This window comes from Algoriphagus sp. Y33 (assembly GCF_014838715.1).
Lineage (GTDB): Bacteria > Bacteroidota > Bacteroidia > Cytophagales > Cyclobacteriaceae > Algoriphagus.
The window spans coordinates 1,671,764-1,787,106 of the sequence record NZ_CP061947.1 but is presented as its reverse complement, the minus strand read 5'-3'; the positions used below and the strand labels follow the sequence as shown (position 1 = coordinate 1,787,106).

Below are 115,343 nucleotides of genomic sequence, written 5' to 3'. Positions count from 1 at the left end.
CAAATCAGTACTTTACTAGTGAAATCACAGCACTGATCGAGAAATCAAAAAAGGGCTGCTTGTTGTGAATTGCTTTCAAATCAGTACTTTACTAGTGAAATCACAGCCTTTCACCCGCCATGGTTCTAATGGAATCAGTTGTGAATTGCTTTCAAATCAGTACTTTACTAGTGAAATCACAGCGTCGTAAACAGTCAAAAAATCCACCTACTAGTTGTGAATTGCTTTCAAATCAGTACTTTACTAGTGAAATCACAGCCATCACCTATCACCGCAGTGCTCCGCCTCAGTTGTGAATTGCTTTCAAATCAGTACTTTACTAGTGAAATCACAGCGTCGTAAACAGTCAAAAAATCCACCTACTAGTTGTGAATTGCTTTCAAATCAGTACTTTACTAGTGAAATCACAGCGATGCGGGATATGTGATATCAGATGTTTCCGTTGTGAATTGCTTTCAAATCAGTACTTTACTAGTGAAATCACAGCCGTCAAAAATCCACATACCATACTTTAGTAGTTGTGAATTGCTTTCAAATCAGTACTTTACTAGTGAAATCACAGCTGCATTGCGTGTAGTAGTCGTTCGATGACAGTTGTGAATTGCTTTCAAATCAGTACTTTACTAGTGAAATCACAGCGTCACCTACAAGCTTTATTTATCATCTGTGGTTGTGAATTGCTTTCAAATCAGTACTTTACTAGTGAAATCACAGCATCCAGTTTCTTTACTGTGGGTAAGTACATGTTGTGAATTGCTTTCAAATCAGTACTTTACTAGTGAAATCACAGCTCACGCCCAAACCTACCAGACCACTTATGGGTTGTGAATTGCTTTCAAATCAGTACTTTACTAGTGAAATCACAGCGGCAAGGCGGTTGTTCGGTCTGCTAACTCAGTTGTGAATTGCTTTCAAATCAGTACTTTACTAGTGAAATCACAGCCTTTTTCTTTACCTGCTCATTTGAAAATAGTTGTGAATTGCTTTCAAATCAGTACTTTACTAGTGAAATCACAGCTACATTCCATGTAACATAAACCCTTTTAGGGTTGTGAATTGCTTTCAAATCAGTACTTTACTAGTGAAATCACAGCATTCAGGATGGGGAGGTGTAATATTCCGTAGTTGTGAATTGCTTTCAAATCAGTACTTTACTAGTGAAATCACAGCACCTCTATTAAATGAATCTATACAAACCATGTTGTGAATTGCTTTCAAATCAGTACTTTACTAGTGAAATCACAGCTGGCTGGTCTGAGTTTTATCAATTATCAAAGTTGTGAATTGCTTTCAAATCAGTACTTTACTAGTGAAATCACAGCCAAGTTGTTATACTTTTCATCTTCTTCTTGGTTGTGAATTGCTTTCAAATCAGTACTTTACTAGTGAAATCACAGCGATTCTTTTCTATGGAAGAAAGTAGTTCCTGTTGTGAATTGCTTTCAAATCAGTACTTTACTAGTGAAATCACAGCTTATTTTCACTTTCAAGTAGTTCTTCCTTAGTTGTGAATTGCTTTCAAATCAGTACTTTACTAGTGAAATCACAGCCGTCAGTTAGGTTTTCACCCGTCAATAAAAGTTGTGAATTGCTTTCAAATCAGTACTTTACTAGTGAAATCACAGCTTCTTCGCTAAAGAAGAGGGAATCGATTAGTTGTGAATTGCTTTCAAATCAGTACTTTACTAGTGAAATCACAGCCCTTAATTGTTCCTGAGTTGGTGCCTTCCTGTTGTGAATTGCTTTCAAATCAGTACTTTACTAGTGAAATCACAGCCAAATTAAAAAGTTTTACAATTATAAGTTGGTTGTGAATTGCTTTCAAATCAGTACTTTACTAGTGAAATCACAGCATACCCCACGTTAAGTGGCTGGTATGCTGTTTTTTATGTTAAAAATTAGAAAATTAAAAAATACAGGATTTTGGAGGCAAAAGAGAAAGACCCGGCGGGTTTTAAAAACCTGTCAGGTCTTGTAAAGTAACTTTTCCACCTTAAAACAACTCCAACTGCTGAGACGGTGCTTCTGTTTCTTGCGGCTTGGTTCCATAAAATAGCTCCATCATCCCAAACTGCTTGTCGGTGATAGACATAATCCCTACTTTCCCTTTTGGCGGTAAATTCTTCTTGGTTCGCTTGATATGTACATCGGCATTTTCCCGGCTGGCACAAAAACGCATGTAAATCGAAAACTGAAACATGGCAAATCCATCGTCCAGCAGTTTTTTCCGGAAAGAAGTTGCAATTTTTCTATCCTTGCGGGTTTCGGTGGGTAGGTCAAAGAAAACTAAGACCCACAAACTCCTGTATTGGTTAAGTCGTGAGAAATATTTTTCATCCATATTCCGGGTAAATGATTTTTCTGCTGATCCCTGCAAAGCATTCAAACAAAGAAGATGTCGTCCTGGATGCTGCTACCATCAGGGGGCTCTTTTGACCATCAATCTTTACATCCAATGCGGGAATATTGAGTAACTCCTTTTTCAAGTCAGTATTGAGTTCTGCATATTCATCTTGGTTTTCCACAATATAGGACACCACCAAATCCACATAGGGACGATAAGGTTCCATGATATCATCCGCCAGACAATAGGCATTGTACTTATTCCTATGCCAAATCCCCACTCCCGGCAACATCCCCGAAGAAACCAAACACCTAGCAATAACCGCCCTCAAGATGGCGTAACCGTAATTGAGCAGATTATTGGGAGGAATACCTACCTGTCCCCTATTGAAATCCGGTATATCAAACAAACTCTGCCAATAAATTGCAGCAGCCTGCGCCTCATGATTTCCCGTATCCCCTGAGCTTACATTTTTGTAGAGGTATTCCATTCTTTTGGACTCCTTTCCCTTCTCCAGCAGCAGGGCATGCTGGTTTTTGATTTTGGCGGAGACAGTCTGTTGCCAGAGATTTTTCTTAAGCGGTTGGGAAGCTTCCAGTTGATACCTCACCCGCTCGGTCTGCTCTGTATGGCCCTGCATGGGAAGCAGCAAGCCTTCGGGAAGATGTTGGGCATTGCAACTGACAACTGCCACTTTTCGAACTGTCAACTTTGCAAGTAGCCCATTGGTGATGGTGATCTGTTGGTTTTCCAATACGATCATCCCCAGATCTTCTATGGGAACTGTCCGATCAGGCTTATCCGCTTCAGGGAAACTGATATGCAACTGTTCATTTTTAGTGCTTAAATAAGCCGGATTGCCGAAGAAAAGAGTTCTTTTGATCATAACATTTCGTTTTGGAAGAGGGGCCTTTTCTAAAGTGTCAACACTTTAGAAAAGTTTTTCTTGTAAATCATTCCATATCTTTATTCATCAACCATTCTTTTTTCATTTTCATCATATTTTGCACATGTTCCCAACTGTCAAAGAAGTTCAAATAGTAGTTTCTGTCTAAATTTGAAAGCTTCTCTGGACTCCGGTAAGCGTGCCAGCTGGACCATTTCCAGTTTGTGTGGTCTTTGACAAAACCATGCTTGACCGGATTGAGGTGTATATATAGAAAAGTTTCCTGCCATTGGCTTTCTGTCAGAATCGGTTTTCTTTTAAAATTTTTGATAAACAGGCTTCCTTTTCTTTGATATTTCTTATTAAAAGATTGAGTATAGGAGCTGAAAAAATTGGAGAATTGTTTCGAAACCAACTTTTCCAAAGTTTCGAACTTTGGAAAAGTTTTAGTCAAATCAGCCTCTCCCCTCACCCCCACCAACAAGTGAAAATGATTGGGCATTAGACAATAGGCATGGGTATCTACAACTTCTCCTAAATACTTGACATATTGCCGAAGGAAGAACCTATAGTTCTCCTCTACTCGGAAAATATTTTCAGTTCCGTTGGCATGGTTGTAGATATGGTACGGTTGACCTAGTTCCATTCTTCTATGTTATTTTAGTAGAAACCTTTTCCAAAGTTTCTAAACTTTGGAAAAGGTAAAAAAGGTATCCACTACTTCTCCCGGATACTTGACATATTGCCGAAGGAAGAACCTATAGTTCTCCTCTACTCGGAAAATATTTTCAGTTCCGTTGGCATGGTTGTAGATATGGTACGGTTGACCTAGTTCCATTCTTCTATGTTATTTTAGTAGAAATCTTTTCCAAAGTTTCTAAACTTTGGAAAAGGTAAAAAAGGTATCCACTACTTCCCCGGATACTTGACATATTGCCGAAGGAAGAACCTATAGTTCTCCTCTACTCGGAAAATATTTTCAGTTCCGTTGGCATGGTTGTAGATATGGTACGGTTGACCTAGTTCCATTCTTCTATGTTATTTTAGTAGAAATCTTTTCCAAAGTTTCTAAACTTTGGAAAAGGTAAAAAAGGTATCCACTACTTCCCCGGATACTTGACATACTGTTGTAAGAAAAACCGATAGTTTTCCGCCTCCCAGAATTGTTCTGAGTTCTGCTGACATGGGTGTAGATATGATGGGATTGGGGTTGTTTCATTTTTTAATACTCCCCTATTTGTACAATCTTCCCTAAATGATTCAAACGTAATTTTACCATTCCTTCAAAATAAGAAAGGCTTTTTATATTCTTGAATACTACATCTTTCAAAATAGCATCATCATTTAAGACTGTTTCTAAATGATGTCTAAAGACATATTCTCGTACAAACGAATTACCATATTGAAGCTTTGAAAATTTTTGAACCCTAAAAAGGTTTTTACTGATTTTTGGATAATTTATTGAATCAAAAAGATCAATTTCCTTAGGGTTAAAATCTTCAGATGGAAAGATGAAAAATTCATTTTGCTTTAAGGTAAATAAAAACTTCCAATCATTTTCATGCCTATACTTAATTATAGATTCTCCTTGGTTTTTTCTAATTACAGCTTCGAAGAATGTTAATACTTCATCTTGCAAATTACCTTCATCATCTTGATAAATTGCCACATGATGATTATTACCAGTACTTACAAAATCTATCGGAATTTCTTTTCCGAAATCATCAAGAACTGGATGGCCAAGGTGATCTTTTTTAACATGAAGTGACTCCGCATTACTTACTCCCGAAATCTTTACCCGCTTTACACTAATCCTTTTTTCTTTATTTAACCATATAGGATTTTCATGCAAATTAGAAAAGGCTTGTTTGGGATCTCCACCAAATTCATCTAACCTCTTTTTAAGAATAGATCTAACACCAACATCAACAATTTTTTCTATTGATTTATAATCAGGAACAATTTGCTTTGAATTAGGACTTGCTCCTACTATTTCTTTCCTAATTGTATAATTTTCATCAAGAGATACTGTTTTAACCTTATTTTCCAGTATGATCTTTTTTTCCAAATTCAAATAGATTGGCATTTTGCTCAAAGCATTTTTTCCAGTAAATGCCTTTTTTGGATCGTTATTGTTTTCTGCCAATCTTTTTAACAAAGCTTCTCTTTCTTGTTTTTTGGCAACAGTAGCTATCTTTTCTTCATCAAAATAGCCACCAACTTTTTCAAACTTTGTCGTGTAAAATTGGGATTTACCATAAACTGTTTCTTTGTGTAACTGTCCCCTCGGAGTCAGGACAATTTGTTCATTAAACCCTTTATACTTTTTAGTTTTATTTTTGTTAATAGTAACTACCTTATTTTTCGCCTTGTAGGAAACTAAAATCTTCGAAAGACACCTTTTTGCTTCAATCCTAATATTTTCTATAGGTGAAATAAATTGAATTCTACCATTTACTTTTATAAGGTATTTTTGCTCAATCGCATATATGTCTGCACTTTTTTTTCCAAATCGATCTCTCGCATTAAGATTATTTAAATATTGGATGTATGCAGGCTTAGTTAAAGCTACTGTAAGGGCATCCATCGCATGATGCCTATGATCATTTCGCTTTGTCCAATCCTTGATCCTGTTTAACCTTTCCCCATTCTTTCCTTCTATGGTATATGTCAAACCAAGCTTGTCATATTTCTCCCAATTCAATTCTTTCATAACATCTACCAAGCCCCAATCCTCTCTGAGCTTATCTGTAATTAATCCTGTAGTTACAGTAACCCTTCTTGAAACCTCAAGAAGTAACTCTTTCGATTTTTTGCTGATATACCGGGTTTCTTGAAGTTGCCTAGCGATGAAATCTTCAGGGATTTTATCATTCGCCATCAATAATTTTTGGATTTTAGCTTTACCTAACTTGCCAAATAAAGACTTAACTCTAGACTGATATTGATCAAAGTCCTCTGTGGAATATTTATTTTCAAGAAAACTAAAAGCTGTCACATTCGCCTTATCGATGTTCAGTTGCCTTTCACAGATCGTTTTGTTTGAAAAAGAATCATCGAATAATCGTGCTTTTGGAATGATGTGTTCTATATCATATTCTTTTGAAAAAAGTTTACTTGCTTCAATCGGCTTCCCCGTATAAATTGAAATTCCGTCCGTCTCTAGCCAAAGCTTGTATCTAAGCAAATCATTTTTTGTGACTCTTTTTAGACCAAATTCTTTTTTTAAAATTTCCCGGAATTTTTCATGATCCCTAGTGGCAGATGCAATATTGGAGGTCATGTTTTTTCTTTGCTCAGCATTGGCTTTAAGTTCTCTTGCCATCTCAACTCTGATTTCATCAGGCTGACCTAGACTTGGATCATTGATTATTGCATTGACTACATTGATCATTTGGTTGAGTATTTTTTCAACAACAGGATTTCGTAAAGAATTTTTATTCAGTAAATCAAGTTTGGTCTTTAATTCTCGTTTGTCATTGTCTTCCTTAGTCAAGGATGAAGAATGGTTATACCCCCCATATGCACACGCTTTATCATAGATTAATCCTGTCTGTAGGTGTGGTAAAATCTTTTTAATGGCTTTGCTACTTAACGATGCATGATCATCTTGAAGACTTATTCCGAGGAGGGTTTTGGTATGCTCTGGTTTGAAACCAAATTTCTTGATCAAATTTTTCTTTAGTTTCTGATCATCTTCAGAACTATAAAGCAAATGCCAAAATTGAAGATAGGGCTGATTTTCATAATCATTACCCTCAAGCTCATAGTTGACACGGAGTAATCCAAGATCTACACCTAATCTTAAAAATACCTCAGAAAACTGATCCAAGATATCATCAGCTTTCATTTTAGCCAAATCAATAGATTCTCCGTCTTCTATTTCCAAAATTCTTGCAAAAGCTTCAAAAAAAGTGTGATTTGTTCTATTCCCCTCTAATTTTTGAAAATTCAGCTCCCATTCACTAGGCTTAAGGTTCATCAATTTCAATGCATCGCTTTGAGATAAATCCTTTTTAAATGTCAACTCTTCAGCTAAAGCAAGTCTATCTTCTAATGCTAATTCAAATTTCTCATTGGGATTGTCCTTCTTAATTAAGACCAGGTTATTCAAATTTTGCCAAATTCTGAACTCTTGAAAGCAGGGATGCGATTTAGGTGTTACCTTATGATGCTTTTCAAACTCACACTCACTTATTAAATGCTTCTGAGATTTTAATGGTCTATGATAAAAAATAATCACATCCCTCACCTGTTTTTTAAACCCTTCTTTTAACTCCGAATGGAATTGTGTTTGGACACTCCATAATCTCTCAAATTCATCCAAATAATCTTGTCTGTAGAATACTTGACCTTTTAATCGAGTGTGTGGATTTTCGTGTACTTGACTATAGAGATATTGACCGACAGTCAGCTTATTAAAATACAATTCTTTACTTCTATCACTTATTGCGCCGAGGTATCCACTTGAATTACTTATTTGTGAATTGATTTGGGATAGTATAAAGGCTATTTCAGAAAGTTCCAGTTTGGAATTGATTGCCGTTGACCTCCATAGATATTCTTGAAGCTTTCTTTCATCTCTTTTCCCCTTATTTTCTGCTAATTGGATTCCTCTCTTATTAAAAAACTGTTTGGTCGGAGTTGCAGCCTTCCCCATCCAATCCTTTATGAATACATCATTCAGAATATCTGGATAGTACTCTGATTGATGACTTGCAATTCTTTTAAACTCATCCTGAAGGTCTGAACGATAAAAGTCGGGAATATTCTTTCTCCCTGATTTTAAAGCTTGGTAAACCCATTGACCTGGAGTCAAGCCATTTTCATAAAGCTCCTTGGCAATTCCCATACTATCAATTGCTTGCCCTTCATCCTCTTCTGACTTTGCTTTTCTACTACTTTTATATCCTCTCTTTTTGTTCAATTGCAGTAACACCCGTAAAAAAATCCTCTAATTCAATCCTTTCATTAGCGGCATCCGATCGAAGTTTTAGTGTTGAAAAAGTAGATGATGAACCATCCTCTGCATATTGAAAATTTGATGGTATTAGTTTTTCATTTTTGAAGATTTCAATTAAGGCATTCCTCCTTTGCTTATACCTTTGTAAATTTCTTCTTGCCCCTCTCTTTAATGTTCTATCTGCATTGATTGAAATATTATTCCCTTTTGAGAAATCGTTTTCTTCATCAGAAGTTAAAGGAACAATTCTAACCCCCATATCTATGATCTGGCTTCCTTTGACTTCTTTCTCCGGCTCATGAATAAAAGCCCAACCAAGTGAGGTCGTCCCCAAATCCAATCCTAAAATCTTTTTCATATCCTTTGAGTATTTATATTTATTCTATACATTTAATGCTGATTTGAAGCAATTCACAATAAGGATTATTCCGTTGTGAAAACATTCAAGGGGGCCTCGGTAAAGCAATTTATCGAGGTCGTCTTTTTTCACCTCCTATACCAATCTCCCACCTCATCCGCAGCTGTGTCACTAAGGTTGGAACCGTTACCGGATCCCGAGGTGATCAGTTCTGCCCATATGCCTATTCCTACTTCCTGAAGTGAATGCTTGGATGTAACCATCCCGCTTAGTCGGACTCCGGCATCCAACAGATTGGCCAAGACAATATTTTCGTAAGCCGGCAAGTAGCCCAGAAAATGCCCCTGCCAGATCACTCCCACTGCAAAGCGATCATACTCATGTTCCGGAAATCTTGTGAAACTTACTCCATCACCTACGTTAAGTTCGGCTAGGTATTTTCCCAACCCGTAATACTGGACTCCACGCAGGTAGTTGTCATAGATCTTGATGGGTTGGGATATAATCCCCGATACCAAGTTGGGCTTCGGCACCATCCCGGGCAGGATCAGCGATACTCCCCCGAGTCCCATTGTTTTCAAAAATTCTTTGCGTCCCAAAGGACCGGATGTAGCTGACTTCTTCATCGTGCAGATGGATTGGATTTATCGCCTTCCAGCACATCCGGTTGAAACTTACCTAGCCCCAACTGGAGGTAACTATCTAGTTATTTGCAATATACCAGTCCCCGGAAACAAAAAAATACCCTGTACAGGGTATTTTTTCTCAATTTCGCAACTTTGCCGGCATTTGTCAGCCTTTTATTTTCTCCAAATGCGCTTCCTTTATCTTTCTTCTAAGAATCTTGCCCACATTGGACTTCGGCAATTCATCTACAAAGTATACCTCTTTCGGACATTTATAGTTAGTCAATGATTCGTGGCAGTGGGCAATAATTTGTTCCTCTGCAATAGTCTTATCCTTTACCACCAGGTAAGCCACTACTCGCTCGGTAGATCTATCATCCGGAACGCCGATCACCCCCACTTCCAAAACCCCCGGATAGGATGCAATGGCGTCTTCCACTTCATTTGGGTATACGTTGAAACCGGAGACCAAAATCATCTCCTTTTTCCTATCCACAATTTTGGTAAAACCATCCCCGTCCATCACACCGATATCTCCAGATTTGAACCATTCCCCCATCATTACCTCTGCGGTGTCTTTAGGTTTATTCCAATAACCCTTCATCACCTGAGGTCCCTTGATGCATAACTCTCCCCGTTCACCTACAGCAAGTGTATTGCCTTCGTCATCGATCACCTTAAACTCCGTGTTGGGAAGGGGAATGCCTATAGTCCCATTTCTTTCGGTACCATCGATGGGATTGCAGGAAGCCACAGGTGAAGTTTCGGTAAGCCCATAGCCTTCGGCCAACGGGGTTCCTGTCACAGCCATCCATTTTTCAGCCGTAGCCTTCTGCACAGCCATCCCTCCCCCTACTGCTATTTTTAACGCACTAAAATCAAGAGACTTAAATGCCTCTTGGTTAAGTAATCCATTAAATAACGTATTCACTCCCGTGAAAACCGTAAATTTCTTTTTGGACAATTCCTTACAAAACGCCGGCATGTCGCGGGGATTGGTAATCAGGAGATTATGCGCACCTATTTTGAGCATGGCCAGACAGTTTACCGTCAGTGCAAAAATATGATACAATGGCAAAGCAGTAATTACAATCTCCTCGCTCTCCTTCAGTCTGGGTTTCATCCAAGCGGAGATTTGCTGCATATTGGCTACAATATTTCCATGTGTCAATTCAGCACCTTTGGAAACGCCTGTTGTGCCTCCGGTGTATTGAAGAAATGCCGTATCCTGCAAGGTGAGTTCCACCGGCTTGAATTTGTGACCCGCACCTTGAGCTAAAGCTGACTTAAAGGAAACCGCCTGGGGAATATCGTAAGCCGGAACCATCTTCTTAATGTATTTGACCACAAGGTTAACTACCATACCTTTTAGTCCGCCGAGTAAATCCCCCAGTCCGGTAATTAGTATGTGCTTGGCTGGTATTTCATGTTTGATTTTTTCCAGATTTTTGGCAAAATTGGCTACTATAATAATCAACTCAGCTCCTGAGTCCTTGAATTGATGCTTCATTTCTGAAGGAGTGTACAAGGGGTTGGTATTCACCACGATCATTCCTGCCCTGAGAGCACCAAACATCGCCACAGGATATTGAAGCGTATTTGGCATTTGAATCACAATCCGGGAACCTTTTTTCAACCGTAAAACCTGAGTCAGATAGGAAGCAAAATCCTCACTCAACTTATCAAGGGTGTTATATGACATCGTTTTCCCCATGCATTCATACGCCACGGCATCACCATATTTTTTCACGCTTTCCTCGAAAAGCTCTGTCACACTGGAATAGGCGGTACAATCCACTTCCTTTGGCACAGAAGCCGGATAATGTTTAAACCAGGGGAAATCCTTCATGATATAGGTTATTATTGGGTTAATCTATTTTTGTTTAATTAATCAAAATATTGGCTTAGGTCAAAAGCTTTTTCTACTATTTCAAAATTTTTCTTGCGATAAGCTCCTTCATTATCTCATTTGTACCTGCATAAATCCGCTGTACTCTCGCATCGGCATATGCCCGGGCTACTCCATAATCCCACATATAGCCGTAGCCTCCATGCAGCTGCACACATTCATCAGCTACTTTACATTGCAGTTCGGTCATATTGTATTTGGCCGCAGAAGCCATAGCAGAGTCCAATTTGCCATCATTATGCAGCTGAACTAAATAGTCACAATAAATTCTGCCCTGCTCAAGCGATGCGCACATCTCTGCCAATTTGAACCGGGTATTCTGAAAATCAGCTATCGCTTGGTTGAAAGCCTTTCGCTCTTTGACATACTTGATAGTTTCCTGAAGCATATACTCTCCCAGCGCCACCGCAGCCAGTGCAACCACCAGGCGCTCCTGTGCCAACTCAGTCATCAAATATTTGAAGCCTTCGCCTTCCTTACCAAGCAGGTTCTCCTTAGGAACTCTCACATCTTCAAAAAAGAGTTCGCAGGTGTCCTGGGCATGCAATCCTACTTTATCAAATGGACGTCCTTTAGTGTATCCTTCCATCGTATTGTCCAGAAGAAGCAAGCTGATTCCCTTTGCTCCTTTCTTGGGATCGGTCTTCACCGCAACTACAACTACATCAGACAGATAGCCATTGGTAATGAAAGTCTTGCTTCCATTCACCAAATAATAATCCCCTTGATCGGTGGCACTTGCCCTAATTCCCTGCAAATCACTTCCTGCACCGGCTTCCGTCATCGCCACAGCGCCTATATATTCTCCGGCAATCATTTTCGGAATGTACTTTTCCAAGACATTTTCTGTCCCATAATGCAAGATATAGGGCATCACTATATCGCTGTGAAGCGGATATCCTATGGCCGGCGCCGAACAGCCACTCAGGCCTAGTTCTTCTATAAAAATAGCGTTGTATCTGAAATCCTGAATATTCATGCCACCAAGTCGCTCCGGTGCCTGTATCCCTAAAAAGCCGTTTTCCCCCAGTTTTAGCCAGCTTTCCCGGGATACCATCTTATTTTTCTCCCACTGTGAGTTGTATGGGGATATCTCTTTTGCTATAAAATCTCTTACGCTAGCTCTGAAAAGTTCATGCTCTTCTGTGAAAAAAGTTCGGGGCAGTCCAAACATGGGGTCTATAGTTTAGGGTTTAATTCAAATCAAAAATAGGGATTTTTAGAACCTACACTTTCACTTTGTCAGTGATTATGATTTTTTTTAAGACCAAATATTTCAAGCCGGTAGGCTTTCACCGGCATAAAACATCAATAGTTGCTTGCCTATGTGGTAAAGCTTTTTTTAACCAAATAGAAAAACATAGAGCTGAGCTGACTAGAAGAGTGGTTAATTTCTTGGCCTCTGTGAGCTCACTCACGGAAAGGGTTATTGAAGTCCGGTAGTGATAATACTAACAGCGGACATAACGATGATCAGATCTGAAAGACAGTGGGCCTTTGGTTTTAGCACTTTATGTACTTTGTTCCTTTTGTGGTGAAAAATGATCCCTGAAAAGTCATAAAGCGACCTGTCTACCTAATAGAGCAAATCTATACCTATGGCAAAAACTATGAGTCCTATGATCCTATGTGGTTTGAATAGTTTTACCACATAGATTCTGTGTTAAAACCCTATTAGAAATCGATATTTTCTTAAATTTAATTTCCAAGTCAGCATAAGCTAGACTGTTAAAGGAGTAGCAGCATCAGGTTGTTGCTCCTTTTTTAGTTCATACTCCAGCTCAAAGACTGTTTTGGTTTTATACAGGATGTACATCAACTCTAGGATTTTTCGCTGAACAGCCACGACAGCTTTCATTTTTATACCGTGTCTTCCGACTAGTCTCGCAAAGTTATTCTTGTATAACGAACAATTCTTGATGGCACAGAGAGCTGGTAAATGCACTGATTTGCGAAGGTGTCTATTTCCTTTTTTAGAGATTTTGGGTTTCCCTTTGACGGAAGTTCCGGACTGTTTTTCTCTTATATCCAAGCCTGCGTAGCTGACTAGCTGCCGTTTGTTCATGACCAGCTCAAACCCGTTTGTTTATGCTAAAGCAATTACTGCTGTTAATTCCCCCACACCTGGAATTGAAGTCATATAACTGATGTTCTCCTCCAGATTTGGATCGGACTTAACCAATAAATGGATTTCCTTCTTGATTTCCTTTTCCTGTTTATTAAGTAATGCTTTTCGGGCCTTTAGTCGTTTTAGGCTATTGGCATTCGAAAAAGCCTCTGCATTTTCGGCATGCAGTTGATTGGCGACAACAACCCTTTCACAGACGGTCTGGTCTCTTTCCCGGGTAAGCTGTTTAAGTTTTCTAAAGATGGGTTTTGGTGGAGTCCAGGTCTCTAGTTTACTTTCAAGACCAAACTGGGCGATGGCTTCAGCGGCGGTATTGTCTGTAATGGTCTTGATGGATAACGTCCGCATGTAATTACTGATTTTGTTGGGCAGAACGATGGCAACCTGCTGCTCTTGTCCCACCAACCAGTGGACGAATTTCTCATGGTAAACTCCCGTTGCTTCTAATACTGCTGTTAGGTCTAGGGATGCTTCGGTAAATGACTTTGCCCACTTGAGAAAAGCCTTAAATCCTGACATGTTGTTTGCGAACGCTTTTCTGGCTTTCAGAGATACACTAAAATCATCAAGAAGGACCCCAACTACACAGACCAATTCCTTCTGGGCTACATCTACTCCAACGGTTTGTTTGATCACATTCATAAAATAAATGGTTAGAACTAAAGAAAGTGAAAGTGGATGTCTCCCTTCCGTTTTGTCTCCTTGTCGACATTCAAGCTGTTACCAAACGCAAAAAAGCTTACCGGCAGCCATGCCGATGATCAGGTCTGAAAGACAGTGGAACTTTGGTCTTAGCACTTTATGTACTTTGTTTCTTTTGTGGTGAAAAATGATCACTGAAAATCCATAAAGCGACCGGTCTACCTAATAAAGCAAGTCTATATCTATGGCATAAACTATGAGTGTTATGATCGTATGTGGCAAAAGAAAAAACCCCAAATCAAATGATTCAGGGTTGGGGAGCAAGTGCAAGTGATTGGTTTAGAATTCAAATGTAAATATTACGTGTTCTGCCTTTAATGTCGGTTACTTCAAGGTAAACATCCTCAGGTTGAACTCCATTCAGTTTGTAGTTCTTTCGAAAGCCTTCAGGCTGGTTAACCATTTCCCTATGAACTAGTTTACCATCGGATACTCTCCTAATTTTCACCTCTACTCCAGCTTCTTCTAATCCTATCACCAAGAGATTAATAGTATTGTTGTCTACTTTTTTACCATAAGCCATCAATGGATATACTATTGGTGCCGTCTCTTCTTTCTCTACTGTCTCCACTGTGTAAATCACTTCTTCATTGTCAGTAGAAATCATTACTTGGTATTCTCCGCAAGGAAGTCCGCTCAGGTCATATGGAACCCTGATGTCCTCTTTTGCTTTCACCGATCGTGAATGAAGTTTTTTCCCATTCATATCGTATAGGGCAATTTTTGCTTTGCCTACTCCTTCATTAAGATGTATGGAGATTTTTTTATACTTAGAATGGACGGATGAATTTGCTTTCAAATCTTCCAGATCATTAGAAGCAAAAGTACTCGTAGCTAAAAGTCCTGCTAGTGCAAATGTGAATAAGGTTTTCATAACATGTTGGTTTAGAGTTATGCTTTCCCTTCTTGCGAACCATGTACCAACCGCCCCCACAAGTCCCTTTTCCACTGTTTTGAGCAGGCTTCCTGTTTGCAAAAATTAACATTGGCACAAAATAAAATTTGGATAAAGAGCTCTTTTGCAGACCTAAAGTGTACTGAAAATGGTCGATTTACTGAAAAAATGTACTGCAACCGAGCAGTTTAATCCCATTGTTCGGTAAAACCAGGTTACACCGTATTGCGGATGTTGGCAAAAATTAATTTTTCAAACATTTGTAAGAACCTGAAATCAAAAAATTTAAAAAAAACAAACCTGTACGCTCTTGTACAGGCCTTGTTCGCTGAGATACAGAAAATTGATCTATATCAATACTTTCTTAGCTCTTGAGTGACTGATTTTACCCGGTCTTTAATCTGGATTCCACTGATGTCTAAGTTCATTGAGGTCGCAGTGAGAAACTCATTCACAGCTCCCGTATGGTCTGTAGATTTTCCTTCGGCCAATGTGACATACCGCATTGTCGTCCACAACAGTGTCTTCAACTGCGTCTCACTATCATCCATCATGTAATATTCCAAAACCACTGTATTGTGATTATGCCAAATGATACGGCTCTTTATCCGTACCCACTCTCCTACCATCGCAGGCTTCACGTAAGAAATATTGTGATTGTATATCACCCAGGCAGCTTGGTATTTTTTAATGAAATCCATCATCTCTACTCCATAGAGCTTCGGTACCTGATCTTCCCGGGCGTTGAAGAAGTAGTCAAAATACTTGGCATTGTTCAGGTGACGTAGCGGGTCACAGTCTTGGAACCTAATCAGAACTCTGCTCTCAGTTTCTTTTGGATAATGTCTCTCAGGATTAAATTCAAACATAATCAATCTAAAATAGCTGTACTTTCAATAAGTTTTACTCCTGCATTTTTCATTTCTTCCAATGCTAAATCGCCATCCTTGGGATTAAGATTCACCGCTCGGGTAGCATCAGTGATCAGGTAGGTATTAAATCCGAGGCTGACCGAGTCCAGTGCGGTGAATTTCACGCAATAATCCTGCGCAAGCCCAGTCACGAAGACATTCATTATCCCTTCATTCTGAAGAAAATCTCCCAGCCCTGTGTCTCCTCTTCGGGCATTGTCAAAAAAACCTGAATAGGAGTCAACTCCCGGGTTTTTCCCTTTTTGAAAAATTGCCTTCCACTTGATGGGATTCAGTTCCTCATGAAATTCAGCCCCTTCGGATCCCTGCACGCAATGTATAGGCCAGAGAACCTGAGTCAAACCATTTAGTTCGATCACTTCTCCCGGATTTTTATCAGGGTGATTTGCAGCAAAGCTTCCATGGTCTGCAGGGTGAAAATCCTGAGTCGCCACTATAAAATCAAATTCCTCCTGTAGTGCATTGATGACAGAAACGACTTCATCACCCTGATTTACCGCCAATGCTCCTCCCGGCAAAAAATCATTCTGCACATCGATAATCAATAAGACGCTATTTTTCAGATTCATTCCCATTATCAACTTGTTTTGCTTTCAATACCAATTCCATTCTCAAATGATGAAGGTTTTCTTCCAGACCAATAGGATATAAATGGGGGTTTACCAATCTCTTATGTGTCTTATCCAAAGAATCAAGCTGCTTTTGAACTCTATCTCTGATTTGCGTGATTGTCGGAAGTGCATAGACCAATTTACCTTGATCGAAAATTGGCTTAAGCAGTATTTCTTCCTGATAGAAAGCAGGCATCATCCGCTTCCTCCTGGTCGGATCGTTCGGATCAATAATCAGTGCTGCCTGAGGATTCAGTTCTTGGGCCTCAAGGTAAATCATATCCGAAACTGCTTTTCCCTTGGAGAAAAAACGCTTTACAGTATGCAATCCCGGAATATTGATTTTTAGGGATTGCTGGGAAAGTTTGATTTTTGGAACCCATACTCCCTTTTCGTCACGTATTGCAGAGAGTTTGTAGACACCTCCAAGAGCCGGCTGGTCAAATGCCGTTACCAATTTCGTCCCCACGCCCCACACATTTATCGATGATTCCTGACCTTTCAGAGAGGTAATAATATGCTCGTCCAGATCATTTGATGCCACGATTTTAGCATCCGGAAAACCTGCTTCATCCAGCATCTCCCTTGCCACATTACTGAAATATGCCAAATCCCCTGAGTCTATCCGGATACCCACCATTTCTTTTCCCCTGCTTCTCAATGCATTCCCTATTTTAATGGCATTCTTAATCCCGTTGATTGTATCATAAGTATCAACCAGAAAAACGGATTGGTCCGGAAAAGCATCCGCATAGGCTTCAAAAGCTTCTATTTCTGTGTCGAAAGACATGATCCAGCTATGTGCGTGTGTGCCCGACACAGGAATTCCAAAAAGCTTTCCGGCCATCACATTGCTTGTAGAAGCGCAGCCACCGATATAGGCAGCTCTTGACGCAGCCAAACCTCCATCAATCCCCTGGGCACGACGTAGACCAAATTCCAAAATAGGTTCGCCTTTCGCAGCCAAGTTGATCCTGGCAGCCTTGGTGGCAATCAAACTTTGGAAATTGATAATATTCAAAAGAGGTGTCTCCAGCAATTGGCACTGGATCAATGGGCCTTTTACACGCACCAACGGCGTATTTGGAAATACCACAGTACCCTCTTCCACAGCATCTATATCGCAGCTGAACTTCATATCTCTGAGGTAATCCAAAAATCCGCTTTCAAACAGCACCTCGTCATTCTTTCCTTTCATGGTAGCCAGGTAAGCCAGATCTTCTTTGCTGAATTGGAAGTTTTTGCAATAATCGACAATGTAATCCAGTCCCGCCGCAATCGTAAACCCACCCTGAAAGGGATGCTTTCGAAAGAAAAGATTGAACACCGCTTCCTGCTCTGCTTTTCCTGATTTCCAGTAAGCATAAGCCATGGTCAACTGATAAAAATCCGTCAGAAGTGCCAACGAACCTTGATATAGATCTTTGGTGATTTTCATTGTTTGTTTTTAGCTTAGTTCAAAAATAACCTGCTTTAGATTCCTGTCCAATTCATTATGAAACTTGCTTCACCCTCATATTGAGTAGAATTCCCAACAAAACAAGTCCCATCCCCGCGTAAACCAAGGCGCTGAATGTTTCTCCGAAGAAAAAGAACCCAAATAACAGCGCATAGACTATTCCTATATAGGTAAGACTGGAAACCTTAGAAACATTCGCATTTTGGTAAGCAATCGTCAAAAAGTACTGTGCAGTCTGCGTACACATACCGATGAAAAGCAATATTACCCAGTCCCACCCTACCGGATTTACCCATCCAAAAGCAGATACAATCAATGCAAACGGCAGTGTAACTAGAGGAAAATAGAAGATAATCACCAGAGGATGCTCTGTATTTTTAAGCTTTCGGATGACATTATAGGCCAAACCTGAGAATATCGCAGAGAGAATACCCACGATAGCCCAGAATGTATCTACCCTCGCATCTACTCCCTGAATAAGCACAACACCCGCAAAGGAAATCGCAAAGAATAAAAACTGAATGGGTTTCACCTTTTCCTTAAGTAAAAACACTCCGAAAATCGTAGTGAAAACCGGTGACAAATACTGAATAGTCACCGCACTGGCCAATGGTATGTTTTGCAGCGTATAGAAGAAAGAAATCAATCCTATCGACCCCACTATACCACGGATAATCAGCCATTTTTTATTATTTCCGAAGACATTGACTTTTTGTTTTTTTAGAACCAAGTAGCTAAAAATCAAAGAGAAAACTGATCTAAAAACTATGATTTCTATAGCGGGAATATGCGGAATGTACTTTACAGACACATTCATCAGAGCGAAAAATATCCCAGCCAATAGCATGGACTGGACACTGTTAATCTTCAAAATTATTACTTTTTATTACTTTTCAGAGTGATCCTTTTCTAAGGAAATTGAAATGGTAATAGTTCAAAAAAAGTTGTGAAATACAAGTTATTCCACGAACCATTATCAGCGACTTGGGTTTTAGTATTTATGGCATTAAAAACGGGAAGTATTGCACCGGAATTCAATCTCAAATCCACCGGCTCTAAAACAATCAATTCGTCCACTGATTTGAAAGGCAAACCCTTCATCTTATACTTTTATCCGAAAGATTTCACCAAAGGGTGTACGGCTGAGGCCTGTGAATTTAGAGACCAATTTGAAGCATTTAGAAATCTGGATATTCCTGTACTGGGAATCAGCAAGGATGATATGGAAACTCATGAAAGATTTAAAAAGGAACATAGACTTCCATTTGATTTGCTTTCAGATCCTTCGGGTAAAGTGTGTAAATCTTACGATGCGCTCATCCCTCTGATCAAAATGCCGAAGCGCATCACCTATCTCATTGACAAAGACCACAAGATAGCGGCAGTGTTCTCAGAGATGTTTGAGTCAAAAGGACATATCCAAAGTATGCTGAAAAATCTGCAAAAGTAGATTGCTTCAGCTTTGTGCCCAGTTTATCAATGACTAATACCAGCAAGCTTTGAGCGAAGACTCCAAAAATCTCCCTTAGCGCCATTGAACCTTTGCGGGAGGCACTATTCAAACCTTCGAGGATAAAAATACCTCAAAGGTTATAGATGATCCCGTAAATCGTCATTCGCATTTCATAAATACAATGAGATTGCTCCTTACTACGGGATCGCAACGCTTTGCTCGCGATGACGGATAACTTCAGCTTTGTGCCTCAGCTTTGTGCCTCAGCTTCACAATGACGATAACCGAAGATGTGTGGTTTACTCTCGGGATTCATTGCCTTGTCCGTCGTCATTGCGAGGAAAAACCAATGACCAAAGGGAATTGGTTTTGACACGGCAATCTCTTATGAGGGCTCATTACAACGAGAGCACCGCGCTTTGCTCGCGATGACGGATAACTTCAGCTTTGTGCCTCAGCTTCACAATGACGGATAACCGATGATGTGTGGTTTACTCTCCGGATTCATTGTCTTGTCCGTCATTGCGAGGAAAAATCAATGACCAAAGGGATTGTTTTTGACGCGGCAATCCTTTCTAACACTTGGATCGCTTCGAAATTCGATATTCATCATTCGGCGTTCGGGATTAGCTTATTTACGATTTACAAAGTATGATTTAAAGCATTAGTTTAATTTAGTTACATTAATCTGATCCCACGGTATTCTCCAAACAACTAGTTGAGTCAACTTCCTAGAATAAATCTTCACTCTTCGTTGATCCCGTAAATCATCATTCGTATTTCATAAATACAATGAGATTGCACATTACTACGGGATCGCTTCTCCACCTTAGGCGGATCGCGATGACGGATGACTTCAGCTTCACAATGACGGATAACCGATTCTCCTTTGCTCCGCCGCGCCTTTTCGGGATTCAATCCAAAATCACAATCCATCCCACAATTCCCACGTTTCGTCACATACTTTTGCAAAGACTTTCGGGTACCGCTAATCTTGGACTATCAATTAGAACGATAATCAATGAACACCAAGAAAGTCTATTATTTCCTGATCCTTTTAGGAGTTATCTATACGATCATATTGACGTTCTCGGACGGCAATGAGGAGCATAAAAAACCTGAGAAGACCACGTTGACTATTAAGACAAATCTAATTGAACCATAATAATTCAACCAGTTAATTTACACTAGAATATGAAATCGAGCATGTCGAAGACGGCACACAGAGGGATGATTATAAGCCATGCGAGATTCCATATGACCATTGAAAATCAAATTATAAACAGATGAAATCAACTAGATTTGTGTTTCGAGATTTGGAATGGTGGATCACCACCCTTGTTTTTTTGATTATAGTGCTGACAAATATTGTGATCAGCATGACTTCAAATTACTTTCCGGTAGAGGAATTCTTCGGAATAGTCTTTTTGCCAATAGTCCTCTACATAGGCTTCTATGTGATGCATCTGATCGTCATCCCAAAATACCTGAAGGATAAAAATGTTCTTCATCTGGTATTATTCAGTGTGTTGACCGCTACAGTGACCGCTGCGCTTTCAGGTGGATGCGCAGGAGCCAACGGCGTAAACGCAGAGCGGTTCTTTCGCTTTTATTTCAGCACCATCGCACTTTACTCAGGGTATTTGGTCACTGCTATTTTATTACAAAAGATGTTCCTACCCCCGGTATTCAAGGACTTCCAACTGTACAACAGCATACGCTTGTTTACGATGTTTCTTTTTATAAGCATCTTCTTATTTGCATCACAGCTATTTGTAAACGAGGTAGTTTTGGTTATTTTCTTACTAATCATTCCCGCTATAGCATTCTTTATTCTCTACAATTATTTTCTACTGTATAGAAATAAAGTAGAAGGAAATACCAAAGCTTACCGTTGGTTTCTGTGGGGGTTGATCACAATTATCTCCTTCGTTTTCCTTGTGATTTCAATAGACGAAAAAACACCTGAAATTTTACTCTTGGGTACTGGAATGATCTTGATTCTGATCTTTGTTATTTTTCCCCTATCCAATCTGATTTTCCGAAAATATGAGGATTATATAGGTAAAATCGATGATTTGTCGGTACGGGTAAACCAGAGTTCTGCCAACCTTAGTTTTCTGAGATCCCAGATCAATCCACACTTTCTTTTCAATGCGCTGAATACGCTCTATGGAGCTGCACTGATGGAAAATGCCGAAAAAACCTCAGATGGCATCCAAAAACTCGGAGATATGATGCGTTTTATGCTTCATGAAAACCAGATGGATAAAATCCCACTTACCAGAGAGATCGATTATCTGAGGAATTACCTGGATCTGCAGATGCTCCGTTTCAAAAACGAATCAAACCTGGATGTAGAAATCAAACTGTCCGATGATGTATGCGAGGGAAGTATTGCGCCCATGCTGTTGATTCCTTATGTGGAAAATGCCTTCAAACACGGGATTAGTACAAAAAGCAAGTCCTGGATCAAGATCAATCTGAGATGTCTACAGGGCTCAGTGCATCTGGATGTGGTAAACAGTATCCATCCAAAAAAGCAGACGGAAGATCCCAGAGATGAATCCGGAATAGGTTTGGTAAACGTCAAAAGCAGATTGGCTCATTTCTACCCAAAAAAGCATAACTTAACCATCGTGGCAAATGACACTGAGCATTTTGTCCACCTTTCTGTGCAACTATAAAACCATGATTCAAGCCATAGCAATAGACGATGAATCCATGGCTCTGGAAGTGGTAAAATCCCACGCCTCCAAAGTCCCTTTTTTAGAACTGATAGCCGTTTTTACTGATGGTGTGGAAGGATTGGAATACCTTAAGACCAATTCTGTAGACTTGGTCTTTCTGGATATCAATATGCCCGATATCAGTGGTGTGGAACTGGCGGCACTGCTGCCTAAGGAAACACTTGTGATCTTCACCACGGCCTATTCAGACTATGCGGTTCAGGGCTTTGAACTCGATGCGCTTGATTATTTATTGAAGCCGTTTAATCTGATGAGATTTCTCAAAGCATGCCAAAAAGCCCAGGAATGGCTAGAGCTTCAGCCTTCCCGAGAACCGCAGTTTATCTATGTGAAAACTACCGAAGGACAGCTCAAAGTGAGGTTTGATGAGCTGATGTGCTGTGAGGCCACGGGTAATTATGTGACTTTTCACCTGCGGAATGAAAAAATCATAAGCCGCTCGACACTGGCTGAAATAGAAAAGTCGCTCCCCTCCTTTTTCCTCAGAACACACCGCTCCTACATCGTAAATATGAAACTAGTGGAAAAAGCTGAGCGTCACCAGCTCTTGATAGGAACTCATCCTTTTCCGGTCAGCAGCACCTATCAGGATCAGGTGATGGAAAGATTCGAAAATAACTGATACCTTTTAAAATGTATCCATGAATTCCTTTTTATAGTTAAGCGGGGTTTTGCCGATTCGGTCCTTAAACTGCTTGTTGAAGTTGGAAAGCGTGGGAAAACCGCTTTCGTAACAAACCTGACTAATGTTCAGGTCTTCGTCGTGAAGTAGTCTTCTGGCATTGCTGATCCGAACGTCCCCCAGAAAATCGGAGAAGGATTTATTTACCCGGCTTTTGAAATACCTGCTAAATGCACTCTCAGACATGTTGGCAAGAGACGCTACCTCCTGAAGAGTGATTTTCCCCTTGAAGTTTTTCAGGACATATTCCAGTATTTCCGAAATTTTGTCTTTTTCGTTGGCGGTATAATTATTCTTATAATCTATATGTGTGATGGGCTCCAACTCGGTGGAATGGGCTAAAACTTCCAGAATTTCCAAGAGACCAATAATGCTCGCCCCACCCTTGCGGTGTACCAGGTCTTTCATCATTTTCACCACTGTCTTATTGGTCTGCCCTGTGATCTCCAATCCCCTATCTGCTCTGGCAAGCAATTTCCCTATTTCCTCGAATTCTTCCTTTTGCAAAGCGTCTTTACCCATAAAACTCTCAGGAAAATAAATGACAATATCATGAGTATCCAATCCATGTTCCTGATCAAAATAAGCATTATCACTTCGCCAGACATGTGGAAGATTTGGTCCGGTAAGCACCAAGTCGCCTTCTTTGAAAGGCTTCATATGATCTCCGATATATCGCGTTCCCCTACCCTTCAGAATTACATTCAATTGATACTCTTCATGAGAATGCCAGTATTTGTCGAGGTAGGACTCCCTCAATTCCTTGATAACAAAAACTTTATTACTTGGGATTTTGGATTTTTGCAGCGGCTTCTTCATTGGTTTTATCTGATTTATTCTACTATTTGTAAGCTTTAGGAGCGTAATTAATCATAATTCAGTCATTTTTCAAGCTAAAACAGGGAGAAAGGATCAAATTTATACATGAATTTAGTAGACTAAATAATGTTTAAATTCTGATATGATTTTTAAAACCCCAAAAGTGCCTAAATCACCATACTATGGCTTGGTGATGGTAATGCTTGCTTTCCTCGTGGGATGCGGTGGAAAAAGCAACACAAACTTTCTCTCCTCGACCGAACCACGGCGAGTTGAGATTCTAGTTCTCGGTCATGACAGTGAGCATCACAACTCTGAAAAGTTGATGATGTACCTTCAGACTCCCCTTTTCCAGCGGGGAATCAACCTCACTTACACTTCTGATGTAGCAGATCTGAATTCTACCAAACTCAACAATTACGATGGGTTGATGATCTATGCAAATCATGATGAGATTTCGCCGGAGCAGGAAACTGCCCTGAAAAATTATGTACAGAGTGGCAAAGCACTTATTCCCATCCATAGTGCTTCATTCTGTTTTCAGAATTCACCTTGGTACATCGAAGCAGTTGGTGGCCAGTTTAAATCCCATGGGACCGGTGACTTCACCGTGGATATAGTAGATGCGGATCATCCTGCCATGCAGGGTATTTCTGAATTCGAAACTTGGGATGAAACTTACGTTCACAGCCAGTTGAATCCAGACATGCACATACTTATGGAGCGGGTAGAAGGAGATCACAAGGAGCCATATACCTGGGTTAGAAATGAAGGAAAAGGGCGTATATTCTATACTGCCTATGGCCATAATGAGAAAACCTGGGAGAAGGAGCAATTTCAGCAACTGGTAGCGAATGGCATTCTATGGGCGGTAGGAAATGATGTAAATAAACAGTTGATTGCATACGACATTCCCCAACCACAGTTTGAGGATGCTGATATTCCTAATTACGAAAATAGGGATCCAGCACCGCGATTCCAGCTACCTCTTTCCCCTGAGGAATCTATGAAGCTGGTACAAGTGCCGGTAGGTTTTGATTTAGAACTTTTTGCCTCTGAACCTATGATTATCAACCCTATCGCATTCACTTGGGATGAGAGAGGCAGATTGTTTGTGATCGAGACTGTTGATTATCCTAATGAAATCCGCAAGGATGGTGGCGATGACGTGATTAAGATTTTGGAAGATACAAATGGGGACGGCAAAGCGGATAAAGTCACTGTTTTTGCAGAAGGCTTGAACATCCCTACTTCAATCGTAGCAGTGAATGGTGGAATGCTCGTATCTATGGCTCCTGACTTTGTATTTCTAAAAGATACCGATGGAGATGATGTAGCTGATGTACGGGAGGTTATTATGACCGGCTGGGGCAAATATGACACTCACGCCGGACCTTCAAACCTGAAGTATGGCTTTGACAACAAAGTTTGGGGCGTTCTGGGTTATTCCGGCTTCAATGGCACAGTGAGTGGCAAGCAATATAACTTCAGCCAAGGTGTGTATAGATTTGATCCTGCTGGAGAAAACATGGAGTTTCTCGGACGTACCAGCAATAACACGTGGGGGCTTGGATTCTCCGAAGATTTCGAAACATTCATTTCCACTGCAAACGGTCAGCACTCAGTCTACCTCGCAATGGATAATAAGTATGTAAAAAGAACAGTTTATAAAGGCACTCCAAATACAGCAACCGGGATAGATTCTCACTTTGACATGCCACACATCACTCCATTCTTGAGACAAGTTGATTGGCATGGAAGCTACACTGCTGCTGCGGGACACAATCTCTATACTGCAAGAAATTTCCCTGAGGAATACTGGAACAAAATGGCCTTCGTAGCAGAACCTACAGGACGAGTACTCCACAATGCCCGATTGATCGAGGACGGCTCTGGATATAAGGAAAAGAACGCTTTCAATATCCTGGCAAGTTCTGACGAGTGGTTCTCTCCTGTGCATGCGGAGGTAGGCCCTGATGGTTCACTTTGGGTGGCAGATTGGTATAACTTTATCATCCAGCATAATCCTACGCCGCGTGGATTTGACAACGGTGAAGGAAATGCTTATGTCAATCCTCTACGTGACAGCAAGCATGGGAGAATATACAGACTTACCTATAAAGGTGGGGAAACCTCCAAAAGCTTTGATCTGAAAGATGCGGATACCAAGGGTTTACTGGCAGCGATGAAGAGCGATAATTTGTTCTGGAGGCTTACTGCGCAGCGATTGATCGTAGAAAACCAGAATAAAGAAACCATAGACGGTCTATATGAATTGATTAATTCCCAGGAAGTAGATGGAGCCGGAATCAACGGCCCCGCTATCAACGCCCTGTGGACCTTGAAAGGTCTTGGAGAGTTGGAGGGAAATAATACCCAGGCTCAGGACGTGGTGGAAAAAGCGCTCAATCATCCTTCTGCAGCGGTCAGAAAAAATGCTGCAAGGGTAATACCTAAAAACCAAGCGGCGTTGGATGCCATCATGGCGGCCAACCTGATGGAAGATCCAAATCTTCAAGTAAGAAAATTTGCGATTTTGGCAGTGTCAGAGATGCCTACTTCGGCAGATGTTTCCAAGAAGCTTTTGGCGATTTCTGACAACGCTGACAATGCAAAAGATGAGTATTTGCCACAGGCGATCTTTGCTGCGGCACTGACCCATCCTTCAGCTTTTGAAGGCAGACCAACACCGGAAGAACCGGCAGAAGGTACGGAAATGGGAATTGCTGACAGAATCTCTAAGAGCCTTGTATCAGAACTCTATTCCCTAAACACGAGAAATGCCCTTCTTTTCCCACCTGATCCTTCCGGAAAAGAAATTACAATTCAGATGGAAGTGACTCCTGGCAAAGATCCACTGGATGGTGTGATGGTAGCTCAGGGTAATAATGTAAATGGCTACAGCTTGTACGTGTACAAGGATGCGCTTCATTTTGCGGTAGCTCAGGATGGCGATGTCAAAATCATCAGTTCTAAAAAGAACTTGCCTTCAGAGAAATTCCGTGTAACAGCAACTCTTTTGGAAGGTGGAAATATGAACCTGAAAATTGACGACAAGGAAGTGGCAAAAGGAAAAACCAAAGGGCTTTTCTCCAATCCAATGGCTCCTGACAATGTTCGAATTGGACAATTTGACTCAGGAAATAAGGTGGGCGACTATGAAGGAAACTGGAGGTTCTCCGGTAGAATCGGAAACGACTCAAGCTTGGACCTCAAAAAACCTGCTTCAGATGAGGAGAATGAAACTGTTGCTTCACTGGAAGAACAAGAAGTAGTTAAAAACGGGTCGATTACCCTCACTGCAGTTCCTCATGAGATGAGGTTTGACAAGTCTACTTTCATAGTCAGTGCAGGCAGTAAACTGGTGGTGGATTTCAAAAATCCGGACTATGTACAGCATAACCTGATCTTCGGTGCAATAGGATCATTTGAGAAAATCAGTGAAGCAGCCATGAAAATGGCTCAGGATTTGACCGGCATGGACAGAAGCTTTGTGCCTAACATTCCCGAAGTATTGGCATCCACCGGCTTGGTTTTTCCAAACTCTGAAGATTCTATCATCATGACAGTACCATCCGAGCGGGGTGAATATCCATTCGTCTGCACTCTTCCCAATCACTGGAAGTCGATGAACGGAATAATGAAAGTAATATAAGGATGGCATTAGAGGTAAAATTTGGGGTAAGCACCTGGCTTTGGACTTCCCCGTTTTCAAAAGAAACACTCTCCTTACTTCCCAAAATCAAGGAATTCGGATACGATGTGGTAGAAATCCCCGTGGAAGATCCAGCATTGATTAATGTAAATGAGGTAAAACAGGCTCTTGCTGATAATGGACTTGAGGCGGTTATTTGCGGAGCATTTGGTACAAGTAGGGATCTGACTAATGAAGATCCCAGCTTTCATAAAACGAGTTTTGATTACCTGGACTCCTGCTTTGAAATAGCAGCAGGTCTAGGATCAAAATTTGTGGCAGGACCGATGTATTCTGCAGTGGGGAAAGCCCGGTTGGTTTCGCCTGAGCAAAAGAAAGTAGAATGGAATAGAGCAGTCACAAATCTTCGGATTGTATGTGAAAGTGCGAGAAAATCCGGTCTGGATATAGCCTTGGAAACACTGAACAGATTCGAAACGGACCTGATCAATACCTGCGAAGAACTCATGCAATTGATTTCAGACATCAACGAGCCTGAGGCAAAAGTGATATTGGATGGTTTTCATATGAACATAGAAGAGCCGGATGTAGAGGTAGCTATCCGACGTGCAGGTGACAAATTGATTCATTTCCAAGTATCAGAAAACTATCGTGGAACTCCCGGTACAGGCCAGACCCGCTGGGATGCCTACAAAAGAGGCCTGGAAGCGATCAATTACAAAGGTGTGGTTTCGATAGAAAGCTTCACTCCTGACGTGAAAGAGCTTGCAGGTGCAGTATGCATCTGGAAACCCTTGGTCCCCTCCCAGGACGGCTTTGCCAAAGAGGGATTGGAATTCCTTAAAAAATGGGCCGCCGAATAAGTCAGAAAGCTAAAATGAGAAATCTGAAACTTCAGGCAAAAGTACTGAAAACAACCTTTTTTAACCCTTGAAATAGAAAATAATGAGTAAGAAACCATTCAACATCGCCATAATAGGCCTTGGATTTGGAGCAGAGTTTATTCCAATTTATCAAAAGCATAAGCTGGCAAATATGTATGCAATCTGCCAGAGAAATAAAGAAAAAGCCGAAGAAATCGGCAAAGCTTTTGGCATAGAGAAAGTATATACAGACTATGATGAGCTCCTAAAAGATCCCAATGTGGATGCAGTTCACATCAATACCCCTATTCAAAATCATGCTGAGCAATCACTAAAGGCCCTAAGAGCCGGCAAACATGTAGCTTGTACCGTTCCTATGGCTACTTCTGTGGAAGACTGTAAGGCGATCGTAGAGGAAGTGCAGAGAACAGGCCTCACTTATATGATGATGGAAACGGTCATTTACAGCCGTGAATTCCTGTTTGTAAAGGAAATGTATGAGAAAGGTGAATTAGGCAAAATCCAGTTCCTGCGTGCTTCTCATCAGCAGGAAATGGCTGGCTGGCCTGGCTATTGGGAAGGCCTCCCTCCTATGCACTATGCTACGCACTGCGTGGGACCTGTGTTGGCTTTGCCGAAGGCGCAGGCAGAATACGTGTCTTGTCTGGGTTCGGGGCGCATTGACGAGAACTTGATTCCAAAGTACGGATCCCCTTTCGCCATCGAGACTTGCCATATCAAATTCAAAGATTCCGACTTGGCCGCTGAAGTGACTAGGTCCCTTTTCAATACCGCAAGACAGTACCGGGAAAGCTTTGATGTATATGGCTCTAAGAAGTCGTTTGAATGGACGCTGATTGAGCATGAGGATTCCGTGATCCATACCGGTGAAAGTCCTGAGAAAGTCAAAATTCCCGATTATGGACATTTGCTTCCTGAAGAAATTGCCCAATTCACCACAGCAGGCGTTTATGATGGAGATGACAATCAGCATCTATCTTTTATTCAGGGCTCCGGGCATGGAGGTTCCCATCCACATTTGGTCAACGAATTTCTGTATGCATTGAGTGAGGAACGTGCTCCATACCCTGATGCTAAGCAATCTGCCAACATCACGTGTGTAGGTATATTAGCACATGAATCAGCAATGGAAGGTGGAAAAATCATTCCTTTGCCGGAATTTACTTTGAGATAAATAAAACAGGTTTAAGAGGATTGGAGCACATGTTTCCAATCCTCTTTCCAAAAAAATGTGAAAAATCATGATTAATCTTCTGAACGGTGTCAGGTTTTATTCAAATTTGCCGTCTGGATATTATTAACAACAGAATGAAAATTACAAACCTATCAAAGTCTGCTATCGTAGTATTAGCTATCGCCTTTTTCTCCTGTGGTGGAGGAGGAAACTCTGCTGAAGAGGAAGTAGTAATGGCGACTACACCTAAGAGTGTACAAAAACCGGCCACTGCTGATCCTAAACCCGCAGAAGAAGTAGTGGAGGGTACCGGGAGTGTAGCAGCTGCCGGTAAAGTGAAAATGGAAAACTCCGATTGTATGTCTTGCCATATGATGGATAGAAAGGTCATTGGCCCTTCGTTTTTGGAAATTGCGGCAGAATATCAAAATAATGAAGCAAATGTAGCCAAACTTGCAGGCAAAGTGATTAATGGAGGAGCCGGAGTATGGGGCGAAGCAGCTATGGCACCACATCCTTCCCTGAGTGAAGAAGATGCAAAAGATATGGTTAGTTATATCCTAAGTCTCTAAAAAGCGCAGAACAGAAATTAAAGATTAGTAAAATAGATTGGGTTACAAAACTAAAAAAGGTGGCAGAACGTTCTGTCACCTTTTTTCATATCTATAGATTGGGTTATTAACAACTTTTGCTGGCAAATCAATTTTATAAACTACTTGACTCGAGTTCCTTCAGCATCAAACATTCCCATCAGGTCTCCATTGGCATGATCATCGTCCACTTTTTTCAAGGATAGTGTCACATCATACCCGCTGATATTAAAAGAACTATTGATCACATCTCCGCTGATCACTGCAGAACTCATTTTCTTCTCTTCGGTCTCCCCCTGTTCGGTAAAGTATCCAGTAGTCTGGCCGTCCTTTGTCTCAAATCTAACCGGAATAGTCGAATCTCCTTGTGGTGTTCCCTTAATCAACACACTCCAATTACCCTCAAAATATTCAGGACTGGGGCTTAAAAGAGTAAAAGCAAAACTCAGGGTCGCCATTAGAACCAAGCTGCTTAAAATTGTGACTTTTGTTTTCATGATTTTGGGATTATTGTCTAATTATGATACAATAAGAGAAAAATCCCTGAATTCTCGAAATTATGGACATTTATTTTTTTGGTTAAGCACTAACCTGCTGCTATGGATTTAATCTTGTTACAATTGGCTTAGTACAGGTAAATTAGATGGCTTAGGCCATATGATTCTCATCACATCTGATTCGATATATAATATTAACCCATCTTTAGTACCAATCCCTCTCACGCAGCGCAGAACAGCTAAAGCCACAGCTGAATACAGGACTGTCTAATCAGTAATGTAATCTATATTGAGTTTTACCCGGATAGCTTTCAGCCCGGAGACACCTTGCAGGTCCTCAACGTCTATTTTCTCTATCCCCTCTTCCAACAAACCCTTATGTTGAAGGTACTTGGCATATTTAATATAGTCATTTCCGTCACCTTCTAGACTATACACTATAGTGATTTTATAGGGTTCCGTAATACGCTTATCCGTTCCTTTAATCAAGGCTTTGTCAAGTCTTTTCTTTACGATCTCATATCGTGCATTGTAAGAACCGTCCACATCAAAATGCTTTTCATCCATCCTAAACCGAATTGAAATAGGAGGGCTGAATACCAGTATAAGTGAGGCGACCTCCAGCTGACAAGGCAGGCTTGCGCAGAGCTGATAATGGAAGTGTTCCATTTCGCACATGGTTTCAAACTGAAATAACCGTAAATTATCCAGGTAGAACTTTTCAAATTTTCTGTTTGGCTGAATCGATTCGCCTATATAGAAATTATGCTCCACACCGTCTGTCTTAAACCGCTCGTAGTAATGCGGAAAGGCCTGCTGGGCGATTTGATTCTTTTCATCGAGCAATGCCGTCAGTGCCCCGTTAATAGTCATTATGCTATCATCCAGTTCCTTTCTTGACTGAAAAAACAACCCTGTTTTTGGGTCAGTCAACTTCAAATATTCCAGAACCTGTCTATAACAGCGATGATTTGTATCAATAGTTTTTAAAATAGGGTGAACTTCACTCTCTATATATCGCCGGATCAGTTGTTCCAATTCATTTTGAAATGGTTTGTCCAGCGCTTCTCCATACCTTTCCAGCATACATCTTATCTGGGCAAAAAATGGTACGGGGCCAGCATCCTCCAGCATCAATAGCAAGTCTGTGATCTGCCCGATTTGCCGCTTAAGGTCTCTGACTATAGCCTGATTCTTTTTTTCGGAAGATCCCTTGATATCTATCTGTCCATAGAGGGCGTACACATCCTTGAAAACAATATCTTCGAAAACTACCGTTTCTCGATTCGCCTTAAGGGGATCAAAAGGATCTATCCTTTTCTTTACCTCTTCCCTAAACTTCCAGTAAACGCTCTTGTGGATAGAAGTGTATTCTCTTTGTATCACAGCTTCAATTTCAGTTTCCATTTCCATTAAAACCCTGTTTATACTGTCGGTTAAAATTGGAAGGATCAACATTAGCTTTTCATCCGTTATGGCGTTTATCGCATATTTTCTTGAAGAGAAAAAGAAAGCGATACCTATCACCATATCATCCTTTATGGCGGGGGAAAACATACAGCTCAAAACGCCTCGATTTGCGAAATATCCTCCTATTTCCCCACCCACTCCTGTATCATAACTTTCCATATTGGAAATAACAAAGGCCTGTTTGGAAACAACTACCTCCTCCAAAACTTCAATAAAAAAAGGATTGTTGTCCAAATCCAGATCGACAACGTCCTTTGGGTAGTCGAACTGATGAATCATCCTAAAAGAGCTTTTCCCTTTATCATACAGGTAAAAGCCTCCATTCAAGTCCACGATATTAAATATTGATCTAAACAAGGGCAACATTTGCCGCTGTACATCCAAGTCCCTATCGATAGGGCGGACAAGTATGGATTTAAGTGTTGAAATAGCCGTTTCGGTAGTGACATCAACCAAACTAAACAGCATAAAGCCCCGAATGATCCAACTGTCGGTAGGAAACATTTCTTTCCAAAGATCTATATTATCACGACTGTTCAACAAATTCTCAACCTCTGCCATCGTCAATGACTTGCTGTAAATCGTGCTTTCTATTTCCAAAAAATCCAAATTATACGAAACCTTGTAATGACGCATGATTCCTTCTTGATCAGGAACATCCATAATAAGCGGAAACTCAATATCAACAGCTATCGCATAGACCTGCTTGAGTATGATACAGCAATTTAGAATATAAAACTTCTCAGGAGATATATTGCTTATCACCGGTTCATACCCTATACCCGCAGCATCGAGAACTCCGGCAAAACCTTCGCTGCGATGAAAGAAAAATGTGGTAAAAGGAGCGGAAGCGGCTTTTAGCTCATGACGAGTGAGCGACTTCGGAAACAACTCCTCCAGCAAGCCGGCAATAATTGGATTATCAAAAATCAGGGCATCCGGAGCTTTAAGGCTGTCGGTTTCAAACAGTTTATAGAAGTCCTTAAGTAGTTTTCTAGCATGTCCACTCTTATAGCTTGCGGTGTCCATTACTATATCTTCCCAGATTTCTATGATTTTGTGAAAGGAAAGTTCAGTAATAAAAGGGCTCTCGTCAAAAATTTTCTTCATGTTTATAACTTTTCATCCGCTAGGGTCAATGCTCCGGAAACTGTTGAAAATATAAGCAGTATCGTCCCGGATACTTGAGTAATAATACCGTCCTTCTTTTTTAATTGCCAGCTTATAGCAAAACGTTAGTAGGGAACCTGCTGAAAAACAGCCAACAGCAACGCATAACTAATCGATTCTTAGAGAAATAATCACCTGGACAGATTTTCCATATAAGCCGGTCTTATTCCCCGGCAGGCAATAAGACTTGCTCCTCTTTCAATAAGTTGTTCTATTGATCGTTGGTTATCAAAGAGCCGGTAGCTCTCTTATAGCTAGCCAAATTGATCATGTACTCCGATTTGGCATCCACCAGTGACAAAACAGCCTGTTCCCATATTACCTGGGCCTCCAGCATATCATTTCCCGTGATCGTACCGACACTAAACCGGTCATTGGCCAGTCGGAGGTTTTCATCGGATTGCTTTAAGGACACTTCGGACAGCTTGATTTTTTTAAACGATTGATTTAATCTCATTTGGGCATTTACCATCTCTAGGTTGAAAAGCTCCCTATTATCTTCCAGCTCTGCTTTTGCCGCATCAATCTTATAATACTGCTCCCGGACCTTACTTTTGTTTTTGCCCCAATTGAATATTGGGATAGACACATTGACCATTCCATAGTAGGTATAGAGTTGGTTTTTTCCTGAGGAAAAATTCGCCCCGTCACCAAATGCGGTAATTCCGCTGAGAGAAGCCCCGATTTGTGGGAGTTGATTTGCTTTCAGTATTTTGGCCTGTAGTTCATCGATCTCTAGGCTTTTATTCAGGATAGCCAATTCCGGGCGGTTTTCTATTGATCCCGATTCCACGATTGGCATATAATCATAGTCCAATGCTTCCAATACACTATACTCGATATTTCCCGGTTGACCGATTAATTGTGCAAGCGTCAGCTTATGAAGTATAAGTGCATCGTTTGCCTGTATAATTGACAGTTCCGCATTGTTAAGATTCACTTCCGCCCGGAGCAAGTCATTCTTAAAGGTCATACCCGCATCCACGGAATTTTGGAACTCCTGTCTTAATTCCTTAAGCATATCCCTGTATTTATTTGCCACAGCAATTCTTTCAGTAGCTTGTACAAGTTGCCAGTAACTTGTTTCTACAGAAAGTAAAACTTCAGCTTCCGTCATGGTTTTCTGGCTTTCATACAGCTCGACGGTCTTAGCCGCGGTCTGCTTTCCATAGTTGACCTTACCCCCCGAATAAATGTTTTGCTTGATATCCAAGCCTCCGTTGATCATTTCAGAAGGCAGCAGCGTACTTAACGGATCTCCCAAATGCACGGCGGTAATTGATCCCTCAACAGAAGGCAATGCGGAAGCTTTAGTAGAAGCAAGCCCCTCATTGGCAGCATCAATACTATGTATTGCGGATTTGATTTGTTTATTATTAGCTAAAGCGAGGTTACGACATTCTTCCAAAGTGAATGTTTTTTCCTGCGCAGTAGCGGTATTGCCATAGGCAAATGCGAGCAATACCAAAATACTATATATAATTCTCATTTTGTTGCTTGTTAGATGATTAGTGTATAGTGGTAAGAATACTATCTTGGTCAACCTCCTGAAGATCATTTTCGATAGATTCAGGCTTGATGAACCTATAGTATATCACCGGTATCACGAATAGCGTCAGTACCATGGACACAAGCAGACCGAAGGCCAGCACACTGCCCAAAGGAGACCAAAGGGGTGACTTACTGACGATCATCGGAATAAGCCCAACTGCACCCGCGGCAGAAGTCAAGAATATGGGTCTCATCCGCCTTTTTGCAGCTGTAAGCGCAGCATCCCTTATACTGTAGTCATGATCCTTTATAAGCTCATCAGTAAAATCGACCAGGATGATCCCGTTCCGTACAACGATTCCAATTAAGGCTATAATGCCCATAAATGCCGTCATACCCATGGGGTTCCCTGTTATCCAAAGTCCCAAAAAGGCACCTAAAAGGCTAAGCAAGAATGTCGAGAGAACGATTAGTGCCTTTACCAGGGTTTTAAACTGGAACAGCAGCGTGAGGAAAATCAAGAGTATACTCACACTAAGGGCAGTGATCATTCCGGGCATATTATCCGCACTGGATTCTGCATCGCCACCGTAGGCAATAGAAATACCGGTAGGCAAGTCAAGAGCCTCTATCTGCGGGGCGATATTCTTGAGAATAGTTGCGGCTTTAATACCTAACTGGGCTTCTGAAAGTACAGTCAGGGTGCGTAACCCATTTCTACGCGCTATCACTCCTGTATGCCATGAGGGAACCACCTCTGCTATTTCTTTTATTGGAATCGACGTTCCGTATGAACTGGTGACATGTAGATTTTCTATATTATTCAGGCCATCTCTGTTGCTGTCATCCAACCTCATAAAGATGTCGATGGGATTATCCCCTTCCCATACTTTGGAAACAGAATACCCTTTCAACCCTACTCCTAGTGTTTGTGTGATGGCCTCATTGGTAACACCCAATCTGGAAGCCGCATTTTCTTTGATTTTTAAGCTCACCCCCATATACTCCTGCTCATAATCGCTGCGCACCCAGTTTGTACCCTCAGCATTTTCCAATATGTCAATGATCTGATCCGCAACAACCCTCTGGTCTTTGGTATCGTTGCCTATGACACGAATCGCTATTGGAGCCCCCTCTTGTAAACTCAACTGCTTAAACCGTACATATCCATCCTTCAAAAAGCCCTCAAACTTTGGCCGATACTCTTTCACAAGCTCATCAGTGGCCTTGTTGCTCTCCGTTGTTATCAAAAGCTGCGCAAAATTCCGTCTCGGGTTTTCCGGGGAGTAAGAAGTCTGGAAACGGGGTGAGCTGGTTCCTATAAAGCTGGCAATCTCTACAATCCTGCTATCCTCTCTTAAAATCTCCTCTACCCGCATTGTGGCTCTTTCTGTCTCGGCCAATGATGTGCCGTTCGGAAGCCAGAGTTCCACACTAAATTGATCCCGTTCACTCACAGGGAAAAATTCCTGCTGTACATTCCCTGCTATTACAAAAGCCAAGACTATAGCCAAAACACCTCCGCCCAACGTGGTTTTTGGCTTGGTAAAGCAGTAGGTTACAGCTCTGTCAAAGAGCTCCTGCATATGGTCAAGCAAGGATTTCTTTTGGGGCTTATTGTTATCTTTCCCGTGATGCAACCCCTTTTTGATAAAAACATAACACATGTATGGGGTTAGGAACAGCGCTATAAGCAGTGAGGCAGTCAGTGCCACAGCTATGGTCACCGGCAAAGAAGCCATAAAATCCTTGGCAATTCCTTCCATAAATAAGGCTAGCGGTAAGAATGCAAATATGATGGCCAGTGTAGCTGTAAATATGGAAAGTGCCAGCTGCTTTGCAGATTTGTAAGCAGCCTGCCAAGGAGTTATCCCCTCATCAAGCTTGTCGATATAATTATCCACCACTACCACGGCATCATCCACCAGCATCCCAAGCACAATAATCAACCCAGCAAGAGACACCTGATGCAGCTCGATACCTATCATATTCATCACACCAAAGGTGACCATTACCGCTATAGGTGCCGCAAGAGAGGAAACAGCTGCCATTCTAAACGGGAGCAATAGCATCACTACTATAACCACACCCGATATCGCCAATCCAAACTCAAGCATAAAGTAGCTGACACTTTGCTCTACGACTTTAGGCTGGCTGAAAATGGTCTCAATTTTTATATCCCCGGGAAAATCCTTTTTAAGTTCGGCTAATTTGCCATCAATATTTTCTCCAAAGGCCACTATGTTATTTCCAGGCTGCATGGCTATAGACAGCAACATTGCCCGTTCACTTCCCAACCTGATATAGGAAGTTTCCTCTTCATACCTGCGCTCTACTTTGGCGACATCCTTAAGTCTTACCACTACTCCTTCTGGGGTAGTGTATACAATCTGCTCTGCTATCTCCTTTTCCGAAGCATACTGACTATTCGTGAAAACAGGAATTGTGTTTTCCCTTAGGGTTACTTCCCCTGAATAGCTTGTCACATTGTGACTCTGCAATACATTGGCAATTGTGGAAACACCAAAGCCGTACTGCTGCATCTTTTGGTCATCAATGGTCACATAAATCTGCTCCTTTTGTTCCCCTGAGCGGTTTATTTTAGACACTTCAGGAATCGTTTTTAAATAATCCTCGACCTTATCCAAATACCTGTCGAGCTCCTGATAGTTGCGTGTGGCAGAAGAGATAGAGATTATCTGTGCAGAAACATCACTAAAGTTGCTGTTTACAATTGGTCCCTGTACACCCGGTGGCAAATTTGGCTTCAGCACCGAATTGATTCCATGTTGTAGTGTAGACCAGAACAATTTTCGGTCTTTAACCGAAGTATAAAGCTCTACCGTGACAAAAACCTGTCCATCCTTGGTCTGTGACCGTGTTTTTCGCTTGTCAACTTCTTCAAAGGAGAAAAGATACTGCTCCAGTTTTTCGGTTACCTGCTTTTCGGTTTGGATCTCATCCGCTCCCGGATAAAAAGCATATACCATGGCTACAGGCATATCGATTTTCGGATCTTCTGCCCGGGGCATCGTCATCAGCGAGTATATTCCAAAAATTACCAGCAATGCAGTGACTACAATAGTAATCTCCTTGTACTTCATTGCTGCCTCTATGAAATTTATTTTTCGAGTTTTCATTTCTGATAGTTTTCTTCTCTGATTAATAGGTCACTGTGGTACCATCCTTAAGCCTGGAGAGTCCTGAAATGATTACCTTGTCCCCATTACGTAAACCTTCGTCGATGATTAGCTCTTGCTTACCGGTAATCTCCCCGACAACTATACGTTTGCGAATTGCTTTATTTGACTCGTTTACTACATATACATAGGTGAAATTATCTGTATCCCGGACAACGGAAGTAGCAGGGACAATAATTACCCTTTCAGTTCTTTTAGGATGGATTGTTACTTCAGCAAGCATACCAGGAAGTAGTTTTTGGTCCTTGTTATCCAATTTCACCTTGACTTTATAAGTCTTGGACGCATGATCGGCCAAAGGATTGATAATGGTGATTTTCCCTTCTCGTGTGTCATCAAGAGTAGGTATATAAATAGAGACCTCCATATCCCGGAGTAAGCCGCCTACCTCTATCTCAGGAACAGAAATCGTGGCATATACTTGATCTGTTTTGATAAGGGTAAAGGCGACGATGCCAGGGCCGGCAGTACTGCCCCTTTCAATCCTTTTGTCAGTGATGATTCCCGAAATCGGAGCATATAATTTACAATCAGCAAGATCCTTATAACTGATTCTTTTGTTCGCTGAAGCCTGTTCCAGCCTTGCTTTAATGCTGTTAAACTCACTCACGGGAAGGCTTCCCTTCTCAAATAATTCGTTTTGTCTTTCGAATAGGTCAAGCGTTTGGGCATGGCTTGAATTGGCAATCAAGTAGGAATTGTTGTAAATGGTGGTGTCTAAGACAGCCAGCAGCTGTCCCTGCGATACGTTCTGTCCCTCTTCCACCAGTATTTTGCTTACTATCCCGGAAACAGCAAAGCCTATCTGTGCAATGTTATCCGCTTCAATGGTAGCCGAATACCGTAACTTCAGCTCCCGCTCGGCTTCCGCTATTGTCTGAAAAGAGACGTTTACGGCTTCTTGCCCCTGTTCTTTTGATTCTGCATTCTTACAACTATGCAGGGAGGTCATAATAATAAGTGCCATTAAAGAGATTTTTAGTGTTCTCATAAAAAGAAAATTAAGTTCCTGTATTTTGACTGTATTTCTACGGCAAAATTAGGTCACCCATAGGGCTTCAAAAAGGCTCACAGTTCTGTAAAATTGGTCTAATTGCCGTTTTTTACGAGTTATAAGTATGAGAATAGGTGTTTTTTTGGTTGTATTAGAAAATACCCTTTACCGGCAACGAATTCATTTATCCCGCCAGCGAAAAAAATATGTCCATTGAACAAGTCTCCGGCACTATATCAGAGACCTTGAGGAATGAAAGAATTCAATAAAGCCGGATTATACATTAGGTTTCGTTATTGCCTGTACCGATTTTAATCGGGAAGGACATTAATTACAAGAAAATCAGGTTGTTTGGAGAGTGGGTTCGCCGCGCCGCATATGCTGAAGTTGAAAACGGCAATGTAATGGCTGTAATAACTTGTATGGCGTGGAGTAGAATTGCTAGTGCATATTTCGGGATAAAGGTTATACCACAAATCAATGCTATCCCTAGAATTGGACACACATATTTATAAAGCAAAAAAATAAAGTTAGCCCTAATGCTAATGGACAAAATGTTAAGCGGATTTAATGCAACCTGTTATTTTGGAACTACAGAATTCCTATAGTGCTTTGGTGAAACTCCGCTGTTTCTTTTAAAGAATTTCCCAAAGAAGGATTGGTCACTGAAATTGAGAATATTTGCAATTTCACCGATGCTTAGGGTTGGATTTTCCAAAAGCAACATAGCTTCCTCAGTGACTATCCCCTCAATTATTACCGAAGCCGGTTTTCCGGAGATCTGTCGTGTGATCTCTGTCAAATACTTTGCTGATATATTCAATTTCGAAGCATAATAAGACATAGACCTATGCTCCTTAAAATTTTCTTTCACAAGACTTACAAAAGTAAACATTAGGTATTCTTTTCTTGACATAGGTTTATTCGGCGTAATGGAATATTTCTGTCGTATTGCTGCAACTTCAAATAACAGTGATGAAAATGATAAATAAAGTAATTCCTTGCCATATTGATGATGCTCTTGCTCGACACACAACCTATAAAGTTCTGACAATCTATTATTTATAGATTTGTAATCAAAACTATCAAGACTGCTCAATGGTGATATAGCGGAAGAAAAAGTCTTTAGAAACTCCATGGCATATTTGCCATTCCCTGATTCCACTATAAAATCATTGGTAAATAAGACCATTGAATGCACGCATTGGCCCACATTATTAACTTTCTTTATATCATAAGGAGAGCAAATTAAAAGATCGTGGGCTTTAACGTTATGATCCAGCAGATTAATACTCAATTCCGCAGTTCCTTCGCTAAAAAGGAGTATCTGAAAAAAATCACTTCTAAAATGCCGGGAAAGAATATCCAATTCCGGCAGAGAGGTATTATACCCCACCCACAAGCCCTTATGGTAGATTCTCTCCACAATTTGAAGCTGACTGAATTCAAGTCTGTGGTCTACGTTTTTATTTCTACCCATTGTTTAACTTTTCAAACATAGGAAATAATTACATAAAAATGTGGTGCTGAATTTTATCTATTTCCAATGTGGCTTTTCCAAAAAAGAAAACTTTCAAGCTATTTCTCCTGCTCAATGCGGCATAGGTTGAGCATATTATATCACTTCTTTGGAAGTGTAGTACGTCTGGTTTAATAATATGATTATCCGTTATGATGCCAGTAGCATTTTTTCTTTGGTTTGCTTGTCGGAAGATCCGCCGCAGCGAGACAGACCGAAGTAGCCTGAGAGTTTACCAAATCCTATGTTACTTTTGTTTCTTTACCGGCAGAAAAGCGGACAGACAGATTTAATAATCTAAAATTTCAATTTCCAAAACTTGAAAGCAACATTCGATAATTCAGACATTGTCCGCTTGCGAATGCCAAAGCCCGCCAGCGAACGAAGTACCTGAACAAAAGAAGTAATTCTCATTGACTTACAGCATTTTGAGATTGGCAAAGTGTTTGAAAACCCAGGATTTGTACTCCTGCCATTTTGGGCTTGACACTTCTGCTTATTAGCCTGTCCGATATGATAAAAAACTACCTAAAAACTTCGCTTCGCAATCTCTATCGCCACAAGGGCTATACTTTGATCAATATCCTGGGTCTTGGAGTGGGGCTTGCCACGTGTATGTTGATCCTACTTTGGGCGATTGACGAGTGGAAATATGACAGGTTTCACGATAAATCAGACCGCATCTATAGCGTCCTGATCAATAATACCTATCCGGACGGAGAAATCAAGACCCATGGTGCCACTCCTTCTATATTGGCCGAAGCTATAGCACGGGAAATTCCTGAGACGGAAATGATCGCAAGGACAAGCATGAACGAAAAGCTGCTCCTCAAACACGAAGAAAAATCATTCCTCGAAAATGGAATATATGCTGAACCGGCACTTTTTGAAATCTTTAATTTCCCTATTCTCCAAGGGGAAATGGAAACCCTGAAAGGAAATACGAACACCATAGCCATCTCCGAAAAACTGGCAGCAAAGCTATTTGCAGATAAGGATCCAATCGGGATGGTTGTGGAGGTCAGCCAAAATCACCAATTGGTGGTAAACAGTGTCTTTGCCGATATCCCTGCACAGTCGACCATTCAGTTTGATTTTGTCCTTCCGTTTGAAATTTTTCTTGCAGAAAATCTCTGGTCACATCACTGGCCTAGTGGAGGCACACGTACTTATGTAGCCTTGCACCCAAACAGTGATGTAGATACAGCTAACCTGAAGCTTTCCCCATTGGTATCCAAAAACTGTCCTGAGTGTAATAGTACTCCATTTCTGTTTAAGTACTCCAGATCAAGACTATACTCCAAGTTCCAAAATGGTCAAGAGGCTGGAGGAAAGATAGAAAATGTAGCTCTATTCTGTCTGATAGGCATGATTATACTGGTCATGGCCTGCATCAATTTTACCAACCTTGCCACGGCAAGGGCTTCCACCAGAGGCAAAGAGGTAGGGGTAAGAAAAGCAATTGGCTCCCGAAGATCCGGACTAATGCTGCAATTTCTATTGGAATCAACTATTCTCTCATTCATGGCTCTGGGCATTTCCCTCGTACTGGTCAATTCCCTTTTGCCGTACTTTAGTGAAATCACCGGAAAAAACATTACGTGGAGCGATTTAGACTATACGTTTCTGCTAGGTACTGGTCTGTTGACCTTGGTCTGTGGGTTACTGGCAGGAGCTTATCCAGCCTTTTTTCTATCCTCTTTCAAACCTATTTCAATAATGAAAGGGGGCAAAATGCCTATGTTGACCGGATCAAGTTTGAGAAAGTCCTTGGTCGTAATTCAGTTGGCTGCTTCGGTTACACTAGTCGTGGGGAGCTTAACGGTATACAGCCAATTGGACTACATCAGCACGAAAAACCTTGGATATGAGAAAGAAAACGTCATAATCATCGATCCTGACCAAGAGCTATTGGGAAACCCAGCCGTTTTCAAGCAGGAATTACTGAATTTTCCGGGGATACAAAGTGCAGGTTTTTCGGGAAGCGACATCCTGACCATCCCTATCGTCACCGATGAGGTATCATGGCAGGGAAAGCCGGAAGGCAATACCATTTTCTTCAAACTCTTACGCTGTGATCAAGATTTCCTCCCAACTTTGGGGATCCCGATGGTAGCAGGGAGAAATTTTTCTGCGGAACAGCAGAATACCCCATTATATCTGCTCAATAAAAAAGCCATCGAAGTAATGGGAATCAACGCTGAAGAGGCAATTGGTATGGAACTGGATGTATGGAATGGTTTGGGGCAGGTTATTGGTGTTACCGAGGATTTCCACAACAATAGTCTGAGAGATGACATTGAGCCTATGGTTTTCATGTATTCCACTGATGTGGGCTTCCACTACTATATCAAAACAGGTAAAGGATACGCAATGGATGAAAGTTTGGCGCACATTGAAAAAACAATGAAAAAACTCAGCCCGGACCAGCCTTTCGAGTATAGCTTTTTAGATGAGGCTTTTGAACGGGAATATCAAATGGAGAAAGTACTGGGAAAATTATCATTGGGTTTCACCATTGTGGCATTGCTGATTGTATGTTTAGGGCTTTTTGGACTTTCTTCCTTTGCCGCAGCCAAAAGGGTAAAAGAGATGGGAATAAGAAAAGTATTTGGTGCCTCATCCAGCCAATTGTGGGCCCTGCTTTGCAAGGATTTCGCCATCTTGACTTTAGTAGGACTATTGATAGGATTCCCTATCGCTTGGTATACAGCAAAAGCCTATCTCTCCGGGTTTGCTTACCATACAACCCTTGGCATAGGGATTTACCTGTACACGGTGATTGGACTTCTAGGCATTGCTCTGATCACCGTTACTTTCCAATCCATCAAAGCAGCCCGCATTAACCCGGTGAATTCCTTGCGGGACGAATAAGGTTAGTTTTTCATGGAAGCTTGTGTGATACCTTCGGATCATAGTTCTTTCTCCTTTAATAACATGATACTTGGTACGAGTAACAAAAGGCATTTGATAAAGCTTGCTTATTTTACTTCCAAACTCACCCCGCCTTGGGTATTGTATTTCTGTTCTTTGCCGATGGAAAGCATCCAGCGGTCATAGGTAGCCTTTGAGAGCCACTGCACCTGAAAATCATCAGTCAACCCTGGCTCTGAAGCAGCTTCCTTCGCTAGGCTATATGCCTGACGGTACAAGATACTGTCTCGTTGTGGGTTGTGATGAAGAATAAATGCCGCATGAAACTTATCCACGCCTTCGTCTATCCCATTTTCCCGTTTCAGGTTCAGAACCTGAGCCAGCCTTAAACTATCCCTCTCCTTCATTTGTTTACGATAAGCGCCGAGAAAGAACTTCAGGTTTTTACGGTCGCCCTGATCCATCATGTAGGCATATTCCAGATCCTTCGATACGTCACCTGATTCCAGGAGCGGTTTATGCAAGGGGCGAAGTAGACCAACGGCTAACCCAATCAGGATTATACTGACAATGGCCAATGGGGTATGAAACCAATTTCCACGGATACGTTTGCGGAATACCCTCAGTAACCCGGCTATCAGAATATAAAACATTGTAAGAACCAGCGTACCCAGCAACACAAAAGAGAAAAGCGGATACTGATAGGACATGTATCCTATAGCTACCACCCCTACTCCATAGCTTAATATTTTAACCACGGCTGTATCTAAATTAAAGGATTTCAACTTGTTTAATTACAACTATTCACAATACATTCAGCTTTCAATCATAAGATCTCCAAGCTAATTTCTCTGACCTTCCGCAGGCTCTGATATTTCTCAATTGCGATTTTTTCATTTGTTACCCTTTTTTATTTTAATATGGAATCGTCAGCCCTTTTTTCTACCCGACAGTCCGTAAACGTACAGCTCATGAACTAAGGCGTACACCTTCTTTAAGTTGAAGAATATCCCCTACTCGATATGTTGGACTTCCATTAGACAGTAATAGCCATTTTTATGCTGTAGAAATGATCACTGTCTCCATAAGGTATATTTTTTAGTTATTCATCCAATAACAATACCAACAGTCGAAAACCGGGCTGTGGTAGACAGAACTATGGGATTGTTAGCAGAATAATTTTTCATGAGTTCCAGGAGGACGATTCTGACATAACTCCAGTGCGTACATTCATTCGGATACACATATCTTAATATGATTATCCGCAATGATGCCAGTAGCCTCATTTTCTTTGGTGTAACAGCTGGAAGACCGATGACAGAAGACCGAAGTGGCCTCGGCGCTAGTGTTTTCCAAATCCTATAATGCTTTAGTCTCTTTACTGGCAGAAAAGCGGATATATATATATTTTAAATTAAATCTCATTTTTCGAAGTGACGCTATTCTCCTAAATCACTTTGATTACCGGACTGCCTCACCTATAGGAAGGGTAAACCAAAGAAACCATTTCGCTTGATTTCGCCGCATTCAATTAGACATACATAAAGGGTATTTTTTATTTCAAAATTCATTTTTTATTATTCAACTTTACTTTACCTTAATGAAGATTTTACTTCATCCACCCACTAACCTGACGTGTTGCTATGAGTTTCAATAAGAGTCAAGCGGCATTTTTCCAAACACTCAAATCATCCCTTCCCACTTACACATCGCTCGTTGATGTGATCGCAGAAATTTTACAGATCAGTATTGACAGTGCTTACAGAAGGATTAGAGGAGAAAAACTACTGGATTTCAGTGAATTGGAAATCCTATGTAATCGGTTCAATCTTTCCGTAGACACTTTTTTCAACCTTCACTCCAACAGCATACTCTTTCAGGGAAATCAAAACGACTATCAGGAAAATAGTTTTATGAAATGGATGGAAGATGTGTATGCCCAACTTAATCTGGTCAATAGTTTTTCTACAAAACATATTTATTGGTTGGTAAAAGACATGCCTCCATTCCATCATTATTATCATAAGGAACTCGCTGCGTTCAAGTTCTTTTTCTGGAGAAAATCTATTTTATTCAACGATAGTCTCAAGGATACTAAATTTTCCATAAAGGATAATTTCTATGATCAGTTTGCAGAAATAACCGAAAAAATCCTCAAAGCTTACCACAAGATTCCAACTACTGAAATATGGAATATTGAAGGTGTTAATATCACATTACGTCAGATCGAATTGTATCATGAAATGGGCATCATGACCTCTATTGAAGATACCATTTATCTATACAACTGTATGCTGGAAGTGATAGACAACTTGGAAAAAATGGCAGAAAAAGGCAAAAAAATCCTCCCCGCGCATCCCGATGTGGAAGGAGCAGATTACAGCTTTTTTGTAAATGAGTTTATTATCGGAGACAATACCTTTTTCGCTACCATGGATGAAAGGAAAGTCACCTACCTTAATCACAGCGTGATCTATTTTCACGGCACCTCAGATCCAGCATTCAATGATGCGATGTTTAGAAATCTGGAAAATTTAATCAAAAAATCCACTCAGATCAGCCGGGTGGGCGAAAAAGAACGGAAGCAGTTCTTCAATAAATTGCGAAAAAAAGTAGTGGATCGGTTGAATGCAACCGCCGAAAAAGACGAGTAAACTATTCATTCACATAGAATCCTTCGTATAAAAGAAAGAATCCACTACTTTCATACCTTAAGCAAAACGAGTATGAGCAGTAGAATTCAATATGGCTTAGTTTCTGTAATCTTGACCGGCATGGCCTTTTCCTCATGTCAGGAGAAAGCTGACAAGGTGATGGATGAAGATAAAATAACTATATCCACCATACCTGAGCCTACCGAAAAAGCGGAAGGCATGGTTTGGATTCCCGGAGGTGAATTTGCCATGGGAACCGATGAAGCAGAGGCGTACCCAGCCGAAAGACCGGCTGTAAATCTTATGGTAAAAGGCTTTTGGATGGATACGCATGAAGTCACCAATGCACAGTATAAGAAGTTCGTGGATGAAACCGGCTACATAACACTGGCAGAGAAAAAACCTGAATGGGAAGACCTCAAGAAACAGCTCCCTCCCGGCACACCTAAACCTGACGACTCACTTTTGGTGGCCGGATCTATGGTGTTCAGCCCTCCACCTCACGCTGTTCCTACTCAGGATATTTCACTCTGGTGGGTATGGGTGGAAGGTACCAGCTGGAAAAATCCTCGTGGGCCTGAATCAGATTTGGAAGGAATGGAAAACCATCCGGTAGTTCATATCGCTTATGAAGATGCCAAAGCTTATGCCGAGTGGGCAGGGAAACGGCTGCCTACGGAAATCGAATGGGAATTTGCTGCACGAGGCGGAGCGCAGGGCAAGCGTTTTGCATGGGGCGATGAATTAACTCCAAACGGACAATATCTCGCGAATACTTTTCAGGGAGATTTTCCCCACGACAATCAAAACCTAGACGGATTCGAGGGTTCATCCCCTGTCAAATCTTTTGCTCCAAATACCTTCGGGCTTTACGATATGATTGGCAATGTCTGGGAATTGACGGACGATTGGTATGACGCACTGAAATATGCCAGACTAGCCGGCCAAGCCCCGAAACTGGATGCTGATATGAAGCCATGCTACAATCCAGACAATCCCTACGCAATGGAGCGCGTGATCAAAGGTGGTTCCTTTCTATGTGCGGATAATTACTGTGTAAACTACAGACCTTCTGCGCGCCAAGGCCAAGCTTTTGACAGTGGTACTTCCAATGTAGGCTTTAGATTGGTAAAAGATGCCGAGGAGAAGACGATGTATGAAGTAAAAATTAATCCTTTTGGCAAAGACTGATGAACTTTATATTAACATTTCTTTTAATAACGCAGTTCTATTCAGAAAAACTTTGCGATTGCTATTTCCCAGAAGATTTGGCAAGTGCACAAAAGTTGAATTATGAAGAAAGTGCCCTTATTTTTTTAGGGAAAATTGTCGAAAGAAATGACGATGGGTCTTTCAAATTTGAAGTTTTCGAAACTCTTAAGGGGGAAGAGTTGGAATATGTAATTGGATCTCTCACTGATTCATGCACAATTTTCCCAACTAACGAGGAAGAATTTTGGCTAGTGTACACTAATAGCCCTAATTCAGATGGATTTATTACAATGTCTCAATGCGGGCTTTCAAGAAGCTTTAAATCCCCTTATTTATTGAAGTTTACAAATCCACCCCCACCACCACATCCAACGGATCCATCTTTGCAGCTTGAATCCGAACTTGAGAATTCAAAACACAGGATTGAAGTGCTAGAAATCCTCAAATCAGAAATTGAACAATTGAGAAAATGGAAGGAACTCAAATAAATCCAATAAACCCTAACACTAGCGAACTTTGCGTCTCCCTTCGTGTCCTTTGTGGTTAAAAAACACTACAACAAATCGTATCCTTCGTAGCCGCCGTTCGTGTCATCACGAACGGCCTTCCACAACCGTTTTCGCGTAAATGGACATTCATGCAGACATTCGTGACTAGACAAACTTCATTTTTTACTGTTACGGAAGCTCGTATCCTTTGGTAATCCGCTGAATGTATTTGCCCAGAATATCAAACTCCAGATTGACTAAGTCCCCAGAAACGAGCTGATTAAAATTGGTATGCTCATACGTGTAAGGAATGATCGCTACAGAGAAACCGCCGGGTCTGGAATTGAAGCAGGTCAGACTAGTTCCATTAATAGTAATTGAACCTTTCTCCACAGTTACATTTCCCAAATCATGGTCAAACACGATGTCGAAAATCCACGAACCGCCCTGATCCGTAATACTTTTTACTTCCCCTACCTGATCCACATGACCTTGCACGATATGCCCGTCAAACCGACCATTTGCCTGCATGCAGCGTTCCAGATTGACTTTTTTCCCAACTTTCCATTGTGACAAATTTGTTTTTCTGATTGTTTCATCGATTGCCGTTACCCGATACGAATCGGGCGTAGTTTGCACCACAGTCAGACAAACGCCATCATGGGCTAGGGACTGATCAATTTTCAATTCCGAAGCGAGAGAAGAATCAATATCAAAATGTACATTGGTACCGTCTTGTGTTATATTGCCAATGGTTCCAAAGGCTTCTATTATTCCTGTAAACATAGAGTTGAATTTAACTTTCAAAGATTCAATGACTAAGCAATAAATGCCCGATTCGAGTTCAAATTACGCCAAATATTCTTTTATCTTCGACCGAAAAACCATAAAAAACCATGCCCCTACTCAAACTCGAAGACACGTATTTACATAAAGGAAAACGAAGAGCTTTGGTGGCATTGCTTAGGGAAAAAGGAATAAAAAGTGAGCGTGTCCTTCAGGCTATCAATACCTTACCAAGACATTTTTTCTTTGATTCAGCGTTGATCTCCCATGCATATGAGGACAAAGCATTCCCTATTGGAGAAGGACAGACTATTTCCCAACCCTACACAGTTGCTTTTCAGACGGAGCTTTTGGATATCAGGGAAGGTGATAGCGTATTGGAAATAGGAACAGGATCAGGATATCAGGGAAGCATATTGCATCTTCTTGGGGCAGAAGTATTTACAATAGAATATCAGAAAAAATTGTTTGAGGGAACCAAGCGGTTTTTGACCAGATTGGGAATAGAGATGCATCTCTTCTATGGAGATGGAACGGGGGGACTTCCTGCTTATGCTCCATACGACAAAATAATTGTCACCGCAGGAGCTCCTGTTGTTCCTGAAGCGCTGATTCAGCAATTGAAAATCGGAGGAATACTGGTAATCCCGGTAGGTGACAAACGCAGACAAACCATGCTTAAAATCACCAAAAAATCCAATACAAAGGTTGACAGGGAAGAATATGAAGGGTTTGCTTTTGTCCCTCTTTTGGGAAAAGACGGTTGGAGATAATATAATTTGAGGTTTAGGGTTTGATATTTCAAATCATCCAAATTAGACAGGATATCAAAATAAAATTCCGAACAAATCAACTCATTGATTTTCATACAAAATTTTATTTCTATTTTTGTTAAAATTTAGATTTATGAGCATCAAGAAATTTGCACGGGAATCGGCAGTGGTCATGACCGAAATGGTTCTTCCCAATGACACCAATACACTAAACAACCTGATGGGTGGTAAGCTTATGCACTGGATGGATGTGGTAGCCGCCATAGCAGCTCAGAAGCACTCCAATAGCATAGTGGTAACTGCCTCCGCGGATAATATTTCTTTTCAGGAACCTATAGCTCTTGGCAATGTGGTAACGCTGAAAGCTCAAGTGACCCGTGCGTTCAATTCTTCCATGGAGGTCTTTATAGAAGTGACCGCTGAAGATATTCCCGCAAATAAAAAAATAACAACTCATAGGGCATTTTTCACCTTTGTAGCTGTAGATGAAAACAATAAACCTTCAAGGATTCCTGAGTTAGTCCCCGAGACGCCGGAGGAAATAGAAAATTTCGAAGGTGCCCTTAGAAGAAGACAATTGAGGTTGGTGCTTGCCAAAAGAATGAAACCCGAGGATGCCGTGGAACTGAAGTCCATTTTCAATCTGGATTGAGTTAACTGAAAAACACTAAAGTGAGAGGAGTGATAGATATATTACTCCTCTTTTTTTGTGTTAAGGTGTTTTTTGAGCAATTTCCCGACATGGAAAATATGAGCATTCAGGAGCTCCAGCATATCATCACAGAAGAGCTTTTTTTCTTCGAAAAAGATCCTAAACCCGATCTGGCCAAACAGGAAACAAATTCTCCTTTGGAACAGGAAAAACCAAAGACTCTTCCGAAAACGGTACCTATCGATGGAGTCAATCCTCCTACTCAGGAGTTAAAACCAGAGCCATTGATTGTTCGTGGAAAATTTGAAAAGGGAATTTTGGTGTTGCATGAAGAGCCACTGCTACGGCCGGAAGTGATGGAAATGTTGGTAAACATGGTCAATGCCGTAGGACATTCGATGAATGAGGTGGGATTACTTTCATCGGAAGACCTGGAAGGAAGAAGTTTGTCGGATTTATATGATCTGAATGCCCACATTGTACTTAAGTTTGGGCGATTAAAGCACCCCATCAATGCCCTTCCTGCATCAGACTACCAGATACACACAGAAGGTGAAACAGAATATCTTTTTGCAGACGCACTTAGCACTATAGCCGAAGATAAAGTTCTAAAAGGCAAGCTTTGGAACACACTAAAAGTACTCTTTAACATATCAAAAAAATAATGAGCCTTACCCCCCAACAACACACCTGGGCAAAGCGTTTTCGCTGGATTTCACTTATTGAAGGAATATCTTTTCTGGTATTGCTTCTGATTGCCATGCCACTCAAATACATGTTGGATTATCCACTTGCTGTGAAATATGTGGGCTGGGCCCACGGGTTGCTATTTATTCTCTACATATACGCCGTCTTCCCGACTGCCCATAAACTAAAATGGACGTTTAGCAGAACATTATTTGCGCTTATTGCTTCGGTATTGCCTTTTGGTCCCTTTATTTTTGATAGAAATCTGAAGAAAAGCCAGCATGTGGATTTATAAACGATGGCACTAATCAGTAAAAAGAAGCGGATTTTCCCCATTAGTCAAGGGCTGAGGCGCTATCTGATTAAGTATTCCAGAGAAGTAGACATCCCTATCCACTACCACGAACTGCTTCGCTATTCGAGTTCTATTGCCCTCTACGATTCCAAAGAACAGGACACACTGTGGGAGACCGTATTCTATGAACAATCCGATAGGGAAGAGATTCACCTGAACGTTAAGAAAATCTATGCATTGTTGAAAGCTGGCGGTGACATGTCCGTAATGCAGCACCTGTATGTGGATAGAATTGACCTTTGCGTGTATGGAAATACACAACCGTTCCGGGTACGGATAGTGAATAGAATCAATGATAATTTTGATTATTTCTATATTAAAAATGCCGATGCATCACGGGTTTACGGCTTAGAACTGGAACATTTGCTTTCCCCCAACAGAATCTCTTACCTGGTACATCAGAACACCCTGATAGAGGAACATATTGCGGGAATCCCGGGAGATCTATTCATGCGGGCACATATGGAAGACCCTCATCTGAATCCGATCCGACTGGCAAAGGAATTTGTCAAATTCAACGAGCGCTGCTTTGTGAGACTATTAGGAGATATGCATTCTTCAAATTTTGTGATTGATGTCACCCCGGATTTTGAAGAGACCCACTATAGAATTCGGGCGATTGACTTTGACCAGCAATCCTATGAAGGCAAAAAATCTATTTACCTGCCCCAATATTTTAAAGAGAACAATAGCTTGATTCAGTTGGGGATGAAATACATCACCCCGGAGTCTATGGCCCAATATCAGAAGGAAGAGCGTGCGTTGATCGCCACAAGACTCAAATCTTCCCGGCAGGGGATTCTTGATATTCTGAGATCAATGGAGAATGACACTATTTCCCTACCAGAAAATATTGCCTCCTTAAAGTCAGAACTGGCAAAGTACTATTCAAACAATAAGTTTTTGGAATGCAACAACATGGGGCAAATCCTGAGAACAAGCCTTGAAGAGCTTATTAAGAAATAATTTGAGCCTTTTTCACTCCGACAAGTTCTCCGGGTTGTTCTTGAGTCAAGTTTCTTTCTTTACGGGCTTTTTAAATATTAATGATTATCCGCAATGATGCCAATAACTATATTTTCGTTGCTTTATCGGCTGGAAGACCAATGACGGACGACCGAAGTAGCTCATCGCGAAAGTTTGCCAAATCCTATATTGCTTTTGTTTCTTTACTGGCAGAAAAGTGATAAAAGCATTAAAGGATTCTAGCGTCAAGACCTAGCGTACTGACACCTCGGTCTTCCGTCTCCCGTCTTCCATCTAGTATAACCAGGCATCATTGCGGATAATCATATATTACTTTACCAATCTTCTCAAATAACCTCCGTAACCGCTTTTTCCCAATTTATCAGCAGCCTGGAGTAATTTTTCTTCGCCGATAAAACCGGCCCTATACGCTATTTCCTCAATACAACCGATTTTCAAGCCCTGTCGCTCTTCGATCACTTCTACAAATTGTGCCGCTTGCAAGAGTGATTGATGCGTACCGGTATCCAGCCAAGCGGTTCCCCTATTCAGTATTGCCACTTGAAGCTCACCCAGCTTCAAATATTCGTTGTTGATGTCCGTGATTTCCAGTTCGCCCCTTGGACTTGGTTTGATTTTCTTTGCAATTTCCACCACTCTGTTATCGTAAAAATAAAGGCCCGGCACAGCAAAATTAGATTTTGGATTCGCAGGTTTTTCTTCGATGCTGATCGCTTTCTGATTGCCGTCAAATTCCACCACACCATATCTCTCCGGGTCATTTACATGGTAAGCAAACACTACGCCGCCGTCTGTATCAGTATGAGCCTGCAACGTTCTATGAAGCCCTGACCCATAGAAAATATTATCTCCGAGGATCAACGCTACTTTGTCGTTCCCGATAAATTTCTCACCGATGATAAATGCCTGAGCAAGGCCATCCGGGCTTGGCTGCACCGCATATTCAAACGAACAGCCAACTTGAGAGCCATCGCCCAAAAGTCGCTGAAAAGCCTCACTGTCTTCGGGAGTAGTTATGATCAATACTTCCGTGATTCCTGCCATCATCAACACAGACAACGGATAATAGATCATCGGCTTGTCATAAACAGGCATCAACTGCTTACTCACGGATATAGTCAAAGGATATAGGCGAGTGCCGGATCCTCCGGCCAGAATAATTCCCTTCATATATTTTTAAGTTGTATAAGTTTAAAATTCATCTTCTCTTAAATCAATAATGACTCCATACTCAACTGTCTTCTATTGATTCTTTCTTAACTTCCATACACCGGTTGAGATAATCCCAGATCAAGATGAGTGGGATTTAAAAACAGATTGAGCCTTAAAGCTACTGAAAGGGCTACTATTAAAAAAATAAGCGATGAAAACACTAGTTGCTTCCTTGGGAACACGTGGCGATGTAGAGCCGTTTTTAGCCCAGGCAGAAATTTTTGCGGAAGCAGGACATGAGGTTATCTGTCTTTTTCCTGAGCAGTTTAGAGAAACTGTGACCCAACTTGGGTACGGGTTCATCGGTTTTGACAAGGGATTTCTGGAGATGCTGGAATCCCCGAGCGGCAGAACCATTATGGGCGGAGGAGGAAATGGCTGGGATCAACTAAGAAACTATATTAGGTTGGCAAAAAGCTCTATCGCACTCCAACACATGCTTATCACCCAACAAAGAGAGGCAATTATAGCCCATAAACCTGAACGGATAGTCTTTCATTCTAAATGTCTTTTCTACTATATCGCCGCAATGGCCAATCCTGATCGATTCACATTACTCACGCCCATACCTTGCCTCTCACATCCCTCCAAAGAATTTCCCCACATAGGTTTTGGCAAGTGGAAGCCTTTTGGCCCAAAATGGAATCTTAAATCCTACTATCTCGTCAATGGCATTAGACACTTGGGAATGAAAAAATTCGTGGGCAAGTACTATTCTGATTTCCCTTCGATCAAAATAACCCAAAAGGCTCTAAGGGAATTTGAATTGAACCGGTTGACAACTATCTACACGATTTCTCCCTCACTTTTCCCAAAACCTACCGGTTGGCCGGAATCCGCTAAAATCGTGGGGTACTACTTTAGAGACCAAGTAAAAGCATACCACCCATCCAAAGAGCTGGAGAATTGGTTAGAAAAATACCCCAAAGCCGTACTGCTCACTTTCGGATCCATGGGAAACACAGCCCCGAAAGCAAACTCCAAAACCATAATCAACCTGCTTCAAAAACATCATATCCCTACCATAGTAAATACTTCCCGGGGTGGACTTGAGCAGCTAGAAGCTAGTGATGAATCTATTTTCTACGTGAATCAAATCCCTTACGACTGGATACTGCCAAAGCTGTATGGAATAATCCATCATGGCGGATCGGGAACAACACATCAGGGAGCCGCGCATGGCTGTGTACAAATGATCGTCCCGCATATCATTGATCAATATTTTTGGAACAGAATAATAGAAATGAGAAAGCTCGGGCCACTGGGAACGAGCATACATAATTTTGATGCAAACAAATTTGAAATAGCTTTGATAGACTTTTGGAAGAACAGGGAATATGCTGCCAACGCAGCACAATTCGCTGAAAAAATCAAACATGAAGCAAAAAAAGATACTGTACTTGATCTTGTAATGACTCAATCTGCTTAAGAAAACACTATGAAAAGACCCAATATCCTTCTTACCGCCCTGACTATCTTTATAATAGCTAGCTGTGGGTCAAGTCCTGAGATCCCCTTCGAATCCAAGGTATCGGAAGAATTCAGACCATCCTATCATTTTACTCCAGAATCAGGCTGGATGAATGATCCAAATGGTTTGATCTATCTAGATAATGAGTATCATCTTTTTTACCAATATTATCCAGACAGCACGGTGTGGGGACCAATGCACTGGGGACATGCTGTTTCCACCGATTTACTAAATTGGGAACCGCTTCCAATAGCACTCTATCCGGATAGTCTGGGATATATTTTCTCGGGAAGTGCCGTTTTTGATGCAGAGAACAGTTCCGGATTAGGGACTACAGAGAATCCTCCGATGGTTGCTGTTTTTACCTATCACAATGCTGAAGAAGCTGAGACTTCATCCAATACATTTCAGCATCAAGCTATTGCATTTTCGTTGGATAAAGGAAGAACATGGGAGAAATACGATGGAAATCCTGTCCTATCCAACCCGGGAATTCGGGACTTCCGTGATCCCAAAGTCTCCCAAATTGCAAACCCTGACGGTTCCAACTCATGGATAATGACGTTGGCTGTTCTTGATCAGATTAATTTCTATGGCTCCCCGGATTTGAAAAACTGGAGGTTGATGGGAGAATTTGGAAAGAACATTGGAGCACATGGAGGAGTCTGGGAATGCCCTGATTTGCTTCCTTTCAAAACTCCGTCAGGGGAAACCAAATGGGTTTTGTTGGTCAGTATAAATCCCGGTGGGCCTCAGAATGGATCTGCTACCCAATATTTTATAGGTGAGTTTGCGAATGGACAATTTACACCGGATGATACCATGATCCGTTGGCTGGACTATGGCCCTGACAATTATGCTGGAGTTACGTGGAGTAATCTTCCTACTGAGCAAAACAGAACACTTTTCATTGGCTGGATGAGCAACTGGCTCTATGCAAATGCGGTTCCTACACAAGCATGGAGATCAGCAATGACCGTTCCTAGAGAATTAAGCCTGTTCGACGTAAACGGCACTTTGCTGTTGAAGTCAGCTCCTGCGGCTGAACTCGAAAAACTGCGTTCTGAAGAATATAAGGTGAATAAAGAAATTTCCGGCCTACCTTCTGAAGCAGTGGAAATCACGGCGAATGTCAATTCAGATTCTTTTTCAATTACCTTATCAAATGAACTTGGGGAAAATCTCGTACTCTCGAAAGAAAATGGCCTTGTAAGCATAGATCGAAGAAATGCAGGCAAAAGTGATTTTCATCGGGATTTTGCGGCAATTCATTCAGCTCCTATGAGCTGGGAAGCAAAAGATATCAGGATATATGTGGATGCATCATCCATTGAATTATTTGTCAATGATGGAGAATTAGTGATGACATCCATCCTGTTTCCGTCTAGTCCGTGGAAAAATATTGCAGTCTCTAAAAACATCAGCTCGTTAAAAATTTTTAATTTGAAAAAATAAAACAAAATCACTCTTAACTTGTTGCTTTAATCGCCGTTAATTCGAATTAAAATAGGTAGGTATACATAATGAAAAAACAGCTATCAATCGTAATGATTTCCCTCAGTTGGGTCATAGGATTTATGGCTGTTTTTGCTTTTTCCAGCCCGAATGAATCTTCCGAAAATAATCATTCCCATGATTCTGTCTCCAATTTAGTTCAGTTTTCGAAAATACAATTTAATTCAGGGACAGAGATTCTTGAAATCCCTGAATTCAAAGTTGACTGGAGTTTAAATGCTAAGCTAAACCCGGCTTGGTATGTTGATCTACTCAATCCCTGCAAAGCGTATTTAGCTTCTTCATTTTTCAAAAAGTCACTTCCACTTTTTGACGTTAAGGACACGTTCATACGTTTTTTCTATCCCTGGTAAGATCGAATAGAATAACTGCTACAGTCTAGCACCCTCCAAATTTCTATTCATTTAATCCTTTTCTTATGATCTCAATGGATCCTGTCACACTAGTTGTGTCATCGTTTGCAATAGTGGCTACTGCCTCGCCATTTGTATATTATAGTTATAAACTTAAAAAATTAACTTCTGCCAACCTTGCCTCCTTTGAGGAGTTTTCAGCAACCAAAAATGTGGTGCCCACACAGCACGAACGATGGAGAAATCACTATCATTTAGGCTTGGACATCCAAACCAAAAAACTGATTTACCACCGATTCGGCAGCTATCCTGAACAAAGCTTGATAGACTTAACTGAAGTAACCAAAGTCAGCATTCAAGAGAAAAACCGCAGGGTACTGGTCGGAAAAGAGAAGCGCTATATTCTGGACTTTCTGGCTTTACAGTTCCATTTCAAAGATGCATCACATTCCCCAAAGACAATTGAAATCTATGATGGGGAACTCTTCAGCGATATGGCAGGAGAGCGTGGAATAGCAGAAAAATGGCAGAAAATTCTAGAAACTCAGCTCAGAGATTAGCACGGCATCTGCCTTACTCTGTACATAACGGGATGTAAACCTGTAATAATTTGATTGGCAGTTAAAGACTCAGTTAGCAGACTGGGTCTTTTTTTTGATCCAGGATATGATACTACACAAGCTAAAGTTGATTATTTTGTAATGTATATTAAGATTAAAACATACAAGCCCTATGTCTGACACCCCTATCCATAAAGAATATTCCAACGGAGAAGTAACCATCACCTGGGAACCCCATAAATGCATTCATTCCAAGAAGTGTATCACCGGCTTGAGGTCAGTCTTTGATTTTGACAAGAGGCCATGGATCAATGCCGAAGGGGATAGCACAGAATCCATTGTAAAACAAATAGATACTTGCCCGAGTGGTGCATTGGGGTATTACTTTGCAGAACAGGAAGAAAAAAACACAGGGAATGTGACCTCGGAACAGCTGGTAGAGGTAATCCCCAATGGGCCACTGATGGTCTATGGAAACCTCCAGGTCAAGCTCTCCGACAATCACACCATCAATCAGAGTAAGGTATCCGCATTCTGCAGATGCGGAGCCAGCCATAACAAACCCTTTTGTGACGGCTCTCACAAGAAAATAAATTTCCAAGGCTAAAGCCTATATTCATGCGTAAGGTACTCGTTCTTTTTGCTCACCCCAAATTTGAACATTCAAAAGTAAATCAAGCACTTATCCAATCTATCAATGGATTGGAAAATGTAGAAGTCAGAGATTTATACGAGCTTTATCCCGATTTCAATATCTCTATACAGAAAGAGCAGGAAGCTCTATTTGAAGCAGAAGTAATTATCTGGCATCATCCCATCTACTGGTATTCCTGTCCACCCCTTATGAAACAGTGGATAGACTTGGTGTTGGAATTTGCTTGGGCCTATGGACCGGGGGGCATTTATCTCAAAGGAAAATATGTGATAAATACAATTACCACCGGTGGATCCCAAGAAGCTTACCGGTACAATGGCAGAAACAACTTTAGAATCGAGGACTTTCTTAGGCCCTTCGAACAAACAGCCAGACTCTGTAATATGACCTATTTGACTCCATTCCATGTACCGGGTACGCACAAAATCACAGAGGCTGAACTTGCCCTAAAAGCAGATTCCTATAGAAAACTACTGCTAAGCCTGCGAGATTCCGACGATCTTACAGCTTTCCAAAACCAATAAAATTAAGCTTATGAGTGGATTTTTGGTAAATGCGATCCTATATATAATAGCAGCAATAGTATGCGTACCTCTTGCAAAAAAACTTGGAATGGGTTCTGTTCTTGGTTATTTAATCGCAGGAATACTGATAGGCCCCTATTTGCTGGGTTTTATTACCAACGAAGGACAGGGACAAGACATCATGCATGCTACAGAATTCGGGGTGGTGATGATGCTGTTTATCATCGGTTTGGAACTAGAACCCGGAAACCTTTGGAAAATGCGCCAATTGATTCTGCAGATTGGACTAACCCAAGTGATGGTTACTGCCGCATTGATTTTCGGGATCGGATTACTGCTCGATGTTCAATGGCAAATATCACTTGCAGTGGGTCTTTCCATGGCACTCTCCTCTACTGCTATCGTACTTCAATCCCTTAAAGAGAAAAATCAGATGAACAGCCCGAATGGGAGGCTCTCATTTGGCGTTTTACTGATGCAGGACATCGCAGTAATTCCTATTTTAGCACTATTGCCATTACTAATTACAGGAGATCAGGCTCCTTCAGCGCATGCATCAGGGATTCATAGCTGGATCGATAGTCTACCGGGATGGGCACAGACTTTATCAATTTTTGGAGCGATCGGAATGGTCGTGCTCCTTGGACAATTCGGTTTTGGACCACTTCTCAACTGGGTGGCAAAAAGCAGATTGCGGGAACTGTTTACAGCCTCTGCCTTGCTTATAGTGGTAGGCATATCCTTCCTTATGGAGCTAGTGGGACTGAGCCCTGCCTTGGGTGCATTCCTTGCCGGAGTAATTCTTGCCAACTCACCCTACAAACATGCGCTTGAGTCTGATTTAGAACCTTTTAAAGGATTGCTTCTTGGATTGTTTTTTATGGCTGTGGGATCCACCATCAATTTCAATTTGATCTTTACTAACGCTTCTACCATAATTTCCATTACACTTGGAATCATCGCATTGAAATCGGTCATTTTATTGATTATAGGCAAAACCAAGAAATTAAGTCTAACAAGCAATCTCAGCTTTGCAATAGGTCTATCCCAAGTGGGTGAATTTTCTTTTGTCACTTATGCATTTGCTTTACAGTTAGGAATTTTTGACCAGTCTATTTCCGATACCTTGATGGCCGTGACTGCTCTTAGCATGACCATAACCCCCATCCTTGCAGTACTACTTGATAAAATCATCAACCCCGCCATTAACAGAACCCATAAGGAGCTGGAAAAAGAAATGGATAGCATCGACGAGCACAATAAAGTGATCCTTGTCGGGTTCGGACATTTCGGATCTACGCTGGGGCGGTTTCTGAGAGCAAACGGTGTAGAAGCCACCATTCTGGATTCTGATCCTGACAGGGTAGAATACCTGAGAAAAATGGGGTTCAAAGTGTATTTTGGAGATGGAACCCGAAGTGAATTGCTTCATTCAGCAGGAGCAGGTGAAGCTTCCATATTAATTTCTGCCGTAGACGCTACAGAATACAGCATGAAACTTGTCGAGGTGTGCAAAGAGGAATTTCCACATTTGGAGGTGATGATCCGTGCCAAAAACAGGTACGATGCTTTCGAACTGATGGAAATGGGTGTGAAAAATATCTACAGAGAGCATCTGGATACATCCATTAGAATGGGGGAAGACGTATTGAAAAAGCTAGGCTTCAGAGCCCACACAGTCCATCGATTGGCAAAGCAATTCCGGGATTATGATGAAAATGCACTGAAAGTATTGGTGAATTTCAAAGACAATAAAGACGAGTATATTTCCAAAAACCGCCAACAGATCGAAATGCAGGAAAGTCTCTTATCTGGGGAGTTGATGCGGAAGTTTTCAGTAAATGACCACGCCTGGGATAGCGATTCCATCAAAGAAGTGGAAAATCCGAAATTAAAATCATGATAATCTACCAACACGTTTTTATCACTTTATTGCGCAAAATGACTCGACAAATTCTCCACCCCTACTTTCATTCATCTGTCAGTCAATTGGTTGAAAAGAAAAATTAACAACTTTATTTATTGTTAAATTATTCATTCTCAGTAGCGAATACTTATTCCCGCACGTAATTTAGATCAACGGGAACTAAGTAATCCAATTTCTGTTTTGCTTGACGGTAAATATCACTTATAGCCATTCCGCATTTTCACAAATTGTAACACTACTACTATGAACCAACACTTCACTCAATTAAAAAAAGCCGTTGAAGTATTCCACTCCTATGGTATTAAGCTGATTGGTCAGCAGAAGAATGCTGATTTTATTCACCAATTGCATATGGATCCTGTCTTCATCAACGGGTTGATTTTCGAGTTAGAGTATCATCTCCACGTGATTTTTCAAGAAGAAAAACTCGGGACTGTACACACACCAAAGGATTTAATAGCGCTACTAATCAACATTCCCCAGGAGAATTGATCGAAATTTTGAAAATTAAACCAACTATAAAGGGCTGCTTTCTACCGGAAAACAGCCCTTTTGCTATTCAGGTTTCAGTATAGTTTTTTACCATATAGAATATAGGATCCATAGTTTTTGACGGAGATATATACTTGCTTTCAGTACAGACCCTTAATCCACCTCTGTTGGTAAGCCAATTTTTATCATAAAAAAATCAGATTACCTTCATCATCGGAGTTATAGGACTCAGACCCCGCCGCCGTTTGTGTCGTCACGCACGGCCAGTACGGGTTCTGTACCGCAGTCGGGAGACTCGCTAGTGGTCTCATTGCAGACAGCCATACTTATTTACTTACTCTCTGGTAAATAATTCCCAGAGAACTTGCATAAATGGGCATGATCGTATGAAGCTCTGAATTCTTATTCCTGAGTTGGAATTCTCTTGACTGCTCGACACCTTCAAGTAGGCTCAGCTCCTCCTTGTCCGAATACATCGTTCCACCTAGATTCAAGTAATGTTCTGTAATTGAAACAGCTACTTTATTATCAACTAGTTGATAGTTGCCATTGTAATATTCCAGAAACCCTAAAATATCCTTAGTCTCCATATCTCTAACGAAAACCTCGGAATAAACTTTACCATCTGGCTTAAAATCAATTGAATACACCACATCGTAAGGTCGATCTGCGCTTGTGTTTTCCACCACATTTTGCCATTGATTCTGAACCAGCACTTCAGGGTTGATTTCATCATCATTTGCGCAGCAAAAAAATAGAAAAGCACAAGCGATCAAAGAAAGTAATTTTGTTTTCATGGCCTTCAAGACTTAAGAGAAAGTAATAATTATACAAACATAAGAGAATCAAAGCCTTACAAGATACGAGTATTGGATTCAAACTACTACACTCCAAAAGCAATTTTTTTAAAGCGTATCTATCCTAAATTGCGGCCTAATACCAATTAAAGCGAATGGACAAGAAAACACTTCCCGGAACCATCCGAAAAAATGTACAAATGGACAGCGAGGTCACAATTGTCCAAAAGCACCATCAGCGGACGGGGGAACTTACAGCGGGTTTTGTAAAAAGAATCCTCACTTCCTCACCTACTCATCCTCACGGCATCAAAGTAATGCTGGATACCGGCGAAGTGGGAAGAGTTGTGGATGTGTTTATTGAGGATTAGCCGGCTGTAGAAGGCCTGTATTTCTCCTGAAGACCTTTTAGAAAATTTCTTAAAATCTGGTCTTTGCATGGCCGGAACTGGGCTTGGCCTGGCTTTCTGAAAAATGCACTCAACTCATGCTTGCTGATCTTCCGATCCACCGATTCCAGTATCTGCAAAATATCCTCATCTTTTAGATTGAGGGCAATTTTGAGCTTTCGGAGGATAATGTTGTTATTGAGCCGTTTCTCCGCAACTGGAACTTCTCCGTCTTTTTTGCCACGCTTTAGGATGATAAACCCATTTAAGAAAGTCGCCAGTTCTTTGTCGTACATTTCTTCAAACTCAGGATCATCGTCACGTTTCAGCCAGTTGGCCACCAACTCTCGGCTAACAGTCTCCCCTCCGGATTTGATAATTTCTATCATGGTGAAATCATTGAAATCAAAGGTATAGCGAAGGCTGCGGGCTATGTCATTGTTGGTCATGCGAAGGGGTAAATCTAGGTTGAAAAGCCAAAATTAAGGCTTTTTTTGGAAGTCTTTGAATCCTACAGCGGATGGATCATTTTTGCAAATGATGCAAGCAATGCTATATAAAATGTACTGGAATAATACGACATAAAAAAACAAGACAGCCGAGCATGTAATTACCCGGCTGTCCTATGCTGAATACTATGTTATCTAGCTGAAAAACATTAGTTAACCTTTAATCAAAAATCTCCTTCAGCTTCGCATTCAACACTTCACCTCTCAGGTCTTTAACTAAGATTTTTCCATCTGGACCAATGAGAAAATTGGCAGGAACACCGCGGACACCATACAGCACCGCCACCTCGTTTTGCCAGCCCTTCAAGTCTGATACCTGAGTCCAGGGTAAGTCATCCTTTGCCACTGCTTTCATCCATTTTTCTTTTGAATCATCAAGTGAAATACCCAGAATATTAAATCCCTTGTCATGATATTTCAGATACTCCGCCCTGAGGTTGGGATTTTCTGCCCTGCATGGCCCGCACCAACTGGCCCAAAACTCTAACAAGACATATTTTCCTTCATAATCCTCCAAACTGACTACTGTGCCGTCCACATCCTTTTGAGAAAACGGCAATGCCATTTTGCCTTCTTTGACCATGTCCAGATTATCAAGATGGGTGGCTACTTCCTTTCCTTTTTTAGTGGTAGTGACAGCTTCCGATAAACCGGCATAAAGCATGCGTGATTCGTCCAGATTCTCCTCATTACTGTAATTCATCAGTTCATTCAGACTAGCGAAGCTGTTGGGAAAATCCAATACAAATTGTTTTCTAATTGTTGCTTCAGATCTATACATGGAATCAGCAATGAACTGATATTCATTTGCTTTTAGCGTATCTCCTGCCTCTCCTGTCTGCTGCGCCAAATTCCAGTATTTCATCACCGAATCCCTATGCGTCTGAATTCTTTCCTCCAAAACTTCAAAATCATCCTGTACTGGCGATCCGCTCACATCCACTTGCACCAATGAATCAAATGTACCGGTGAGTTTCATTGTTTTGTTTTCCACATAGAACACCTTTTGAAACCTCACTTTATCGGAATAAAGCATCACGAACTGAGGTTCATCCACAGCACCTGAAACGCTGAATTTGCCCTCATCAACGATCAAGGTATCTTTATGGTCACCTGCAGAATCCTTGTGCATGAAATAGATTTCCGAAACATTGAGCCCTTTGATCTCACCTTCAATGGTAAAGTAATCCGATTCCTCTTCCATTTTTTCACTGGACGGCTGGCAGGCGTAAATCCCCATGGCCAGAATGATAATAACTAAAATATTTTTCATGTATTTATAATTGATTTTTAATGGTCACATAGCCTGTCCCGTCTGCCGCGGCGGATCGGGAGAATCTCGCATATGGGAAAATCATCCCAGTGTGCGTCGTTTTCAACATGCTCGATTTCATGATTAATCTTATCTGATATTTTGAATAAATTTTATGATTGTGTTGAGTTAAGCTGCTATTCTGTTAAATTTAGTTGATTAAGGTTTTTAAGCGGCTCACTGGAATGACCTCTCTTGAAACCATTTGGACATTTTGATCAGCATTGTAAAGAGCCCTTGTAGCAGACACAACTCCTACCACATTGCCTTTGTCATCAAATACAGGAGCCCCACTTGAGCCTTGTGAAAAATCAGCGGTAACACTCGTCTTTTTTGCTTCATTCCGAAGATAACTTCTGATCGCAACACCTGAAGTAAAAGAATAAAACATGGAATGTGGATGCGAAATAATACTCACGTCCTGCCCGGGAATAGCATCCTGACCCAATGGCAAACTACCCGTTGTTCTACCCATGGTATCAAATCTAAAAATAGCCACATCGTCATTGAAGCTTGCCGCCAGCACCTCCTTTACAGGATAAACATGCCCCTCATAATCCATCACAACTACCGCCAAGTCAGAATTCTCATCCGTAGCGTCTCCTTTGAAGATATGGTAGCTAGTCACAGCAATTCCTTCTTCGGCAATCACAAAACCGGAAGCAGCCCGAAGATGCGTATTAGGGCAATCATCGCATTTATAAATGGTAGCTACTACCAGAACCCCTGGAGCATTTATCTGATATATTTCAGATGCCCCGAGCTCTTTTTTAAAGGATTCTAATAGTTTAAGATCAACATGATCGTTCACCAGCTGCGTAGCCAACGTAGCAAACCTTTCGGGGTGCCTATGCTCCATAAGCTTCTTGGCTTCCCGGTCGATATGTTGGAAAACGGCATCGTCTATGGTAACGCCGGATTCTGATTCATAGATCTTCTTTACTTGCTGAGAATAACCTACAAGTCCAAGAAGCATAAGAATAGCTAATAATAAGAGTTTGAATTTTATAAATTTAAATTTCATTTTTTATTAAATTAAAATAAAAGGCACAACTGACTAATTGAAATATTATACTGACAATGTAAAGTCACCTATCCTTAAGTAAAGAACAAGTCCAAAAACCCTAAAATATAAAAGAGACATTTTTAGGGGCAAGAGAAAAAAGGGCTGAATGAGTGTCCGTATGGTTTAAAATTCAGTGACTTAAACCAGACTATACGATTCAAAAATCCAGCCCCTCTCCTTTTGCTATTGTATAAATAAAATTGATTGGGTAGTATTTGTAAAGGCTTACTCTCTTATAAATACATCAACAGGAGCACCCACGAAACCATCTATTTGATGAGCTATATTTCCTCCCTTTCCGGTTCCAATATCCAAATAATAAAGACTTCCTTCCGTTCCGGCTATGATGTAATCACTGTTTGGTACAAACTCTATCATGGTTACCTTTTTTCCTCCGAAATCAGCCGAAAGAGCTCTGATTTCTTCATTGATTGGATTATAGCGATAGATTTTATCATTTGATGTGAAATAAATAATACCCAATTGATTACCAATCCAAATATTGGATTCGTTAATCAAATCCGGACGCACAAAATCACGTACATAATCCGTCACGAAAGTATCTCCATTCAACATAAATTTAAACTCCACAAAACTATTTGCAGAATCAATTCCATAAGCATATGATGTTGCTCCATTCAAATAAAGCATGTGGGAATACGAGACCAAGCCAGGCTTTTTTGGATTAAATCCAGTCCCTGCCGTATCTACTTTATAATCTACACCATAATATGCTCCACTGCTCGCAAAACGCACGAATTGATAATGCTTAATATCAAAGCCTAGATAATACTGAAAATCCACATAGATGTAACTTGGAGCCAGTAAATAATCTCCGGCGATAGCATTACCATATCTACCATAATCCGGACTAATATCCTGCGTGCTGGTAGTTCCCAAATAAAGTTTATTATTGAAGACCCCTGTAGAAGCCCCCAGCATGGTGGGATAGACAAAGTTTGGCTCTATGGAACTTGGTGGTGAGAAAAAATTATCCTCAAGAGTTGCTTCGAAAAACAACGTATTCGCATTAATACCTATTCCCGGGTTGATCTCATCCTTTCCTAAGAGCCAATACTTGGTAAGACCTGTATTCGTATTTGTCTGATTGATAATAGGGACCAATTGCAACGGATTGTAGGGTAGCGTTCCACTATTCAGGCTTTCATATAAGTTATTGATAACTGTAGAGTCAGGTTTCACAAAGGCCAGTCTGCCCTGTCCATTGTCATCACAAAGCGTTACGATTCCTTTAGAAAACTGTGTCTGACATTCAATAGTAAAAGGATAAAAATATTTCATGCCATTAGAATTATCCAACACACTGTAAATACCGGAATAACTACCTGCTTTAAATCCGAACTGTATATCCAGATTTTTTCCTATATAAGACTCGTGTCTCATTTCCTCAGCTATTGTAATTTGCCACTCAAACGAGAAATTATCCGTGTCCGCCATGCTGTGATCCAGTATAGGATGTATCCGCAGGCTGTCTCCTACTGACACTTGAAACACCGAATCGGCAACACCAAGTACCACAGGCTCCTCAGGGAGATCATAGTTGTAGTTGCCCAAGTCCTCATAGCATGAAGTCGCCAAAAACAGGCAGCATATTATGGATATAATTAAATATGGTTTCATGTGTTTATATTTTGATTTTAGTGGTCACATGGAATCTCGCAAAGTGAATATTCATCCCCCTGTGTGTCGTTTTCGACATGCTCGATTTCATATGTTTACAATTGTTTTTTTATGGCCATTTCTTGTCCCAAACTTGATTCGGGATAGCCTGTCCCGATCCGCCGCGGCGGATCGGGAGAATCTTGCATGGTTCATCTTGCCTGCACGCATTTAATTTACCGTCACCCGTTGATTGTGTTCATTGTAGAAATAGAACTTCGCATCGTCCTGATAATAAGTAAGCTCATATTTTGTCTCAGGATTTGATATACTATAGAAATAGTACAGTTGATCATTTACCTTTTCCATTGTATATTCATCCGAGTGGGCCTCAGCCCAACTGAATGGATCATTGATAAACTTTCTTAGCTGATCAATTAGAAAAAGGCTTCTTGGAATAAACAGATAGTCTGCATAGGAAGATATCAAATCTTGGTTTCCAACTGAGATCAAGTAAAGCTGGTGTTTTGTACGGGAATAATCACCCAGCTGACCAGCCCACAAATCCCACCATTCCGGTTTTTCCAGCCTATTGGAAAACATCACTTTGGCGGCTATCAAATCGGGAAAACCAACCCCAAAATCTTCACCACTTTGAAGCACCAGACTGACTGACACTGAAGTATCCGCAAGAATGGGATCAGAACTATACATAATAAATGGAATGTATGTTTGTCCCGAATCCGCAGGCATGAGATAGTAGGATTCCAGCGGCTCATAATGGGTGCCTGGAACGGCTGTAGTCGCTGAATCAACTACAGACACGTAGAATTTCCTCTCATGGGAGAGCCTTCTTCCAGAGATAGTCACCGGTAGGAAAACAGTATCAGATCCCAATTCCGGATTATACGCAAATGTGTAGAAAATACTATCTCGGTTATTCGTGTTTTCGTCATCAAAATTGAAGAAAACGTTGTCCGGAGCCCGGTACAAAAGTTCATCTTCATCCCGGCATGAAAACAAGGAGATAGATGCTAGAATAAATAGGGTTAAATATCTTGTCATATTAAGCTAGTTTAAATATCAATCTCTGTCTCCAAAAACAATTTCATCATCAGGCAAAGGCCAAACAAACACCTGATCGCCCGCAGCAATAGTCCCTCCCGACTGGGTCAGGATATCCCGGTTCAATCTCTTGTACATATAAAATATCTGGCCTTCTCCATAAAACTCCTTGCGTGCCTCCTTAATTAGCTCGGATATAAAAAACTCATAGTCAGTTTCATTATGAATCTCCGTCCCTATACCGCGATTAAATCTAACTGTGTTGAAGTATCCCCACGCCATTTCCGGATCAGAATCAAAACTGCATTCCGCAGCGATATAATACATCTCGCTCAAACGCAATGCAGGAGCCATCAAACTGTGTAGATTTGCATTTCCGTCACGTTTGAATTTCATAAGCAGTAGTTTTGTGGTTATCCCGTCACTTTCTTGCTTCATCCATTCTTTGAATCTAAAGTCATCCGCACCTACACCACCTGTTTCATAAAGGATATTACCTTCTGCCGATACAATAGCAGTACTGGTAGCGATATTTTCAAATCTGTTTCTCAAATCATTCTCCCTGGCCGGTATATACCATCCGAAAATCAATTCTTTATAAAGGATCCGATCCTTGAGTTCATCGTCATCTGCTGTAAAATCGTTTTTATCTGTCCACGGAAACTTACCCGACTCAATAACCTCCAATGCATATTTGAGCGCATTTACCTTATCGTCTTTATACAAGTACACCCTTGCCAACTCCGCACAGACGGCGTAGTAGTTCATTCTGTGCCTTCGGTTTTGAATAAACAGATCGTTGCCCTGCTCTTCATTGGAGCCATCATCCGGCAGGCCATCAAAATCATTATTGTAAGTGTAGCCTACCATATAGCTATCTGTTAAAATTGGATCAGATTCTAACAATGTTCTTGCTTCAAGCAATTCAGCAATGATCAGATCCAACACTTCAGATACGGTGGATTGTGGTGTAACCTCGGTAGAATAATTGACCACATAAGGGATAGCAGGTGCGGCAGGATTATTTAGAAAAGATGGTGCAAACAACCGTAGCAAATCAAAATGAAGGTAAGCTCTCAGGGCTTTGGCCTCACCTTTTATCAATGGGGCATAAAGTGCATTTGTAAACACATCTTCTTTTTCATCAATATTTTCAAGAATGAGGTTACAATTCCCAATAGCATTGTACAATCCATTCCAGATGCTATTCTTTCTGGTCACAAAAGAATTGTCCAGGTAGTTGAAATCGGCCGTCTCTGCATAGGTTTCTGCCAAGGTATTGGAACCATTGGTCATGGAATAATTCTGGGCCAAAACGTCAAGAGAACCGAAAGTAAGTTCATTGCCATATATATCGCCTTCAGTACCTCTTACATACACACCATTAAGTGCTTCAAAAAAACCATATTCGGTGCTGAACAAAACCTCCTTTTCAATTTGGGACTCCGGTCTCACATCCAGATAATCCGCACATGAAGAGAAAATGAGTAGGCCCGAGAATAATATCAGGTATTTTTTCATTTCTATTCTTTTAGTAGTATAAATTTCTTGTGTCAATTATGATCGATTCCTGAACTGATCAGAACCTGGCCTGAACTGAGAATGTAACTGTTCTGGCAAACGGGTATTGGATACCACGTTCCAACTTCACAGGTGCCCATCTCCAGATATCATTCATGGTTACCGTGAATTTCAAGCTCTGCATTTTCAGATCTTTAGCCAGCTTACCATAACTTTCGTAGCTCAGATTTGCCGAACGTAGCTCTACGGCATTGTCAACCTGCAAAAATCGTGAGGAGGCATTCGTGTTTTCCCTGATCGCTACATCCTTAAAGAATACCACATCTCCTGACTCTTGCCACCTTTCTGAAAGCACGCGCTTATCTGCGTTGTATCTTGGATCGGCGTTTTCCACCCGATCCACCAGTGTCTGATTATAGAGATCCCCTCCTAGTTTGGTGTAAAAATTAACTGATAGGTAGAAATTCTTATAAGAGATGTTGGTACCGAAAGATCCGTCGATTTTAGGTGAACTATCGCCTACAGGCACATTGTCTTTGGCATCGTACTCATAGGTGATTGTTCCATCCCGCTTCACATAAAGTTCTCTTCCGTTTTCCGGATCGATCCCCAAAGAAGGAACTGCGTATATGGTATTCAAAGACTCCCCTTCGCGAAATCTCAACAATGGCGCTCCTCCCTGATCTTCATCAACTTCATCGTTATACTTCTTCAGCGATTCAGAGATTTTTTTGATGGTGTTCTTGTTATGGGCAATATTGGCAAAGAGCCCTACAAACCAGCCACCTGCTCCGTGGATCACGTTAGTTCTCAGCATTAACTCAAAACCTTTATTCTCCATTACACCAAGATTGGCCTTATATGAACCAAACCCCACAGATGTCGGAACGATGATATCTGCAAGAACATCTTCAGTACTTCTATAATAGTACCTCGGCAGAAGGTAGATTCTGTTATTGAAAAGCGAAAGCTCCACACCCAAATCATAGTTTCGCGTTCTTTGCCATTTCAACGACTCATTGCCATACCCCAGACTCACGGCACCCACACCGGTCGAATACCAATCATTTCTGTATTCATAAGTGGTTTTGGACATGTAGGATGGGAAAGAAACCTCACCGGTTACCCCGGTTGTGGCTCTGATGGTTAGTCTATTGATAAATGACCTATCAGACAAAAAACCCTCATTATGCATGTTCCATCCAATACCGGCAGCCCAAAAGGGAGCATATTTATTTTCAGTTCCGAATTTTGATGAACCGTCAATCCGGGTGGCCAAGTCAAAGAGGTATTTATCTTTTATAGAGTAATTGACATTGGCAAATACTCCCAGTAAACGTTCTACAGACCTATCTCCATTAGGAGAAGCATTTTCTTCATAGCGATTGGCAAAAGAAATATTTGTGAATCTGTCGCTGATAAATCCTGTAGCTGTAAAGCTCTTGAATTCAGAACTGTAGGTTCTCCAGTTCCCCCCTAGAGACGCATTGAAAAAATGGTCTCCGATAACCTTATTATATGAGGCCACAAAATTCCCATCTATAGAAGTCTCATTTGCACCGGCATAATCATACCTCCCCCTGTTTTTCAAGGCATCACCGGTGTAGTTAAAGAATTCATTGCTAAACGGTGATTGGTATTTATCCCTATCTGAAAGCACTCTGTTCAGACTAAGTTGTGCCTGCATACGTAAACTCGGTGTAACCCTGTAAACAGTGGAAAATGAATTGATAATCTGTGTGTAATTCTCAACGTCTGAATTGCTAAGGGTAGCATTGTAGGCCGGGTTCAGCACTACATCCTGCACTTGTGTTCCACTGGCCTCCCGACGCTGCCAGCTGTCCACTGCTTGAAGAATATTGCCGTTATCGTCCTTTTTAGGATAATAGGGATTCATTCTTGCGTAATCTGCGAAACTTCCATAAGGGGATTCCTCGCTTTTTGTAACAGTGATCGTCAGTTGATTATTGAAAGTGATTTTATCTTTCACGTTATAGGTAAGCCTCAAATCACCTCCATACCGGTTTCGTTCAGACCCTTTCATGACACCCTTCATTTTTTGATACCTTCCCGTCACTCCATAAAGCATCGTGTTGGATCCTCCCTCTGCATAAATTGAGTGGGAACTTCCTATGGAAGTCTCCACAGGTTCGGACAACCAGTAGGAGTCCACACCGCTAACCACATTCTTCTTCTTTTGATAGTAGAGTAAATCCAATTCATTTTGGCTATTCCCATTGGTATTGGTACTGGTGCTGTACAGTCCGGCCAATCGTTCATATTCCAGCTTTTCCTCGGCATTTAGCAACTGGTACACGGAAAGATCCGGTCCACTGATATTTACGTCGGCGGTATAGGTCACATGTATTTTCCCTTCTTCCGGAGGGTAGGTCGTGATAACTACCACTCCATTGGCCGCACGGGATCCATAAATAGCAGCTGCAGCAGCATCTTTCAGCAAAGTAATGGAAGCGATCCTGTTATAATTTATGTCAAAAACAGTTTGAATACTTACCTGAAAACCATCCAAAATGAAAGTTGGGAGATTAGGATTGTTGAGCAATGAGGCTTTGCTCAAATTGAAATCATCGGTAGATTCAGAAGTATTGCTTGGTAAACCTGTTGAACCTCTGACGGTGATCTCCGGTATGGCGTTGGGATTGGATCCTAGAGAGGTGTTTTCCGACACCCTAAAAGAAGGATCAAACAATTGAATGGCAGCAAGGATATTGGTAGGATTGGCCTGCTTCAAATCCTCTCCTGAAATAGTAACTGTAGTCCCAGTAAACGATTCCTTTCTGATCTCAGAGTAACCATTGACCACCACTTCACTCAACTGGCCTATCTCCTCTTCCAGCGTTATTTGAAAGGTACTTTGATCTCCTATTTTCACTTCCATAGGTTTATATCCTATAAAGGAGATTACAAGAAAATCCTTTTCATGATCATCAGGGATGTAAAACTTGAAATATCCATCAATATCCGTAGTTGTTCCAATGCTGGTACCTTTCAGCATTATAGTGGCTCCTACAATGCCTTCCCCTCTAACATCCGTTATTTTTCCGGAAAGAATTTTCGATTGGGGTGAGTTGACCGGGATGAGGTGGGGTTTTTCTCCCTCTTTCTTTTCTTCAGACTTATGTTTAAAAAGAACAAGCTGTCCACTCATTTCTTTGTAATCGACTCCAAAATCAGACAAAGTGAGGCTAAGCACCTCACTCAGCTTTTGCTTATTGAATTTTGGTGAGATCTTTTCATTGACCGGAATGACTGATGGACTATAGACAAACCTAACATCTGCCATGGACTGAAGACTTTCCAAAAAGTCTACGATCTCAACTTTATCTAATGAAATAGAAATTCTTTTATCTAATACTTGTCCATCTGACACTCCTACAGAGAGTGTAATGGTAATAATCAAGAGCATGGATATCTTATAATAAATATCCTTTAAAGCAAAGAGCTGCTTTTTTTTCATATATATTTGTAATGTCGTTGTTCTAAAATTAACTTGGGCAATATCCTACCATCAGGTAGTAGTTGACTGGCAATGTTAGGGCATTGCCAGTTTTTTATCTACGCTCAGCTGATCCTATTAGGGACAGAATCAGGTATCTCTGTTAAGTTTTAGGGGGGTAGTAGCGGTGTTTACATAGTCTGCATTTTTATGAGGATAATAGGTTTGGTTAGAGGCTGCATGCATTTCCTTTGATAATGATGCTGAGGTTGTTCACTTCATATGACATTCCGGTGGATTGACATATCAAATCAAGTTTGGAGTACATGTTTTCATCATTTAAATCACCGGTAAAAGTGCAATTGTATATTCTCGAATCATCGGGTATGATATTTATCCCATAGGTTGATTCAATATCATTCAAAACCTGTTGCAGCTGTACATTTTTATAGTTAAACCCAAACTCGACAATAGCTTGCGCACTCTTGAGTGGTTTTGGATTATCAACTATTGCAGGGATTAACTTTTTTGAATCTTCATTGAAGACTACTTTTTGATTCGGCGTGATGTAAACCTCCTTATTCGTATCACTTGCAAACATGCCTTGGTTATTGGCAATGACCAGCACTTTTCCTGTGACCACTTCCACTTCACTTTCTGGAGATTCTCCCGACCTCACGTAGAAACTGGTCCCAATAACTTTGGTAATCAAACTATTAGAAAACACATAAAATGGACTCTCAGCATTTTTACTAACTTCAAAAAATGCCTCTCCCGACAAAACGACCTCTCTTTTATCCTTTTCAAACGCTGTCGGATAAATTATTTTGGCTCCTGCATGAAGGGTTATCCTACTTCCATCTTCCATCATCACCGGCATAAGTGAGTCAGTTGTGTTTTCCTTCGTAATAGGCTCGGCAATCGCTGCTATCCGTTCTTGCTGTGTGAAACCGGATTGTTTATAGAGAACATTGAACAACAAAGCTGCACAAATAACAATACCGACCACTGCCGCAGCAGCCATAAACTTCGGCCACAGGCTAACAGCACGAACTTGGTTGATTGGCTCAATTTGCTTTTTTGATGAAGATGCAGCTTTATCAATGACACGAGCCCACATTATTTCCCCGATTGACTCCAATTCCTCTGCACTTATTTCAGGTAAATTATACTTCTTGTCCAGGGAATCGTACCACGCTTTCACGATTTCCCGTTCTTCATCGGTACAGTTGCCCGATTGAAAGCGTTCCAGTAAATTCTGAAGGTAATCTCTGCTCATAATTTGCTCAATTCATGTGTATAGTCAATCAGACTTAGCCTATCCCTAAACACGGGATGATATTTTTGTGAATTTTTGTGAATTTGTTCCTATTGGGCTAATACAGGAATTTGATCGGATGGAAAATCGGTGATCGACTACCAAGTTTTGAAGATCCAAAAGAGAATTACCATCAGGTATTCTTTTAGATAAATCCTCATCTTCTTAAGGCTTTGACTAATATGGTATTCTACAGCCTTTTCGGAAAGGTCCAACAGGTCAGCTATTTCCTTTACCGGTTTGTTTTCCTCCCTACTCATTTTAAAGACCATCCTTGTCTTTTCGGGAAGCGAATCCATAGCAAGGCTTATACTTTCCGACAATTCATTCAGTCTGGCCAAATGATCGCTGCTACTCTCTGAAGAATTAAAGTGATTTTCGGCAAATTGCCTGTACTTTTCCTTTACTGCCTGAGATTTGTAAAAATTAATGATAGCATAACGGATGGACTTGTTCAGCCAGCCTGAAAGGTGCTGAATGCCGACCATATTTCTTCGATCCCATAAGCTCATGAATAGATCTTGGGTAAGCCCCTCCGCTTTTTCCTTGCTTCCAATCTTTCTGTATGCCTGTAAAAAAATTAGTTTCCAATAGCGGTTGTATATTTCCTGAAAGGCATTCTTATCTTCTTCATTTACTAAACGATCAACTAACTCTTCATCTCGTAGTAAAGAGTAATTCATAGCGTTTTGTTTAATATTTTAAATGCTGACATAGAACTTCATGTGTCTAAAACTAAGTAAAATTAATTTTAGAATAACATGGTCAACCCAATTGATACAGGAGATTTATTGAATAAACTCCCTGTTTCCTTACAAATACTAAAACAAAAATGACTTTTTGATATGGAATTTTCATTTAGCCCCAATCCGGTTCCTATTAATTGGCCGAATGTCAAGCTTTTTAAATCAGGCTTAGTACTCAGTCAAAAACTAAGCAGCCGGGAATAAAATTTCCCGGCAGAACAAAACTCAGTATTAGTTTACCCTTGCTGGGAAGCCTCATTAAAACTGATCATCCAGTTTATTCCAAATTTATCTGTAAGCATCCCAAAATAATCTCCCCAAAAGGTATTGTCCATGGGCATCGTCACTTTCCCTTCTGCTGAAAGTTGAGTGAAAAAAGTATCTGCTTTTTCCTTGGAGTCGGTAGTTATTGAAAGTGAGAAATTATTCCCCACAGTCAACGGCCCACCATGTCCGCCGGTGTCACTTCCCATCAGTACGCATTCCTTGCTGATCGGCAAACTGATGTGCATGATTTGATTTCTGGCTTCGTCAGAGATTGGATAATTTGGATCTGCCGGCATATCAGAAAACCTCCCTACATGGGCAAACTCTCCTCCAAAAACAGTGCGATAGAAATTGAAGGCATTCTCACAATTCCCTTCAAAAGTCAGGTAAGTGTTAATTGTAGTCATAGTATTTAGGGTTAGTTATAAATCTGCTTTTAGTGTTGTTCATTTGTATTGCGAGACACGACCAATTACTTGTTTATGCAGTCCAATTTATGGAAACGGTAGCTTGAGGACAAGCAATTACACTTCCTTCAGCTTCCACTTGCCTTTTCTGAAGAAGTAAAGGGCAACCAAAGAATGGAAACTATGGCTAAATGAAATAGAAATAAATATTCCCAAATGAGCCAGGCCGAAGGTAAAAGCGAGCACATATGCCAAGGGAATCTCAATAAACCATAACACCCCGATATTAATCCAAGCCGGCGTTTTGGTGTCACCCGCTCCATTAAACGCCTGGGTCAACACCATTCCCACTGCAAAAAACACATAACCCAGCACCACTACCCAAAGCCCTTGGGCCGCTACCTGCCGTACTTCCGGAATATCCGTGAAGAAACCCGCTAGCTGTTGGTTAAACAGCAGGTAAATCCCGGTTACCGAAGCCATGAAAATCACTGTGTATCTTGTAGTCATCCAAACAGCTTTTTCTGCGCGATCAGGTTGTTTTGCTCCCAGATTCTGTCCTACCAATGTGGATGCAGCACCTGATAAACCCCAAGCAGGTAAAAGTGTGAAAATCAATATTCTAAAGGCAATAGTAAAACCGGCCAAGGAAGCTGACCCAAACTCTGCATTCATACGGGTAAGCGCGATCCACGAAACCGAATCGATAAGAAACTGCCCCATACCACCTACTGCGATCTCCATGATTTTCTTGATGATTTCCCAAGAAATAGCGATGTTCTCCTTTAAGATTTTTAGCTTATGCTTACCATTAAACAAGTGATACAATTGGTACACCACCCCTACTCCTCTACCAAAGGTAGTGGCTATCGCAGCTCCTTCCAGGCCAAAGCCTGAGAAACTCCCTACTCCGAAAATCAAAATGGGATCCAAGATCATATTCAAGCCATTGGCTATCCAGAGCGAGCGCATTGCGTGGTGCGCCTGTCCTGCTCCCCGAAATGCCCCATTCAGCAAAAATAACAGCATAATTGCAGTGTTACCCGCAAAAATAATCCTTGTGTAACTCACGCCGGTCTCAATGACTTTAGTCTCCGCTCCCATCAAACCCAGAATATCCGGCGCAAAAATCCATCCCAGAACTCCCAATACGATGGATATCACTCCCCCAACAATTAGAAGTTGGAAAGCTGCTGCCCCTGCCTCCTTGTATTCCTTTTCACCAAATCTTCTGGATATTAAGGCCGTGGCAGCCATGCTTATCCCAAACCCCATAGCATAGACCAGTACTACTACAGATTCTGTCAGACCTACTGTTGCGATGGCGTGCTCTCCGAGTTTTGCCACAAAGAATATATCCACTACCGCAAAAGCCGACTCCATCATCATCTCCAGGATCATGGGAATCGCCAGTACGAAAATGGCGGTTTTAAGTGAAAGGCTGGTAAAGTCCTGCTCTTTGCCTCGCAGGGCGTCTTTGATTAATTGCCAGGTCATTGTTGGTTGGAAAAATTATGAAGGGCGAAAGAAAGGAAAATTTTCGATCACAGGAAAACCACCTGAGTTAATAAAGGGTTACCAAACGCATATCAGACACATTTTGTCGCTTTTCACCTCGGCTTCCCGTCTTACAATCACCTTCTTTATTCTCATAAATACGTGTATCTGCTTTTCTGCAAGCAAAGAGACCAAAGCATTCATTATAGGTATTGGTTAACCACTATCGCTAAGGCCGCTTCGGTCACCTGACAGGGTGAACAAAGGAATTTTGACTAGTGCCATCTTTGCGGGTATAGGGATTTCTCAATGCACCGACTTCCTATCCACGATCACATGAACATTCGGATGCAACCAAAGTAGAGATGCCGGCAAATCTGTTCTTATTTTTCCTTCCATAAGTAAATCCAAAGCTGTTTTTTTGCCTTTTCCCGTGACAAAGAGAATAACCATTTTGGAGTTCATAATATTTCCCACACCTAAGGTCATACCTTCAGTGAGAGGAATCCCAACTTTTTCAATCATCCCACTTACCAAAGTCACGGGATGAAGTTTGGCTACATGGCAATCAGGTTGGAGGAATTCGGCAGGTTCATTTAGAGCAATATGCCCATTGATCCCTATTCCCAGAATACAGATATCTATTCCATGATGATCATCTATTTCATCCTGAATTCTATCGCATTCAGACTCTGAATCCTGGGTTTCCACTTCGAAAGAAATGTATCGATCGCCTCGGATTCCCAACTTTTTCAACAGCTTCTCCTGAATGTCATACTCCGAAGTAAAGGTTGAATCATTTGTTAGCCCAACCCACTCATCGAGTTTGATCACTTTCATCCAATCAAAAAAGCTAGGTGAATCAGCATGCTTCTCTGCCATCAATTCATACAGTCCAGCAGGAGAATTGCCACTTGCGGCGCAAAAAAGTAAATCGGGATTGATCTCCACTTCGGCATGCACAAGCTCAGCTCCCAGTAGACTCATCTCTTTGTAATTCTTACAATTGTGTAATTTCATGTGTTTATAATTGTTTTCTATTGGCCACATGGAATCTCGCACGGTTTATAATCATCCCACTGTGTGTCGTCTTCGACATGCTCGATTTAATAAAGCTAAATTACAGGAGAAAGCTACATTTACCCCAAGCCCGATTCCATCCATTCATTTCTATGTCGGAAGGTTCGGATTTTCCAGTATCCGGTTTTGTAATATGCAAAGGCAACCATGGCTGCGATTAGATTAGAAATTGGAAATGCCCACCAAATTCCCTCAAAGCTCAGATCTGTTTTGGCAGAAAGCACGAATGCTACAGGAAAGCGAACCATCCAAAGACTAAAGATGGATATGAGCATGGAAGCTTGGGTAAATCGGGTGCCGTTAAACACACCATTCAGCACCTGTTGCACTCCCAAAAGCCCAAAACTCAAACTCATAATCCGGATGAATCTCGCTCCGTCCTTTATGACTTGAGGATCATTTGGAACAAAGAAAGCAGTTAACTTTTCTGCGAAAACAAAAAGCAGTAAGCCAATTCCTGTCAATCCAAAGAAGGCTATTTTAACACTTAGATCTCCTATTTTTTCCGCACGTTTGATTTGCCCTGCTCCGATGTTTTGACCCACCAACGTGGTAGTAGCTATTCCCATCCCAATGGATGGTACTATGACCAAACTTAGAATTCTAGCCCCTATTCCATAGGCAGCAACTATCTCGCTTCCAAAACTCGTCACGAGCATGACCATCACAGTCATAGCTGCGGCTCTGGAGGATTGCTCCAAGCTCGCAGGTATTCCCAATTCAAACATTCGTTTTACCCAGCGAAATTCAAGCTTCATGCTGCTCAATCTGATCTTAATTCCCTGTTTGCCTCGAAACAGAATAAACAAACCTGCTGCTGCGGACAAACCTTGCGTGATAATGCTGGCTATAGCTGCTCCTGCCACCCCATAGCCTTCTATGCTTCCGTAACCAAAAATAAATAGGGGATCCAGAACCAGATTCAAAAGAACCGTCCCAAATACGATGTACATCGGGAGTAGCACATTTCCAATTCCCCTCATCAAGGATTGAAAGACGAAAAACATAAAGAGAAAGACAAAACCGAATGAGGAAACCTGAAAGTAAGTAACCGAGTCATTCAATATCTCCGGCCCTGCTCCCACCAAATTCATCAAGGGCGATGCTACTGCGTATCCCAAAAATGCTAAGAGAATTGAAATCAAAAAGACAATAACCACAGTTTGTGAAGCTGCGAAATCAATCATTTTTTTATCATTTGCACCCTTGAACTGCGACACGATCACTGTTCCGGCAAGTGTAAGTCCTGCACCCAAAGAGAGCACAAGAAACAAAATAGGAAAGCTGATACTTACCGCAGCCACAGCATTTGCGCCCAATCTTCCCAGCCAAAACGTATCGATTAACTGATAAGCTGTTTGGAGGATATTGGCCATAATAATCGGCCAGGCAAGCGTAAAGAGACTACGGGCTAAACTGACTTCCTTTACTGGATTTTTCTTACTCATTCATCATGCGTTTGAGATGGATTAACCATACAGGCCAAGATGCCAGTAAAATTCTGGAATCAGAAATTTATCCTCGCAGAAGAATCAGTTTGAGGTAAAATTTTAGGTTTTTCCGCTATTTCACCTCCAAAGAAAGAAAAAGTAAGAAGCGGGTAACTCGAGTTTTGAGGATACATCGGCCAATACTTCCAATTAACGAATGATCGTTGTCAAACTTCTCAATTTGTCACTCCACAAGTAAAAGCCAAATCCTAGTTCTGCGCTCTTTCCTTATGCTTAGCCGGATATACTTAATAAAACACATGGTTTTCCTCTATGATGCCAGTAACCATAGTTTCTTTACTTTAGAGGATTGACGGCAAAACCGAAATTGCCTCAATAACATAGATTCGCCCTTCAAATTATGCCTTTATCCAACATCTTGCTACTTAATACTAGCGTGCTGCTACTCCCAAAAACTACTCTTCCCTAAAAATCTCCTTCACCACCCATCCTTTTCCCCACTCTTCCCGCTCAGATTCTGACCATAATTCCGGGTAGAAAATCACTTTTTGAAAACGCGGAGGAAGATATTTCTGCCAGTTGGTGCCACCCGTAGCTGCGATATCCACAGGGTCTCTTTGCAGAAAACGTACAGCTGACTTGTAGTGGGCAAGGGGCCAAAAGACATTTGCCTTTAGATCAAACTGCTTCATAGATTCAGTCAACTCCTCTGTGGGGTTAGGCACATCGATGTAGCGCTGCCATAAATTTTTGCGCCGATAGCCATCCATTAAATCCATCAATTTCTTGCTGTATTTGGCTTCAAAGTTTTTTAATGTAAGCGTCTTCTCCCCCGTTGCCAATTCGATTGCACCCTGTTGCCAATACAGGTTTTCAAAAATCTCATCTGTAGGCGTATGGAAATCAGGATCGGTACGCTTGTCCAATGCCACCAGATTGAAGGCATCTGCAGCCATCAATTCTATCTCTCTATATTGGGCACTTTGAAATCCACTGGAAGGAAGCAGAGACATTCTGAATTTAAGAAACTGCTCCTGCTCCATGCCTTTCCACATCATCGCAAACGAACTGATAAGATGGTCAAAGTACATATTGATCCGCTCCAGCTTAGCCAGAAAATACTTCTCTGTAATAGGCTGTTCCTCTGCAATTTGCTCCATTTCAGATATAATCAGCTTAAAATACAACTCGGTGATCTGATGATAGATGATAAAGATCTTTTCGTCCTTGAAAGAGGTTTTGGGCTGCTGTAGAGAAAGCAATACATCCAAATTGATGTAATCCCAGTAGGTAAGGTAATCTGAATAAAGCAGCCCTTCCAGATAGGACAGCATGTCTTGACCGGAAGCTTTGAATTTCTTCTGGAGAAGTTCTATTTTATCTAATATCTTGGGATCAAATTGTGATTCCTCCATGAGTGCTTTTAGGATAAAAAGGTAGTATTTTCGTCAGCGATCTATTTACTTGGGATCAGCTGGAGATTTTTAAATTCCCGACAAAAGTCACAGATTCATCTTAATAAACCAAAAATAACATGGAGTCAGTTGAAATACGAAAGTCACTGAAGCAAGATACCTTCGATGGTGTTGATTTTTTAGACCTCGATGACTTACTCACAGGGGAGCATAAATTGATTAGAACTTCCATCCGGGATTTTGTCAAAAAAGAGATTTCGCCTTACATAGAAGATTGGGCTCAAAAGGCTTATTTCCCTACCGAAATCGTCAAGAAATTTGGTGATGTCGGAGCTTTTGGCCCACAGATTCCCGAGCAATATGGCGGTGGCGGATTGGACTATATTTCCTACGGCCTGATCATGCAGGAGATAGAGCGGGGTGACTCAGGTATGAGATCTACGGCTTCTGTCCAAGGATCATTGGTGATGTACCCTATCTATAAATTCGGTTCGGAGGAACAGCGAAACAAATACCTTCCAAAACTGGCTTCAGGAGAAATGCTGGGCTGCTTCGGTCTTACCGAACCCGATCATGGTTCCAATCCAAGTGGCATGGTGACCAACTTCAAAGATATGGGAGATCACTTCTTACTGAATGGTGCCAAACTATGGATCTCCAATTCCCCCCAAGCTGATATCGCAGTCGTGTGGGCAAAAAATGAGGAAGGAAGAATTCACGGATTGATCGTAGAGCGGGGCATGGAAGGTTTCAGCACTCCGGAAACCCACGGAAAATGGTCGCTTCGGGCTTCATGCACCGGTGAACTTGTTTTTGATAATGTAAAAGTCCCAAAAGAAAACCTGCTCCCGGGAAAATCAGGTCTCGGAGCTCCGCTGATGTGCTTGGATTCGGCACGCTTTGGAATCGCCTGGGGGGCGATAGGAGCTGCCATGGACTGCTATGAGTCTGCAAGAAAATATGCTGCTGAGCGTATCCAATTCGGCAAACCTATTGCCAGTTTTCAGCTGGTGCAGAAGAAGCTTTCCGAAATGCTCACCGAAATCACCAAAGCCCAATTGCTTGCCTGGAAAGTAGGCAAAATGATGAATGAGGGAAAAGCCAAGACTGTCCATATCTCCATGGCAAAACGAAACAATGTGGAGATGGCTTTAACCATCGCCAGAGAAGCCAGACAAATCCACGGAGGAATGGGCATCACCGGGGAATATCCGATTATGCGTCATATGATGAATCTGGAATCGGTGATCACCTACGAAGGAACACATGATATACACTTGCTGATTTTGGGGCATGAGATTACTGGGATTCCGGCATTTGTGTGAGGGGTTTTACCGCAGAGGGCACGGAGGGAGACGCAGAGGGCGCGAGAATAAAAGTCATAAAACATATTCAGGTACATTTCTAGGCAGAGTAGTTTTTAGCGTATATTGAAAAATAAATAGACGTAAGCAATTTAAATTTTAAGATCGCAAAATGCGATCTTGTAAGGCGAATGGGGATAAAAACAGATAAATGCCTGTCTTATGACACATCACAGGAGAATTCCTATTATGCGTCATATAATGAATCTGGAATCAGTGATCACTTACGAAGGAACTCATCATATTCACTTGTTGATTTTAGGTCAGGAGATAACGGGGATTCCGGCTTTTGTGTAGGGTGTTTTACCGCGGAGGGCACGGATTAAGGTTTATTAGATAATAGCAATTATTATAAACAAGCATGATACAAGTAGTAAATTGGTTCTGAAAATTTTCTTCTTGTAGTTAAGAAAAAAAAATAAAATGGATAGAAGACAATTTAAATCGACATCAATATTTAGAATGCTTGAACAAATAATAAGATCAGAGCTTCACCAATATAGAGATTTTATTGAAGAAACTTCTCGTGATTTAAAATCAAAAATTAATCAAATTGAAAAGGAATTTGAAGAAATTAAAGGGTCAGAGAATGAAAATGAGTATTCTGAAACGTTAATTGATGAATATTGGAGATATGATAAAGTGTTCTCAAAACTAACCTATAACCCAATGCTTTCATCAGTTTATGGTTTTTTAGAACATTGGTTAAAAAAAATATGCGAATATGATAATCAAAAAGGATTTTCAAATATTTCAGTTTCAGATTTATCCGGCAGAAATTATATTGAAAAAAGCAGATTATATTTAGAGAAGATAGCTTTTATTTCATTAACCGAATTAGAAAAGGATTGGGTTAGAATTCAAAAAGTACAACAAATTAGAAATTTAATAACGCATAATAATTCTAACATTTTTAAGGGTAATTCAAAGATTAATTATAATAAAGAACTTTTTAAGTTACTTCAAAATGAAGAAAGTATTGAGTTTGACGAAAAAACAGGGAATTTTTATATAAAAAACAGAAAATTCATTTTAGAGATTGTTGAAATCGTTGAAAATTATTTATTAGTAATTTGTGAAAAAATTTCAAAACTGAAAGTTGTAGCTAAAAACTCAAATCTCCCCTATGATATGACAATTTGGGGAATAGAGAAATCTGAAAACCTATTAAATAGCGTAATTAATGGACTTAATTTATTAGACACCAATAACCTCAGCAATGACGAATTGAAATTACAAGAAACACTAAATAAAACGCGTACACAATTCGAGGTAATGGTATGGGATTTAACAAAACTACTTTCATTTTTCTCAAACGGGAAATGGACTATTGCAGATAAAAATTTAATTATTGAGGAAAGAAGTGATGGATTAGATAAACTAAAGGAATTATATAAAAGTTAATCGAAACACATTTCTCAAACAATCGATAACGAATCTCAGTGGATCAAACAACAACTCTAGACCTAAGCACATAACATCAAATTTAGATATATTAAATATAAATATTATAGATAAAATATTGAAATAAATTATGGAACGTGAAGAAGCATTAAAAATTATTCAAGAAAAAAATTGGAATCGCTTAATTGAAACTTTAAGAGATAATGTTATATTTGAAAACCTGATTAGTGACCCAATATTTGCCAGTTTATTTCATGATAATTTCATAAAGGAGCTCTTATCTGAACAAATTCTCGATAAAGATGATGAACTCATTTATTTGAATTCTGTTTTTAATTTTCATAAATCCAATAGTTATTCATTTCAACTGAAAGATGAAGACTTAGAAAATCTACTTATTCGATTATTTGATATTACAGGGAATATAGAATTCGCCAAGCAGAAACGTGAACACCCGAAATTTAAGCAAGCGTTGGCTGACCATAAAGAAAAACAGATTGGTGAAAATCGGGAAATCGCTATTTTAGAAAATTTATTGATTGAAGAAATAGATGCAATTAAACGAAATAAAACAGATTCGATATTCAAATCACCTCAAGAGAAAGAATTTTTTTTAGCTGCATCCAAAGTTTTTTCAGATTGTATAATCCTCCCAAATGTATCACTCTCAATGGTATTATCTTCTAATTTATTAGACACTTTAGGTAATCATGAAAAGTGGTTTTTTCTATCATCATCAATAGACATAGTGATTGTAGACTCCTACACACACAAACCAACTCATTTTTTTGAACTTGACAGTGGCTATCATGATACCCCCAAGCAAATTGAAAAGGATAATTTAAAAAATAAGTTGATTTCGGAGTCAGGACATAAACTCTACAGAATTAGAAAGAAAAAACACAAAGATCAAACACAGAGATTTATCGAATGGCTTACTCAGATTAAAAACCAAAACTAATCTAGCAGACTTCTGGAAGTTATAAACCAGAAGTGCGTGTTCACCAAAGATCCATATCTTCCGTAAGGACCATGACCAATCCCAAAATCCAACAACCCCTCCGAATTCTATTTATTCTTGCAAGTATAGGTTCGCTGTATTTTGTTCCTTGGGTTTTGGTGAAGGCTTGGATTTTACCCCTACCCGATTCAGTTCAGGAGCAGCTGGAGGAAGGAATTGAACAGGGGTTTGATGGAATGATTGTTTACGTGGATCAGGGTGGAAAGTCCCCAGAGTTTTATGCCACTGGTTGGCATGACCGAAACAAGAAAATACCTGCCTATCCACAGGCCTTATTTAAGATCGCCAGTATTACCAAGCTTTATGTAGCTGTGACGACTACCAAACTAGTCAAGGAAGGACGTTTGTCTTTGGATAAAACACTGGTGGAGTACTTCCCAGAGCTTGAAGGAAGAATAGAGAATGCGGATAGAATCACCCTAAGAATGATGGTGCAGCATAGATCCGGAATTCCGAATTTTACAGATCATCCAGAATACTGGATCAAGCCACCAACGAGCAAACAAGAGACTTTAAATTACGCATTGGATTTACCGGCAGACTTTGAACCTGGTGAAGACTATGGCTATTCCAATACAAACTACCTGCTGATCTCTGATCTGATAGATAAAACGGTTGGCTATCCCCATCAGCAATATATCAGAGAAGAAATTTTAGCACCACTTGGGCTAAAAAATACCTACACTTCTCTGAGTGAAGTCGATATGGATGAGGTCATGAGCGGGTATTATGTTGGGATTGACAAAGACTTCAAGACGGAAGACACCGGCCTAATGCTTGCCACCGCTGAAGATGTCGGGATATTCCTACGGGCGCTAAATGATGGTTCAATTTTCGATGAAGGGGAACAGGAGATCTATTCCTCCATTTACGCTTACGAACATACAGGTTTGCTTCCGGGCTATCAGAGTATTGCCAAGTACCACAAAGACATAGATACGGTGGTAATCCAGTTTAATAATACCAGCAATTTTGATGGGTACGACTGGAACTTGGCGGAAATAATCTACAACCGTGTTGTTAAAATTGTGAGGCAGGATAGAGAGGATTAAGGAAGTAATGGCTTTGTTTTCGAAACATCTGCTTAGAATCTGTGACCTTTTCAGCGTCTATCTGCGGGAAATCAAAACAGAATTTTAGGCTAACTGCAGATTTGTATTCCTATTTTTTCATCAGCTTCCCAACAAACATCCGGTTTTCCTGACTCTCCACCATAATCACATAAGTTCCTGCGGCTAAACGGGAAATAGCAAGCTTAACAGCATTTGGGCTATGACTAATCACCTCCACAATTGAACTGACATCCTTCCCATTTTGGTCATAAATTCTCATCGAATTCTCAGCAAATTCCAAATCACCCAAGGTTTGGATTTCCACTTGACCCGAAGCCGGATTTGGATAGATCTTCAGTTTCTCTGAAAGTATGCTCCCCGGCTGGAGTATTCCAGAAATGGTCATAGTCACAGAAGTAAGCCTCGCAGTACAACCTGCCTCATTGGTCAATTCTACCGCATATTCTCCCATAGCGTGTACTTCCATAGTCCTGGAAGTCTCTCCGCCGATTTCAACATCATTTTTAAACCATTTGTAAGTAAAATCCCCATCCGGTGCGCTCAGGATATTTCCATCTTCCTCGATCTCTCCATTTGGTTTAGCTATCGTTTCCACTTCGAATTTCTCCGTTTCAAATAGACATCCGCCGGCATATCTCACGATGGCATGATAGCTACCACCCTCTTCTACTGCTAAGGTTTTGTCTGTTGTTCCGCTGATAACAGTTCCATTCTTGTGCCATCTCACTACTTCGAAAACAGCTTCTGATTCCAGTGTGAGCGTTTTACTATTACCGATACATAGGAACGCAGAACCGCTTATTGTTACTGGCTCAGAATTGGTGGATTTCACAGTCACTTTGGCTAGTTTCTGCACGGCATTCCCGGCAATATCGAAAGCTCCCACTTCTACTGTTATTTCTTTTCCTATATCATCACACCCCACAGACTGTCGGCTAAGCTTCACTTCTTTGATTCCACAGTTATCTGTGAGAGAAGCTATAAAATCCTCTGAATTCAATGCTTCTTTACCTGTAGACAAATCAACCACCACCTCCACATTTTTGGTGACTAGAACCGGATTTGATTTATCCCTAACTATCACCTCAATTTCCTCTTCAGCAACTGTTCCCTTTGAATCAGTTATCTTGACAACAACTGCATTTGACCAAAGGACATCGCAAGAAAATTCCGATTTGCTTAATTCCACTGTGAATTCTGAATTAATGGGCCACTTCGTAAATACGTGTTCAGGCTTAAGCGTTGCCTTCCCTTCTTTCACAAGCTCTAACTCAATTTTATCTTTCACCACTGGCCATTCAGGAGCACCATCAAAAGTCACTTCGACTGGTTTAGAAAACACCTCACATCCATTTAAAGTGCGAAGTTTGGCTTTATAAACCCCAGTTTTGCTAACCATAAGCTCCTTATCAGAACTAGACGATATCAGCCCTTCTCCGCTATACCAACCGAGTACCTCAAAAGGAAACTCGGAGCCTAACATTAATTTCACCGGATTTCCATTTTGGGATTCTGAAGTTACAGTCAGCGAAACCTTGACCGATTCAATTACATCAAGGGTAATGAAAGAGCGTATGGTGGATTTATTATTAGATTGATCCGAAACAGTGATATCCACATCCAGTCTTCCTTTCTCGTAGTATTCCTGCAAATCAGCACAAGTTATAGTCTTGGATCTACCAAACGTAACATCATAATCTCCTGAACAATTATCCTGAATATCAATATCGGTAAAGTCATCCTTACTAAATTCAACTTTTCCGATCACAGGGTCAAATTCAAACGTCTTTGATATTGACCTGAAATAAGGTTTGATAGTATCCAGTACAAACAGTCTGACTCCATCTTCCCATATATCTCCTGAAGCGGAGTTTGTAGAGGTGATAGTAATTTCATTCTCTCCTAAATCCCTGCAGTCAAATTCGAATCCTTGGGACGATGTAAATGTGAAAGATGCTGCCTCTTCAGGTTGATCTTTTAAGAAGTCAAGCGAGGTTAAATACGCTTTTCCTTCGTGATCAAGGTAGATTGTCACAGAATCATTTACTACTGGCACAAACTCCGTTTTGCGTAGCGGAATCTTCATGCTCACCTCATCCTTATACACTCTCCGCTCTATTTTCTGAAGGTTGTAATTTTGATCCATCACCGGAAAAGCGTAAACCGGGGTGAATTTGATCAAAGCAAATTCCTGATTTCCCTCCACGCTTTTCTCCAAATTCACTTCCAGATGCCCATAATGTTTCCCGCCATCAGTCAAGACTGGATTTGTACCGCTCATATCCCATTGCTCTGGTTCGCTCTGGTCTGCAGTCCATTTCCTGTATTGATTATAATTCAGTGTATTGAATGGATTACCGAACCAGTCTCTCTTCTCTCCCCGCATCCCATCTCCAGCTACACCTACATCATAGTACATAATGCCTTTGCCATCCCCATCCTCATCTACAAAACTTCTTTCAAACAACTCATCATGCCCAGATAAAACAGCGATTACACCATATTTTTCCAACATTGGATTGAGAACCTGCATCGGTGTACCTACTTGCCCCACAGAAAGTTCATGATTCATCGGTACACCATGCTCTCCAGAGGAGTAAGCGATGTGGTGGTATTGCACAAAGATCAATTGCCCATTTTCACTGGCCTCTTTAAGGTTTTCCTCCAGCCAAATATATTGATCGCTGCCTGGTCCGAAACCACTTAAATCATTTCCTCCAGCAGCGTTATACTGTGCTTGATTATAGTTCTCCTGGGTATCTGTGCCTGGCACAGTAAATTGCTTCCCAGTGAGCTTTGGTTGTCCTTCGAAATCAGCGGCTGTTTGGTCTGGTGTACCATTACTGGAATCCAAAGTCAAAATCGTCACTGGCCCATAATCTACCCTATAGTAGCTTTGACGATGTTTTTGTAATGGGTCTTCAGTGGGTGTTTCAAAATAGGTATGGAAACGCTTCCTTCCCACGAGAGGGATAAATTCACCTTTTTCATTAGTCCCATACCCACCATTAATTCCTCCATAGGCTTCCCAGTTTCCCAATGCAGGAATAATCGCATATCTGGACAATCCATTTCCAATCTGACCTGCATTATGCCTGAAAAATTCATCCCAAGCCGGTTGATATCCACCTCCCTGAACCAAGTCTCCGGGCATAAGTATAAAATCAGGACTTCTTGAATCTATTATTTTTAGATTTTCATTATATCCTTTTTCCTCCGTGAGAAAATAATTAAGGAACTCTATACCCTGCTCTGTAGTGGTTCCAAACTTTTCTTTCCACAAAGTAGGGTTAGAAAAAGGACGAAATAATGGCTGTCCGGGATACCAAGCTCTATTTGTCACCCGACCTTTTGGATCTGTTTCAGAATCTGCTAAGGCGATAAATCTAATTTTATCCCAGTTGGACTTAGATTTTGGAGTGGTAAATGACCCGGAATAATCAGAATCTGACAGTGTGACCGTATAGTTCACATCCTGATCTTGCGGCAAATCAACATAAAATCTATACCGAAATATATGGTCAGTCTTTAGCCAACTTCCTTGTTCAAGACCATTGATATTCTGGCTTTTTTCCTGTGAAGTATAATAAATATCCGGAACTGCCTCAGCATCAACTTTACCTCTGAAAATAACTGACCCTTCTTCGCCTACGAGTTTAATAGAACTCTCTGCCAACGAATTACTAAACCATGTAAGTTGGATTTTGTTGTTGCCATATACTTGCAAATAGGGATATATGCGGAAGGGGTTTATCTCAGTAGGCTTCAGCGAGGTGAAAACCATGCAAATTAACAATCCGACACTAAACAGTACACGTCTTTTCATCTATAAAAATTCAGATTAATTATATAGTATCATTGTGGGAAAACACAAAAACACCTCTCCTATACTACAAAGTATCAAAATATTCCGGATTTGAAAAAAATGACCAAATTGCCCCAATAACTCTTATTCTACCCTACTTTTCAACAAAAACAATTGAACCGGATTCAGGGGGTCGTTGCTGAAGATGTAAATATTCCGCTGATCAATCCCCTGTCTTCCTATGGGGTCAAAGACTACTTTAAGTTCGATGGACTCTCCCGGATCAAGTGAGGTTTTTGGCAGCTCAAGTTTCAGACACTCACAATTCCCCTGGATTTTCTTGATTTCCAGCACCTGCTTTCCCCTATTACTTAGCGTAACATATTCGACTTGAATTTTACCTGAAGTGATTGTTTTCAGATCAATTACTTTAGGATCAATAACAAGCTGTGGAACTAGGTTTAAATCGTCTTTGCTAAAAGGCGCATAATACTCAAACACATCCGCCAACACATCCAAGTCTATGTAAGTAGAGCTGTCTTGCCAATTGAGTGAAATTCGATCTTCGACATATCCTAAATCACCTTTCATGGCTCCATCATAGAGCACCTGAAGCAGTCCGCGGTCATTGGGCAATATGGCATCCGAAAGTTGGCTTACATAAATATATTCAGGGCCATCATACATCAGACTGTCTTTATAGAAAATCTTCTCCCCAAAATTATATACCTCCACTTGTTTCAATTTAGGCTGATTGGTCAAGACTTCTCCCACATTGATTTTAGAAAGTCTAAATCCCAAATCTCCCTTTCGTGTTCTATACGTTCCCTCAGGATCGCTTGCTCTCGGTATGGCATTTCCTTCAATATAAAGCGTATCCTGAACACCCATAAGGTTTCCCTTAACCACAATCATTCTGGAGAAATACCCGGCACTTGAGGATGGGTCAAAAGAAACCAACAATGACCCGCTTTCTCCTACTACCAGGGTGTCCTTAGTATAATCAACTGTTGTACACCCGCAATCCGTCCAGACTTTTTCTATGAAAAAAAGAGAATCCTGTGTATGCGTAAACTGAAATTCCGCCATCTGTGGACCCTGCTCTTCGAGAACCGTTCCCAAATCTACCTTGTTTACTGCCCAGATCACCTTAGGGGTGATAGCATCTTGACCCACTGCAAGTTGGGACAAGAAGCAAAGGATTAAGAGCGCAGAGAGGGTCTTTTCAATTCTAATCATACCCGCAATTAACGCATAATTTCAAACGTATTATAGGCTGATTTACTTAATTTGCATCAAAATCAGACCAATGGCAAGAGTATTAACAGGCATTCAAAGTAGCGGAAGACCTCACATGGGAAATATTCTCGGTGCGATCGTCCCTGCAATCGAATTGATCAAAGAAAACAAAGAAGAATCTTTCATTTTTATTGCGGATCTACACTCCCTCACCACTTCCAAAGACGGTGAGCTCCGCAAGCAAAACACGCTAGCAGTGGCTGCTGCTTGGCTGGCTTTTGGCTTAGACATAGCCCATACTACCTTCTACCGTCAATCCAGAAGACCGGAAGTAACAGAACTCGCCTGGTATTTAAACTGCTTTACTCCTTTTCCCATGCTGGCAAATGCACATAGCTTCAAGGACAAAGCCGAAAAACTGTCGGATGTAAATGCCGGCCTGTTTACCTACCCGGTATTGATGGCTGCGGATATTTTACTGTATTCAGCTGACTTGGTTCCTGTGGGAAAAGACCAGATGCAGCATTTGGAGATGACCCGGGATATCGCTTCCACATTCAACAGAATAGTGGGAGAAGATATCCTGACTATTCCTGAAGCCCGGATCGATGAGGCAGTAAAGACAATTCCGGGAACGGATGGGCAGAAAATGAGCAAGTCGTACAATAACTTTATCGATATTTTCCTTCCAGAAAAAGCACTTAAGAAAAATGTCAACAGCATCGTGACTGATAGCAAGGAATTGGAAGAGCCAAAAGATCCCGAGACTGATAATGTATTTAAACTCTACAGTCTTATAGCTACCGAAGAGCAAACTCAACAAATGAGAGTAAACTACAAGGGCGGAAACTATGGTTATGGCCATGCCAAAAAGGAACTTCTGGGGCTGATTCTCGATAAGTATAGAGAGGAGCGTGAACTATTTGACTTCTACATGAATCATCCTGAAGAAATCGAGATAAAGCTGGCCTCAGGCGAAGAAAAAGCTAAAGCTGTAGGAGCTGAGATTTTGGATAAAGTAAGAGTGAAGTTGGGCTTTAAATAATTATTACGGCGACACTACACGCTCTTCGGGATTTACAATCCCATAGTTCTATCCCAGAATTTGTAATCAGAATAAAAAAGCTCCGCTATATGGAGCTTTTTCCATTTCCAACCCTTCAATTGCCAGTTTGGAAATATTCAGTGATATGACAAAATACAACTCAAAAACCTCGTTGAATATTTCTTTTTAGTTTTTAAGGTGTTGTAGCGAAAAACAAAAACTAGGCTATTAACAATTATGAGACAGCCTAGTTAGAAAAATCTCATCCATACCTGTTATTGATTTAATCTATTATCACTAAAACTACCAATGGATCAAATGAATACTATCTACTTTATTCCCCAAGTGAATCCTTAAAGTCAAGTGACCTTTTGGCAAATTTTGAAAAATTTCCTTAAGATTAATGGCTTCGGAGAGTGAAGTTTGGAGGGTCATGGATTGAAAATAGGTTCCTAAGCTAAAAACATCAATAGTTAAAGGCCCTTGATTTGGTTTTACAACCCCTAAATATTTAAGGAATATATCTCTATTCAAGGAAGGGTTAGGATAAACTATCCATGGATTTTCAACCTCAACAACTTCTTTTTTAAACATTTTTACAATGCTATAATCAATTTCTCTATCAGATTTCCTCACAACCCGATAATAGAGCGTATTCTCCAATACAGGTATAGAATTATCCGAGAATGAATAAACTTCTGTTTCTCTGCCTGAATTTATTTTGGGAACACTTCCGATACGGACAAAATTTGAGATATCACCCGAACTTCGTTCAACTTCAAAATAATAGTCCTCCTCAGTGGTGGTGACCTCCCATCTGATATTGACTGCTGACCTGTCTACGGAAAGGTGCATTGATATCCAAAAAGAGCTAAGTACCTGTGCTATATCCAACTCATAAGTCACCATTTGAGCGCATCCATTTTGATCAGTAACGACAAGGGTGTAAAAACCATTGCTTAAATCGAAAATATCTCTTGAAGTACTTGTAAACCCGTTTGGGCCGGTCCAATAAAAAATATAAGGTTCCGTTCCCCCTGTGACACTTTCAACATAAATAATCCCTGAACTATCATCGATTTTAGTGGGAAAAATAGTCACCCGTATACCGAAGTTGGGGTCGATGTAGATTTCCTTCACAATGGTAGTGATGGAAGTTCCATCATCTACTGTCAGCGTAATGGGAAAAGTACCTGAACTTGGGAAATTGAACAAAGGATTTTCCAGCATGGAATCAGTAATTCCATCCTCATCAAAATCCCATGAATAGCTATAATTGAATGGAGGGGTTCCACCAATGGTTTGACTGGAGAACTGAATGGTGGTATTGCATACCCCATTGCTCTCAAAATCAAACTTGGGGAATAGAGGAACAGCTGCGGTGAATCCTTGGGGATTACTATAGCATTGGGAATTAGTTTTAGTCGGATCTTTAATCGTACAGGTACTCTCAGGCTTAGCCGAACCTGTATCCCAGTGGATAAATACATTTCTGATGTCTATGACATCTCCCCAGTTCCAGATCAAATCCCTTACCCTAATCCAAACTCCCTGAACTGCCTGAATCCCCGAAAAAAGGCATTCTTGTTGATTAGCTTGAGTCAAAACCCCATCAGCATATATATCGAAGTAAAAACTCAAATTATAGCCGTTGGTAGAAGCTCCTCCCAACATAATCCACAATTCCCCATTTACCACTTCGCCCAGCTCGTAATCGTCTGTGACTGAAAACTGATTTCCATTTTCATCGCGCAACTCAAAACCTGATACTGTGAAATTATTTTGGGTGCATTGTCCAAAAAGCAAAAACGGATTACCCACTGTCAGCAAGAACAAAGCAATTGATAAAGTATGCTTAAAGTTAAATGTAAATTTCATTAGACCATTTTGCACTATGGAATCCAAATTTAGCCTAAATAGCGGAATGTTCTTACAAACATGATTTTTTTGTATTTGTATCGATTGAGCAAATTTTCATTAAACAACACAATAAGGACCATTGAAAACCCGAAAACACTTCCTTTCTCTGTAATTCCTAAGCAAATAACAGCATCAGCTCAAAGCAAATCATATCTGCCAAACAGACAAATTCCCTTTACAGTTGCTTCAATACCCCACCATCTGCTCTTACACAAGCCCCGTTGGTGGCAATGGATAAGGGACTAGCCAAATATGCAGCCAACACAGCAATTTCAGACGGCTCTATAAAACGCTGCATCAGGGAATCCGGATTGCTATGCTGCATAATACCGGACTTCATTTGACTCACGGTTACATTTTGAGCACGGGCAATCTGTTGCACTGTTGCCGCAACTCCATCAGAATAGGTCGGCCCTCCCAAAATGGTATTGACCGTCACTCCTGTACCTTTGGTAAGTTTGGAAAGTCCGTTACCTACTGCCATTATCGCTGCCTTGGTCATTCCATAATGGATCATATCAGCAGGCACATTCACGCCGGATTCGCTGCTGATAAAAACAACGCGTCCGAAATTCCGCTCCAACATCCCCGGTAAAAGATGTCTGGACAATCTCACACCGCTCAGTACGTTTACATTGAAAATGGTTATCCAATCCGCATCCGGGATTTCCCCAAATGGCTTAAGTTCAAAGATTCCTACGTTGTTGACCAGTATATCAATGTCTTTCAACCCCTTCAGCAATAAATCCACAGCTTCAGAATCTGAAAAATCAGCCGGCATTCCTGAAACGGATCCATGGGGAAATTCATGCATCAACTTTTCTACCGCATTATTCAGCTTTTCTTCATCTCTTCCATTGATCACCACATCAGCCCCTTCATTTAACAGTTGCCTCGCAATCGCAAAACCAATGCCCTGTGTGGAACCGCTGATAAATGCTCTTTTTGATTTCAATTGTAAGTCCATAAGTTTGCTCTATTGTTATTTTTGTATTGATCATTCCATTAATAGTGAAAAAAATTAGCTGATCACAGCTAATTGCATTTCTATTTGTTGCTGAAGGATATTCTTATCCGGATACATCCGCCGTAGTGTATTTAATCCACACCAAAATGTGATAAGGTATTTCCCCAGAATCACAGGATCAGTTTGATTGCTGATGCTTTTCAGCTTCTGAGCCTTCCGGATAGTATCTGCAAACATGTGCTCTACCTCTTTCAGGATATTTACCGCCTCCAGCTCCAAATCATCGTCGACGTGGGTCATCTCCACCACTGAATTGGCAATTATACAGCCGTTCAGATGAGTTTCTTCGGTTGCTTCTGCAATACTTCTAAAAAAGTTTTTGATCAAATCGAGCGGTGATTCGCTTTGCTCAAGTTCCCGCTTGAAGCTCTCAAATGCCTCCTTCCTCTGGAGCAATGCCTTACGAAATATCTCTTTTTTACCCCCTTTAAACGTATTGTAAAAACTTCCACTGCCAATCCCTGTTCCCTTCAGTAGATCTCCCAGGGATGTAGCTGTATAACCTTTTTTCCAAAAGATTTCCTGTGTCTTTAAGATCAACTCCTCATGGGTGCGAAGTGTAGGCCTACCTCTCATCTTATTTTTGTATTGAACAATACAAAAATAATGAGTCCACCAATTGAAACAAATTAAATTCTCATTTTTCAAAAATTGCATTATCCTTATAAACGACCGGTAATCCTTATCGACCAAATTATGTATATCGATAAATCAATTAGAATCCCCAGTATGCTCTTGAATAATCCTCAAATATAAAAAGCTGCCCGGGATCCCCAGACAGCTTTTTCAAATTCTAACCAATTCTCTAATATGTATTGCTCAATGATCGTGCTCATGTTCAGCGTGGATTTCAAAGTCTAATGTCAAAACATCTTTCCCTGCGAACTTACTAGTGTAGTCGCTGGAATTCCAGTCAGTTCTTTCCACCAACCCCTTTGTCTCAGGACTATCAAACTCTCTCAAAATGTATGAAATCATAATTGTTCCTCCCTCATTAGCCTCACCGATGGTAAAATAGCTTAAGATGCCTGTGGTTTCGTATTTCCCGGATACAGCAGTTTCATCCCCGTAAGTCTGCTCTCTAGGCTGGAAAATTGCCCCTGTTTCATCATCTGTATCAGGATTGAGGATCAAATCTCCACCTACTAAGAATGCTTTGTAAAGATCAGCAGTGGCTTTATCCTTTAAGAAATCACCTTCTACACGGTTGCCCTGATAATCCCATGCCTGTAATTCAAGCTTATAAATACCATCGGGATCTAGATGCAAATGTCCGCCCGAAACGGCATTGCCCTCCGCATCAAATTCTACCGTAAAAGATTCACCTTCAGTAGCTGAACCGATCCCATGGAAGTGGTCACCATGTGCTCCCAAATCATCCCCACCCGATATTTCAGTGAAAACCAAACTGGATTTTTGTATGCCTTCCAATACCACGGGATCCGGATCATCGTCATCGGAACAGGAAAATGCCAAAAAGGAAACTGCTGCAAGCACAGGCAATAAGATTCTTCTATTAGACTGTATCATAAATAATCTAGCGGTAATTAAATGTTTGTGTTTGTTTAATCAGATCTGAATCATAAATATACAACATTGTTGCATATTAGTAGATCAATCATGCAATAATGTTGCGTTAAATTTAACTAGGGCTTGCTGAAAAAGTCTCAGGTATGCCAGCTTCAAGGCGGCCGAGTGAAGATGTGTGGGTATACCTCGGATGAGGCCAACGCAGAAGATGGTAGGACTGAGACTAGCTTGAAAATCCCGGTACTGGCATTTTCTGATGCATAAAGACCTATTGTGGCCAATACCCCTGCACGCGCTGAAAAACCGTTCGCATCAAAAATGAGTTAGTAATTCAAAATGATAGCTTTTGATCTATTACTGACGTTTTTCAGCATGCTCTAACTAGTAGGACACATGAAAGTTTAGACCGGTTATACGGGCTTTCAAATTCACTGTGTATCCGATTTTCTATTGCGGAGTAAGCCAAATCGTCAAAAGATTTGATGTTTTTTTATCATCATTAATCTATTTTGATACTTATGCCCCTGATAGTCTGCCAGCCTTCCTTATCTGTCAACTTGATCATAAAGTGGTAGTCGCCGGGATCTATATCCTCTGGAATTTCCAATTCTTCGCTGGCTCTAAAAGCGCTTTGGCCAGATGGTATAGAAAAGCCTTCTATCACCAACCACGGGTTAACAGGTGTTTTGACCGGCTCCATTTGGCAGTCATTTACCTCCGTACTATGGGTATGGTGGTCAAAATTGTGATGGATGTCCAAACTGTAACTTCCCAGTTCAAAATTATCCCTAAACTGAGCCTCAAAAGACAGGGTTTCGCCACGTTGAAAAACTGCGCATTGTGCCGGCGATGCTTCAGCAAAATCCATAGAAATTGATGGTGGCCGGGTGTCTATTTCATCTTCATTTCCAGCGCAGGACATGAACATCAGCGAAAGAAGAGCAGCTCCTATTAGGGATGTAATTTTCATAATGTATTAAGTTGGTTTATAAACTGATTGAATTCTCAAAACTGATAGTTGAAAGAAAGAGTAATGTTCCTTCCTTGTTCAGGCAGATCTATCAGCCTGTAAAAACTCGTATGGTTTAGGTAGTGGTTATTGAAGAGATTTTGTATTTGGATATCGACCTGTATGTTCCGATTGGCTATGGCTACATTAGATCCCATCCGCACATTGATCAACTGATAGCCCGGAGTTATTTTCTCAGGAGGAACTATGTTGGTCTGCTTGGCTGTAAGTCTGTAATCCAACGCCAAATAAGGAGACTTGAATGCACTCTGCAGATTAGGCTTATAGGTCAAGTTCAATACAGCTGAGGGTGGCGGAGAAAATGGCAAAGTGTACCCTTTCTTGTCTCCCGCGAGTTGCTTGCCGTAAACGTATTCTCCAAGCAATTCTGTACTCAGCACCGGAGTTAACTGATAAGTAGCATTGATCTCAGCTCCATATCTGAACACCTCACTTTGGGTGTAATTGAACACCTGATTTCCGGCACCGTATAAATAATCATGCTCAAAAGAAGGGTTTAGGTAAATATAATTGGGAAAATAGTTTAGGAATGGGCTAAAACTCACACTCCAATTCTCCTTGGTGAGCTCAGTTCCCAAGTCCAGCTGAAAAGAGCGCTCAGGTGATAGCTCAGCATTCCCTCTTTCGTATCTGAAATAATGGTAATTTACGCCGTTTGCAGCAAGTTCTTTCGCTATAGGCGTACGGAAACTCGTTCCGGCATTGCCTTTAAAGCTAAAATCTCCGGGCACATAATTAAAACCCACGGACCAAACCAAGCTATTGAAATTTCTCTTGAAATCCTCCGCCCTATTCAGGTAGTCGGGATTCCCGCTCTGATTGGGATCCTTTACGCTTGGGAACCAATCACGGTATTCGAACACATGAATACGACTATGGTCATAGCGTAAGGCACCGGTAAGCTGCCATAGGGGGGTTATCTTATATTTATCAACTGCATAGAATCCATAGCTGAATTGCTCAAAAGCAGGAATCAAAAAACCCCAGCCGCCAATGGCATTATTTTGATATTCTGCACTTGCGCCAAAGGACAGCGTGTGATTACTCAAAAATAGCTCATCTCTCAGATTGAGGGAAAAAACTTCTTTGTCAAAAGCTCTTTCCAGCGTGGAAGAATAAGCCATTTCCGAAGGATAGATAGGAGGCATGTATCCATGGTTGACGTATTGACTCCACTCTTTGCGGTCATTTCGCTGATAGCCCAGATCCAGCTCAAGCAAGTTGTTGCCCAAGGAATAACTCAATTTATTGATAAGCTTGAGATGCTCTACTTCCTGGTACGGCAAGAGGACATCTCTATCGGAACGGTCATGAAGATCCGTATCCACTTGTCGGGGCTCCAGACCATGTGCATTGGCAAAAAAACCTGACTTGCTCCTCACTCTGGACATAGAAAGCGTATTTCGGAGATGCTCACCGATGTACCCCACTCTACCTGAAAAATTGAATTCATTCCCCGCTGTGTTCCGTACTTTATTTCCATGTAGGGCTACTCCAAAATCATACACAAATACCGAATCCGTAGGAATTTTAAAGTCTGCATAGGTTGCATAGGTGAGTCTGCCATCTACGAACCATTTATTCTTTCTTGCAAGCAGATTAACTGAACCTCCTAGCCATGCATTATTGCTTTTGGCTCCCAAATCTACAGAACCACCTATTCCATCTTCGCTTGGAGCCGGTTTCTCACTGATATCCACTACTCCGGCAATTGCATCAGAGCCATATTTGAATGAAACCGGTCCTTTTATAATCATCACCTGATCAGCAGCATATTGGTCTATTTCCAGCCCATGATCTGCTCCCCATTGTTGACCTTCATGCTTGATGCCATTTTCTACCACCATCACCTGATTAAAACCAAGACCACGGATCAGCGGCTTGGATGCCCCCGACCCTATGCCTATTGTGCTCACTCCCGGAAGTCTCTCCAGTGATTTCATCAGGCTTCCTCCCCTATTTTCCCGGATGAATTTCTGCTTTACGAAATCAACATTGGTCGATTCCTCATTTCTCAATTGTCTTGCTCTCTGCTCACTCAATAAAAATTCCTCCAGCTCCATGACTCTGGAAGCCGCTGAATCCTTTGGGATAGTATCCAAGGATGGCTTATCCGAAAAACCAACCAACGGGCGGTATTCAAATTGATCATCCTGGTAGAATCTTTCAGTGTTAAATTCAATTATAGAAAATAGGAATAAACCCGTGAAAGCGGGAATACACAATAGCATGGCGTATTAATTTGCAATTATATTGCAAATATAATCTCATCAATCCATGAAACAATGTTGCATTTGAGAAATTATCCCTTGGCATACTGTTTCAATTTAATTATCCAAATGCACTCTCGACTATGCATGGGTTGCTAATTTTCTGCTTGATGAATCGCAGGTATATCCTCACTATAGTAGTCTGATTCTTGGATTAGGTATAGACTTCGACTTAGCATCGTGACATACACACATCTTATAAATAAGGTATTCCGTTAAAATCTAACTTGATTCCAAGTTAGCTCCATCTCTAAGAAGCCAATACTATTTCCCTTTCCAATGCTAAAAAATGGGTGATTCCACGGGTTGAATGGATTAATGGAATTATAGAAATATGGCATGCATATTCTTCCCCGCTTTTCCGATAATTGATTACCGATTCCGTAATACTCCTTCCAGCTGCCAGACCTTCCCGAATTCTTCGTTTTACATTCTCCGACGTTTTCACTCCTTGAAGAAAAGTAGGTTTTTTCCCTATGGCAAATTCCGGCGTATATCCTGTCATTGTATGAAAGTCTTGATTTACCCAGAGGATTTGCTGATTAGAATCTGTCAATACAAGTGTCTGATAACCTGCCATCAGCTCCTTATTCAAATCCACTTGCCAATGATGTAGCTCGGAAAACCCCTCAAGGGCCTCAAGGTCTTTTGCCTTTTTGGCTCTAATTCCACTCACAGGACTACTGATATCCCAACTCATCAACGGAGCAAATTTCTCAATTTTATTATTCTTCATAATAAGGATAAAATCATTTAGAGCAGAAATTGTTTAACTACATCGGTAATTTACAATTCCCTTAGATGATTCAAGTAGTATTAACCTGTTGTTTCCCCCGGAAATAAAAATGGACGAACAATGTAGATTGACAGAGAATCAAGCTAATTCCAACATTTTGTACGGACAAAAACCAAATAAATAAAGTCTACGCAGAGAAATCGAGAATGTAAATCGACAATTACCGTATGGTGGGATCAAATGGTACATGAGTCAGAAACAATTTCCATTCGTCAAATCAAGATATCCTTAGGAAAACAAATTTCGTAGCTTACCTTATCTTTGACTCACACTTCGATTTCAATTATGAATAGATTTTTCCTGGGATTTATTGCAGCTCTTCTGGTTATGGCTGGTCTATGGTTATTTGTAGATAAAAAAGACGGCCAAGAAAAGCTCAATGCCAACTCGGCCATGATACAGGAACAAATCCAAAATGTAGGTAAACTGATTGTGACAGAAGGTTATTATTCTCAGGTTTTTACTTATCGCAATTCCCAAAAACTGTTTCTCGATCTTGTGAGTGCCAATAAAAAAGCCTTAATAGTGGCAAAGGCAAAAGCCACCGTGGAGTACGATCTGAGGAAACTGGAAACAAGAATAGATCAGAATTCTAAAACTCTCACTATCGTGAGAATTCCCGATCCTGTGGTGAATATCTATCCTGAATTCGACTATTATGATGTGACACAGGACTTTTTAAACCAATTTGAAGCCAACGATTACAACAAAATCAAAACCAGTATAACCAAACAGTTTCGAGATAAAATTGAAGCTTCGGGTCTCAAAGATGATGCGCAGGAACGCCTGATAAGTGAACTTCTAACTATTTATGTCTTGACAAAATCGTTGGGATGGAACTTGGTATACAATGAAACTGTCATAGAAAATCCCGATCAAATGGAGAACTTGGCCCGTTGATTAGCTATTTACCCGTAATTACTAGTCTACCTAGTGTTTGGAAATTGATAAAAGTCAAGCAATGGATGGGATTGAATTTAAACTCCCCGCAGTCTGAAAATATTTAATAAACTTGCGCACAAGATCAGGAAAACAGATTTACAGCGATACTAGCATCAGTTGGGAATCAGAGTAAATCTAACAACAACTAAACCCAACTATTTAATTATATTAAATGAAAAATGTCCTATTGACATTTATTTTACTTATTTTCTTTTCACGTTCTGTCTATCCACAAGCTGAACTGGCGTCTCCCAAGATCAAGAATTTCACCAATAAGACATATCAGGCAGGGCTTCAGAATTGGGGTGCAACCCAGGATGAAAAAGGAGTTATTTACTTTGGCAACAATGAAGGTTTGCTTACTTTCAACGGAAACTTCTGGGAGCTTTACCAGCTTCCCAACAAAACCATCATTCGTTCCGCAAAATTCGATTCCAATAACCGTCTCTTTGTCGGAGGACAGGATGAAATAGGATATTTTCAGGCAGCTTCAAACGGCCAATTGAATTTCCATTCACTGAAACATCTTCTCCCTGAACGTGCCAGAAGCTTTTCCGATATCTGGCAGATCGTAAATCGTGGTGATGAGTTCTTTTTTCTTGAGCACAACAGAATTTATCATTTCAAAGATGAAGTAATGCATGTATTCACTTCTGAGACAGAATGGCTGTATTTAGGTGTAGTAAATGACAAAGTATATGCCCAGGACAAAGAAATGGGGCTAATGGAGTTCTCAAATGGAATTTGGAAAAAAGCACTAAAATCTCAGGCTACCACATTTCCCCATATTGTCAGCATACTTCCATTTGACTCTGATAATTTACTTATTACTACCCTATCCCATGGAATATATCTTTTAGATGCAAATGGACTAAAACCTTTCACCACTGAAATAGACGAATTGCTTAGGAAAAGTTGGGTAAACACCGTCACCCAAATCGATTCTGAAACTTATGCCATAGGAACCAAGTCCTCTGGAGTTCTGATAATGGACATTGAAGGCAAAACGATACAACAATTCACTATTGCCCAAGGATTACAAACTAACAATGTACGAAGTATTTATGTAGACAAAGACTTTGGCTTATGGATTGGACTGGATGATGGGATAGATTACATAGATTTCCAAAATCCGATCAAAGAAATTCAGCCCGATGCAGACAAGCGCGTATCAGGCTATACGGCCATAAGCTATAAAGACCAGCTATATCTAGGCACTTCGGATGGACTTTACAAATTTACTCTTTCCTCAAAAATCAAGGATTTGAGTTTCGCTAAAGGAGAATTTACTTTAATTCAAGGATCAGAAGGACAAGTCTGGAAAATACAAGAAATCAATGACCGTTTACTTATGGGCCATGAAAATGGTGCTTTTGAAATTGTGGAGGATCGTACCAAAGCTATTTTCAATCATACCGGAGCGTGGGTTTTTCAGCCGGCTACTGCTATCTATCCAAGTTCGAAAATCTACGTTGGAACTTATACAGGTATGCAGCTTCTTTCGGAAAATAACACTACGTTAGAAAACCTGGGGGCTATAGGTGAACTCTCTGAATCTCTCCGGTTTTTGAAGATGCAATTCAATACAGGTGAACTCTGGGGTTCCCATCCCTATAGAGGCATCTACCGCCAGGAGCTTTCAGATAATTTCTTGAACGTTATCAAAACCTCGACCTACACAGCGGTAGACGGTTTGCCCTCAGATCTTTACAATTATGCCTTTCAGGTGAAGAACAGAATCCTTATAGCTACAGAATCAGGAATCTACGAATTCGACCAAAAGACAGCGGGGTTCAGGCAATCAGATATTTTCAAAGGAGTGCTCAGAGGAATGAGTATTCAATACCTGCAAGAAGACCAAGAAGGCAACGTATGGTTTGTGTCCAATAAAAGAATCGGAGTCATCGATTTCAGCATGCCTAATAATGAGCTGCCTTTTACACTAGTTTATTTGCCGGAACTTTCAGGAAAAGTCATAGGTGGCCATGAATTCATCTATCCAATTGACAAAAAAAATATATTGGTGGGTTCTAATAAAGGATTTTTCCACATTAATTATGAGCAGTACAGAAAGAGAATCAGTCGACCCAACAGCTGGATAGGGAAAGTAAGCCTTTTTGGCCAACAAGATACTGTAGTCTATACCATACAGGTTGGCAAGGAAGCCGAAAATGATATACAGGAATTCTCTCATACAATGAATTCCATTCACCTGGAATACACCTCCACTACATTTCGGCAGCTTGAAAACTTAGAATACAGTTATTTGCTTCGGGGATTTGACCAAGGTTGGAGTGAGTGGACAGATAGATTCGAAAAGGATTATACCAATCTGGGTGCAGGAACCTATACGTTCGAGGTAAAATCAAGGAACAATTTAGGAAATGAATCGGATATCGCTCGCTATACATTTAAAGTTTTGCCTGCATGGTACGAGACGGTATGGGCCTATGTTCTTTATTTTGTCTTATTGATAGGTACAGTTTATTGGTTCTTTACCAGACAGAATAAAAAGCATATCCTGGCACAGAAACACTTGAAGGACAAGCATAATTTGGCTCTGGAACGAACAGAGAAGGAAATCGTACAGCTAAGGAACGAAAAGTTACAAGCAGAAATCAACTATAAAAATCAAGAACTTGGCTCCACGACTATGCACTTGCTCCAGCGGGGGAAAGTTCTTACCAAAATCAAAGAAGAGCTTATGGCTGAAAGTGAATCTGAACTTAATGCCAAAAAAGTAATCAGACTGATCAATGAAGTAGAGCGAGGTGATGACGATTGGGATAGATTCGCCATACATTTTGATCATGTCCATTCCAATTTCCTTACAATCCTCAGAGGAAAATTCCCTACGCTCACAGCTAATGAACTAAAGCTATGTGCATTTGTGAAGATGAATCTCTCTTCCAAAGAAATTGCAGACCTTATGAGTATATCCTTGAAGGCGGTGGAAGTGGGTAGATATAGGCTTAGGAAAAAATTACAGATCAGCACTGAAGTGAATCTCCATGATTTCCTGATTGAGATTACAATTTCCTAAACCACTCTCGACAATTCGAGAACTTTTTTCCGGGTATTTATTTCACCCTTTGTTCAAACATTGCATCACTTATTCCCCAAGAAATTAAATGTAGTGGTCAAGTAGTGTATCAAAAGAGTCATTAACGAAGTTTTTAGAGTTTTTGTAGAGGTGATGTAGTGCTACGCTGTAGTGCTAATTTGAGTTGGGGTTAGCAGTTTTGACGGTTGTGAATCTACTGTTGAAAGTAGACTAGCATTTAGTTCATTTAGTCAACTTAACCTAAACCCATTTCTAATGGAAAGAAGAATCTTTACTATTTTCTTCTTTTCCTGTTTGTTGCTTTTGGCAAGCGTAGTGTATGCCCAACAAGTGAAAATTACAGGAAAAGTCACGCTTCAGTCAGATGGAGATATACTCCCTGGAGTGACAGTAATCGAAAAAGGGACCACAAATGGTGCCGTCACCGATATCAATGGTGATTACAGTATCAATGCCTCCACAGGAAGCACCTTAGTATTCAGTTTTCTTGGATTTGATTCCCAAGAAGTACCGGTGTCTAATCAATCAGTAATCAATGTACAATTAGCTGAATCCAGCAGTGATCTGGAAGAAGTGATTGTAGTAGGCTACGGTGTTCAGAAAAAGAGCGTAGTGACGGGAGCTATCTCTAGCGTAAAAGCTTCGGATTTGGAAAATATGCCAATCAACCGCGTAGAACAAGCTCTTCAAGGACGTACTTCCGGACTTACGGTGGCGGCTAGTTCTGGACAGCCAGGTGCTGCCTCTTCCATTAGGATCCGGGGCATAACCACCCTGGGGAATAACAATCCCCTATGGGTGGTGGACGGCGTGGTCGTGGATAATGGCGGAATCGGCTACCTCAACCAATCCGATATTGAATCCATTGAAGTGCTCAAAGATGCTTCGTCTCAGGCCATCTACGGAGCAAGAGCTGCCGCAGGGGTGATTTTGGTAACTACCAAAAAAGGAAAAGCAGGGGAAATCCGTGTAAACTACCATGGCTATTACGGTACCTCCGCTCCTGCAAAGAAGTTGGATCTTCTCAACGCGACAGATTACGCAACCTTGAGAAATGAGTCAGCCGTCAACGCAGGTAATAACCCTATCTTTAGCAACCCGGCCAGCTATGGTGAAGGAACCGACTGGCAGGATTTGATTTTCAACAACGATGCCCGTCGACAAAATCATGAAGTAAGTGTAAGCGGAGGAAATGAAGTTTCTACCTTCTATGCATCCTTTGGGCACTTGCAACAAGACGGTATTGTAGCTACAGATATTTCCAGCTACAAGAGAACTAACATACGCCTGAATTCGGAGCACAAACTGGCCAAATGGCTGACCATAGGCCAAAACCTGGGTTATGCCCATGACAAATCCATCGGGCTGGGAAATACAAATTCAGAATTTGGCGGGCCCTTGAGCTCTGCGATCAATCTGGATCCTATCACGCCGGCTGTAATCACCGACCCTGCTCTTGCTTCGCAGCCGCCATATACTTCCCCAAATGTGATCAGGGATCCTAACGGAAATCCTTACGGCATATCTACCATCGTGGGTCAAGAGATGGTTAATCCGCTGGCTTACATCCAAACAAGACTGGGGAATTATGGGTGGTCTGATAATATCGTGGGAAATGCCTATGCTGTAGCAGAACCTATTAAAGGATTGAAGTTCCGTTCCACATTGGGAGCGAAACTTTCTTACTGGGGAAATGAATCCTTTACACCGCTTTTTTATCTCAACGGATCCAACGTATCTAACCAAACGTCCTTTACCAGAAATCAAAGTAGAGGTTTCGACTGGAATCTGGAGAATACGGTGTCTTACACCAAAAGCATAGAAGATCATACCTTCACGGTATTGCTGGGGCAGGGAGCTTATTTGGACAATACTACAAGATCACTTGGTGTCACTTATTTCAATGTTCCTGCTGATAATTTTGACGACGCTTCATTGAATTACAATGTGCCCAGCGATCAGCGTGTTGCTACAGGTTCCGAAGGTTCGGGACACGCAGTAACTTCCCTCTTTGCAAGAGCCAACTACAACTTCAAAGAAAAATACCTACTGGAAGCGCTTGTCCGTCGTGACGGTTCTTCAAGATTCGGAGAGAATAACCGTTACGGCGTTTTCCCTTCATTCTCCGCAGGGTGGGTTGTCTCCCAGGAGAACTTCTGGCCAAGCAACAATGTCGTTGACTTCCTAAAAGTACGTGGTGGATACGGTGTGGTGGGAAATGACAACATCGGTGACTTTGCTTACTTGTCCACTATCGGGGGTGGCAGAAATTATACAATTGGTACAAATGGAAGTTATCTGATCGGATATAGCCCAAATGCGCCATCCAATCCTGATCTGAAGTGGGAACAAACAAGTCAAGCCAACATCGGCGTTGAGGCTACAGTTTTCGAAGACTTCAATGTGACGTTCGACATGTACAAAAAGGTCACCACCGGTATACTTCAAAACCCAAGAATCCCTTCCTATGTTGGAGCGATTTCCAATCCTGCTGCAAACGTTGCGGATATGGTAAACAAGGGAGTAGAACTTGAAGTCGGCTATAGAAAGCAACTTGGTAATCTCAATCTCGGTATGAGCGGAAACGTATCTTATCTGCACAATGAAGTGACTGATCTGGGTGCCAATATAGATTTTATTTCAGGTGGACAAAGCTTCCAGGCAAGCACCTACCCTATCACCCGAACCGGGTTGGGACAAGCGGCCAATTCTTTCTTTGGATTTCAGAAATTGGGAATTTTCCAGACTGAAGAGCAAGTGGCAAACTATGTGGATTCCAATGGCAATCAGATTTTGCCAAATGCCAAACCCGGCGATTTTATCTGGGCAGACTTGGATGGAGACGGACAGATCACCGAGAAAGACCGGACCTATATTGGAAACCCTACTCCTACTTGGTCCTACGGATTCACCGTGAATTTGGCTTATAAAGCCTTTGATTTGGTTCTCTTTGGACAGGGAGTAGCGGGAAACAAAGTATTCCAAGGCCTTAGAAGATTAGATATCGGAACTGCAAACTGGCAGACAGAAGCTCTTGGCAGATGGACAGAAGCCGGAGACAACAATTCCTATCCAAGGCTGGTAGATGGTGATCCTAACAAAAACTTCGGCAATCCATCGGATTTCTATTTGGAGGATGGATCTTACTTCCGCATCAAAACACTCCAATTCGGCTATACACTTCCTACTGCCATTGCAGGCAAAGTCGGCATGAAAAAGGCCAGAGTATATGTGATGAGCGAAAACTTGCTCACGCTCACCAAATACACAGGGTATGATCCCGAAATCGGCGGTGGGGTCATGAGCATTGACCGTGGTATTTATCCACAAGCCCGCTCGTTTATGGTCGGTGTAAATGTAGGTTTTTAATCAAAATTGACTCTAATCATGTTAAAACATAAAAAAAATCTCGTTGCCATCGCTTTGACGGCATTGACATTGAGTTCCTGCTCTGATGATTTTCTTGAAATCAAGCCTAGAGGCACAGATTTGGAATCCAACTATTATCAGAACCAAGAAGAAGCATTCAATGGGTTGGTTGCCGTATATGACGTAGTCGGAATGCAAGGGGGAGGATACGTAACCAAACTGACTGCTCTTAATGCTGCATCAGATGATCATTTTGCAGGCGGTGGAGGCCCAAATGATGTTACTTCTATCCAAGTATGGTCCAATTACACACTGGATCCTGCAAACGGTCCCCAAGGAGATCTTTGGAGTAAGGGCTTTTCAGGTGTTTTTCGTGCAAATGTACTTATACAAAAGCTTCCTGAAGTGCCTATGGATGAGTCGTTAAAAGCCCGCTATCATGCAGAAGCCACATTCCTTAGGGCATACTTCTACTTCGATTTGGTGCGCTTGTTTGAAAACGTACCGCTTTTCACAGAGCCTATCTCTACGTCCGAAATGTTCGATGTGGTACAGGCAGATCCTTCTGAAGTATATGCACAGATAGAAGCGGATATTTTGGAAGCACTTCCCAACCTTCCTGTCCAGCTCAATCCGGAAACCGAAGCGGGAAGAGCTACTGAAGGAATGGCACGTGCAGTCTTGGGAAAGGTCTATTTGCAGCAGGAAAAATTTGCGCTGGCAGCGGAGCAATTTGAAATGGTAAACGGAACTCCCGGTGGTACCAGCCAGTATGGATACAAATTACTGGACAAGTTCTCCGATCTATTTGAAGTTGATAATAAATTCAATTCGGAGTCAATTTTCGAAGTATCCTTTACGAATACATCAAATGGTGATTGGGGATGCGTGGGATGTACAGAAGGGAATCTTTTGAACATCATGGTAGGTCCACGGGGTTACAATCCAATCGCAGATACTGCACCTGATTATGTTTCCGGCTGGAGCTTTTTGACTGTTACTCCGGATTTGTATCAAGTGATGAAAAACGATCCGCGTAAATCAGCGACCATTGCGGATTTGGATAGCTTGGAAAAAGCGGGAGCTGTAACTTATGAAAAAGGCTACAACAATACCGGCTATTTCTTAGAGAAATTTGCAGGACGTCAGAAAGACAGATCCACGGGAGGCGGAGTGATGGAACTGAACTTCCGTCAAAATATCTATGAAATCCGTCTTGCAGATTCCTATCTTTTGGAAGCTGAAGCACTCGTAAGAGGCGGTGGAAATACAGGCCGTGCACAGGCTCTGCTAGATGCCGTTCGGGCTAGAGTCGGCTTGGGAACTATCCCCGTTTCCATACATACAATTTTGGAAGAAAGACGTCTGGAACTCGCAGGAGAAGGTCATAGATGGTTTGACCTAGTCCGAAATGGAAAAGCAGCAGAAGCACTTGCAAGCAAAGGCTTTGTGGCAGGAAAGCATGAAATTCTCCCAATTCCACTTTTGGAATTGGATAATACGCTGATAGAACAAAACCAAGAATATGGTGGCAGTAAGTAATTAAGTACGTAGTACTTATAAAATGATAAAGGCCTATTCCCTGCTATGGGAATAGGCCTTTCTATTTAAAATAATGCATACCTTAATTGGAATGAAATCAGAATTTGATTTATCTAAAGCTGATATAACGGTATCGGTCTAGGATTTATCATCCTATTTCAGCCACTCGCATCTTTTGCCCCAATCCATCAATAAAGCTTCCCGGTGCTTTGCTACAACTTTAGCTCCCTGCTTGGTTATTTTCCATAATTCCTTAGGTTTTGGAAATTCCTCTTTATGCGAAGCGAACTTAGATAGTCCGGCTCGTAGAGCGAAATCATGTATAAATCCCTATCTTAGTATCATCAATTAAGGGGTGCCCTAATATTTCGGGCTGAGATCATACCCATCGGTGAGCGATCACTGAGCACCTGATCCGGGTAATGCCGGCGTAGGGACTAGATTACTGTTCTCCCTTTTTTGAATAATCCAAAAACGTTATTCAAATGCTATTGTATATTGACATGAGTCTGCTCGCTGAGCAGATCAAATCCACGAGTGTACTGGAATGGTTCGCTGTGGGTTTTGGAGTCACCTCAGTGCTGCTCGCCCGCAAAAACAATGTGTTGCTCTATCCCGCGGGCATCATCGGAATCTCGTGTTCGGGCTTCTTGCTTGTGGATGCCAAGCTCTACGCCGAAACCCTGCTCAATGCTTATTACCTAATAATGAGTATTTATGGCTGGGCCATGTGGAAAAACAGATCGAATTCCGGGGCCTCGCAAATCTCAAGAAGTACAGTTACTGAGCAGAAAATCACCTGGGCAATCGCCCTCGGCGGCTGGGTATTTCTCTATTTTATGCTTACCAATTTTACCGACTCCGATGTGCCTGTGATCGATGCTTTTGTATCCTCTACTGCCTGGGCAGGGATGTGGCTTCTGGCAAAAAGAAAGTTGGAAAACTGGATATGGCTGAATGTGTCAAATATCGTAGCCATTCCTTTGCTCTTTCACAAGCAACTGATTCTAATCTCATTTCTCACCATTTTCCTTTTCGTCATAGCCATTTTGGGTTATTTCGATTGGAAAAAAGAACTAGACCACGCCCATGGAAAAGTCAAAACTGTTTAGCCACGAACTCGCTACCAAAGCAGAAGAACTTGGATACCTTCCCGAGGAATGGCTGGCTGAGATTTATTCCGAAAAATGGTTTAAGATTTTTGTGCCAAAGGACTTGGGAGGACTGGGTTGTACCCTGCCTGAAGCCTTGGAAATTGAGGAAAAACTGGCAAAGCTGGACGGGAGTCTGGGATGGACAGTGACGCTCTGTGCAGGTGCAGCCTGGTTTGTCGGCTTTATGGATGAGTCACTTCGTAATGATATTTTCCCCGACGAAAAACTCTGCTTGGCAGGAAGTGGATTTGTAGGAGGAAAAGCCAATTTGGTGGATGAAAAGTACATCATTTCCGGAAGTTGGACCTATGCATCGGGAGCCTTGCATGCTACACATCTCACTGCCAATTGCGGGATATTGGAAGATGGGAAGGCACTGTTGGATGGAAAAGGAAAGCCGGTGATCAAAGCTTTTGTCCTCGACAGAAAAGATGTAACTATTCTTGACGGTTGGAATTACATGGGAATGGTAGCTACAGGAAGCCATGCTTTTCGATGCGATGACGTTGAAGTTCCACTAAACCGTTGCTTTGAAATTCTTCCGGAAAAAGCTCAATTGACTGCTTCCGTTTACCAATACCCCTTTCTTCAGTTTGCCGAAGCTACGCTTGCAGCGAATATTTTGGGTATTTCTCTTCACTTAAAGGAATTGATAGAGCAGTCGTTTTGGAGAAGGCATGAGTACAGAAGCTATGATAAAAAGCATCTTGAGTACTTCCTTAAACTACTGGGAAAGCAAGAGGAAAAACTTCAAAATCTTCGGGATGAGTTTTATCATCAAGTCAATGCTTCATGGGGTGAACTGGAAAAAAAAGGAAAAATATCAGATTCTAGATTGAAGAAAATTAGCGAAGTAAGCAGAATACTTACCCAAAAATGCCGTAAAATTACTGGACGGCTCTACCCCTTCTCAGGTTTGGAAGCTGCCAAAACCCATACCGAACTGAATCGGGTCTGGCGGGATTTTAATACAGTCGGTCAGCATGTCCTGCTGATATTTCCGTTTTAGATAAGCAAACACACTTTTCAAAAATCTCCTTGTATGTTTCTATGCAGTTTCTAAGGAGGTGTGGTGAAAAACAAAACCTTTGGGGTCTAAACCCCAAAGGTTAGACAAACTCTTTGAAAATCACTGTCGCATTATGCCCTCCGAAACCAAAGGTATTGCTCAAGGCAACTTTTATTTTTTTCTCGACAACATTCTTGGTCACTATCTGAATTCCCGTAGGAATTGCCGGATCTAAATTTTCTGTATTGATAGTTGCCGGCACTACGCCTTCATTGATTGCCTTGACGCAGAAGATAGCTTCTATTGCTCCCGCAGCTCCCAGCAAATGCCCTGTCATGGATTTAGTAGAGGAAATATGCAGTTTATCGTAGGTGCCATTCAGCAGTCTTGACACAGCCTTGATTTCACTCAAGTCGCCTGTCGGAGTAGAAGTAGCATGGGCATTAAGGTAGTCCACATCCTGTATACTCAAGCCAGCTTCTTCCAAGGCAAACTTCATGCAGGTATAGGCTCCCTCACCTTCCGGGTGAGTGGCCGTCAAATGATAAGCATCGGCTGTCATGGCTGCCCCCACTACTTCTCCATAGATCTTTGCGCCGCGTTTCTTTGCATGCTCATATTCCTCCAAGATCAAAGCAGCAGCACCTTCTCCCATCACAAAACCATCTCTATCTGCATCAAATGGTCTTGAGGCCAGTGTAGGATTTTCATTTCGTGTAGAAAGTGCTTTCAGCGCATTAAATCCTCCCATAGAAGCTTCCGTAATCGGAGCATCCGAACCACCCGTGATAATCACTTTGGCTTTGCCCCACTTGATGTAATTGAAAGCATCCATGATCGCACTGTTGGAAGATGCACAGGCTGTCACAGGAGTATAATTGATTCCCATAAAGCCGTACTTCATGGAAATCACTCCTGAAGCCATATTCACCAGATACTTAGGAATGAAAAAAGGATTGAATCGTGGGCTTAAATCATTTTCCACAAACTCTTTCATCTCTTTTTCAAACGTATTCATACCGCCTTGGCTTGTGCCCCAGATCACACCTGCATCAAACGGTGAAGCCAATTGGGAAACATCCAAACCGGAATCTTCCATTGCTTCGGAAGCTGCATACAGGCCATATTGAGTATAGAGATCAGCGCGTTTGATCTCATTTCTGTCGAGTTTCAGCGTAGGATCAAAATTTTTGATTTCGCTGGCAAATCGGGTTTTGAATTTTTCAGCATTAAAATAGGTGATTGCACCCGCACCGCTTACGCTTTCCTTAGCATTTCTCCAGTTGGTCTTCACATCATTGCCAAGAGCAGAAAGTGCCCCCAAGCCCGTAATAACTACTCTTTTTGAATTCATTGGTTAAATTTTAATTTATTGGGCATAATTCCAAAGACCAAATAGGATAAACGGTGGTCTTCTCAATTAAATCTATGTTCAGCCCAAGTTCATTAGCCTTGTTAATAAAACCCTGTATTTATCATCGGTTTTAAGCTTCAACTTGGATCAGCAGTGAAAAACAGAAAAACCCGGCTACTCGCCAGGTCTTTCAAATTAGTTAGATCATAAAACTAGATTTATGATTTTATAACCTATCATCATATTGATACTAAAGTCTAGATACTCAATACTAATATCTTGATACTTAATCTTATCTACTTCTCCACAGATCCTTCAGCTGCCTGCCATTGATCAGCATTACAAATCGTGCGGGATTGGGAACCAATACGATCCGGACATCTTGCTTGTCAAATTGCTCGGATTCTATAGGCACGCCTTGAAGTCCGGAGACTTCATAGCTTACAATACCATTAGCATCGGGAAGAAGGGGCTTGTAGGCATTGGCGATATATGCCGTGGGCAAAAGAATATCCGTATCGGACTGCAACTTATCTTGAATTTTCTCAAGTTCAGTTTCAAGCCTATCCTCATAGTTCTCGTTGAAATCATCCTCCAAGTCATGAAGTTCTTCTTCCAGATCATCATATCTTTCGTCGCTGTAATCCATAGCGGCAAGTTGATTTCTTTTTTCTACAATTTCGGTAAGCTCTTTGTCCAGCGTATCCCAATTCATTCTTTTCAGTTTTTTGATTTGAAATGCAAAGATGGGGAATCCCTTTTTTTATGAAGAACTATTTCAAAGAAATTAACTCACCAAAAGTACTTTCCCGTTTCTTCCCGGTTTGTTATATGCCTCAATTGCTGCCTTCACTTCAGTAAGCGGAAATTTTTCAGCCACTTCAGCCTTAGAATCTTCCCGCATCAAAAAGGACTGGGTTTCCTTATAAAGCTCTGCTCTATCCTCCTCACTTATCCTCTGTAAAACACTACTCAGCCAAAATCCTTCTATTTTCACTTCTTTGAAGATCATCATTCCCGTATTAAGGGATAAATTCTGCATGCTCAACATCCCAAACACGTACATCGTGCCGAATTTCTTGATACACGACAATGCCTCCGCTCCCAGTTCTCCTCCTACAGCATCAAATACTACAGAGACTCCTTCACCCACCACTTCTTTGATCACTTTTTTCAAATCTTCTTTCTCTGTATTAATCACCAGATCGGCACCGAGATCGGTTAGGTGTTTTTTCTGTTCATCATGACGGACAGTACAGGCCACTTTGATTCCCTTGTTTTTAGCTATCTGAATAGCAAATTTCCCAAAAGCAGAAGCTCCTGCAGTGAGCAAAAGCCATTCTCCGGCATTCAACCCCGATTTATTGACCATAGCCACCGCAGTTACGGGATTAACAAAAGCCTGACAGGCTACTTCAAAGGACATGCCTTCCGGCATAGGGATAACTTGCTTGACAGAAAGTGTAATGTACTCTCTCCAAGTACCCATATTAGTCCCTTGAGCTGTAAACATCACTCTGGTTCCCGCAGGGAATTTTCCCTCAGCGTCTGGCTTACTTACTATTCCCGCTGCTTCAAAACCTGCACTGCTCGGTAAATCAGGCTGAATCCCATACCGCCCCCTTATAAACATCAGATCGGAGGGATTGATATTTCTTGCTTTTACTTCTATCTGAACCTCATGGCCTTCTGGCTCGGGTGCCGGTGCTTCTCTCACCTTCAATACGTCCGCGGCTCTGCCGATTTCCTCAAAAATCACTTCTTTCATCTGTTTATATTTTGTTTTAAGAGTTCAGATGGAATCTCGCTCGGTGAATAATCATCCCTCTCCCGAATCAAGTTCGGGACAAGTTGTGTGACCTTATTCGTCATGCTCGATTTCATATGATCATAATTTGTTTTTTAGCGGGTAGATGCCCGTCTGTCGTCGGACAGAGAATCCCTGCCTAAAGACGGCAGGCAGATCGCATGGCTAATCATCAGAGAGTCATGCTTGATTTCATAGTCATCTATTTTGATTCTGAAATTCATATCTATTTAAACTGACAATAATATGCATTCGTTCAGGCTTACTCTTTATCTTTCTTTATCTTGAAGGAAGAAAACGTACCTACTTATGGATCTCTCTTCTCTATTCTCCCTCCAGGGAAAAGTCGCACTCATCACCGGCGCCAGTAAAGGAATCGGTTTTAGTATAAGCGAAATTTTTGCCGCTGCGGGCGCAAAAGTGGTGCTTTGCAGTAGAAAACAGGAAGCTGTGGATGAAATGGCCGGCAGGCTTCGGGCTAAAGGATATGAAGCACAGGGCATAGCTTGTAATGTAGGAAATATGGAGGAGCTGCCGGGATTGGTAAAGAAAACAATTGAATCATGCGGACAGCTTGATATTTTAGTCAATAATGCTGCGACAAGTCCCGTTTTCGGACCTGTACATGAAACGAGTATGGAAGCTTTTGATAAAATAATGAATGTGAATCTCAAGGCTCCTTTCGAGCTCTCAAAACTATGCTGGCCCCATCTCAGAAAATCTTCCAATGCTTCGGTAATAAATATCAGTTCCATAGGCGGAATTTCACCTGAACATGGATTGGGAATCTACAGCGTAAGCAAAGCAGCTTTAATATCCATGACCAAGGTCTTGGCAAAAGAATGGGGAGAAGCAAAAATCAGGGTGAATGTGATTTGTCCCGGATTGATCGAAACCAAATTCTCTGAACCGCTATGGTCAAATGAGAAAATCATGGACATGGTGATGAAAAAACTAGCCATCAAGAGAATGGGCACTGCAGATGAAATTGGTTCTATGGCCTTATTCTTAGCTTCACCAGCCTCCTCATATACCACCGGATCTGTTTTTACTGCTGATGGTGGATTCACCATTTAATTCATAGAAAATCAAATCCTAATGAACATTTATACCATAGGTATTATAGGTGCCGGTAACATGGGTACCAGAATTGCTTTGCAAGCTGCAATTTCAGGCTATCAGGTCAATGTCTTTGATATTGAAGAGAAAAGTTTGAAAAAATCTTTGGACACCATGAATAAGTCAGTAGCTCAAATGATCCGTTCAGGCCGGTTAAATAAAGAAGAGGCAATCCTAGCTATGGAAAGAATTTCTTTCACAGGG

General features: G+C 41.1%; 94 protein-coding genes, 1 CRISPR repeat array and 1 riboswitch (2 of these 96 running past the window's edge). Of the genes, 40 read left to right on the top strand and 54 right to left on the bottom strand.

Features of this window, described 5'->3' with window-relative positions; genetic code table 11:
* Positions 1 to 1,853: a CRISPR direct-repeat array (repeat unit 30 nt; unit sequence AAATCAGTACTTTACTAGTGAAATCACAGC) (it extends 756 nt beyond the left edge of the window).
* 140 nt (positions 1,854 to 1,993) lie between these two features.
* From cas2 to ID165_RS07090, 16 genes are all read right to left on the bottom strand, one after another.
* The gene (gene cas2, locus ID165_RS07155; RefSeq protein ID WP_192349674.1) at positions 1,994 to 2,341 is read right to left on the bottom strand and encodes a CRISPR-associated endonuclease Cas2; all 348 of its coding nucleotides are present in this window, start codon (positions 2,339 to 2,341) and stop codon (positions 1,994 to 1,996) included.
* Entirely contained in the window at positions 2,334 to 3,230 is an 897-nt protein-coding gene (gene cas1, locus ID165_RS07150) for a type II CRISPR-associated endonuclease Cas1 (RefSeq protein WP_192349673.1), read from the bottom strand. The genes cas2 and cas1 overlap by 8 nt, the downstream gene beginning before the upstream one ends.
* Positions 3,231 to 3,297: 67 nt before the next feature.
* On the bottom strand, positions 3,298 to 3,876 hold the full coding sequence (locus ID165_RS07145; protein WP_192349672.1) for a transposase: 579 nt from the start codon (positions 3,874 to 3,876) through the stop codon (positions 3,298 to 3,300).
* 39 nt (positions 3,877 to 3,915) lie between these two features.
* Complete coding sequence (locus ID165_RS07140; RefSeq protein ID WP_225587022.1) at positions 3,916 to 4,068, bottom strand: hypothetical protein; 153 nt, start codon at positions 4,066 to 4,068, stop codon at positions 3,916 to 3,918.
* Between the two features lie 384 nt (positions 4,069 to 4,452).
* Entirely contained in the window at positions 4,453 to 8,157 is a 3,705-nt protein-coding gene (gene cas9, locus ID165_RS07135; RefSeq protein WP_255505165.1) for a type II CRISPR RNA-guided endonuclease Cas9, read from the bottom strand.
* Positions 8,135 to 8,551 (bottom strand): hypothetical protein, encoded by a 417-nt coding sequence (locus tag ID165_RS26665; protein ID WP_225587020.1) that lies wholly within the window; start codon positions 8,549 to 8,551, stop codon positions 8,135 to 8,137. Before ID165_RS26665 ends, cas9 begins: the two co-directional genes overlap by 23 nt.
* Before the next feature lie 128 nt (positions 8,552 to 8,679).
* Positions 8,680 to 9,177: an HIRAN domain-containing protein gene (locus tag ID165_RS07130; protein ID WP_192349671.1), complete on the bottom strand. Its 498-nt coding sequence runs from the start codon at positions 9,175 to 9,177 to the stop codon at positions 8,680 to 8,682.
* Between the two features lie 166 nt (positions 9,178 to 9,343).
* Complete coding sequence (locus ID165_RS07125) at positions 9,344 to 11,026, bottom strand: AMP-binding protein (RefSeq protein ID WP_192349670.1); 1,683 nt, start codon at positions 11,024 to 11,026, stop codon at positions 9,344 to 9,346.
* Positions 11,027 to 11,102: 76 nt separating this feature from the next.
* Positions 11,103 to 12,260 (bottom strand): acyl-CoA dehydrogenase family protein, encoded by a 1,158-nt coding sequence (locus tag ID165_RS07120; protein ID WP_192349669.1) that lies wholly within the window; start codon positions 12,258 to 12,260, stop codon positions 11,103 to 11,105.
* Positions 12,261 to 12,806: 546 nt separating this feature from the next.
* Positions 12,807 to 13,151, bottom strand: coding sequence for a transposase (locus ID165_RS26660; RefSeq protein ID WP_225587019.1), 345 nt, complete (start codon positions 13,149 to 13,151; stop codon positions 12,807 to 12,809).
* Between the two features lie 21 nt (positions 13,152 to 13,172).
* Positions 13,173 to 13,856 (bottom strand): transposase, encoded by a 684-nt coding sequence (locus ID165_RS07115; RefSeq protein ID WP_225587018.1) that lies wholly within the window; start codon positions 13,854 to 13,856, stop codon positions 13,173 to 13,175.
* Positions 13,857 to 14,202: 346 nt separating this feature from the next.
* Positions 14,203 to 14,790, bottom strand: coding sequence for a hypothetical protein (locus ID165_RS07110; protein ID WP_192349668.1), 588 nt, complete (start codon positions 14,788 to 14,790; stop codon positions 14,203 to 14,205).
* A gap of 374 nt (positions 14,791 to 15,164) precedes the next feature.
* Positions 15,165 to 15,680, bottom strand: coding sequence for a thioesterase family protein (locus ID165_RS07105; RefSeq protein ID WP_192349667.1), 516 nt, complete (start codon positions 15,678 to 15,680; stop codon positions 15,165 to 15,167).
* A 2-nt stretch (positions 15,681 to 15,682) separates the two neighbouring features.
* Complete coding sequence (gene pncA / locus ID165_RS07100) at positions 15,683 to 16,318, bottom strand: bifunctional nicotinamidase/pyrazinamidase (protein WP_192349666.1); 636 nt, start codon at positions 16,316 to 16,318, stop codon at positions 15,683 to 15,685.
* Positions 16,296 to 17,792, bottom strand: a complete 1,497-nt coding sequence (locus ID165_RS07095) for a nicotinate phosphoribosyltransferase (protein WP_192349665.1) — start codon at positions 17,790 to 17,792, stop codon at positions 16,296 to 16,298. The genes pncA and ID165_RS07095 overlap by 23 nt, the downstream gene beginning before the upstream one ends.
* Positions 17,793 to 17,847: 55 nt before the next feature.
* On the bottom strand, positions 17,848 to 18,660 hold the full coding sequence (locus tag ID165_RS07090) for a DMT family transporter (protein WP_192351363.1): 813 nt from the start codon (positions 18,658 to 18,660) through the stop codon (positions 17,848 to 17,850).
* A 99-nt stretch (positions 18,661 to 18,759) separates the two neighbouring features.
* Here ID165_RS07090 and ID165_RS07085 point away from each other — a divergent pair, with 99 nt between their 5' ends.
* The 4 genes from ID165_RS07085 to ID165_RS07070 all read left to right on the top strand — a co-directional run bounded on the left by ID165_RS07085 (position 18,760) and on the right by ID165_RS07070 (position 22,638).
* Complete coding sequence (locus ID165_RS07085; RefSeq protein ID WP_370539741.1) at positions 18,760 to 19,263, top strand: peroxiredoxin; 504 nt, start codon at positions 18,760 to 18,762, stop codon at positions 19,261 to 19,263.
* Positions 19,264 to 20,287: 1,024 nt separating this feature from the next.
* Positions 20,288 to 20,431, top strand: coding sequence for a hypothetical protein (locus ID165_RS07080; protein ID WP_192349664.1), 144 nt, complete (start codon positions 20,288 to 20,290; stop codon positions 20,429 to 20,431).
* Between the two features lie 121 nt (positions 20,432 to 20,552).
* Positions 20,553 to 21,953: a sensor histidine kinase gene (locus ID165_RS07075; protein WP_192349663.1), complete on the top strand. Its 1,401-nt coding sequence runs from the start codon at positions 20,553 to 20,555 to the stop codon at positions 21,951 to 21,953.
* 4 nt (positions 21,954 to 21,957) lie between these two features.
* Positions 21,958 to 22,638, top strand: coding sequence for a LytTR family DNA-binding domain-containing protein (locus ID165_RS07070; protein ID WP_192349662.1), 681 nt, complete (start codon positions 21,958 to 21,960; stop codon positions 22,636 to 22,638).
* A gap of 6 nt (positions 22,639 to 22,644) precedes the next feature.
* On the opposite strand, the gene ID165_RS07065 is transcribed toward ID165_RS07070, so the two are convergent.
* Positions 22,645 to 23,517, bottom strand: a complete 873-nt coding sequence (locus tag ID165_RS07065) for an AraC family transcriptional regulator (RefSeq protein WP_192349661.1) — start codon at positions 23,515 to 23,517, stop codon at positions 22,645 to 22,647.
* A 193-nt stretch (positions 23,518 to 23,710) separates the two neighbouring features.
* Here ID165_RS07065 and ID165_RS07060 point away from each other — a divergent pair, with 193 nt between their 5' ends.
* The 4 genes from ID165_RS07060 to ID165_RS07045 all read left to right on the top strand — a co-directional run bounded on the left by ID165_RS07060 (position 23,711) and on the right by ID165_RS07045 (position 29,802).
* Positions 23,711 to 27,172 carry a PVC-type heme-binding CxxCH protein gene (locus ID165_RS07060; RefSeq protein ID WP_192351360.1) on the top strand — a complete coding sequence of 1,154 codons (3,462 nt, stop codon included), beginning with the start codon at positions 23,711 to 23,713 and terminating at the stop codon, positions 27,170 to 27,172.
* Positions 27,173 to 27,174: 2 nt separating this feature from the next.
* The gene (locus ID165_RS07055) at positions 27,175 to 28,035 is read left to right on the top strand and encodes a sugar phosphate isomerase/epimerase (protein WP_192349660.1); all 861 of its coding nucleotides are present in this window, start codon (positions 27,175 to 27,177) and stop codon (positions 28,033 to 28,035) included.
* Positions 28,036 to 28,117: 82 nt separating this feature from the next.
* A complete protein-coding gene (locus ID165_RS07050; RefSeq protein ID WP_192349659.1) occupies positions 28,118 to 29,230 on the top strand; it encodes a Gfo/Idh/MocA family protein in 1,113 nt (370 codons plus the stop codon).
* Between the two features lie 134 nt (positions 29,231 to 29,364).
* Complete coding sequence (locus ID165_RS07045; protein ID WP_192349658.1) at positions 29,365 to 29,802, top strand: c-type cytochrome; 438 nt, start codon at positions 29,365 to 29,367, stop codon at positions 29,800 to 29,802.
* A gap of 140 nt (positions 29,803 to 29,942) precedes the next feature.
* On the opposite strand, the gene ID165_RS07040 is transcribed toward ID165_RS07045, so the two are convergent.
* The 6 genes from ID165_RS07040 to ID165_RS07015 all read right to left on the bottom strand — a co-directional run bounded on the left by ID165_RS07040 (position 29,943) and on the right by ID165_RS07015 (position 40,122).
* The gene (locus ID165_RS07040) at positions 29,943 to 30,317 is read right to left on the bottom strand and encodes a hypothetical protein (protein ID WP_192349657.1); all 375 of its coding nucleotides are present in this window, start codon (positions 30,315 to 30,317) and stop codon (positions 29,943 to 29,945) included.
* Between the two features lie 267 nt (positions 30,318 to 30,584).
* Complete coding sequence (locus tag ID165_RS07035) at positions 30,585 to 32,897, bottom strand: GAF domain-containing protein (protein WP_192349656.1); 2,313 nt, start codon at positions 32,895 to 32,897, stop codon at positions 30,585 to 30,587.
* A 271-nt stretch (positions 32,898 to 33,168) separates the two neighbouring features.
* Positions 33,169 to 34,446: a TolC family protein gene (locus ID165_RS07030; RefSeq protein WP_192349655.1), complete on the bottom strand. Its 1,278-nt coding sequence runs from the start codon at positions 34,444 to 34,446 to the stop codon at positions 33,169 to 33,171.
* A gap of 19 nt (positions 34,447 to 34,465) precedes the next feature.
* Positions 34,466 to 37,588: an efflux RND transporter permease subunit gene (locus ID165_RS07025; protein ID WP_225587017.1), complete on the bottom strand. Its 3,123-nt coding sequence runs from the start codon at positions 37,586 to 37,588 to the stop codon at positions 34,466 to 34,468.
* Between the two features lie 22 nt (positions 37,589 to 37,610).
* Complete coding sequence (locus ID165_RS07020; protein ID WP_192349654.1) at positions 37,611 to 38,639, bottom strand: efflux RND transporter periplasmic adaptor subunit; 1,029 nt, start codon at positions 38,637 to 38,639, stop codon at positions 37,611 to 37,613.
* 583 nt (positions 38,640 to 39,222) lie between these two features.
* Positions 39,223 to 40,122, bottom strand: coding sequence for a helix-turn-helix domain-containing protein (locus tag ID165_RS07015; RefSeq protein ID WP_192349653.1), 900 nt, complete (start codon positions 40,120 to 40,122; stop codon positions 39,223 to 39,225).
* A gap of 552 nt (positions 40,123 to 40,674) precedes the next feature.
* Between ID165_RS07015 and ID165_RS07010 the strand changes: the two genes are divergently transcribed.
* Positions 40,675 to 43,035: an ABC transporter permease gene (locus ID165_RS07010; protein ID WP_192349652.1), complete on the top strand. Its 2,361-nt coding sequence runs from the start codon at positions 40,675 to 40,677 to the stop codon at positions 43,033 to 43,035.
* A gap of 107 nt (positions 43,036 to 43,142) precedes the next feature.
* Here ID165_RS07010 and ID165_RS07005 read toward each other — a convergent pair whose 3' ends face one another.
* Positions 43,143 to 43,793 (bottom strand): hypothetical protein, encoded by a 651-nt coding sequence (locus ID165_RS07005; protein WP_192349651.1) that lies wholly within the window; start codon positions 43,791 to 43,793, stop codon positions 43,143 to 43,145.
* Positions 43,794 to 44,678: 885 nt separating this feature from the next.
* Here ID165_RS07005 and ID165_RS07000 point away from each other — a divergent pair.
* The 3 genes from ID165_RS07000 to ID165_RS06990 all read left to right on the top strand — a co-directional run bounded on the left by ID165_RS07000 (position 44,679) and on the right by ID165_RS06990 (position 47,389).
* On the top strand, positions 44,679 to 45,689 hold the full coding sequence (locus ID165_RS07000; protein ID WP_192349650.1) for a hypothetical protein: 1,011 nt from the start codon (positions 44,679 to 44,681) through the stop codon (positions 45,687 to 45,689).
* A 72-nt stretch (positions 45,690 to 45,761) separates the two neighbouring features.
* Positions 45,762 to 46,880, top strand: coding sequence for a formylglycine-generating enzyme family protein (locus tag ID165_RS06995; RefSeq protein WP_370539740.1), 1,119 nt, complete (start codon positions 45,762 to 45,764; stop codon positions 46,878 to 46,880).
* Entirely contained in the window at positions 46,880 to 47,389 is a 510-nt protein-coding gene (locus tag ID165_RS06990) for a hypothetical protein (RefSeq protein WP_192349649.1), read from the top strand. Before ID165_RS06995 ends, ID165_RS06990 begins: the two co-directional genes overlap by 1 nt.
* A 189-nt stretch (positions 47,390 to 47,578) precedes the next feature.
* Here the strand turns inward: ID165_RS06990 and ID165_RS06985 are convergent, their stop codons facing one another.
* Complete coding sequence (locus ID165_RS06985) at positions 47,579 to 48,175, bottom strand: riboflavin synthase (RefSeq protein ID WP_192349648.1); 597 nt, start codon at positions 48,173 to 48,175, stop codon at positions 47,579 to 47,581.
* A gap of 110 nt (positions 48,176 to 48,285) precedes the next feature.
* On the opposite strand from ID165_RS06985, the gene ID165_RS06980 reads away from it, so the two are divergent.
* From ID165_RS06980 to ID165_RS06960, 5 genes are all read left to right on the top strand, one after another.
* The gene (locus tag ID165_RS06980; RefSeq protein ID WP_192349647.1) at positions 48,286 to 48,948 is read left to right on the top strand and encodes a protein-L-isoaspartate(D-aspartate) O-methyltransferase; all 663 of its coding nucleotides are present in this window, start codon (positions 48,286 to 48,288) and stop codon (positions 48,946 to 48,948) included.
* A gap of 133 nt (positions 48,949 to 49,081) precedes the next feature.
* Positions 49,082 to 49,600 (top strand): acyl-CoA thioesterase, encoded by a 519-nt coding sequence (locus ID165_RS06975; protein ID WP_192349646.1) that lies wholly within the window; start codon positions 49,082 to 49,084, stop codon positions 49,598 to 49,600.
* 89 nt (positions 49,601 to 49,689) lie between these two features.
* Complete coding sequence (locus ID165_RS06970) at positions 49,690 to 50,265, top strand: hypothetical protein (RefSeq protein ID WP_192349645.1); 576 nt, start codon at positions 49,690 to 49,692, stop codon at positions 50,263 to 50,265.
* The gene (locus ID165_RS06965) at positions 50,265 to 50,582 is read left to right on the top strand and encodes a DUF3817 domain-containing protein (protein WP_192349644.1); all 318 of its coding nucleotides are present in this window, start codon (positions 50,265 to 50,267) and stop codon (positions 50,580 to 50,582) included. The genes ID165_RS06970 and ID165_RS06965 overlap by 1 nt, the downstream gene beginning before the upstream one ends.
* A gap of 3 nt (positions 50,583 to 50,585) precedes the next feature.
* Entirely contained in the window at positions 50,586 to 51,608 is a 1,023-nt protein-coding gene (locus ID165_RS06960) for a hypothetical protein (RefSeq protein ID WP_192349643.1), read from the top strand.
* A gap of 330 nt (positions 51,609 to 51,938) precedes the next feature.
* Here ID165_RS06960 and rfbA read toward each other — a convergent pair whose 3' ends face one another.
* The gene (gene rfbA, locus ID165_RS06955) at positions 51,939 to 52,799 is read right to left on the bottom strand and encodes a glucose-1-phosphate thymidylyltransferase RfbA (protein WP_192349642.1); all 861 of its coding nucleotides are present in this window, start codon (positions 52,797 to 52,799) and stop codon (positions 51,939 to 51,941) included.
* 193 nt (positions 52,800 to 52,992) lie between these two features.
* On the opposite strand from rfbA, the gene ID165_RS06950 reads away from it, so the two are divergent.
* The 8 genes from ID165_RS06950 (at position 52,993) to ID165_RS06915 (ending at position 60,338) form a co-directional block, all read left to right on the top strand.
* Positions 52,993 to 54,270, top strand: a complete 1,278-nt coding sequence (locus tag ID165_RS06950; protein ID WP_192349641.1) for a glycosyltransferase — start codon at positions 52,993 to 52,995, stop codon at positions 54,268 to 54,270.
* A 9-nt stretch (positions 54,271 to 54,279) separates the two neighbouring features.
* Complete coding sequence (locus ID165_RS06945; protein ID WP_192349640.1) at positions 54,280 to 55,767, top strand: glycoside hydrolase family 32 protein; 1,488 nt, start codon at positions 54,280 to 54,282, stop codon at positions 55,765 to 55,767.
* Between the two features lie 68 nt (positions 55,768 to 55,835).
* Positions 55,836 to 56,180, top strand: coding sequence for a hypothetical protein (locus ID165_RS06940; protein ID WP_192349639.1), 345 nt, complete (start codon positions 55,836 to 55,838; stop codon positions 56,178 to 56,180).
* Positions 56,181 to 56,245: 65 nt separating this feature from the next.
* On the top strand, positions 56,246 to 56,740 hold the full coding sequence (locus ID165_RS06935; RefSeq protein WP_192349638.1) for a hypothetical protein: 495 nt from the start codon (positions 56,246 to 56,248) through the stop codon (positions 56,738 to 56,740).
* 172 nt (positions 56,741 to 56,912) lie between these two features.
* Positions 56,913 to 57,347, top strand: coding sequence for a (4Fe-4S)-binding protein (locus tag ID165_RS06930; protein WP_192349637.1), 435 nt, complete (start codon positions 56,913 to 56,915; stop codon positions 57,345 to 57,347).
* Positions 57,348 to 57,358: 11 nt separating this feature from the next.
* Positions 57,359 to 57,919: an NAD(P)H-dependent oxidoreductase gene (locus ID165_RS06925; RefSeq protein ID WP_192349636.1), complete on the top strand. Its 561-nt coding sequence runs from the start codon at positions 57,359 to 57,361 to the stop codon at positions 57,917 to 57,919.
* Positions 57,920 to 57,929: 10 nt separating this feature from the next.
* The gene (locus ID165_RS06920) at positions 57,930 to 59,822 is read left to right on the top strand and encodes a monovalent cation:proton antiporter-2 (CPA2) family protein (protein WP_192349635.1); all 1,893 of its coding nucleotides are present in this window, start codon (positions 57,930 to 57,932) and stop codon (positions 59,820 to 59,822) included.
* A 267-nt stretch (positions 59,823 to 60,089) separates the two neighbouring features.
* Positions 60,090 to 60,338, top strand: a complete 249-nt coding sequence (locus ID165_RS06915) for an acyl carrier protein (protein ID WP_192349634.1) — start codon at positions 60,090 to 60,092, stop codon at positions 60,336 to 60,338.
* A 326-nt stretch (positions 60,339 to 60,664) separates the two neighbouring features.
* Here the strand turns inward: ID165_RS06915 and ID165_RS06910 are convergent, their stop codons facing one another.
* Complete coding sequence (locus ID165_RS06910) at positions 60,665 to 61,135, bottom strand: hypothetical protein (RefSeq protein ID WP_192349633.1); 471 nt, start codon at positions 61,133 to 61,135, stop codon at positions 60,665 to 60,667.
* Positions 61,136 to 61,290: 155 nt separating this feature from the next.
* Between ID165_RS06910 and ID165_RS06905 the strand changes: the two genes are divergently transcribed.
* Complete coding sequence (locus ID165_RS06905) at positions 61,291 to 61,506, top strand: YwbE family protein (protein WP_192349632.1); 216 nt, start codon at positions 61,291 to 61,293, stop codon at positions 61,504 to 61,506.
* On the opposite strand, the gene ID165_RS06900 is transcribed toward ID165_RS06905, so the two are convergent.
* The 14 genes from ID165_RS06900 to ID165_RS06835 form a co-directional block, all read right to left on the bottom strand.
* The gene (locus tag ID165_RS06900; RefSeq protein WP_192349631.1) at positions 61,503 to 61,973 is read right to left on the bottom strand and encodes a DUF1456 family protein; all 471 of its coding nucleotides are present in this window, start codon (positions 61,971 to 61,973) and stop codon (positions 61,503 to 61,505) included. The two genes, ID165_RS06905 and ID165_RS06900, sit on opposite strands and share 4 nt — an antisense overlap.
* A 220-nt stretch (positions 61,974 to 62,193) precedes the next feature.
* On the bottom strand, positions 62,194 to 63,306 hold the full coding sequence (locus tag ID165_RS06895; protein ID WP_192349630.1) for a TlpA disulfide reductase family protein: 1,113 nt from the start codon (positions 63,304 to 63,306) through the stop codon (positions 62,194 to 62,196).
* A 190-nt stretch (positions 63,307 to 63,496) separates the two neighbouring features.
* The gene (locus ID165_RS06890; RefSeq protein WP_192349629.1) at positions 63,497 to 64,369 is read right to left on the bottom strand and encodes a serine protease; all 873 of its coding nucleotides are present in this window, start codon (positions 64,367 to 64,369) and stop codon (positions 63,497 to 63,499) included.
* Positions 64,370 to 64,636: 267 nt separating this feature from the next.
* A complete protein-coding gene (locus ID165_RS06885) occupies positions 64,637 to 66,052 on the bottom strand; it encodes a PKD-like family lipoprotein (protein WP_192349628.1) in 1,416 nt (471 codons plus the stop codon).
* Positions 66,053 to 66,262: 210 nt separating this feature from the next.
* The gene (locus ID165_RS06880) at positions 66,263 to 67,096 is read right to left on the bottom strand and encodes a DUF4843 domain-containing protein (RefSeq protein ID WP_192349627.1); all 834 of its coding nucleotides are present in this window, start codon (positions 67,094 to 67,096) and stop codon (positions 66,263 to 66,265) included.
* A gap of 18 nt (positions 67,097 to 67,114) precedes the next feature.
* Positions 67,115 to 68,617, bottom strand: a complete 1,503-nt coding sequence (locus ID165_RS06875) for a RagB/SusD family nutrient uptake outer membrane protein (RefSeq protein WP_192349626.1) — start codon at positions 68,615 to 68,617, stop codon at positions 67,115 to 67,117.
* Between the two features lie 58 nt (positions 68,618 to 68,675).
* Entirely contained in the window at positions 68,676 to 72,095 is a 3,420-nt protein-coding gene (locus ID165_RS06870; RefSeq protein ID WP_192349625.1) for a SusC/RagA family TonB-linked outer membrane protein, read from the bottom strand.
* A 208-nt stretch (positions 72,096 to 72,303) separates the two neighbouring features.
* The gene (locus ID165_RS06865; protein WP_192349624.1) at positions 72,304 to 73,353 is read right to left on the bottom strand and encodes a FecR family protein; all 1,050 of its coding nucleotides are present in this window, start codon (positions 73,351 to 73,353) and stop codon (positions 72,304 to 72,306) included.
* Positions 73,354 to 73,490: 137 nt separating this feature from the next.
* A complete protein-coding gene (locus ID165_RS06860) occupies positions 73,491 to 74,075 on the bottom strand; it encodes an RNA polymerase sigma-70 factor (RefSeq protein WP_192349623.1) in 585 nt (194 codons plus the stop codon).
* Positions 74,076 to 74,374: 299 nt separating this feature from the next.
* Positions 74,375 to 74,812 (bottom strand): VOC family protein, encoded by a 438-nt coding sequence (locus ID165_RS06855; protein ID WP_192349622.1) that lies wholly within the window; start codon positions 74,810 to 74,812, stop codon positions 74,375 to 74,377.
* A gap of 117 nt (positions 74,813 to 74,929) precedes the next feature.
* Positions 74,930 to 76,309, bottom strand: coding sequence for an MATE family efflux transporter (locus tag ID165_RS06850; RefSeq protein WP_192349621.1), 1,380 nt, complete (start codon positions 76,307 to 76,309; stop codon positions 74,930 to 74,932).
* A gap of 306 nt (positions 76,310 to 76,615) precedes the next feature.
* Positions 76,616 to 77,329, bottom strand: coding sequence for a 6-phosphogluconolactonase (locus tag ID165_RS06845; RefSeq protein ID WP_192349620.1), 714 nt, complete (start codon positions 77,327 to 77,329; stop codon positions 76,616 to 76,618).
* A gap of 119 nt (positions 77,330 to 77,448) precedes the next feature.
* Positions 77,449 to 78,837, bottom strand: coding sequence for an MATE family efflux transporter (locus tag ID165_RS06840; protein ID WP_192349619.1), 1,389 nt, complete (start codon positions 78,835 to 78,837; stop codon positions 77,449 to 77,451).
* Positions 78,838 to 79,295: 458 nt separating this feature from the next.
* Positions 79,296 to 80,255, bottom strand: coding sequence for a tryptophan 2,3-dioxygenase family protein (locus ID165_RS06835; protein WP_192349618.1), 960 nt, complete (start codon positions 80,253 to 80,255; stop codon positions 79,296 to 79,298).
* Positions 80,256 to 80,374: 119 nt separating this feature from the next.
* Between ID165_RS06835 and ID165_RS06830 the strand changes: the two genes are divergently transcribed.
* The 5 genes from ID165_RS06830 (at position 80,375) to ID165_RS06815 (ending at position 85,096) form a co-directional block, all read left to right on the top strand.
* Positions 80,375 to 81,580: an acyl-CoA dehydrogenase family protein gene (locus tag ID165_RS06830; RefSeq protein ID WP_192349617.1), complete on the top strand. Its 1,206-nt coding sequence runs from the start codon at positions 80,375 to 80,377 to the stop codon at positions 81,578 to 81,580.
* A gap of 201 nt (positions 81,581 to 81,781) precedes the next feature.
* Complete coding sequence (locus ID165_RS26900) at positions 81,782 to 81,916, top strand: hypothetical protein (RefSeq protein ID WP_255505160.1); 135 nt, start codon at positions 81,782 to 81,784, stop codon at positions 81,914 to 81,916.
* Positions 81,917 to 82,042: 126 nt separating this feature from the next.
* Positions 82,043 to 83,023, top strand: coding sequence for a hypothetical protein (locus ID165_RS06825; protein WP_192349616.1), 981 nt, complete (start codon positions 82,043 to 82,045; stop codon positions 83,021 to 83,023).
* Between the two features lie 130 nt (positions 83,024 to 83,153).
* The gene (locus ID165_RS06820; RefSeq protein ID WP_192349615.1) at positions 83,154 to 83,984 is read left to right on the top strand and encodes a DUF2726 domain-containing protein; all 831 of its coding nucleotides are present in this window, start codon (positions 83,154 to 83,156) and stop codon (positions 83,982 to 83,984) included.
* A gap of 71 nt (positions 83,985 to 84,055) precedes the next feature.
* Positions 84,056 to 85,096, top strand: a complete 1,041-nt coding sequence (locus tag ID165_RS06815; protein WP_192349614.1) for a serine hydrolase — start codon at positions 84,056 to 84,058, stop codon at positions 85,094 to 85,096.
* A 109-nt stretch (positions 85,097 to 85,205) separates the two neighbouring features.
* Here ID165_RS06815 and ID165_RS06810 read toward each other — a convergent pair whose 3' ends face one another.
* Together ID165_RS06810 and ID165_RS06805 are read right to left on the bottom strand one after the other, a co-directional pair.
* A complete protein-coding gene (locus ID165_RS06810) occupies positions 85,206 to 88,943 on the bottom strand; it encodes a T9SS type A sorting domain-containing protein (protein WP_192349613.1) in 3,738 nt (1,245 codons plus the stop codon).
* A 123-nt stretch (positions 88,944 to 89,066) separates the two neighbouring features.
* Positions 89,067 to 90,161 carry a DUF1573 domain-containing protein gene (locus ID165_RS06805; protein WP_192349612.1) on the bottom strand — a complete coding sequence of 365 codons (1,095 nt, stop codon included), beginning with the start codon at positions 90,159 to 90,161 and terminating at the stop codon, positions 89,067 to 89,069.
* 70 nt (positions 90,162 to 90,231) lie between these two features.
* Here ID165_RS06805 and trpS point away from each other — a divergent pair, with 70 nt between their 5' ends.
* On the top strand, positions 90,232 to 91,206 hold the full coding sequence (gene trpS, locus ID165_RS06800; RefSeq protein WP_192349611.1) for a tryptophan--tRNA ligase: 975 nt from the start codon (positions 90,232 to 90,234) through the stop codon (positions 91,204 to 91,206).
* A 303-nt stretch (positions 91,207 to 91,509) separates the two neighbouring features.
* Here trpS and ID165_RS06795 read toward each other — a convergent pair whose 3' ends face one another.
* From ID165_RS06795 to ID165_RS06765, 7 genes are all read right to left on the bottom strand, one after another.
* Positions 91,510 to 93,084, bottom strand: a complete 1,575-nt coding sequence (locus ID165_RS06795) for a PKD domain-containing protein (RefSeq protein ID WP_192349610.1) — start codon at positions 93,082 to 93,084, stop codon at positions 91,510 to 91,512.
* Positions 93,085 to 93,301: 217 nt separating this feature from the next.
* A complete protein-coding gene (locus ID165_RS06790; protein WP_192349609.1) occupies positions 93,302 to 94,093 on the bottom strand; it encodes an SDR family NAD(P)-dependent oxidoreductase in 792 nt (263 codons plus the stop codon).
* Between the two features lie 54 nt (positions 94,094 to 94,147).
* A complete protein-coding gene (locus tag ID165_RS06785; protein ID WP_192349608.1) occupies positions 94,148 to 94,729 on the bottom strand; it encodes a TetR/AcrR family transcriptional regulator in 582 nt (193 codons plus the stop codon).
* 243 nt (positions 94,730 to 94,972) lie between these two features.
* The gene (locus ID165_RS06780; protein ID WP_192349607.1) at positions 94,973 to 95,683 is read right to left on the bottom strand and encodes a hypothetical protein; all 711 of its coding nucleotides are present in this window, start codon (positions 95,681 to 95,683) and stop codon (positions 94,973 to 94,975) included.
* A 499-nt stretch (positions 95,684 to 96,182) separates the two neighbouring features.
* Complete coding sequence (locus ID165_RS06775; RefSeq protein ID WP_192349606.1) at positions 96,183 to 96,653, bottom strand: DUF4625 domain-containing protein; 471 nt, start codon at positions 96,651 to 96,653, stop codon at positions 96,183 to 96,185.
* 35 nt (positions 96,654 to 96,688) lie between these two features.
* On the bottom strand, positions 96,689 to 98,944 hold the full coding sequence (locus tag ID165_RS06770) for a TonB-dependent receptor (protein WP_225587016.1): 2,256 nt from the start codon (positions 98,942 to 98,944) through the stop codon (positions 96,689 to 96,691).
* A gap of 289 nt (positions 98,945 to 99,233) precedes the next feature.
* Positions 99,234 to 99,719, bottom strand: a complete 486-nt coding sequence (locus tag ID165_RS06765) for a PAS domain-containing protein (protein WP_192349605.1) — start codon at positions 99,717 to 99,719, stop codon at positions 99,234 to 99,236.
* A gap of 345 nt (positions 99,720 to 100,064) precedes the next feature.
* Here ID165_RS06765 and ID165_RS06760 point away from each other — a divergent pair, with 345 nt between their 5' ends.
* From ID165_RS06760 to ID165_RS06735, 6 genes are all read left to right on the top strand, one after another.
* Entirely contained in the window at positions 100,065 to 100,679 is a 615-nt protein-coding gene (locus tag ID165_RS06760) for a DUF4230 domain-containing protein (RefSeq protein ID WP_192349604.1), read from the top strand.
* Between the two features lie 214 nt (positions 100,680 to 100,893).
* A complete protein-coding gene (locus ID165_RS06755; protein WP_192349603.1) occupies positions 100,894 to 103,764 on the top strand; it encodes a triple tyrosine motif-containing protein in 2,871 nt (956 codons plus the stop codon).
* 276 nt (positions 103,765 to 104,040) lie between these two features.
* On the top strand, positions 104,041 to 107,154 hold the full coding sequence (locus ID165_RS06750) for a TonB-dependent receptor (protein WP_192349602.1): 3,114 nt from the start codon (positions 104,041 to 104,043) through the stop codon (positions 107,152 to 107,154).
* 18 nt (positions 107,155 to 107,172) lie between these two features.
* Positions 107,173 to 108,696 (top strand): RagB/SusD family nutrient uptake outer membrane protein, encoded by a 1,524-nt coding sequence (locus ID165_RS06745; RefSeq protein WP_192349601.1) that lies wholly within the window; start codon positions 107,173 to 107,175, stop codon positions 108,694 to 108,696.
* A gap of 341 nt (positions 108,697 to 109,037) precedes the next feature.
* A riboswitch (TPP riboswitch) is annotated at positions 109,038 to 109,151 on the top strand.
* Between the two features lie 30 nt (positions 109,152 to 109,181).
* The gene (gene pnuC / locus ID165_RS06740; RefSeq protein WP_192349600.1) at positions 109,182 to 109,808 is read left to right on the top strand and encodes a nicotinamide riboside transporter PnuC; all 627 of its coding nucleotides are present in this window, start codon (positions 109,182 to 109,184) and stop codon (positions 109,806 to 109,808) included.
* Complete coding sequence (locus tag ID165_RS06735) at positions 109,786 to 110,859, top strand: acyl-CoA dehydrogenase (protein ID WP_192349599.1); 1,074 nt, start codon at positions 109,786 to 109,788, stop codon at positions 110,857 to 110,859. The genes pnuC and ID165_RS06735 overlap by 23 nt, the downstream gene beginning before the upstream one ends.
* Before the next feature lie 100 nt (positions 110,860 to 110,959).
* Here the strand turns inward: ID165_RS06735 and fabF are convergent, their stop codons facing one another.
* From fabF to ID165_RS26895, 4 genes are all read right to left on the bottom strand, one after another.
* Positions 110,960 to 112,213: a beta-ketoacyl-ACP synthase II gene (gene fabF, locus ID165_RS06730; protein ID WP_192349598.1), complete on the bottom strand. Its 1,254-nt coding sequence runs from the start codon at positions 112,211 to 112,213 to the stop codon at positions 110,960 to 110,962.
* 292 nt (positions 112,214 to 112,505) lie between these two features.
* On the bottom strand, positions 112,506 to 112,928 hold the full coding sequence (locus ID165_RS06725; protein WP_192349597.1) for a hypothetical protein: 423 nt from the start codon (positions 112,926 to 112,928) through the stop codon (positions 112,506 to 112,508).
* Positions 112,929 to 113,000: 72 nt separating this feature from the next.
* Positions 113,001 to 113,981 (bottom strand): zinc-dependent alcohol dehydrogenase family protein, encoded by a 981-nt coding sequence (locus tag ID165_RS06720; protein ID WP_192349596.1) that lies wholly within the window; start codon positions 113,979 to 113,981, stop codon positions 113,001 to 113,003.
* A gap of 134 nt (positions 113,982 to 114,115) precedes the next feature.
* Positions 114,116 to 114,244, bottom strand: a complete 129-nt coding sequence (locus ID165_RS26895; protein WP_255505158.1) for a hypothetical protein — start codon at positions 114,242 to 114,244, stop codon at positions 114,116 to 114,118.
* An 85-nt stretch (positions 114,245 to 114,329) separates the two neighbouring features.
* On the opposite strand from ID165_RS26895, the gene ID165_RS06715 reads away from it, so the two are divergent.
* Both ID165_RS06715 and ID165_RS06710 read left to right on the top strand, forming a co-directional pair.
* Entirely contained in the window at positions 114,330 to 115,097 is a 768-nt protein-coding gene (locus ID165_RS06715) for an SDR family NAD(P)-dependent oxidoreductase (RefSeq protein WP_192349595.1), read from the top strand.
* Positions 115,098 to 115,118: 21 nt separating this feature from the next.
* Positions 115,119 to 115,343 carry the 5' end (the start) of a 3-hydroxyacyl-CoA dehydrogenase NAD-binding domain-containing protein gene (locus tag ID165_RS06710; protein ID WP_192349594.1) on the top strand. 654 nt of this gene lie beyond the right edge of the window, so the window shows 225 of its 879 coding nt (coding positions 1-225); its start codon is at positions 115,119 to 115,121; the stop codon falls past the right edge of the window.

Excerpts from the sequence above, each read along its gene's own strand:
- rfbA (WP_192349642.1), bottom strand. The coding sequence starts at position 52,799 with ATGAAGGGAATTATTCTGGCCGGAGGATCCGGCACTCGCCTATATCCT.
- ID165_RS06965 (WP_192349644.1), top strand. The coding sequence starts at position 50,265 with ATGAGCCTTACCCCCCAACAACACACCTGGGCAAAGCGTTTTCGCTGG.
- ID165_RS06885 (WP_192349628.1), bottom strand. The coding sequence starts at position 66,052 with ATGAAACCATATTTAATTATATCCATAATATGCTGCCTGTTTTTGGCG.
- ID165_RS07125 (WP_192349670.1), bottom strand. The coding sequence starts at position 11,026 with ATGAAGGATTTCCCCTGGTTTAAACATTATCCGGCTTCTGTGCCAAAG.
- ID165_RS07045 (WP_192349658.1), top strand. The coding sequence starts at position 29,365 with ATGAAAATTACAAACCTATCAAAGTCTGCTATCGTAGTATTAGCTATC.
- ID165_RS07035 (WP_192349656.1), bottom strand. The coding sequence starts at position 32,897 with ATGAAGAAAATTTTTGACGAGAGCCCTTTTATTACTGAACTTTCCTTT.
- ID165_RS06990 (WP_192349649.1), top strand. The coding sequence starts at position 46,880 with ATGAACTTTATATTAACATTTCTTTTAATAACGCAGTTCTATTCAGAA.
- ID165_RS06960 (WP_192349643.1), top strand. The coding sequence starts at position 50,586 with ATGGCACTAATCAGTAAAAAGAAGCGGATTTTCCCCATTAGTCAAGGG.
- ID165_RS07075 (WP_192349663.1), top strand. The coding sequence starts at position 20,553 with ATGAAATCAACTAGATTTGTGTTTCGAGATTTGGAATGGTGGATCACC.
- pnuC (WP_192349600.1), top strand. The coding sequence starts at position 109,182 with ATGCTATTGTATATTGACATGAGTCTGCTCGCTGAGCAGATCAAATCC.
- ID165_RS06830 (WP_192349617.1), top strand. The coding sequence starts at position 80,375 with ATGGAGTCAGTTGAAATACGAAAGTCACTGAAGCAAGATACCTTCGAT.
- ID165_RS06810 (WP_192349613.1), bottom strand. The coding sequence starts at position 88,943 with ATGAAAAGACGTGTACTGTTTAGTGTCGGATTGTTAATTTGCATGGTT.
- ID165_RS07095 (WP_192349665.1), bottom strand. The coding sequence starts at position 17,792 with ATGAAAATCACCAAAGATCTATATCAAGGTTCGTTGGCACTTCTGACG.
- ID165_RS06860 (WP_192349623.1), bottom strand. The coding sequence starts at position 74,075 with ATGAATTACTCTTTACTACGAGATGAAGAGTTAGTTGATCGTTTAGTA.
- ID165_RS26660 (WP_225587019.1), bottom strand. The coding sequence starts at position 13,151 with ATGAACAAACGGCAGCTAGTCAGCTACGCAGGCTTGGATATAAGAGAA.
- ID165_RS07115 (WP_225587018.1), bottom strand. The coding sequence starts at position 13,856 with ATGAATGTGATCAAACAAACCGTTGGAGTAGATGTAGCCCAGAAGGAA.
- ID165_RS07025 (WP_225587017.1), bottom strand. The coding sequence starts at position 37,588 with ATGAAAACTCGAAAAATAAATTTCATAGAGGCAGCAATGAAGTACAAG.
- ID165_RS07120 (WP_192349669.1), bottom strand. The coding sequence starts at position 12,260 with ATGTTTGGACTGCCCCGAACTTTTTTCACAGAAGAGCATGAACTTTTC.
- ID165_RS07105 (WP_192349667.1), bottom strand. The coding sequence starts at position 15,680 with ATGTTTGAATTTAATCCTGAGAGACATTATCCAAAAGAAACTGAGAGC.
- ID165_RS06915 (WP_192349634.1), top strand. The coding sequence starts at position 60,090 with ATGAACCAACACTTCACTCAATTAAAAAAAGCCGTTGAAGTATTCCAC.
- ID165_RS06745 (WP_192349601.1), top strand. The coding sequence starts at position 107,173 with ATGTTAAAACATAAAAAAAATCTCGTTGCCATCGCTTTGACGGCATTG.
- ID165_RS07070 (WP_192349662.1), top strand. The coding sequence starts at position 21,958 with ATGATTCAAGCCATAGCAATAGACGATGAATCCATGGCTCTGGAAGTG.
- ID165_RS06750 (WP_192349602.1), top strand. The coding sequence starts at position 104,041 with ATGGAAAGAAGAATCTTTACTATTTTCTTCTTTTCCTGTTTGTTGCTT.
- ID165_RS06795 (WP_192349610.1), bottom strand. The coding sequence starts at position 93,084 with ATGAAATTTACATTTAACTTTAAGCATACTTTATCAATTGCTTTGTTC.
- ID165_RS06835 (WP_192349618.1), bottom strand. The coding sequence starts at position 80,255 with ATGGAGGAATCACAATTTGATCCCAAGATATTAGATAAAATAGAACTT.
- ID165_RS06865 (WP_192349624.1), bottom strand. The coding sequence starts at position 73,353 with ATGAGCAGAGATTACCTTCAGAATTTACTGGAACGCTTTCAATCGGGC.
- ID165_RS06720 (WP_192349596.1), bottom strand. The coding sequence starts at position 113,981 with ATGAAAGAAGTGATTTTTGAGGAAATCGGCAGAGCCGCGGACGTATTG.
- ID165_RS06715 (WP_192349595.1), top strand. The coding sequence starts at position 114,330 with ATGGATCTCTCTTCTCTATTCTCCCTCCAGGGAAAAGTCGCACTCATC.
- ID165_RS06775 (WP_192349606.1), bottom strand. The coding sequence starts at position 96,653 with ATGAAAATTACATCCCTAATAGGAGCTGCTCTTCTTTCGCTGATGTTC.
- ID165_RS07110 (WP_192349668.1), bottom strand. The coding sequence starts at position 14,790 with ATGAAAACCTTATTCACATTTGCACTAGCAGGACTTTTAGCTACGAGT.
- ID165_RS07050 (WP_192349659.1), top strand. The coding sequence starts at position 28,118 with ATGAGTAAGAAACCATTCAACATCGCCATAATAGGCCTTGGATTTGGA.
- ID165_RS26895 (WP_255505158.1), bottom strand. The coding sequence starts at position 114,244 with ATGAATTTCAGAATCAAAATAGATGACTATGAAATCAAGCATGACTCT.
- ID165_RS06980 (WP_192349647.1), top strand. The coding sequence starts at position 48,286 with ATGCCCCTACTCAAACTCGAAGACACGTATTTACATAAAGGAAAACGA.
- ID165_RS07010 (WP_192349652.1), top strand. The coding sequence starts at position 40,675 with ATGATAAAAAACTACCTAAAAACTTCGCTTCGCAATCTCTATCGCCAC.
- ID165_RS07140 (WP_225587022.1), bottom strand. The coding sequence starts at position 4,068 with ATGGAACTAGGTCAACCGTACCATATCTACAACCATGCCAACGGAACT.
- ID165_RS06825 (WP_192349616.1), top strand. The coding sequence starts at position 82,043 with ATGGATAGAAGACAATTTAAATCGACATCAATATTTAGAATGCTTGAA.
- ID165_RS07040 (WP_192349657.1), bottom strand. The coding sequence starts at position 30,317 with ATGAAAACAAAAGTCACAATTTTAAGCAGCTTGGTTCTAATGGCGACC.
- trpS (WP_192349611.1), top strand. The coding sequence starts at position 90,232 with ATGGCAAGAGTATTAACAGGCATTCAAAGTAGCGGAAGACCTCACATG.
- ID165_RS06920 (WP_192349635.1), top strand. The coding sequence starts at position 57,930 with ATGAGTGGATTTTTGGTAAATGCGATCCTATATATAATAGCAGCAATA.
- ID165_RS07090 (WP_192351363.1), bottom strand. The coding sequence starts at position 18,660 with ATGCTATTGGCTGGGATATTTTTCGCTCTGATGAATGTGTCTGTAAAG.
- ID165_RS06880 (WP_192349627.1), bottom strand. The coding sequence starts at position 67,096 with ATGACAAGATATTTAACCCTATTTATTCTAGCATCTATCTCCTTGTTT.
- ID165_RS06840 (WP_192349619.1), bottom strand. The coding sequence starts at position 78,837 with ATGAGTAAGAAAAATCCAGTAAAGGAAGTCAGTTTAGCCCGTAGTCTC.
- ID165_RS06870 (WP_192349625.1), bottom strand. The coding sequence starts at position 72,095 with ATGAAAAAAAAGCAGCTCTTTGCTTTAAAGGATATTTATTATAAGATA.
- ID165_RS06950 (WP_192349641.1), top strand. The coding sequence starts at position 52,993 with ATGAAAACACTAGTTGCTTCCTTGGGAACACGTGGCGATGTAGAGCCG.
- ID165_RS07015 (WP_192349653.1), bottom strand. The coding sequence starts at position 40,122 with ATGGGTAGAAATAAAAACGTAGACCACAGACTTGAATTCAGTCAGCTT.
- ID165_RS06780 (WP_192349607.1), bottom strand. The coding sequence starts at position 95,683 with ATGATACAGTCTAATAGAAGAATCTTATTGCCTGTGCTTGCAGCAGTT.
- ID165_RS26900 (WP_255505160.1), top strand. The coding sequence starts at position 81,782 with ATGACACATCACAGGAGAATTCCTATTATGCGTCATATAATGAATCTG.
- ID165_RS06940 (WP_192349639.1), top strand. The coding sequence starts at position 55,836 with ATGAAAAAACAGCTATCAATCGTAATGATTTCCCTCAGTTGGGTCATA.
- ID165_RS06895 (WP_192349630.1), bottom strand. The coding sequence starts at position 63,306 with ATGAAAAATATTTTAGTTATTATCATTCTGGCCATGGGGATTTACGCC.
- ID165_RS06820 (WP_192349615.1), top strand. The coding sequence starts at position 83,154 with ATGGAACGTGAAGAAGCATTAAAAATTATTCAAGAAAAAAATTGGAAT.
- ID165_RS07130 (WP_192349671.1), bottom strand. The coding sequence starts at position 9,177 with ATGAAGAAGTCAGCTACATCCGGTCCTTTGGGACGCAAAGAATTTTTG.
- ID165_RS07030 (WP_192349655.1), bottom strand. The coding sequence starts at position 34,446 with ATGAGAATTATATATAGTATTTTGGTATTGCTCGCATTTGCCTATGGC.
- ID165_RS06890 (WP_192349629.1), bottom strand. The coding sequence starts at position 64,369 with ATGAAATTTAAATTTATAAAATTCAAACTCTTATTATTAGCTATTCTT.
- ID165_RS06875 (WP_192349626.1), bottom strand. The coding sequence starts at position 68,617 with ATGAAAAAATACCTGATATTATTCTCGGGCCTACTCATTTTCTCTTCA.
- ID165_RS07080 (WP_192349664.1), top strand. The coding sequence starts at position 20,288 with ATGAACACCAAGAAAGTCTATTATTTCCTGATCCTTTTAGGAGTTATC.
- ID165_RS06785 (WP_192349608.1), bottom strand. The coding sequence starts at position 94,729 with ATGAGAGGTAGGCCTACACTTCGCACCCATGAGGAGTTGATCTTAAAG.
- ID165_RS06735 (WP_192349599.1), top strand. The coding sequence starts at position 109,786 with ATGGAAAAGTCAAAACTGTTTAGCCACGAACTCGCTACCAAAGCAGAA.
- ID165_RS06765 (WP_192349605.1), bottom strand. The coding sequence starts at position 99,719 with ATGAAGAATAATAAAATTGAGAAATTTGCTCCGTTGATGAGTTGGGAT.
- ID165_RS07055 (WP_192349660.1), top strand. The coding sequence starts at position 27,175 with ATGGCATTAGAGGTAAAATTTGGGGTAAGCACCTGGCTTTGGACTTCC.
- ID165_RS06925 (WP_192349636.1), top strand. The coding sequence starts at position 57,359 with ATGCGTAAGGTACTCGTTCTTTTTGCTCACCCCAAATTTGAACATTCA.
- cas1 (WP_192349673.1), bottom strand. The coding sequence starts at position 3,230 with ATGATCAAAAGAACTCTTTTCTTCGGCAATCCGGCTTATTTAAGCACT.
- ID165_RS07065 (WP_192349661.1), bottom strand. The coding sequence starts at position 23,517 with ATGAAGAAGCCGCTGCAAAAATCCAAAATCCCAAGTAATAAAGTTTTT.
- ID165_RS06850 (WP_192349621.1), bottom strand. The coding sequence starts at position 76,309 with ATGACCTGGCAATTAATCAAAGACGCCCTGCGAGGCAAAGAGCAGGAC.
- ID165_RS06935 (WP_192349638.1), top strand. The coding sequence starts at position 56,246 with ATGATCTCAATGGATCCTGTCACACTAGTTGTGTCATCGTTTGCAATA.
- ID165_RS06945 (WP_192349640.1), top strand. The coding sequence starts at position 54,280 with ATGAAAAGACCCAATATCCTTCTTACCGCCCTGACTATCTTTATAATA.
- ID165_RS06970 (WP_192349645.1), top strand. The coding sequence starts at position 49,690 with ATGGAAAATATGAGCATTCAGGAGCTCCAGCATATCATCACAGAAGAG.
- ID165_RS06910 (WP_192349633.1), bottom strand. The coding sequence starts at position 61,135 with ATGAAAACAAAATTACTTTCTTTGATCGCTTGTGCTTTTCTATTTTTT.
- ID165_RS07060 (WP_192351360.1), top strand. The coding sequence starts at position 23,711 with ATGGTAATGCTTGCTTTCCTCGTGGGATGCGGTGGAAAAAGCAACACA.
- ID165_RS06845 (WP_192349620.1), bottom strand. The coding sequence starts at position 77,329 with ATGAAATTACACAATTGTAAGAATTACAAAGAGATGAGTCTACTGGGA.
- ID165_RS06760 (WP_192349604.1), top strand. The coding sequence starts at position 100,065 with ATGAATAGATTTTTCCTGGGATTTATTGCAGCTCTTCTGGTTATGGCT.
- ID165_RS06790 (WP_192349609.1), bottom strand. The coding sequence starts at position 94,093 with ATGGACTTACAATTGAAATCAAAAAGAGCATTTATCAGCGGTTCCACA.
- ID165_RS26665 (WP_225587020.1), bottom strand. The coding sequence starts at position 8,551 with ATGAAAAAGATTTTAGGATTGGATTTGGGGACGACCTCACTTGGTTGG.
- ID165_RS06855 (WP_192349622.1), bottom strand. The coding sequence starts at position 74,812 with ATGACTACAATTAACACTTACCTGACTTTTGAAGGGAATTGTGAGAAT.
- ID165_RS06985 (WP_192349648.1), bottom strand. The coding sequence starts at position 48,175 with ATGTTTACAGGAATAATAGAAGCCTTTGGAACCATTGGCAATATAACA.
- fabF (WP_192349598.1), bottom strand. The coding sequence starts at position 112,213 with ATGAATTCAAAAAGAGTAGTTATTACGGGCTTGGGGGCACTTTCTGCT.
- ID165_RS06815 (WP_192349614.1), top strand. The coding sequence starts at position 84,056 with ATGACCAATCCCAAAATCCAACAACCCCTCCGAATTCTATTTATTCTT.
- ID165_RS06930 (WP_192349637.1), top strand. The coding sequence starts at position 56,913 with ATGTCTGACACCCCTATCCATAAAGAATATTCCAACGGAGAAGTAACC.
- ID165_RS07020 (WP_192349654.1), bottom strand. The coding sequence starts at position 38,639 with ATGAGAACACTAAAAATCTCTTTAATGGCACTTATTATTATGACCTCC.
- ID165_RS06995 (WP_370539740.1), top strand. The coding sequence starts at position 45,762 with ATGAGCAGTAGAATTCAATATGGCTTAGTTTCTGTAATCTTGACCGGC.
- ID165_RS06975 (WP_192349646.1), top strand. The coding sequence starts at position 49,082 with ATGAGCATCAAGAAATTTGCACGGGAATCGGCAGTGGTCATGACCGAA.
- cas2 (WP_192349674.1), bottom strand. The coding sequence starts at position 2,341 with ATGGATGAAAAATATTTCTCACGACTTAACCAATACAGGAGTTTGTGG.
- ID165_RS07000 (WP_192349650.1), top strand. The coding sequence starts at position 44,679 with ATGAGTTTCAATAAGAGTCAAGCGGCATTTTTCCAAACACTCAAATCA.
- ID165_RS06805 (WP_192349612.1), bottom strand. The coding sequence starts at position 90,161 with ATGATTAGAATTGAAAAGACCCTCTCTGCGCTCTTAATCCTTTGCTTC.
- ID165_RS06725 (WP_192349597.1), bottom strand. The coding sequence starts at position 112,928 with ATGAATTGGGATACGCTGGACAAAGAGCTTACCGAAATTGTAGAAAAA.
- ID165_RS06905 (WP_192349632.1), top strand. The coding sequence starts at position 61,291 with ATGGACAAGAAAACACTTCCCGGAACCATCCGAAAAAATGTACAAATG.
- ID165_RS06755 (WP_192349603.1), top strand. The coding sequence starts at position 100,894 with ATGAAAAATGTCCTATTGACATTTATTTTACTTATTTTCTTTTCACGT.
- ID165_RS06770 (WP_225587016.1), bottom strand. The coding sequence starts at position 98,944 with ATGCTATTGTGTATTCCCGCTTTCACGGGTTTATTCCTATTTTCTATA.
- ID165_RS07145 (WP_192349672.1), bottom strand. The coding sequence starts at position 3,876 with ATGGAACTAGGTCAACCGTACCATATCTACAACCATGCCAACGGAACT.
- ID165_RS06900 (WP_192349631.1), bottom strand. The coding sequence starts at position 61,973 with ATGACCAACAATGACATAGCCCGCAGCCTTCGCTATACCTTTGATTTC.
- pncA (WP_192349666.1), bottom strand. The coding sequence starts at position 16,318 with ATGGGAATGAATCTGAAAAATAGCGTCTTATTGATTATCGATGTGCAG.